The organism is Chromobacterium sp. Ag138 (genome assembly GCF_055181315.1).
In genome coordinates this window covers 3,133,219-3,245,269 of the sequence record NZ_JBUPWA010000001.1, presented here as the reverse complement: position 1 = coordinate 3,245,269, position 112,051 = coordinate 3,133,219, and the positions used below count along the sequence as shown (strand labels likewise).

At 66.3% G+C, this 112,051-nt stretch carries 102 protein-coding genes (1 of these 102 cut by a window edge); 42 read left to right on the top strand and 60 right to left on the bottom strand.

Annotated elements, in window-relative coordinates; all coding sequences use genetic code 11:
* Positions 1–367, bottom strand: the 5' portion of a protein-coding gene (locus ACY3GB_RS15115; protein ID WP_463089470.1) for a tetratricopeptide repeat protein. It extends 299 nt beyond the left edge of the window; the window shows 367 of its 666 coding nt (coding positions 1–367); its start codon is at positions 365–367; its stop codon lies off the left edge, out of view.
* Positions 368–497: 130 nt separating this feature from the next.
* Here ACY3GB_RS15115 and cysE point away from each other — a divergent pair, with 130 nt between their 5' ends.
* The 3 genes from cysE (at position 498) to ACY3GB_RS15100 (ending at position 4,094) form a co-directional block, all read left to right on the top strand.
* Positions 498–1,280: a serine O-acetyltransferase gene (gene cysE, locus ACY3GB_RS15110; RefSeq protein WP_463089469.1), complete on the top strand. Its 783-nt coding sequence runs from the start codon at positions 498–500 to the stop codon at positions 1,278–1,280.
* Positions 1,281–1,547: 267 nt separating this feature from the next.
* On the top strand, positions 1,548–2,390 hold the full coding sequence (locus ACY3GB_RS15105) for an isopenicillin N synthase family dioxygenase (RefSeq protein ID WP_463089468.1): 843 nt from the start codon (positions 1,548–1,550) through the stop codon (positions 2,388–2,390).
* Positions 2,391–2,552: 162 nt separating this feature from the next.
* Positions 2,553–4,094, top strand: a complete 1,542-nt coding sequence (locus tag ACY3GB_RS15100) for a sensor domain-containing diguanylate cyclase (protein ID WP_463089467.1) — start codon at positions 2,553–2,555, stop codon at positions 4,092–4,094.
* Here ACY3GB_RS15100 and ACY3GB_RS15095 read toward each other — a convergent pair.
* The 7 genes from ACY3GB_RS15095 to hemC all read right to left on the bottom strand — a co-directional run bounded on the left by ACY3GB_RS15095 (position 4,091) and on the right by hemC (position 11,429).
* Positions 4,091–4,525, bottom strand: coding sequence for a MarR family winged helix-turn-helix transcriptional regulator (locus ACY3GB_RS15095; protein ID WP_463089466.1), 435 nt, complete (start codon positions 4,523–4,525; stop codon positions 4,091–4,093). The two genes, ACY3GB_RS15100 and ACY3GB_RS15095, sit on opposite strands and share 4 nt — an antisense overlap.
* Positions 4,518–6,098, bottom strand: a complete 1,581-nt coding sequence (locus ACY3GB_RS15090) for an MDR family MFS transporter (protein WP_463089465.1) — start codon at positions 6,096–6,098, stop codon at positions 4,518–4,520. Before ACY3GB_RS15090 ends, ACY3GB_RS15095 begins: the two co-directional genes overlap by 8 nt.
* A gap of 139 nt (positions 6,099–6,237) precedes the next feature.
* Positions 6,238–7,158: a transcriptional regulator GcvA gene (gcvA, locus tag ACY3GB_RS15085; protein WP_021478883.1), complete on the bottom strand. Its 921-nt coding sequence runs from the start codon at positions 7,156–7,158 to the stop codon at positions 6,238–6,240.
* A 356-nt stretch (positions 7,159–7,514) separates the two neighbouring features.
* Entirely contained in the window at positions 7,515–8,723 is a 1,209-nt protein-coding gene (locus tag ACY3GB_RS15080; RefSeq protein ID WP_463089464.1) for a heme biosynthesis HemY N-terminal domain-containing protein, read from the bottom strand.
* 3 nt (positions 8,724–8,726) lie between these two features.
* Complete coding sequence (locus ACY3GB_RS15075) at positions 8,727–9,764, bottom strand: uroporphyrinogen-III C-methyltransferase (protein ID WP_463089463.1); 1,038 nt, start codon at positions 9,762–9,764, stop codon at positions 8,727–8,729.
* Positions 9,761–10,492, bottom strand: a complete 732-nt coding sequence (locus ACY3GB_RS15070; protein ID WP_463089462.1) for a uroporphyrinogen-III synthase — start codon at positions 10,490–10,492, stop codon at positions 9,761–9,763. The genes ACY3GB_RS15075 and ACY3GB_RS15070 overlap by 4 nt, the downstream gene beginning before the upstream one ends.
* A gap of 7 nt (positions 10,493–10,499) precedes the next feature.
* Positions 10,500–11,429 carry a hydroxymethylbilane synthase gene (gene hemC / locus ACY3GB_RS15065; protein ID WP_463089461.1) on the bottom strand — a complete coding sequence of 310 codons (930 nt, stop codon included), beginning with the start codon at positions 11,427–11,429 and terminating at the stop codon, positions 10,500–10,502.
* A 236-nt stretch (positions 11,430–11,665) separates the two neighbouring features.
* On the opposite strand from hemC, the gene ppc reads away from it, so the two are divergent.
* On the top strand, positions 11,666–14,362 hold the full coding sequence (gene ppc, locus ACY3GB_RS15060; protein ID WP_463089460.1) for a phosphoenolpyruvate carboxylase: 2,697 nt from the start codon (positions 11,666–11,668) through the stop codon (positions 14,360–14,362).
* A gap of 150 nt (positions 14,363–14,512) precedes the next feature.
* Here ppc and ACY3GB_RS15055 read toward each other — a convergent pair whose 3' ends face one another.
* The 5 genes from ACY3GB_RS15055 to ACY3GB_RS15035 form a co-directional block, all read right to left on the bottom strand.
* Positions 14,513–15,763: a M28 family metallopeptidase gene (locus ACY3GB_RS15055; protein ID WP_463089459.1), complete on the bottom strand. Its 1,251-nt coding sequence runs from the start codon at positions 15,761–15,763 to the stop codon at positions 14,513–14,515.
* Between the two features lie 91 nt (positions 15,764–15,854).
* On the bottom strand, positions 15,855–17,324 hold the full coding sequence (locus tag ACY3GB_RS15050) for a M4 family metallopeptidase (protein WP_463089458.1): 1,470 nt from the start codon (positions 17,322–17,324) through the stop codon (positions 15,855–15,857).
* Between the two features lie 583 nt (positions 17,325–17,907).
* Positions 17,908–18,549, bottom strand: a complete 642-nt coding sequence (pdxH, locus tag ACY3GB_RS15045) for a pyridoxamine 5'-phosphate oxidase (protein WP_463089457.1) — start codon at positions 18,547–18,549, stop codon at positions 17,908–17,910.
* Between the two features lie 93 nt (positions 18,550–18,642).
* Positions 18,643–19,467 (bottom strand): S1/P1 nuclease, encoded by an 825-nt coding sequence (locus ACY3GB_RS15040; RefSeq protein WP_463089456.1) that lies wholly within the window; start codon positions 19,465–19,467, stop codon positions 18,643–18,645.
* 166 nt (positions 19,468–19,633) lie between these two features.
* On the bottom strand, positions 19,634–20,515 hold the full coding sequence (locus ACY3GB_RS15035) for a LysR family transcriptional regulator (protein ID WP_463089455.1): 882 nt from the start codon (positions 20,513–20,515) through the stop codon (positions 19,634–19,636).
* A gap of 91 nt (positions 20,516–20,606) precedes the next feature.
* Between ACY3GB_RS15035 and ACY3GB_RS15030 the strand changes: the two genes are divergently transcribed.
* Positions 20,607–21,521 (top strand): DMT family transporter, encoded by a 915-nt coding sequence (locus ACY3GB_RS15030; protein ID WP_463089454.1) that lies wholly within the window; start codon positions 20,607–20,609, stop codon positions 21,519–21,521.
* A 65-nt stretch (positions 21,522–21,586) separates the two neighbouring features.
* Here ACY3GB_RS15030 and ACY3GB_RS15025 read toward each other — a convergent pair whose 3' ends face one another.
* From ACY3GB_RS15025 to ACY3GB_RS14985, 9 genes are all read right to left on the bottom strand, one after another.
* Positions 21,587–22,393 carry a DUF2145 domain-containing protein gene (locus ACY3GB_RS15025; protein ID WP_463089453.1) on the bottom strand — a complete coding sequence of 269 codons (807 nt, stop codon included), beginning with the start codon at positions 22,391–22,393 and terminating at the stop codon, positions 21,587–21,589.
* Complete coding sequence (locus ACY3GB_RS15020) at positions 22,390–22,854, bottom strand: hypothetical protein (protein WP_463089452.1); 465 nt, start codon at positions 22,852–22,854, stop codon at positions 22,390–22,392. Before ACY3GB_RS15020 ends, ACY3GB_RS15025 begins: the two co-directional genes overlap by 4 nt.
* A gap of 69 nt (positions 22,855–22,923) precedes the next feature.
* Positions 22,924–25,656, bottom strand: a complete 2,733-nt coding sequence (locus tag ACY3GB_RS15015) for a DEAD/DEAH box helicase (RefSeq protein ID WP_463089451.1) — start codon at positions 25,654–25,656, stop codon at positions 22,924–22,926.
* Between the two features lie 114 nt (positions 25,657–25,770).
* Entirely contained in the window at positions 25,771–27,114 is a 1,344-nt protein-coding gene (locus ACY3GB_RS15010; protein WP_463089450.1) for a hypothetical protein, read from the bottom strand.
* Positions 27,115–27,189: 75 nt separating this feature from the next.
* On the bottom strand, positions 27,190–28,518 hold the full coding sequence (locus tag ACY3GB_RS15005) for a hypothetical protein (RefSeq protein WP_463089449.1): 1,329 nt from the start codon (positions 28,516–28,518) through the stop codon (positions 27,190–27,192).
* A 225-nt stretch (positions 28,519–28,743) separates the two neighbouring features.
* Positions 28,744–30,036, bottom strand: coding sequence for a hypothetical protein (locus ACY3GB_RS15000; protein ID WP_463089448.1), 1,293 nt, complete (start codon positions 30,034–30,036; stop codon positions 28,744–28,746).
* 151 nt (positions 30,037–30,187) lie between these two features.
* A complete protein-coding gene (gene hemL / locus ACY3GB_RS14995) occupies positions 30,188–31,465 on the bottom strand; it encodes a glutamate-1-semialdehyde 2,1-aminomutase (protein ID WP_463089447.1) in 1,278 nt (425 codons plus the stop codon).
* A gap of 85 nt (positions 31,466–31,550) precedes the next feature.
* Complete coding sequence (locus ACY3GB_RS14990) at positions 31,551–33,734, bottom strand: peptidase domain-containing ABC transporter (RefSeq protein ID WP_463089446.1); 2,184 nt, start codon at positions 33,732–33,734, stop codon at positions 31,551–31,553.
* Position 33,735: 1 nt separating this feature from the next.
* Positions 33,736–34,986: an HlyD family secretion protein gene (locus tag ACY3GB_RS14985; protein ID WP_463089445.1), complete on the bottom strand. Its 1,251-nt coding sequence runs from the start codon at positions 34,984–34,986 to the stop codon at positions 33,736–33,738.
* A 504-nt stretch (positions 34,987–35,490) separates the two neighbouring features.
* On the opposite strand from ACY3GB_RS14985, the gene ACY3GB_RS14980 reads away from it, so the two are divergent.
* The 5 genes from ACY3GB_RS14980 to ACY3GB_RS14960 all read left to right on the top strand — a co-directional run bounded on the left by ACY3GB_RS14980 (position 35,491) and on the right by ACY3GB_RS14960 (position 40,169).
* Positions 35,491–35,646: a hypothetical protein gene (locus ACY3GB_RS14980; protein WP_463089444.1), complete on the top strand. Its 156-nt coding sequence runs from the start codon at positions 35,491–35,493 to the stop codon at positions 35,644–35,646.
* Positions 35,647–35,716: 70 nt separating this feature from the next.
* Complete coding sequence (locus tag ACY3GB_RS14975) at positions 35,717–36,994, top strand: hypothetical protein (protein WP_463089443.1); 1,278 nt, start codon at positions 35,717–35,719, stop codon at positions 36,992–36,994.
* A gap of 33 nt (positions 36,995–37,027) precedes the next feature.
* Complete coding sequence (locus ACY3GB_RS14970) at positions 37,028–38,329, top strand: hypothetical protein (RefSeq protein ID WP_463089442.1); 1,302 nt, start codon at positions 37,028–37,030, stop codon at positions 38,327–38,329.
* A gap of 91 nt (positions 38,330–38,420) precedes the next feature.
* Positions 38,421–38,594, top strand: coding sequence for a hypothetical protein (locus ACY3GB_RS14965; protein ID WP_463089441.1), 174 nt, complete (start codon positions 38,421–38,423; stop codon positions 38,592–38,594).
* Between the two features lie 189 nt (positions 38,595–38,783).
* Entirely contained in the window at positions 38,784–40,169 is a 1,386-nt protein-coding gene (locus tag ACY3GB_RS14960; RefSeq protein ID WP_463089440.1) for a radical SAM protein, read from the top strand.
* 52 nt (positions 40,170–40,221) lie between these two features.
* Here ACY3GB_RS14960 and ACY3GB_RS14955 read toward each other — a convergent pair whose 3' ends face one another.
* From ACY3GB_RS14955 to parC, 3 genes are read right to left on the bottom strand one after another with little or no spacing between them, the layout of a single operon-like run.
* The gene (locus tag ACY3GB_RS14955) at positions 40,222–41,538 is read right to left on the bottom strand and encodes a sigma-54-dependent transcriptional regulator (protein WP_463089439.1); all 1,317 of its coding nucleotides are present in this window, start codon (positions 41,536–41,538) and stop codon (positions 40,222–40,224) included.
* Entirely contained in the window at positions 41,531–43,087 is a 1,557-nt protein-coding gene (locus ACY3GB_RS14950; RefSeq protein ID WP_463090947.1) for a sensor histidine kinase, read from the bottom strand. The genes ACY3GB_RS14955 and ACY3GB_RS14950 overlap by 8 nt, the downstream gene beginning before the upstream one ends.
* Positions 43,087–45,438, bottom strand: coding sequence for a DNA topoisomerase IV subunit A (parC, locus tag ACY3GB_RS14945; RefSeq protein ID WP_463090946.1), 2,352 nt, complete (start codon positions 45,436–45,438; stop codon positions 43,087–43,089). Before parC ends, ACY3GB_RS14950 begins: the two co-directional genes overlap by 1 nt.
* A 97-nt stretch (positions 45,439–45,535) precedes the next feature.
* Here parC and ACY3GB_RS14940 point away from each other — a divergent pair, with 97 nt between their 5' ends.
* Positions 45,536–45,997 (top strand): GNAT family N-acetyltransferase, encoded by a 462-nt coding sequence (locus ACY3GB_RS14940; RefSeq protein WP_463089438.1) that lies wholly within the window; start codon positions 45,536–45,538, stop codon positions 45,995–45,997.
* Positions 45,998–46,049: 52 nt separating this feature from the next.
* On the opposite strand, the gene ACY3GB_RS14935 is transcribed toward ACY3GB_RS14940, so the two are convergent.
* Positions 46,050–48,677: a TonB-dependent receptor gene (locus tag ACY3GB_RS14935; RefSeq protein WP_463089437.1), complete on the bottom strand. Its 2,628-nt coding sequence runs from the start codon at positions 48,675–48,677 to the stop codon at positions 46,050–46,052.
* Between the two features lie 404 nt (positions 48,678–49,081).
* Here ACY3GB_RS14935 and hemA point away from each other — a divergent pair, with 404 nt between their 5' ends.
* Together hemA and prfA are read left to right on the top strand one after the other, a co-directional pair.
* The gene (gene hemA, locus ACY3GB_RS14930; protein WP_463089436.1) at positions 49,082–50,335 is read left to right on the top strand and encodes a glutamyl-tRNA reductase; all 1,254 of its coding nucleotides are present in this window, start codon (positions 49,082–49,084) and stop codon (positions 50,333–50,335) included.
* Positions 50,335–51,411 (top strand): peptide chain release factor 1, encoded by a 1,077-nt coding sequence (prfA, locus tag ACY3GB_RS14925; RefSeq protein ID WP_021478850.1) that lies wholly within the window; start codon positions 50,335–50,337, stop codon positions 51,409–51,411. The genes hemA and prfA overlap by 1 nt, the downstream gene beginning before the upstream one ends.
* Before the next feature lie 149 nt (positions 51,412–51,560).
* Here prfA and ACY3GB_RS14920 read toward each other — a convergent pair whose 3' ends face one another.
* The 4 genes from ACY3GB_RS14920 to ACY3GB_RS14905 all read right to left on the bottom strand — a co-directional run bounded on the left by ACY3GB_RS14920 (position 51,561) and on the right by ACY3GB_RS14905 (position 53,393).
* Positions 51,561–52,154, bottom strand: coding sequence for a cytochrome c4 (locus ACY3GB_RS14920; RefSeq protein WP_463089435.1), 594 nt, complete (start codon positions 52,152–52,154; stop codon positions 51,561–51,563).
* 76 nt (positions 52,155–52,230) lie between these two features.
* Complete coding sequence (locus ACY3GB_RS14915; protein WP_463089434.1) at positions 52,231–52,638, bottom strand: DUF6691 family protein; 408 nt, start codon at positions 52,636–52,638, stop codon at positions 52,231–52,233.
* A gap of 9 nt (positions 52,639–52,647) precedes the next feature.
* Complete coding sequence (locus ACY3GB_RS14910) at positions 52,648–53,073, bottom strand: YeeE/YedE family protein (RefSeq protein WP_463089433.1); 426 nt, start codon at positions 53,071–53,073, stop codon at positions 52,648–52,650.
* A gap of 2 nt (positions 53,074–53,075) precedes the next feature.
* Positions 53,076–53,393 carry an ArsR/SmtB family transcription factor gene (locus tag ACY3GB_RS14905; RefSeq protein WP_463089432.1) on the bottom strand — a complete coding sequence of 106 codons (318 nt, stop codon included), beginning with the start codon at positions 53,391–53,393 and terminating at the stop codon, positions 53,076–53,078.
* 108 nt (positions 53,394–53,501) lie between these two features.
* Between ACY3GB_RS14905 and ACY3GB_RS14900 the strand changes: the two genes are divergently transcribed.
* The 5 genes from ACY3GB_RS14900 (at position 53,502) to ACY3GB_RS14880 (ending at position 57,958) form a co-directional block, all read left to right on the top strand.
* The gene (locus ACY3GB_RS14900) at positions 53,502–53,858 is read left to right on the top strand and encodes a carboxymuconolactone decarboxylase family protein (RefSeq protein ID WP_463089431.1); all 357 of its coding nucleotides are present in this window, start codon (positions 53,502–53,504) and stop codon (positions 53,856–53,858) included.
* A gap of 88 nt (positions 53,859–53,946) precedes the next feature.
* Positions 53,947–55,857 carry a B12-binding domain-containing radical SAM protein gene (locus ACY3GB_RS14895; RefSeq protein WP_463089430.1) on the top strand — a complete coding sequence of 637 codons (1,911 nt, stop codon included), beginning with the start codon at positions 53,947–53,949 and terminating at the stop codon, positions 55,855–55,857.
* 104 nt (positions 55,858–55,961) lie between these two features.
* Complete coding sequence (locus ACY3GB_RS14890) at positions 55,962–56,612, top strand: MBL fold metallo-hydrolase (RefSeq protein WP_463089429.1); 651 nt, start codon at positions 55,962–55,964, stop codon at positions 56,610–56,612.
* Positions 56,612–56,929: an MGMT family protein gene (locus ACY3GB_RS14885; RefSeq protein WP_463089428.1), complete on the top strand. Its 318-nt coding sequence runs from the start codon at positions 56,612–56,614 to the stop codon at positions 56,927–56,929. The genes ACY3GB_RS14890 and ACY3GB_RS14885 overlap by 1 nt, the downstream gene beginning before the upstream one ends.
* A 246-nt stretch (positions 56,930–57,175) precedes the next feature.
* Positions 57,176–57,958 (top strand): outer membrane protein OmpK, encoded by a 783-nt coding sequence (locus ACY3GB_RS14880; protein ID WP_463089427.1) that lies wholly within the window; start codon positions 57,176–57,178, stop codon positions 57,956–57,958.
* Positions 57,959–58,042: 84 nt separating this feature from the next.
* On the opposite strand, the gene ACY3GB_RS14875 is transcribed toward ACY3GB_RS14880, so the two are convergent.
* Positions 58,043–59,638 carry a GGDEF domain-containing protein gene (locus tag ACY3GB_RS14875; RefSeq protein WP_463089426.1) on the bottom strand — a complete coding sequence of 532 codons (1,596 nt, stop codon included), beginning with the start codon at positions 59,636–59,638 and terminating at the stop codon, positions 58,043–58,045.
* A 117-nt stretch (positions 59,639–59,755) separates the two neighbouring features.
* On the opposite strand from ACY3GB_RS14875, the gene ACY3GB_RS14870 reads away from it, so the two are divergent.
* Positions 59,756–61,630, top strand: coding sequence for a ribonuclease catalytic domain-containing protein (locus tag ACY3GB_RS14870; protein ID WP_463089425.1), 1,875 nt, complete (start codon positions 59,756–59,758; stop codon positions 61,628–61,630).
* 59 nt (positions 61,631–61,689) lie between these two features.
* On the opposite strand, the gene ACY3GB_RS14865 is transcribed toward ACY3GB_RS14870, so the two are convergent.
* The 3 genes from ACY3GB_RS14865 to ACY3GB_RS14855 all read right to left on the bottom strand — a co-directional run bounded on the left by ACY3GB_RS14865 (position 61,690) and on the right by ACY3GB_RS14855 (position 63,540).
* Entirely contained in the window at positions 61,690–62,553 is an 864-nt protein-coding gene (locus tag ACY3GB_RS14865; RefSeq protein ID WP_463089424.1) for an NAD(P)-dependent oxidoreductase, read from the bottom strand.
* 99 nt (positions 62,554–62,652) lie between these two features.
* The gene (locus tag ACY3GB_RS14860; RefSeq protein WP_463089423.1) at positions 62,653–63,234 is read right to left on the bottom strand and encodes a TetR/AcrR family transcriptional regulator; all 582 of its coding nucleotides are present in this window, start codon (positions 63,232–63,234) and stop codon (positions 62,653–62,655) included.
* 42 nt (positions 63,235–63,276) lie between these two features.
* A complete protein-coding gene (locus tag ACY3GB_RS14855; RefSeq protein WP_463089422.1) occupies positions 63,277–63,540 on the bottom strand; it encodes a hypothetical protein in 264 nt (87 codons plus the stop codon).
* Here ACY3GB_RS14855 and ACY3GB_RS14850 point away from each other — a divergent pair.
* On the top strand, positions 63,539–65,194 hold the full coding sequence (locus ACY3GB_RS14850; RefSeq protein WP_463089421.1) for an AMP-binding protein: 1,656 nt from the start codon (positions 63,539–63,541) through the stop codon (positions 65,192–65,194). The genes ACY3GB_RS14855 and ACY3GB_RS14850 overlap by 2 nt on opposite strands.
* A gap of 12 nt (positions 65,195–65,206) precedes the next feature.
* On the opposite strand, the gene ACY3GB_RS14845 is transcribed toward ACY3GB_RS14850, so the two are convergent.
* Positions 65,207–66,028, bottom strand: a complete 822-nt coding sequence (locus ACY3GB_RS14845; RefSeq protein WP_463089420.1) for an HDOD domain-containing protein — start codon at positions 66,026–66,028, stop codon at positions 65,207–65,209.
* A gap of 223 nt (positions 66,029–66,251) precedes the next feature.
* Here ACY3GB_RS14845 and ACY3GB_RS14840 point away from each other — a divergent pair, with 223 nt between their 5' ends.
* Complete coding sequence (locus ACY3GB_RS14840) at positions 66,252–67,877, top strand: methyl-accepting chemotaxis protein (RefSeq protein WP_463089419.1); 1,626 nt, start codon at positions 66,252–66,254, stop codon at positions 67,875–67,877.
* Between the two features lie 99 nt (positions 67,878–67,976).
* Positions 67,977–68,717, top strand: coding sequence for a glycoside hydrolase family 16 protein (locus tag ACY3GB_RS14835; protein ID WP_463089418.1), 741 nt, complete (start codon positions 67,977–67,979; stop codon positions 68,715–68,717).
* Between the two features lie 43 nt (positions 68,718–68,760).
* Here ACY3GB_RS14835 and ACY3GB_RS14830 read toward each other — a convergent pair whose 3' ends face one another.
* The 6 genes from ACY3GB_RS14830 to ACY3GB_RS14805 form a co-directional block, all read right to left on the bottom strand.
* Positions 68,761–69,582 carry a class I SAM-dependent methyltransferase gene (locus ACY3GB_RS14830; protein WP_463089417.1) on the bottom strand — a complete coding sequence of 274 codons (822 nt, stop codon included), beginning with the start codon at positions 69,580–69,582 and terminating at the stop codon, positions 68,761–68,763.
* Positions 69,583–69,992: 410 nt separating this feature from the next.
* Positions 69,993–70,661, bottom strand: coding sequence for an META and DUF4377 domain-containing protein (locus ACY3GB_RS14825; RefSeq protein ID WP_463089416.1), 669 nt, complete (start codon positions 70,659–70,661; stop codon positions 69,993–69,995).
* A gap of 55 nt (positions 70,662–70,716) precedes the next feature.
* A complete protein-coding gene (locus ACY3GB_RS14820) occupies positions 70,717–71,373 on the bottom strand; it encodes an META domain-containing protein (protein ID WP_463089415.1) in 657 nt (218 codons plus the stop codon).
* Positions 71,374–71,448: 75 nt separating this feature from the next.
* The gene (locus tag ACY3GB_RS14815) at positions 71,449–72,822 is read right to left on the bottom strand and encodes an NAD(P)(+) transhydrogenase (Re/Si-specific) subunit beta (protein ID WP_463089414.1); all 1,374 of its coding nucleotides are present in this window, start codon (positions 72,820–72,822) and stop codon (positions 71,449–71,451) included.
* Positions 72,823–72,824: 2 nt separating this feature from the next.
* Positions 72,825–73,124, bottom strand: a complete 300-nt coding sequence (locus ACY3GB_RS14810) for a proton-translocating transhydrogenase family protein (RefSeq protein WP_463089413.1) — start codon at positions 73,122–73,124, stop codon at positions 72,825–72,827.
* Positions 73,117–74,283 (bottom strand): Re/Si-specific NAD(P)(+) transhydrogenase subunit alpha, encoded by a 1,167-nt coding sequence (locus ACY3GB_RS14805; protein ID WP_463089412.1) that lies wholly within the window; start codon positions 74,281–74,283, stop codon positions 73,117–73,119. Before ACY3GB_RS14805 ends, ACY3GB_RS14810 begins: the two co-directional genes overlap by 8 nt.
* A 501-nt stretch (positions 74,284–74,784) precedes the next feature.
* Between ACY3GB_RS14805 and ACY3GB_RS14800 the strand changes: the two genes are divergently transcribed.
* From ACY3GB_RS14800 to ybgF, 9 genes are all read left to right on the top strand, one after another.
* The gene (locus ACY3GB_RS14800; protein ID WP_463089411.1) at positions 74,785–75,765 is read left to right on the top strand and encodes a sensor histidine kinase; all 981 of its coding nucleotides are present in this window, start codon (positions 74,785–74,787) and stop codon (positions 75,763–75,765) included.
* 70 nt (positions 75,766–75,835) lie between these two features.
* Complete coding sequence (locus ACY3GB_RS14795) at positions 75,836–76,426, top strand: TMEM175 family protein (protein ID WP_463089410.1); 591 nt, start codon at positions 75,836–75,838, stop codon at positions 76,424–76,426.
* A gap of 64 nt (positions 76,427–76,490) precedes the next feature.
* On the top strand, positions 76,491–76,670 hold the full coding sequence (locus ACY3GB_RS14790) for a DUF3460 family protein (protein ID WP_046155298.1): 180 nt from the start codon (positions 76,491–76,493) through the stop codon (positions 76,668–76,670).
* A 60-nt stretch (positions 76,671–76,730) separates the two neighbouring features.
* Positions 76,731–77,396, top strand: coding sequence for a class I SAM-dependent methyltransferase (locus ACY3GB_RS14785; RefSeq protein WP_463089409.1), 666 nt, complete (start codon positions 76,731–76,733; stop codon positions 77,394–77,396).
* Between the two features lie 118 nt (positions 77,397–77,514).
* Positions 77,515–77,928: a biopolymer transporter ExbD gene (locus tag ACY3GB_RS14780; RefSeq protein WP_463090945.1), complete on the top strand. Its 414-nt coding sequence runs from the start codon at positions 77,515–77,517 to the stop codon at positions 77,926–77,928.
* Positions 77,925–78,770, top strand: a complete 846-nt coding sequence (gene tolA, locus ACY3GB_RS14775) for a cell envelope integrity protein TolA (protein WP_463089408.1) — start codon at positions 77,925–77,927, stop codon at positions 78,768–78,770. Before ACY3GB_RS14780 ends, tolA begins: the two co-directional genes overlap by 4 nt.
* 28 nt (positions 78,771–78,798) lie before the next feature.
* Positions 78,799–80,085: a Tol-Pal system beta propeller repeat protein TolB gene (gene tolB, locus ACY3GB_RS14770; RefSeq protein WP_463089407.1), complete on the top strand. Its 1,287-nt coding sequence runs from the start codon at positions 78,799–78,801 to the stop codon at positions 80,083–80,085.
* A 12-nt stretch (positions 80,086–80,097) separates the two neighbouring features.
* Positions 80,098–80,616: an OmpA family protein gene (locus ACY3GB_RS14765; protein ID WP_463089406.1), complete on the top strand. Its 519-nt coding sequence runs from the start codon at positions 80,098–80,100 to the stop codon at positions 80,614–80,616.
* A 123-nt stretch (positions 80,617–80,739) separates the two neighbouring features.
* Positions 80,740–81,480, top strand: a complete 741-nt coding sequence (gene ybgF / locus ACY3GB_RS14760; RefSeq protein WP_046158654.1) for a tol-pal system protein YbgF — start codon at positions 80,740–80,742, stop codon at positions 81,478–81,480.
* Positions 81,481–81,549: 69 nt separating this feature from the next.
* Here the strand turns inward: ybgF and ACY3GB_RS14755 are convergent, their stop codons facing one another.
* Together ACY3GB_RS14755 and ACY3GB_RS14750 are read right to left on the bottom strand one after the other, a co-directional pair.
* Entirely contained in the window at positions 81,550–82,317 is a 768-nt protein-coding gene (locus tag ACY3GB_RS14755; RefSeq protein ID WP_463089405.1) for a DeoR/GlpR family DNA-binding transcription regulator, read from the bottom strand.
* A 141-nt stretch (positions 82,318–82,458) separates the two neighbouring features.
* Complete coding sequence (locus ACY3GB_RS14750) at positions 82,459–83,469, bottom strand: zinc-dependent alcohol dehydrogenase family protein (protein ID WP_463089404.1); 1,011 nt, start codon at positions 83,467–83,469, stop codon at positions 82,459–82,461.
* 105 nt (positions 83,470–83,574) lie between these two features.
* Here ACY3GB_RS14750 and ACY3GB_RS14745 point away from each other — a divergent pair, with 105 nt between their 5' ends.
* Positions 83,575–84,486 (top strand): cupin domain-containing protein, encoded by a 912-nt coding sequence (locus ACY3GB_RS14745; RefSeq protein ID WP_463089403.1) that lies wholly within the window; start codon positions 83,575–83,577, stop codon positions 84,484–84,486.
* A gap of 6 nt (positions 84,487–84,492) precedes the next feature.
* On the opposite strand, the gene ACY3GB_RS14740 is transcribed toward ACY3GB_RS14745, so the two are convergent.
* The 10 genes from ACY3GB_RS14740 to ACY3GB_RS14695 form a co-directional block, all read right to left on the bottom strand.
* Positions 84,493–85,188: an aspartate/glutamate racemase family protein gene (locus tag ACY3GB_RS14740; RefSeq protein WP_463089402.1), complete on the bottom strand. Its 696-nt coding sequence runs from the start codon at positions 85,186–85,188 to the stop codon at positions 84,493–84,495.
* 81 nt (positions 85,189–85,269) lie between these two features.
* Entirely contained in the window at positions 85,270–86,811 is a 1,542-nt protein-coding gene (locus ACY3GB_RS14735) for an EAL domain-containing protein (protein ID WP_463089401.1), read from the bottom strand.
* Positions 86,812–86,931: 120 nt separating this feature from the next.
* Positions 86,932–88,311 carry an argininosuccinate lyase gene (gene argH / locus ACY3GB_RS14730; RefSeq protein WP_463089400.1) on the bottom strand — a complete coding sequence of 460 codons (1,380 nt, stop codon included), beginning with the start codon at positions 88,309–88,311 and terminating at the stop codon, positions 86,932–86,934.
* Positions 88,312–88,388: 77 nt separating this feature from the next.
* Entirely contained in the window at positions 88,389–89,129 is a 741-nt protein-coding gene (locus tag ACY3GB_RS14725; protein WP_463089399.1) for a substrate-binding periplasmic protein, read from the bottom strand.
* Positions 89,130–89,397: 268 nt separating this feature from the next.
* Positions 89,398–90,132, bottom strand: a complete 735-nt coding sequence (locus ACY3GB_RS14720; RefSeq protein ID WP_343481923.1) for an amino acid ABC transporter ATP-binding protein — start codon at positions 90,130–90,132, stop codon at positions 89,398–89,400.
* 5 nt (positions 90,133–90,137) lie between these two features.
* A complete protein-coding gene (locus ACY3GB_RS14715) occupies positions 90,138–90,803 on the bottom strand; it encodes an amino acid ABC transporter permease (RefSeq protein ID WP_463089398.1) in 666 nt (221 codons plus the stop codon).
* On the bottom strand, positions 90,803–91,543 hold the full coding sequence (locus ACY3GB_RS14710; protein ID WP_463089397.1) for an amino acid ABC transporter permease: 741 nt from the start codon (positions 91,541–91,543) through the stop codon (positions 90,803–90,805). The genes ACY3GB_RS14715 and ACY3GB_RS14710 overlap by 1 nt, the downstream gene beginning before the upstream one ends.
* A gap of 155 nt (positions 91,544–91,698) precedes the next feature.
* Positions 91,699–92,607 carry a glutamate/aspartate ABC transporter substrate-binding protein gene (locus tag ACY3GB_RS14705; RefSeq protein ID WP_463089396.1) on the bottom strand — a complete coding sequence of 303 codons (909 nt, stop codon included), beginning with the start codon at positions 92,605–92,607 and terminating at the stop codon, positions 91,699–91,701.
* Between the two features lie 157 nt (positions 92,608–92,764).
* A complete protein-coding gene (gene rsmA / locus ACY3GB_RS14700; protein ID WP_463089395.1) occupies positions 92,765–93,553 on the bottom strand; it encodes a 16S rRNA (adenine(1518)-N(6)/adenine(1519)-N(6))-dimethyltransferase RsmA in 789 nt (262 codons plus the stop codon).
* A gap of 98 nt (positions 93,554–93,651) precedes the next feature.
* Positions 93,652–94,818 (bottom strand): multidrug effflux MFS transporter, encoded by a 1,167-nt coding sequence (locus ACY3GB_RS14695; protein WP_463089394.1) that lies wholly within the window; start codon positions 94,816–94,818, stop codon positions 93,652–93,654.
* A gap of 275 nt (positions 94,819–95,093) precedes the next feature.
* Between ACY3GB_RS14695 and ACY3GB_RS14690 the strand changes: the two genes are divergently transcribed.
* Positions 95,094–95,690, top strand: a complete 597-nt coding sequence (locus tag ACY3GB_RS14690) for a Maf family protein (RefSeq protein WP_463089393.1) — start codon at positions 95,094–95,096, stop codon at positions 95,688–95,690.
* Between the two features lie 14 nt (positions 95,691–95,704).
* Positions 95,705–97,201 carry a ribonuclease G gene (gene rng, locus ACY3GB_RS14685; RefSeq protein ID WP_463089392.1) on the top strand — a complete coding sequence of 499 codons (1,497 nt, stop codon included), beginning with the start codon at positions 95,705–95,707 and terminating at the stop codon, positions 97,199–97,201.
* 328 nt (positions 97,202–97,529) lie between these two features.
* On the opposite strand, the gene ACY3GB_RS14680 is transcribed toward rng, so the two are convergent.
* From ACY3GB_RS14680 to ACY3GB_RS14655, 6 genes are all read right to left on the bottom strand, one after another.
* The gene (locus tag ACY3GB_RS14680) at positions 97,530–99,074 is read right to left on the bottom strand and encodes an acyltransferase family protein (RefSeq protein WP_463089391.1); all 1,545 of its coding nucleotides are present in this window, start codon (positions 99,072–99,074) and stop codon (positions 97,530–97,532) included.
* Positions 98,996–99,568, bottom strand: a complete 573-nt coding sequence (locus ACY3GB_RS14675; RefSeq protein WP_463089390.1) for an acyltransferase family protein — start codon at positions 99,566–99,568, stop codon at positions 98,996–98,998. The genes ACY3GB_RS14680 and ACY3GB_RS14675 overlap by 79 nt, the downstream gene beginning before the upstream one ends.
* A gap of 462 nt (positions 99,569–100,030) precedes the next feature.
* The gene (locus tag ACY3GB_RS14670; protein ID WP_463089389.1) at positions 100,031–100,528 is read right to left on the bottom strand and encodes a DUF2867 domain-containing protein; all 498 of its coding nucleotides are present in this window, start codon (positions 100,526–100,528) and stop codon (positions 100,031–100,033) included.
* 74 nt (positions 100,529–100,602) lie between these two features.
* A complete protein-coding gene (locus ACY3GB_RS14665; RefSeq protein WP_463089388.1) occupies positions 100,603–101,427 on the bottom strand; it encodes a helix-turn-helix domain-containing protein in 825 nt (274 codons plus the stop codon).
* Between the two features lie 124 nt (positions 101,428–101,551).
* Positions 101,552–102,940 carry an aminopeptidase P family protein gene (locus ACY3GB_RS14660; RefSeq protein WP_463089387.1) on the bottom strand — a complete coding sequence of 463 codons (1,389 nt, stop codon included), beginning with the start codon at positions 102,938–102,940 and terminating at the stop codon, positions 101,552–101,554.
* A 97-nt stretch (positions 102,941–103,037) separates the two neighbouring features.
* Positions 103,038–104,243 (bottom strand): benzoate/H(+) symporter BenE family transporter, encoded by a 1,206-nt coding sequence (locus ACY3GB_RS14655; protein WP_463089386.1) that lies wholly within the window; start codon positions 104,241–104,243, stop codon positions 103,038–103,040.
* Positions 104,244–104,375: 132 nt separating this feature from the next.
* Between ACY3GB_RS14655 and ACY3GB_RS14650 the strand changes: the two genes are divergently transcribed.
* From ACY3GB_RS14650 to ACY3GB_RS14615, 8 genes are all read left to right on the top strand, one after another.
* Complete coding sequence (locus tag ACY3GB_RS14650; RefSeq protein WP_463089385.1) at positions 104,376–104,705, top strand: DHCW motif cupin fold protein; 330 nt, start codon at positions 104,376–104,378, stop codon at positions 104,703–104,705.
* Between the two features lie 4 nt (positions 104,706–104,709).
* Complete coding sequence (locus ACY3GB_RS14645) at positions 104,710–106,131, top strand: aminotransferase-like domain-containing protein (protein WP_463089384.1); 1,422 nt, start codon at positions 104,710–104,712, stop codon at positions 106,129–106,131.
* On the top strand, positions 106,128–106,640 hold the full coding sequence (locus ACY3GB_RS14640) for a GNAT family N-acetyltransferase (RefSeq protein ID WP_463089383.1): 513 nt from the start codon (positions 106,128–106,130) through the stop codon (positions 106,638–106,640). The genes ACY3GB_RS14645 and ACY3GB_RS14640 overlap by 4 nt, the downstream gene beginning before the upstream one ends.
* A gap of 10 nt (positions 106,641–106,650) precedes the next feature.
* The gene (locus ACY3GB_RS14635; protein WP_463089382.1) at positions 106,651–107,745 is read left to right on the top strand and encodes an NAD(P)/FAD-dependent oxidoreductase; all 1,095 of its coding nucleotides are present in this window, start codon (positions 106,651–106,653) and stop codon (positions 107,743–107,745) included.
* A 72-nt stretch (positions 107,746–107,817) separates the two neighbouring features.
* Positions 107,818–108,582 carry a DeoR/GlpR family DNA-binding transcription regulator gene (locus tag ACY3GB_RS14630; protein WP_463089381.1) on the top strand — a complete coding sequence of 255 codons (765 nt, stop codon included), beginning with the start codon at positions 107,818–107,820 and terminating at the stop codon, positions 108,580–108,582.
* Between the two features lie 152 nt (positions 108,583–108,734).
* Entirely contained in the window at positions 108,735–109,514 is a 780-nt protein-coding gene (locus ACY3GB_RS14625; RefSeq protein WP_463089380.1) for an EAL domain-containing protein, read from the top strand.
* 307 nt (positions 109,515–109,821) lie between these two features.
* The gene (locus ACY3GB_RS14620) at positions 109,822–110,226 is read left to right on the top strand and encodes a hypothetical protein (RefSeq protein ID WP_463089379.1); all 405 of its coding nucleotides are present in this window, start codon (positions 109,822–109,824) and stop codon (positions 110,224–110,226) included.
* A gap of 88 nt (positions 110,227–110,314) precedes the next feature.
* Complete coding sequence (locus ACY3GB_RS14615) at positions 110,315–110,800, top strand: hypothetical protein (protein WP_463089378.1); 486 nt, start codon at positions 110,315–110,317, stop codon at positions 110,798–110,800.
* 262 nt (positions 110,801–111,062) lie between these two features.
* On the opposite strand, the gene ACY3GB_RS14610 is transcribed toward ACY3GB_RS14615, so the two are convergent.
* A complete protein-coding gene (locus tag ACY3GB_RS14610) occupies positions 111,063–112,046 on the bottom strand; it encodes an IS110 family RNA-guided transposase (RefSeq protein WP_463090944.1) in 984 nt (327 codons plus the stop codon).
* Positions 112,047–112,051 lie beyond the last annotated feature (5 nt).

Here is a 112,051-nt window from a genome sequence, read left to right as displayed (position 1 = left end):
GCAGATAGCCCTGCCGGGCGGAGAGCTGGAACCAGCGCGTCGCCTCGGCCAGCGATTTGGGCACCCCGTCGCCGCGTTCGGCCAGCAGACCCAGCGCGTGCTGCGCCCGGTCTAGCCCCAGCTCCGCCGAGCGCTTCAGCCAGTACACCGCCCGTGCCTTGTCCACCGCGCCGGCCTCGCCCTTCCAGTCCATCATCGCCAGGTCGAAAGCCGCCACCCGGTCGCCGTTCCGCGCCGCCTGCCAGAAGGCGATGCGGGCCGCGGCCAGCTGCCCGGCCTGGTATTCGCGCCAGCCCGGCACCTCCGGCTCCGCCGCACCCGCGCTCAACGCCGCCAGCAGCAGCGCCAGCAAGATTCCCGATCTCATGACCGCTCCCTCCGTCCATGCCGGTTGGTCGCCGCGCGGCGCGAATCCTGACGGCGCTTCGCCTCGGGCTGACGGCGCGGACTGCGGCAGGCTACAATGTTTCGACTAGATGTCATTTCCGGAGTCCTCGATGAGTTCCACCCTGGTTGATCCGCTGTGGTCGGCCATCCGCGACGAAACGCTGGCGGCGGTCAACGACGAGCCGCTGCTGGCCAGTTTCCTGCACATGACCGTTCTGCGCCACGCCACGCTGGAAGACGTATTGGCCTTCCACCTGTCCACCAAGCTCGCCAGCCCGGTGATGGATCCGCGCGCGCTGCAGGAACTGTTCCGCGAGGCCTTCCAGGCCGATCCGGCGATCAGCGCCGCGCTGCGCGCCGACATCCGCGCCTGTTTCGAGCGCGACCCCGCCTGCGACCGCTACTCCACGCCGCTGCTGTACTTCAAGGGCTTCCACGCGATCCAGAGCCAGCGCATCACCCACTGGCTGTGGCAGCAGAGCCGGACCACGCTGGCGCTGTTCCTGCAGAACCGCATCTCCGAAGTCACCGGCGCCGACATCCATCCCGCCGCACGCGTCGGCCAGGGCGTGATGCTGGACCACGGCACCGGCCTGGTGGTCGGCGAAACCGCCGTGATCGGCAATAACGTGTCCATCCTGCACGGCGTGACGCTGGGCGGCTCGGGCAAGGAGCGCGGCGACCGCCATCCCAAGATAGGCGATGGCGTGATGCTGGGCGCGGGCGCCGCGGTGCTGGGCAATATCCGCGTCGGCGAATGCGCGAAAGTGGGCGCCGGCAGCGTGGTGCTGGAAGACGTGCCGCCGCACGCCACCGTGGCCGGCGTGCCGGCCCGCATCGTGGCCCAGGCCTGTCCGGGCACCCCGGCGCTGGACATGGACCAGCGGGTGTAGGCGCCGCTTTTCTGTAATTAAAGTACACCGGGGCAATGCCCCTGGCCGCGCCGGACAGCCAGTCCCGCCCGTCCGGCTCCTCCTGAAGCCCGCCCCTCGGCATCGCGGCTGCGGCCTTGCGCGGCAAGGCCGCTTCTGTTTTGGTAGTTTTCCAACAGTACAGATGCCAACGGCTTGGCGCTGTGTAGCTTAGCCGCTACAATGCGCGCGGCCGGCGACCGCCCCGATATTGCATGGCGGCGCCGGGTTCATCAGGAAAACCACCCCATGAACGTCAGAGTTGTCGATTACCGCGCCCCGGACGCCGCGGAGCAGTTCACCCGTTCCCTGCACGAAACCGGCTTCGGCGTGCTGACCAACCACCCCATCCCGCAAGACCTGGTTGAAAAGATCTACGCCGAATGGCTGGACTTTTTCAATAGCGAAGAGAAGTTCGACTACGCCTTCTCGGTGGAAAAGCAGGACGGCTGGTTCTCGCCGGAAGTGTCGGAAACCGCCAAGGGCGCCACGCTCAAGGACATCAAGGAATACTTCCACATCTACCCCTGGGGCCGCGCGCCGTCGCAGCTCAAGGCCGACGCCGACCGCTACTACGGCATCGCCAACCAGCTGGCACAGGAACTCTTGTCCTGGGTGCAGCAATACACCCCGGCCGACATCGCCGCCAATTACCGCGAGCCGCTGTCCCACATGATCCAGGACAGCCAGCAGACGCTGCTGCGCGTGCTGCGCTACCCGCCGCTGACCGGCGACGAGCCGGCCGGCTCGCTGCGCGCCGCCGCCCACGGCGACATCAACCTGCTGACCATCCTGCCCGCCGCCAACGAGCCGGGCCTGCAGGTGCAGGGCAAGAACGGCGAATGGCTGGACGTGCCCTGCGACTTCGGCACCCTGGTGGTCAATATCGGCGACATGCTGCAGGAAGCGTCGGCCGGCTACTACCCGTCCACCCAGCACCGCGTGGTCAACCCCAGCGGCGAGGGCGCGAAGAAAAGCCGCATCTCGCTGCCGCTGTTCCTGCACCCGCGTCCGGACGTGATCCTGTCCGACCGCTACACCGCCGGCGCCTACCTGGACGAGCGCCTGCGCGAACTGGGCGTGAAGATGTAATCCGCCAGCCTCCGCATCAAACGGCCGCAGCCCCGCTGCGGCCTTTTTTTATGCGCTTGCCGCGCCTCTCGGCAGCGCCGCCGCCATTCGCAAACTACGATAAAACTTAAGAAAAGCACGCTGCGGCGGCCACGTCGCTCCGCAGCCAAGGGAAGGGAATCTATGCGCGGCACTCTCACGCGCCCTCCGGCTGTCCCGGATTGGCTGCCCAATGTCCTGGTGGCGCTGCTGTATTGCGCGGCGGCCTGGCTGGGCGACCGCTTTCTGATGCTGGAGCTGGGGATGGACACCGTGCTGTGGCCGCAACCCGCGCTGGCGCTGGCCGCCCTGCTGCTGCGAGGCCGGCGCGCCTGGCCTGGCGTGCTGCTGGGCGCGCTGCTGGTGGAAGGATGGCGCTGGTCGGGCCAGGCCGCCGGCCTGGACTGGCTGCCGCCGGCGCTGGGCATCGCCGCCGGCGCGCTGGCGCAAACGTTGGCCGGCGCCTGGCTGGTGCGCCGCCATCTCGGCGCCGGCAATCCGCTGGGCAGCTTCGGCCACTGCCTGCTGTTCTGCCTGATCGTGGCGGCCTGCACCCTGCTGGGCACGCTGATCGCCGTCGCCTCCGCCTATCTGGCCCACCTGGTGCCGCAAAAAATGCTGCTGGCGCAAGGCTGCCTGTGGTGGCTGTGCAATGCCAGCGGCACGCTGCTGTTCAGCAGCCTGCTGCTCAATCTCTACTACCACGGCTGGCCCAGGCTGGGGCGGGAAGCCTGGTACGAGATGCTGGCCTACTTCGGCACAGTGGCGCTGCTGACCGCCAGCATCTTCATCTGGTGGCACCCCACCATGGACACCACCTATCCGCTGGACATGCTGGTGCTGCCGCTGGTGGCCTGGGCGGCGTTCCGCTTCAGCCCGCGGGAGGTGGCGCTGGCGCTGCTGCTGATCACCCTGCTGGCGCTGTGGGGCACTCGCCACGGCGGCGGCCCCTATCTGGGCTTTTCCGCTTACAGCACGCTGATCATCCTGCAGACCTATATCGGCATCCTGACCGTGGTGGCGCTGTGCCTCGCCGCGCTGATGAGCGAGCAGCGCCTCATCAAGCAAGAGCTGGGAAGGCAGCAGGAGCAGCTGGAGCAGCAGGTGCGCATTCGCACGCTGGCGCTGGAACAATCGCACGCCGAGGTGCTGGCGCTGTCGCGGGTGGATTCGGTGACCGGCATCGCCAACCGCCGCTGCTTCGAGGAAAGCCTGGACGGCGAATGGCGGCGGGCGCGGCGGCTGGGCACGCCGCTGGGCATGCTGATGATAGACATCGACTACTTCAAGCTCTACAACGACCACTACGGCCACGTCAGCGGCGACTACTGCCTGCGCGAAGTGGCGCAGGCGATACGCGGCAGCGTGCGGCGGCCGCAAGACCTGGTGGCGCGCTACGGCGGCGAGGAGATCATCTGCCTGTTGCCGGACACCGGCGCCGATGGCGTGGCCGTCGTCGGCGAGGCGGTGCTGGAGGCGGTGCGCGAATTGCAGCTGCCGCACGCCGGCTCGTCGGTGGCGAGCATCGTCACCATCAGCATAGGCGGCGCCACCGTGCATCCGCGCGAGGTGGCGGACAGCCGCCAGCTGATCGAGGCCGCCGACCGCGAGCTCTACCGCGCCAAGCAGCAAGGCCGCAACCGGCTGGTGATCGCCGGACGCGACGAGGCGACGGCCGGACGCTAGCGCGCGTCGGCGGCCATGCAGCGGAACCGCTCCTCCAGCAGGCGCAGCACCCGCAGCGTCGCCGCCAGCTCCGCGGCGTCGATGCCGTTCAAGGCCTGGTCGAAAAACGCCTGCCGCTGCGGGGCCGCCGCGCGCAGCAGCGCCGCGCCGGCCTCGTCCAGCGTCACCAGCGTCTGGCGGTTGTCGGCCGGATCGGTGTCGCGCCGCACCAGCTTCTCGGCCTCCATCGGCTTCAACTGCCGCGTCAGCGCGCCGGGGTCCATCTGCAGATGGCAGGCCAGCCGCTTCTGGCTGGCCGTACCCAGATCGTCCAGCGCCTTCAGGATGCGCCAGCGCGGCAGCGCCTCGCCGACCCTGCCCTCGAAGGCGCTGTACATCGCGCGGCTGCTGCGGCCCAGTTGCTGCAGCAGATTGGGTTGATGCTCATTCATGCCGCCGCTCCTGTTCCGGGACCGCGCTGTCCAGCCTCACCGCCGGCACCTTGCGCACCAGCCACAGGCCCAGCAGCAACCCTAGCGCCACCAGCCACTGGCTGCAATGGATGGCGTCCACCAGCAGTTCCCGGCTGGCGGCCAGCAAGCCTTCGGCGCCGGCCGCCGCATGGCGGAACTGCGCCAGGCTGTCGGCGTTCAGCAGCGTCTGCGGATCGGCCAGCCAGGAGCGCCAGCTCTCGCCGTGGCGCGCGGTCAACATCGCCTCCACGCTCTCCCGGAACCGGTGGCTGACCACCGCGCCCATCACCGCCGTGCCCAGCATGCCGCCCACCATCCGCGTCGACTGCAGCATCGCGGTGGAGACGCCCAGTTGCTGGCGCGGCGCCAGCTGCTGGACGAAGATGGTCAGGTTGGGCATCAACAAACCCAGGCCCAGGCCGCCCATCATCATATTGGCGAAAATCAGCGCGTGCGGCGTGGACGGCGTAGTGCGCGCCAGCAGCGCCGCGGTGGCGGCGAACATCAATAGCCCCAGGCCCAATAGCCGCGTCGGATGCTTCAGCCGCTGCACGATGCGGCCGTTGAGCATGCTGCCAATGGTGATGAACACCACCAGCGGCGTCACCAGCAGGCCGGCCTGGTTGGGCGACAAGCCGAAGCCGGCCTGGAACATCAAGGGCGCGTAATACATCACCGCGAACATGCCGAAGCCCATCAGCAAGGACAGCCCGAACAGCGGCGCCAGGCCCCGGTGCGACAGCATGCTGGGCGGCAGCAGCGGATTGGGGCTGCGCTTTTCCCACCATATCAGCACCGCCAGCGCGGCCAGGCCCAATCCGGCCAGCGCGGCCAACAGCAGCGGCGACTTGTGCTGCGGCAGCCATTCCACCGTCAGTTGCAGCGAGCCGAGGAATAGCGCGATCAGCACCGCCCCCTGCCAGTCCAGCCGCGACGGCGGCCTCTCGTCGTGGCGGATCACCGGCAGGAAGCGCCAGACCAGCCACAGGCTGGCCGCGCCGACCGGCAGATTGACGAAGAACACCCAGCGCCAGCCCAGGTACTCGGTGAGAAAACCGCCCAGCGACGGCCCGATGGCGTTGGCCAGGCCGAAGGACGCGGACAGCATCACCTGCCAGCGCAGCCGCTCGCGGGTGTGGGGGAACAGATCCGGCACGCAGGCGAAAGTGGTGGCCACCAGCATGCCGCCGCCGACGCCCTGCAAGGCGCGCGCCAGCACCAGCTGCAGCATGTCCTGGGCCAGGCCGCACAGCATGGAGGCGGCGGTGAACAATACGATGGCGGTCAGCACGAAGGGCTTGCGGCCGTGGTCGTCGCCCAGCTTGCCGAAGACGGGAACGGTGATCACCGAGGTCAGCAGGTAGGAAGTGCCCACCCAGGCGTACAGCGCGAAGCCATGCAGGTCGGCCACCACGGTGGGCATCGCGGTGCCGACCACGGTCTGGTCCAGCGCCACCATGATCAGCACGCAGCACAGGCCCAGCATCGCCAGCAGCCGCTGGCGGAAATCCAGACCGGCGGCCAGACCGGCTGGGGAAGAAGGAGCGTTCATGATTGATAAGGCAATAGTTGCTATGTCAATCATTATGCGGAACGCCGGACCGCCGCGCCACGCCCCTGCGGTTAACAAATGTTGGCGGGAAAAGGGAAGGCCGCCGCCGCCGGGACGCGGCGGCGGACGCCGGCGGCGCTCAGTAGCCCTGGCGCGCCAGCCAGCTGGCTTCCTCGCTGTTGGCGACGGTGTGCACCAGCCAATCGCGGAAGGCGCGCACCTTGGGCAGCTCGGCCAGCTCGTGCGGATAGACCAGGTAGTAGGCCCATTCGGTTTCCAGCACGGTGTCGAACGGAATCACCAGCCGGCCGCTGTCCAGGTCCTGGGTGACCATCGACGCCTGGGCCAGCGTCACGCCCATGCCGGCCACCGCCGCGTGCAGCGCGTATTCGAGCGCGTCGAAGGTGACGCCGCTCTCCGGATTGACGCCGGACACGCCGGCCAGCGTCAGCCAGCGCTTCCAGGTGTTCTGGTCGCGCCACGGATGCAGCAGCGTGTGGTGCCTCAGATCGTCCGGCACATGCAGCGGGTGCTTGCCGGCCAGCAGGCTGGGCGAGCACACCGGAATCAGCTTCTCGCGGCAGATGCATTCCAGCCGGAGATCGGCCGCCGCCTCCGGGCTGGACAGGCCCACCACGGCCAGGTCGTATTCGGCGCGGTTGAACGGCTTGTTGTGTATCAGCTGGGTCAGCAAATGCAGCGTGTACTCCGGATGCCGCGCCTGGAAGTCGGCCAGATTGGGCAGCACCCAGCGCATCGCCGGCGTCGGCGGCATCCGCACCCGCAGATCGCTCTGGCGCAGGCGCAGCGCCTCGCTGGCCTCGTTCAGCAGCTGGAACGCCTCGCGCGCCGGCTTCACCAGCGCCTCGCCCTCGGCGGTCAGCGCCAGACCGCGGGCCTGGCGGGTGAAAAGGGTGGCGCCGTAATACTCTTCCAAGGTCTGGACATGGCGGCTGATCGCGCCCTGGGTCAGGCTGAGCGCCGCGGCGGCGCGGGTGAACGACAGGTGCTCGGCGGCGACTACGAACACGCGCAGGGCATTCAGCGGAGGCAGCTTCATGCTGTTACATGCCTTTTCTTCATAGTTTTCATGAGATTAACTGCTTTGTGCAAACCGCCGCCTCCACGTATGCTGGTGAACATTGTCGCGGCCGGCATCGTCGCGGCGAAAGCAAGCGCCATGCATAGATCTGAGGTCAGCCATGCATAATGGTTGATTCTGGCACAGCTTTCGTCGTTCGGCATCCTTATTGTCAGACAGGATGCCGCCCGCGCTCTCGTATCGATTGATTGTCTGCCAGTCCACGTTGGCATGCACGGGCCCCTCGGGGTCCGATTTTTTTTGCCCGCCGCCGTCGCGCGGGCAAGAAAAATGCCGCCGGCCGGAACGGCGGGCGGCATCTCGGACGGCTGCGCTCAGCAGCCCTGGCTCAGCGCCAGCTCCAGGCTCTTCTGGTAATGCAGCTGCGAAGCCTCTTCCTTGCCGGTGGCCTCGAACAGCCGCGCCAGCTCGGCGTGCGCGCACAGCGTGGGCTGGATCGACACGCTGGCCTCCAGATAGCTCTGCGCCTTGCCCCACAGCTGCTGCGCCTGCGCCAGACGGCCCAGCGCCAGCAACAGCCAGTGGTCGCGCGGGCGCAGCTTCAGCCAGTTCTCGGCGTCCTTCAGCAGCGCCAGCCGCTTTTCCACGCTGAGGTGGGCGGCCAGCTGGCCCAGTTCGCGCGCCAGCTCCGGCAGCTCCATTTCGTCGCTGGACAGCGCGCCGGCCAGCAGCGTGGCGGCGTAGTCGTATTCCTGCAAGCGGATCAGGTGGGACACCACCTGCTGCAGCAACTGCGGATTGCCGCGCTCGGCGTCGGGGATGCGGCGCAGCCAGTCGCGCACTTCGCGCTCGGACAACAGCCCGGACAGCTGCTGCTGGTAGGCGGCCAGCCGGTAGCGGCGCGCCTGCTCCGGCTCCAGCGCGTCGGCCTTCAGCAGTTTTTCGGTCAGCAGCAGGATGGCTTCCGGCTGCTTCTGCAGCAGGCGCACCTTCAGCTCCAGCCGCAGCGCGTTGGTCAGGTTGGGCGACAGCGCGCGCGCGCGCTCGATGGCGGCCAGCGCGCCCAGCGCGTCCTTGTCCTCCAGCCGCAGCTCGGCGTCCAGCATGTGGCGCGCCAGCTGCAGCCGGGCCGGCAGCTGGTCCAGCTGGTTCAGGTACTCGTCGCGCTTGCCGCCGTCGCCGGCGGAGCCGGCCGCGCGGGCGGCGATCAGCAGCGCCAGCGCGCGGTTCTCGGCCGAGTATTCATCGGACAGCGATTTGGACGCCTCGCGCTCGGCCTTCTGGAAACGGCCCTCGAAGAAGGCGATGCCGGCCTCGCGCAGCGCGTGGCGGGCGGCTTTCAGCTTCTTCTGGCGCTGAAAGCGCTGCACCTGGCGCGGCAGATCGGCGGCCAGCGCGATCAGCCGCAACGCGATGTGGGTGACGACGATCAGCGCCACCACCAGCACGATCATCAGGTTGAACGACACTTCCATCCGGTAAGGCGGCAGGAACAGGATGGCGTAGCCGGTATTCAAGGTGGAGGCCAGCCCCACCAGCACGGCCAATGCGAACAGGCCGGTTATCCACAATGCGAATCTCACCGTTTACTCCCCGCTATTGCCTTGGGCGTCGCGCACGGCCTTCAGGCTGGCGCTCATGTCAGGCAGGCTGATGTCCAGGGGCGCGCCTTCCAGCTCGCCCAGCGTCGCCAGCCACTGCGAGGAGGCGGCCGCGTCGCGGTCGAAATAACGCTGCACGTAGCTGCGCGCGGCGGCGATGTCGGCGGCGTAAGTCTTGCCGTCGCGCTGCATCAGCGCCAGGCGCGCGTCCAGCAGGCGCATCTTCAGGTTCTCGCGCAGGAAGAAAGCCTGTTCCGGCGACAGCAGCAACGCCTCCGGCTTGTCCATGCGGCGGATGTGGATCAGCTCGCCCAGGCTGCCGCTGATCTCGGCGGACAGCCGCTCCCACCACGGGGCGTCCGCCGCCGGCTGCGCCGGCTTGCCCGGCTGCGCGCCGCTCAGGCGGTGCGAATCCACCACCAGCGGCAGCGAATCCACGCTCAGCATCAGCCGGTCGATCTTGACGGTCAGGCCGACGGTGTCGAGGTAGGGCAGCGCCTTCAGTTTTTCCAGATCGGTGGCCACGGCCTTCTTCACCCCGATCAGCTGCGGACGGTCGAACTTGGCCAGCCGCGCGTCCACCATCTCCAGCGCGGAGACGGCGGCGCTGACGTTGCCGGCCAGCTGCAGCTGCTGGCTGGCGATGGCCAGCGTGTGCTCGATCTCGGACAGCAGCCAGTCGGTGCGGTTCTTGGTCAGCTCCTGGTACATGCCGTTCAGCGTCGCGTACTGGCCGGCGGCCTCGTTGACGCGCGCCTCCACCAGCGCCAGCTTGCCGTCGGTGGCGCGGGCGGCCAGCATCGCCTGCTCGGCGATCGCGCGCTGCTCCTTGCCGGCGCCGCTGCCTTCGGCCAGACGGCGCGCCAGCTCCTGGCGCATCGAATCCAGCTGCTGCTGGGTGGTGTAGAACTGCCAGCCGGCGACGCCCAGGGCGGCGACGGCCAGCCACACGGCGAGGCCGGGGCGTTTGCGGGACGGGGCGGCCTGGGCCGGGATGGCTTCGTTGATCTGGGATTCGCTCATGGGTGACGACGGAACCATTCTTTGAGGCCGGCGACCAGTGCGGCATCGTCGGCTCGGGTTGTCACGATGCGTGTCGCGCCGAAAGCGTCCAGGCGCTCGGCGATACGCGGATGCGGCACGCAGTACAGCAGGCATTGTAGCGTTCCCGTCCGGCGCGGGCCAGCCAGTCGGAACAATTGCTCTACCATTTCGCCTGAAGTGATGATCACGGCATCGGGCGGAGCGGCATCGAACGCCGCCCAGTCCGGCGCGCCGTCGACGCGGCGGTAGACCTCGGCGACGGCCACTTCCGCGCCCCGCGCCGCCAGCGTGTCCGCCAGCAGCGCGCGGCCGCCCTCGCCGCGGACGATCAGCCAGCGCTGGCCGGACACGTCGGCCAGTTCCGGCAACGCCAGCAGCGCTTCGCTGTCGCTGCCGGCGGCCGGATGCAGCACCGGCAGGCCGGACAGATCAGCCAGCCGCTTGGCGCTGGCCGCGCCGACGCAGGCCAGGCGCTTGCCGGACAGATCCAGGCCCGCCAATGCAGGCCAGGCCGCGTCTATCGCGCTGGGGCTGACCCAGAACAGCGCGTCGGCTTGCGCCGCCTGCCGCGGCAGCGCGGCCAGCGCGGCGGGCAGCGGCTCGATCTCCATCAGCGGCAGATGCTCGGCCTGCCAGCCCTCGGCGCGCAGTTTCCCGAGCAGGCCGGCGCACTGCGCAAGAGGCCGGGCGGCGAGTACGCGCGTCATCGCCGGCTCAGCGCGGCTCGGCCAGCACAGCGTCTATCAGCGGACGGGCGCCGGCATCGATCAGCTTTTTCGCCACCGCGCGGCCCAGCGCTTCGGCATAGTCGGCCGGCGCGCTGGCGCTGGCGGTCAACACCACCGAGCCATCCGGATGGGCGACCAGGCCGCCCAGGGTCAGCGCGCCGTCGGCCAGCGTGGCGAAGGCGCCCAGCGGCACCTGGCAGCTGCCGCCCAGCTCCTTGGCCAGCGCGCGCTCGGCGGCGGTACAGGCGCGGGTGTCCGGGTGGTTCAGCGGCGCCAGCAGCGTCAGCAGGTCGGCGCGGCCTTCGCGGATCTCGATGCCCAGCGCACCCTGTCCCGCGGCCGGCAGGCTTTCCGACGGCGCGAGCTCGCTGCGGATGCGCTCGGCCAGGCCCAGGCGCTTCAGGCCGGCGGCGGCCAGGATGATGGCGTCGAACTCGCCGTCGTCCAGCTTCCTCAGCCGGGTCTGCACATTGCCGCGCAGCGGCTTGACCGCCAGTTGCGGGAAGCGGGCGCGCAGCTGGGCTTCCCGGCGCAGGCTGGAGGTGCCCACCACGCTGCCGGCCGGCAGCTCGGAAAGACTGTGGTAGCGATTGGAGACGAAGGCGTCGCGCGGGTCTTCGCGTTCGCACACCGCGGCCAGCGCGAAGCCGTCCGGCAGCGTCATCGGCACATCCTTCAGCGAATGCACGGCCAAGTCGGCGCGGCCGTCCATCAGCGCCTGCTCCAGTTCTTTGACGAACAGCCCCTTGCCGCCGATCTTGGACAGCGTCTTGTCCAGAATCTGGTCGCCCTGGGTGGTCATGCCCAGGATTTCCACTGCCAGGTGCGGGTACAGCGCTTGCAGCCGGGCCTGGATGTGCTCGGCCTGCCACATGGCCAGCCGGCTTTCGCGGCTGGCGATGACGATCTTGTCCATGAAACCGGATCCCAATAGAGAGGGTGTAATCAACTCCGGATTCTACCACGCTGCCGTCATGGGCTTGGCCCGGTTGTTGCTGCGACGCAGCAAGATCAAGGCAAGCCGCGGAAAAATGCCGTAGCGTGTCCACTACGGCGCGGAAGCTGCTTATGATGAATGTTTGCCCGCGACCGGTGAGGCATGGCCATGGAGGCCGTGGCCATGCCTGACGAGTCGAACACGGGAACAAGAATATGAGCGAGCACGACAAGGACCTGCCTCTGCGGTCCGACCTGGCCTGTCTGGACCGGCTGCTGTCGGAAGTAGTGGGCGAACAAGAGGGCGCGGTGGTGTCCGGCGCGGTGCAGGCGATCGCGCTGCGCCGCGGCGACGAGCGCAGCCATCCGCTGCCGCAGCTGGCGCCGGAGGCGGCGGCGTCCTTGCTGCGCGCCTGCGGCCTGTACGCGCAACTGTTCAACATCGCCGAAGACCTGCACCACAACCGCCGCCGCCGCGCCCACCAGTTGGCCGGCTCCGCGCCGCAGCAGGGCAGCCTGCCGCGCGCGCTGCAGCGGCTGCGCCAGGACGGCGTCAGCTTCCACGCGCTGCACCAGCTGCTCAGCCACGCCAGGGTGGGCGCCATTCTCACCGCCCACCCGACCGAGGTGCAGCGCCAGAGCGTGCTGGACGGCCATCGCGCGGTGCGCCGCTTCCTGTCGCAGCTGAACGCGCCGGACCTGACGCCGGAAGAGCGCGAGGAGCTGGAGGCCAAGCTGAAGCGGGCGATCCTGGCCCTGTGGCAAACCTCCGAGATCCGCCACTTCAAGATGACGGTGCGCGACGAGATCACCAACGGCGTCGCCTACCACCCGCTGGCCTTCTTCGAGGCGCTGCCGGCGCTGTACCGCCGGCTGGAGCGCGAGATCGGCCAATTATGGGGCGAGGAGGCGCGGCTGCCGTCCTTCATCCGCGTCGGCAGCTGGATAGGCGGCGACCGCGACGGCAACCCCAATGTCGACGCCGGCTTGCTGCGCCACGCGGTGACGCGCCAGGCGCAGCAGGCGTTCGAGCATTACCTGCAGGAGCTGAAGAGCCTGTACCGCGAGCTGTCGCTGTCGTCGCGGCTGGTGGACGCCGGCGCCGAGGTGCTGGCGCTGGCCGAGCAGTCGCCGGACCAGGCGGTCAGCCGCGGCGAGGAGCCGTACCGCCGCGCGCTGGCGACGATGCAGGGCAAGCTGCGCGCCACGGCCCGGCTGCGCGGCGTCGAGCTGGCCTGCCGCTGGGACGAGCGCGCGCCCTACCGCGACCACCGCGAGCTGATCCAGGATTTGGCCAGCCTGTCCGCCTCGCTGCGCGCGCATGGCAGCGCGCTGCTGGCCGACGGCCGGCTGTCGCGGCTGATCCGCAGCGTCGACGTGTTCGGCTTCTTCCTGATGCCGCTGGACCTGCGCCAGCACGCGGCGGTGCACGAAGGCGTGGTGGCCGAGCTGTTCAGCGCCGCCGGCCTGGAGGAATACCGCGCGCTGGACGAAGCGGCGCGGGTGCGGGTGCTGACCCGCGAGCTGGCGACGCCGCGGCTGCTGTTCTCGCCCTACCTGCGCTACGGCGAGCAGACCGAAAAAGAGCTGGCCATCTTCCGCGAGGCGGCGGCGATCCAGCGCGAGTTCGGCGTCGAAGCCATCGGCCAGTGCATCATCTCCAACTGCGCCAGCGTCAGCGACATCCTGGCGCTGGCCCTGCTGTGCAAGGAAGCCGGCTTGATCCGGCTGGAACACGGCCAGCCGCGCGCCAGCGTCAACCTGGTGCCGCTGTTCGAAACCATCGCCGACCTGGAGAGCAGCGAAACGGTGATGCGCGCGCTGTTCGCGCTGCCGTGGTACAAGCAGTTGCTGGACAGCCGCGAGCGGGTGCAGGAGGTGATGCTGGGCTATTCCGACAGCAACAAGGACGGCGGCTACCTGACCAGCCAGTGGCAGCTATGGCAGGCGGAAACCCGGCTGGTGAAGGTATTCGCCGACGCCGGCGCGCGGCTGCAGCTGTTCCACGGCCGCGGCGGCTCGGTCGGCCGCGGCGGCGGCCCGTCGTACGAGGCCATCGTCGCCCAGCCGGCCGGCAGCGTCGCCGGCCGCATCCGCATCACCGAGCAGGGCGAGGTGATCACCGCCAAGTATTCCGACCCCGCCATCGCCGGCCGCAATCTGGAGGCGCTGGTGGCGGCGACGCTGGAAGCCAGCCTCGGCAATATCCCGGGCGGCGAGGTGGACACCGCGCTGTTCGACGAGCTGTCGGCCAGCGCCTTCGCCGCCTACCGCGCGCTGGTGGAGACGCCGGGCTTCATGCAGTACTTCCTGGAGGCGACGCCGGTGACCGCCATCGCCCGGCTCAATATCGGCAGCCGGCCGGCCTCGCGCAAGAGCCTGTCCTCCATCGGCGACCTGCGCGCCATCCCGTGGGTGTTCTCGTGGTCGCAGTCGCGGCTGATGCTGCCGGGCTGGTTCGGCGTCGGCTCGGCGGTGGCCGCCTATGTGCAGAAGCACGGCGACGCCGGCCTGGCCAAGCTGCAGCATCTGTACCGCCATTCGCCGTTCTTCCAGGTGGTGCTGTCCAATATGGAGCAGGTGCTGGCCAAGGCCGACCTGGGCATCGCCCGCCGCTTCTCCGAGCTGGTGGCCGACCGCGAGCTGGCGGCGCGGCTGTTTGGCGCGATCGAGGCCGAATGGCGCAAGACCCACGACGCCTTCTTCGCCATCACCGGCCAGGCCGAGCTGCTGGAAAGCAACCCCACGCTGCACCGCAGCCTGGAAACGCGGCTGCCCTTCCTCGACGCGCTGGGCCTGCTGCAAGCGGATTTGCTGGCCAGGCTGCGCGCCGAACCGGAAGACGAGGACACGCTGTACGCGATCCACCTGACCATCAACGGCACTTCGGCCGGCCTGCGCAACACCGGCTGAATGCCCGCCGCGCAGCGGGCCTGCTTGCGATGCGCCGGAAGAGCCGCTTGTCCTCGGCGCGCGCCGCAAAAAAAGAACGCGGGGCCGGCAAAGCCGGCTCCGCGTCGCGGCAACCGCCGCGGCAGGAGCGCCGCCGCGGCGAAAACAGGCTCAGCGCAGCTTGGCCGCCGGACCGTCGCTGCCCAGCTCCACCGCGTAGGCCAGCGCCAGCTGCGAGAACTTCAGCGCATGCTTGGCCTGGTTGCCGGAGCTCGCCAGCGTATCGTTTCGGCTATGGATGTAGGGATTGGAGTTGTCAAAGCTGGACTCGAACGGGAACGACGCCGCGTAGCCCTGCGCGTTCCACGAAGCGTGGTCGGAGCAGGCATAGCCGCACTGACTGTAGCCGACCTTCAGGCTGGGCAGATAGGTCTTGGCCAGATTGGCCAGGAAGGTGTTCTGCGCGGCGTTGGTGTAGTCGGTGAACAGGAAGATGTCCTGCGCGTCGCCCTGGTAGTTGGTCATGTCCAGCTGCAGCGCGCCCACCACCTTGGCCTGCTGTTGCTTGAAACGCTTGGCGATGTCGGCCGAGCCGCGCAGGCCCACTTCTTCCGCCGCGTAGGCCATGAACTTGATGGTGCGGCGCGGCTGGTAGTTGCCGGCCAGCAGCACGCGGATCACCTCGGTCAGGCTGGCCACGCCGGAAGCGTCGTCGTCGGCGCCCGGCGCGCGGCTGCTCTCGCCGGTGCCGCTGCCGACTGTGGAGTCCAGGTGGCCGCCCAGCACGATGGTTTCCGCCGCATTGTCGGTGCCCTTGATCGTCAGGATCACCGACTTCTGCGGCCAGCTGGCGTGGGCGAACTGCTCGACGGTGACGTCGGCGCGGCCGCCGGCCAGCTGCTTCCACTGGGCGGCGATCCAGTTGGACGCGTTGACGCCGTGGCTGGTGGTGTAGAACCGGTTCTGGTAGCTGGACAGCGACTGGATGGTGCCGAGGATGTTGCTGTCCTGCAGCTGCGGCAGCAACTGGTTGACGGCGGCCTGGTTGTCTATCGCGTAGCTGGGCGCGGCCAGGCCGGCCAGCGGCGCGGCCGAGCCCTTCAGCGCGGCCTGGGCTTCCTGCAGGTCGCGATGGACGATGAAGCCGCCGCAATGGCGCAGGTTTTCATGGATGGAGTCGGACAGCTTGGGCAGCAAGGCCTCGTCCACCTGGACCAGATGCACGGTTTCTCCGGCGGCGGCGCCCTTGGCGAGACGGCCATCCGTAGCCAGCTGGCGGCTTTCCCGGCTCTTGGCGCCGGCATCCAGCTTGCGCAGCAGCTGGTAGCCCTGATCGCCTACCGAAATCCAGACCGGCTGGGCCTGGGCGGCGCCGGCCAGGCCCAACAGGACCAGCAAGGCGCTTTGACGCAGTTTCAACATATGAGGGACTCCCGAGCGAAGGCCGGCGTCTTTCGGCGCCGGCCGGGCAGTCGGATGCGGCCCCGGACGGGGCCGCGTTGGCGACGATGGCTTATTGGCAAGTCACGCCGACGGCGGCGAAGGCCTTGGTGACGTCCGCGCTGCTGTAGCCGCGCGCATCGGCCGCCTTGACCACGCCGCAAGCGGCGCTGTTGTAGGTGGCGTTGGCGGTCCAGTACAAGCGGTTGGCGTCGACGAACACTTCAAACGCCTTGCGGGTGTTCCAGTTCGGGCTGGTGGCGATCAGGTAGAACGCCTTGTTGTACACGCCGCTGGAGTAGTGCACGTCCAGACCGTTGTAGTAGTCCTTGGCATGGCCGATCGACTGGCCGTCCTTGGTCGGGTCGGCAAAGTAGCGCAGCGCGCCGGTCTTCTTGAAGATTTCGGCGCCGACCAGGAAGTCGTTCTTGCCCTTCATGTAGTATTCGGCGGCTTCGCCGGCCATGTCGGAGAACGCCTCGTTGATGCCGCCGGACTGGCCGTCGTAGACCAGGCCGGAGTTTTGCTCGGTGAAGCCGTGGCTGACTTCATGCGCGGACACGTCCAGCGACACCAGCGGGTAGAAGGTGCTGGCGCCGTCGCCGAAGGTCATCGCGGTGCCGTCCCAGAACGCGTTCTCGTAGTTGCGGCTGTAGTGCACCTTCATCAGCAGCTTCTGCGTGATCGGCTTCAGGTTGAACCAGTCCTTGTACAGGTTGAACACCACGTTGCCGAAATAGTGCGCGTCGTTCAGCGGCGAGTAGGCGCCGTTGATGGCCTTGTAGGTGTTGGTCGGGCAGGCGAACTTGTACGGGGTGGTGCCGCTGGTGCCGCCGTTGAGGTTGACGGTGGCGACGTTGCCGCTGTCCATCTTGCAGTCGCTGGTGACGATCAACGGACCGTAGTCGGTACCGTAAAGGTATTTGCCGGTCTTGGCGTTGCCGCCGGGACCGTTGGCCTCGGCGTGGTTCAGGCCTTCCCACTGCTTCAGCACCTGGCCGCTGTTGGCGTCGATGATCAGGTGCGGGCGGCTAGGCTCCTTGCCGTCGACTACGAAAGACACCAGGTAAACCAGCTGGGCGACGTTGCGCTCGTTCAGACGCACCACCAGCTCGGCCTTGTCGTTGTAGGTGGGATTGCCGTTGGCCTTCAGCGACTTGGCCTGGCTCAGCACCTGCGCGCCGCTCAGCGTCGGTTTGGCGGAAGCCAGATCCGACTGGATGCCGGCGATGTAGCTGCCCGATAGCTTGCCCTGAACCGCCTTCAGCGCGGCGGCCGGCTTCTCTTCCACCACGGCCTCGCCCCAGACCGGAACGCCCTGGTAGTACTGCTGGTAGCGGGTCACCACCTTGCCGGAGGCGAATTGGGTGCTGCGCAGCGGCTTCAGATCCGACTGGTTGACGCCGGCGAACGCCGTAGCGCTGCTGGCCTGGGCCTTGCCCAGCTTTTCCAGGTTGATACGCTCGGCCGCCATCGCCGAGGCGCTGAAGACAGCCAGGGCGGACAGGACCAGACCACGCAGCATCAGTTGCTGTTTTCTCATCACGGACTCCAAATGTAGACAGGGCGGGACGGGATGTGTCCCGCGCAACACCGCCGGCTGATGGCCGTCGGTACCGAAGCCGCCGCCGGTTCGGCCCGGGCTGTCGCCCCGCGGCGGATCGCCGTCGGGGAAGGCTGGCGGAGACCGCAGTCGATGGTGTTCGCCGGCGCCATTCTCGCGGGACCGTGCGCATCGCCTGCCGCCGCCGCCGGCCGCCCATTGCTGCCGGACTGGCCTGCGACTTAGCCTTGGGAACGGGTCGGCGCGTCTGCCACGCAGCCGGGCTTAGCCCGGAATGTCCCGACCAAACAATCCCAAATGCATAAATTAGGTATTGGATTTTTCTCTTGCATATGCATCTGTACTTTTTGGCAGTTGCTGCAAGGCTTCTCTGGAAAGACTGCGCGGGATCAATTGCCAGACAAGGCGATCCGTGATGAGCTTGGGTTTGGAGTCAAACTGAAAAACTACAAATATTCGCTATTTTGTTTTTTCATACCGGCCATATTTGCAAAAATATGACAGTTGCAGAAAGACGCCGCCAAGGGAAAGAGAACGGGCCGCGATCGCGGCCCGGGAGGGATCACGGCGCGAGGCGCGAGCGGCGCCAGCCGCCGTCGGGCTGCAATGTGTACAACACCCGATCGTGCAGCCGGCTGGGGCGGCCCTGCCAGAACTCGATCCGGTCCGGAACCACCGCGTAACCGCCCCAATGCGGCGGGCGCGGCACATTGATAGGGTGGCGGGCGCCGAACATCGCGGCGCGCGTCACCAGCACCGCCTTGGACGCGATCTCGCTGCTCTGCTCGCTGGCCCACGCGCCCAGGCGGCTGGTATACGGCCGGCTGGCGAAGTAGGCGTCGGACACCTCCGGCGCCACGCGCGCGGCCTTGCCCTCCACCCTCACCTGGCGCTCCAGCTCGGGCCAGAAGAAGTTCAAGGCGACGTAGGGATTGGCTTCCAGCGCCTGCCCCTTGCGGCTCTGGTAGTTGGTGTAGAACAGCAGCTGGCCATCCTCCACGCCCTTCAGCAAAACGATGCGGGACGACGGCCGGCCATCGGCGCCGACCGCGGCGAGGTTCATCGCCGTCGGTTCCGGCACCTGCGCGGCGATCGCCTCGTTCAGCCAGACTTCGAACTGCGCCGCCGCGTCGGGCAGGCAGTCTTCCGGCGACAATTCTTTCTTCGAGTATTCCAGACGGATATCGGCGAGGTTCAGCGACATGTTTCCTCCTTGGCCGTCCATCTTAGTCGAACGCGGCCGCGCCGGAAATGCGCGCGATCAATCCCCGCCCGCCCGGGCGGGGAGCTCCGGCGCTTAGTTCAGCGCCTGGTTGATCACCGCGGCGATGCGGGCGCCGGCCTTGGCCAGCTGTTGGTCCACCAGCAAGCCACCGGCGCGCAGATAAGTGTTGTCCAGATAGACCGGCGTGGACGGCGACGCGCCGCAGCTGAAACCGGCCAGCGGGCCGTAGACGTCGGCGCGCGCGTACTGGTTGGATTCATGCACCCAGTCCATGACGCTGCCGCTCTGCCAGCCGGCGACGTTGCGCTGGTACTGCTGCAGATCGCTGGCGGCCCAGGCCTTCTCGTTGGCGCCGTTCAGCTCCTGCTGCACCAGCGCGGTATCCCACACCGAGTGCAGATTGCTGACCTTCTTGCTGCCCGGCAGCTGCACCTTGAAATCGTTGCCGCCGCGGTCCAGATTGTCGGCCGCGTGCAGCGGCTGATGGATGTCGCCGATCATGTGGATCAGGAAAGTCAGCGCCTGCGCGCGGTCGGCCTTGCTGGCGGCGCGGTCGGCCAGCACCTTGCGGTAATGGTCGATCTGGTTGGACGCGCAGTTGCCGTCCGGGCACTCGTCTTCCGTCACGCCGCTGCAGACCGGCTCGTCGTTGTAATGCCACTGGTCGGAGCCCGGCAGCGTCTGCTTCAGATCCTGCTTGTGCTGGTCCATGTACAGCGCCAGCTGCGCGAAATCGGCGTTGGGAACCAGCTGGGCCACCTCGGCCTTGGCCTTGGCGCTCAGCAGTTGCTGGGCGATGTAGCCGGTGATGCGGTGGCCTTCCTGGCCCCAGGCCAGCGCCTGGGCGCTGCTGGCGGCGAAAGCGGCGGACAGCAGCAGCGCGAGTGCTTTCTTCATGTTCTCTCCCGGATGATTGCTTTTGTTTTGATGGCCGGCGAAATGCCAGCGCGGCGCATCATACGGGACAAATATGAAAAACAGATAAATATTTTCACATAGAACTAGTTTTGCGATTTATTTTTCATTTTGGAAATATTTCAAATCAAGCATTTGCGCAATCGCCCTATCGATCCCCTCCCAGCCACGCGCGTTCCAACAGCATCGCTTCCAGCGCCTGCAAGGCCGGCAGGCAAGTCTGCCGGCGGCGGATCAGCAAGGTCGGCGCACGGGACAAGTCGTCCGGCAACGCGTGCGTCGACACCTGGGCCGCCATCTGCGGCATGCTGTCCAGCAAGGCCTGGGGCAGCAAGGCCAGGCCCATGCCGCAAGCCACGCAGCTGAGCATCGCATGGTAGGAGCCCAATTCGACGATGCGCCGCGGCTGCACGCCTTGGCGCTGCAGCCACGCCTCCAGCCGCTGGCGGTACGAGCAGCCGCTGCCGAAGGTCAGCAGCGTGGAATCAGCCAGTTCGTCCAGCGACGGCGCGCCCCGCGCGGCGGCGGCCACCAGCACGATGTCCTCCACCGCCACCACGGTCTGTTCCAGCCTGTCGTCGTCCAGCGGCCCGCTGACCAGCGCCGCGTCCAGCCGCCCGTCCAGCACCGCGACGGTCAGGGTCCGCGACTCCCCAGTCTGCAATTCCAGCTGCACCGCCGGATAGCGCGCATGGTAGTCGGCCAGCACCGGCGCCAGCCTCGCCGCGGCTGTGCTCTCCATCGCGCCCAGCCGCAGCCGTCCGCTGGGCGCGGCGTCCGCCATCGCCAGCCTGGCCTCCTCGGCCAGGTCCAGCAGCCGCTGGGCGTAATCATTGAGCCGCCAGGCGGCGGCGGTGGGCACCAGCCGCTTGCCCTCGCGCAGAAACAGCGCCACGCCCAGCTTGTCCTCCAGCTGGCGCAGCCGGGTGGTGACGTTGGACTGTACCCGGTGCAGCCGCTGCGCGGCGCGGGTGATGCCGTCCTCCTGCAGCACCGCCTGGAAGATTCTCAGCTCATCCAGCTCCATCATTCTTTTCCTGAGATTATTTCAATCACAATAATTCATTTTTTAAGAACAATGAAGCGGTCTAGGATGCGGGAAACCCATCTGGAGAATCATCATGACCTCACCAAGCATCAGGCAGGGCTATCTGGCGGCCGCGGGCGCCGTCGCCATCTGGACCGGTTTCAACATCGTGTCGCGGCTGGCCGGCAAGAGCGCGCTGGCCGGCGCCGACATACTGGCGCTGCGCGTCGGCACCGCCGCGCTGATCCTGCTGGCCTGCGGCGGCCTGCCGCGCGGCGCGCTGCGCGACGCCCGGCTGTGGCTGCTGACCGTGCTCGGCGGCCTAGGCGTCAGCATCTTCGCCTATTGCGCGTTCAAATTCGCGCCGGCGGCGCACGGCGGCCTGCTGCTGCCGGGACTGCAGCCCTTCTTGGTGGCGCTGGCCGCCTGGCCGCTGCTGGGGGAGAAGCCGCAAAAACACAAGCTGCCCGGTTACGCGCTGATCGCGCTGGGCCTGCTGCTGAGCGCGCTGCCGCAGCTGGGGGGGCACGATGCCGGCCAGGCCTGGATCGGCGATCTGATGCTGCTGGCGGCTTCGGTGAGCTGGGCGGTGTTCGGCGTGCTGGCCCGGCGCTGGGACTTCGCCGCCTGGCCGCTGACGCGCGCGATCACCATCATGGCCGCGCTGCTCTATCTGCCCGTTTACCTGTTGTGGCTGCCCAAGCATCTGGCGGAAGCGTCATGGGGCATGCTGGCCTTCCAGGCGCTGTACCAGGGCGTGGGCGCGGCGATCCTGGCGATGCTGTTCTACCTGCGCGCCATCGCCGTGCTGGGCGCGGTGAAAATGGGCGTGCTGTTCGCGCTGATCCCGATATTGGCCGGCCTGCTGGCCGCGCCCTTGCTCGGCGAGCCGCTGACCGCCAGCCTGGCGGCCGGCCTGGCCAGCGTCAGCCTGGGCGCCTGGCTGGCGGCGCGGGAACAAAAAGCAGCGCCTCAGCCAATTCCTGCTCCCTCCGCGAGCAAGGCCTAAACCACGCTCATGATGCGGCCAAACGCGAAAACGGCCCCGCAGGGCCGTTTGGCGAAATCGCCGCGCTAGTAGCGGCGCGGCTGCGCGCCGGCGATCTCTTCCACCTTCCAGCCTTCCTCGCGCGCGTCGACAAACTGGATGATGGAATCCACCGACACCGTCTGGATGCGGTCGGCGAAGCGCAATTCGTTGGGGTGGTCGTCGAAGGCGACGTTGGCCTTGAACATGCGCCCGCCCAGCCGGGTCATCGGCCCCAGCTTCAGCTCGGTGGGCTGGTAGCCGTTCAGCTTCAGCCACATCTGCGCCTGCTCGCGGCTGCGTATCACCGTCTCGTGGCTCTCCGCCGCCGCCAGTTGCTCCAGCACCCAGACGTTGGAGTTCTCGTAACGGGTGGAGAACGGGTAGGCCAACAGGTTGTAATGCGCGGTGTGCAGCTCGCGCAGCCTGGCCGGCTGGTTCAGCCGCGCCAGCAAGCGCGACGCCACCTGGGGCGGCGGCACCAGCGCCACCGAGTCGAAACGGAACATGTCGTCGAGGAAGAAATTGCCCAGCCCCTCGTACCACAGCTCGGAGCGGTCGGTGCCGCAATCGTTCAGCAGATGCGCCACCCGCCAGCGGCGGTCCGGCTCGGTTCGGTAGACGATGCCGGCGTGGGTGTAGCGCAGATTGTACTGGCTGAGGTCCTGGCCCATGCGCCCCAGCACCACCACGTCGCTGCCCAGCTGGTCCAGCCGCTGCTGCACTTTCTGCGCGGTCTGCATCGCCATGCGGAACGTCTCCGGCGTCAGCGGCTTCTCCTCGCAGCTCTGGCCGGCGATGGCCAGCGCCGGCAGCGTCAGCGCGAGCGCGGCAAGCAAGCGCGTCGGCTTCATCCCGGAATCCTCGAATGTTCCAGCAGCGCCTCGCCCACCTTGTTGGGGATGAAGGCCAGCACCTTGCCCGAAGTCACCAGCAGCGTGCCGCTGGCGGTGGCGGTCACCTGCACCGAAGCGCCGACCGCTGCGCCGGACGCCTTCACCGCGGAGCCGGAGGCCTTGACCAGCAGCTTGGCGCCGCCCTGCACCGAGTCCAGCGTCAGCTCGGCCACGTCGCCTGCGCCCTGGACGATGCCGGCGATCACATAGGCGCTGCCGGTCACCGCCAGCACCGGGCCCAATGCCGATTCGCCATGGCCCTGCGAGGTGCCGCCCACGCTCACCACCGGCGCGGCCAGGATGGACAAGGCCCCCATGCCAATGGTTTGCGAGCCGTTATTGCCGATGGAGGGATTCGCCAGCGCGGGCCAGGAAGCGGCCAGCAGCACAGCGCCGGCCAACAGGGTGTAACGCGACATGATGCAACCTTGGTGTCATGAAGATGGCTGCCATCATGCCAAGTCAATTGTAAACAGGCAATTGTCCCATTACCGGACATCGCCGCGCAGCAAGGCCAGCAAGGCCTCGCCGTCCAGCCTGGCGCTGGCGTCGCCGCCGGCCAGCAGGCTGTCGGCCAGCGCGCGCTTGTCGCGGTGCAATTCGACGATCTTCTCCTCGATGGTGCCGGCCGCCACCAGCCGGTACACCGTCACCGGCCGCTGCTGGCCCATGCGGTAGGCGCGGTCGGACGCCTGATCCTCCACCGCCGGGTTCCACCACGGGTCCAGGTGGATCACGTAGTCGGCGGCGGTGAGGTTGAGGCCGGTGCCGCCGGCCTTCAGGCTGATCAGGAACATGTCGCCGTCGCCGGCTTGGAACGCGTCCATGCTGGCCTTGCGCTGTTTGGCGGGCGTGCCGCCGTCCAGATAGTGGAAGCGGACGCCTTGTTGTTGCAGATGCTCGGCCGCCAGCGCCAGGTGGTCGACGAACTGGCTGAACACCAGCGCCTTGTGGCCATTGTCCAGCAGCTCCTCGCAGATCTCGGCGAAAGCCGCCAGCTTGCTGGCCGGCAGCGCGCTGTCGGGCTGCGTGAGCTTGGGATGGCAGCAGAAACGCCGCAGCCGGGTCAGTTCCGCCAGCGCCTGCATGCTCTGGCCGCCGGCGGCCGGATCGGCCTCCGCCACGCGGGCCAGGGCCTCCTGCCGCATAGCCTCGTAGACGTGGCGCTCCTGCTCGGACAGCTCGATCAAGCGCGTGGTCTCGGTCTTGGGCGGCAGCTCGGTCAGCACTTCGCGCTTGGTGCGGCGGAGCAGATAGGGCTGGATCAAGGCTTTCAGCTGCGCGCGGGCGGTGTCGTCGCCGTCGGCGATCGGCTGGGCGTAGCGCTGCTCGAACTGCGCCAGATTGCCGAGCAGCCCGGGCGCGATGAAGCGGAACAGGCTCCACAGCTCGCCCAAATGGTTTTCCACCGGTGTGCCGCTGGCCGCCAGGCGAAAATCGGCGCGCAAGCTTTGCGCCACCTGGGCGCGCTGGCTTTGCGGGTTCTTGATCGCCTGCGCCTCGTCCAGCACCGCCGACGCCCAGTGCACATCGCGAAACGCCTCGGCCTCGCGCTGCAGCAGGCCGTAGCTGACGATCACCAGATCGCCCGGCCCGACGTCGTCCAGCCGGCGCTGCTGGTGATAGGCGCGCAAGCGCAGGCTGGGCGCGAAGCGGGCGGCCTCGGCCAGCCAGTTCAGCGCCACCGAAGTCGGCGCCACCGCCAGCTGCGGGCCCAGATGGGCGCGGGTCAGCAGCAGCGACAGCGTCTGCACCGTCTTGCCCAGGCCCATGTCGTCGGCGAGGCAGGCCCCCATGCCCCAGTGCGCCAGCCGCGCCATCCAGGCAAAGCCTTGCAGTTGATAAGGCCGCAACGTGGCGTTCAGCGTTGTCGGAACCTGGGGGTCGAAAACAGCCGCCTCGCGCCAACGCGCCGCCTGCCGCTGCCAGCCGTCGTCGCCGTCGAATTGCCCGGCGTCCTCGCCCAGCGCCTGCAGGCGCGGGCCGGCCAGCGGACTGATCGCCAATCCGTCCGGGCCGGCGTGGTCGACCATCCGCGCCAGCTCGCCGAGCCGCTCGCCCAGGCTGCCGGACAGCATCAGCCAGTCGCCGTCGGACAGTTGCAGATACTTGCCCTTCTGGCTGGCCAACGCCGCCAGCAGATGGCGCAAGGTCAGGATGCGGCCATCGTCCAGCTCCAGCTCGCCGTCGGCCTGCAGCCAGCCGCCGCGCTTCTTTACCTTGAGTTTGAGCTGCGGCATGCCGTCGGCGGCGGCCAGCCGGATCTTGTCGCCGTGCGGCCACAGGCAGGCGACGCGCGCCTCGCCGGCCGCCTGCAACTGCGCCAGCAAGGACAAGGCCGAGTGCTGGTCTGAAAACAGCCAGCCGTCGCCGTCGCGCTGGCCGCGTCCTATCGCCGGACAAGCCTCGCGCAGCGCGCGCAGGCGGGAGGCTTCGCCGGCCAGGTCGCGGACGAATTGCCGGTACTCGCCGTCGATGTCCAGCACCAGCCCTGCCGCGCCGCGGCCCGGCGCGCTCCAGGCGGCGGCCGGATGCGGCTTGACCTTCAACTGCAGCCGCAGGCCTTCCGGCTGGCGGGTCAGCAGGGCGTACAGCGTGGCATCGGCCGCCGCGCTGGGGAGCGCCGGGTCGAATTGCGGACTGGCATCCACCAGCGGCAGGCCGGGCGCGACATCGCGTATCGCCTCCAGCACCCGCTGCCGCGCCTGCCAGGGCACGGTCAGGCCGTGGCCGACCAGGTCAGCCAGCGCCTTCAGCTCGTCGGTCAGCTGGTAGACCAGCAGCCGCTCCGGCTGCGGCCGCTGCCACAGCGCGCCGCCGCAGCCGGCCAGGCCCTCCGGCAACAACTTCAAGCGCAGCTCCGCGCCCACCCGCTCCATCTGCAGCGCCGCCTGGCCGGCCTCGACGCGGATGCGACGCGCCGGCGCGTCGGCGTCGAACAGCAGCGGATGGTCGATCAGCGCCGGCAGCAGCGGCGCGGCGTCGATCAGACCCGCGTCGCCGTCGTGCCTCTCCAGCAGGGCCAGCAGCTGGCGCAACAACGGCAGGTCGTGCGGGCGCACCGCCTCGGCCTGGTCTTGCAGCAAGCCAGACAGCGAACAGGCGCGACCGCGGCTCCAGCCATCGGGGCCGGCGTTTTGCAGCAAGGGCTGCAGCTGGGCGCCAGAGTCGGCCAGGCGCAAGCGCCAGATCAGGCGGGAAGAGGGTTGCGGTTCGGTCATTAGGCATCGAGAAACGGGAGGTGGGGCCGATGTTGCCGGATTCGGCCCGCGCTGCAAAGCCGCAAAAGACAACGGCGGCCTCAGCCGCCGTTTCCTATCGCATCCGGGATGCGCTTACTGCTGCGCCGCCGGCTCGTGATCGCAGCCGCCGGGCTGCATCGCCTCGTTGCGCAGGCGCTGGTACTGCTTGCCATCCCAACGCCAGACCGACTCGCAGAAACCGTTGCCGGACAGGCGGATGTCATGATACGGATTATCAGAGTCGCTGTCCGGGCCATCGGTCACCACGACGAGCTTGGTCGCCGGCACGCCAAAGCTAACGCGCAAGTGCCCGTCATCATCACGGTCGAAAGCCCAGATGCTCTGGCCTACGTTGCCGGAGGTGCAGCTGTCTCCGCCCTGTATCCGGATCTGATTGTGGTCTTCCTCGTGGCTGTTGGTGTACCAGCCGCTCAGGCGGAACGGCGTGCGGCACTTGTCGGTGACGAAGCCCCAGGTGTCCTGGTCCTTGATCACATAGCGCACGCCCAAGGCAGCCAGCACTTCCTTCAAGTCCGCGTCGGACAATGTATTGCCATCGTCGAACAAGGCGGCGTTGGCATCGGCGGGGGGCTGGCTGGACGAGGCGCTTTGATCGTCTCCTTCGTCATCCGGCTCATCGCTGCTGTCTTCCGACCATTCGGTGTAGCGGTCGGAACACGCCTGTCCCTCGCATTGATACGACCATTCCTTTTCGTCAAACCGGAAACGGAAGGAACCCGCTCTCTTACCGCCAGTGATCTTCAGCGTCAGCGGGTAGAAGCCACGCGGATCGGTCTGCGAATCCGCCCGGTAATCGAAGCGCGCGTCGCCATCGTCTGGCAGCACGCCGAATATTTGCCCAGCAATGCTGACTACATCCTTGCCATGAGCGGCGAGCAACTGCGGAAATCCCTTCCCTTTATCACTCCCCTCCACCAGCCAAGCCATGTCGCCCTTGGCATTCAGGCGGATCAGGCGAGAATCGGCGGGTGCCAGAAAGTTGTGGTTGCGAAAGGGAAGGATCAGGCCGGAAGCCTGTGTCTCATGATTTTTGCCATCGAAAATGAAGGCTCCCAGGCGCGGGTCCGCGCCGCCTGCGACGCCGTCCTCGGATTCGCTGGAGCCATCGCCGCCCGCCAGCAGATACAGCTTGCTGCCTTCCACGGTTTCCACCCGGTCCAGGCTCACCGGCTTCATGCAGAAATACATGTAATCGCTGGTCACCTTCCAGCAACGCTGCTTGGGATCGTAGCTGCCATGCCCGTACATCTTATCGAGCAAGGCATCCGCCAGTTGGCTGTTCTGCTCATTGGCCAGATCCAGCCGCTCGACGCGGCCCTCGCCTCGCGTCATCACCCAGTAAGCCGCGCCGATCAGGCTCAGCAGCGCGATAGCCACCGCCACCAGCGCGATCCAATGCTTCTTGTTCAATTTCACGGAATATCCTTGAGTAGTCAGGGCAAGAGGCCCGGACAAGAAAGGCCGGGAGCTGCCAGTCCCGGCCTCCCAGTCTTATTCGCCGCCACAGCCGCCCGGTTGGGTGGCGATGTTCTTCAGGTGCGCGTACTGGCTGCCGTTCCAACGCCACACCGCCTCGCAGAAGCCGTTGCCGGACAGGCGGATGTCGTGGTAGCCATCTGTCGCGTCGTCGGTGACGGCGGCCTGTTTGGCCGGCAGGCCCAGATTGGCGCGAAGGTGGCCGTCCTCGCCGCGGATGAACAGCCAGATGCTGTGCTCGGTATTGCCGGAGGTGCAGCTGTTTCCGCCCTGCAGCCACAACATGTTGCGATTGTCCTCATACCCCTTGACCACCTCGGCCGACAGCGGGAAGGGCTTCGCGCACTCGGGCGTCACGAAGCCCCAAGTTTGCTGGTCCTTCACTACAAAAGTGGCGTTAACCGCGGCCAAGACATCCTTCAGGTCGGCGGCGGACAGCTCGGTGCCGTCGCTGAACAAAGCCGCGTTGGCGTTGGCCGGCGGCTGATCCGCGCGGCCATCCTCCTCTTCCTGCTGGCTCATAGGCTGGGCCTCGGGAATGCCCTCTTTCTTACGGCAGGCCGCATCGGCGCAGACGTATTTCCATTTCTGGCTGTCGAAACGAAACCTGAAGCTGGCCACCTGTTTGTGCTTGTCATCGCTGACCTTCAGCAGCAGCGGAAACACCTTGGCGTCAGCCTGGGCGGCGTCCGACAGGTATTCGAATTTCAGCTGCTCCGCCATGCCTTCTTCCTTGCCAAAAACATCGCCGGCGATATCGACGATCTTCTTAGCCTTGGGCGCGAACATCTGCGGAAAGCTGGAGCTGATACCCATCTGTTCGTCGTATCCCTCGGCCACCCATGCCATGTAGCCGGTTTTGGACAGTACCAGAAGCTTGACCGCCTCGGCATCGGGAGCCGACCCCGAGCCGCTGACAAACGGCAATTCGCGGTCCCCAGCAATCAGTTGCCCGGTTTTCGCCTGGGTAATGAAGGCGCCAGCCAACCCTTCGGTATCCGCATGCGTGCCATCTGGATGGCTGCCTCCGGCAAACAGATAGAGCCGTTCCTCGCCATCTGCCTGCACCCTGTCCAGCGTCACCGGACGCATGCAGTAGGTGTATGCATCCCCATCGATCTTGTGGTCGATATTCCAGCAGTTCTCCTTGCCGTCGTAAGCCTCCTTGCCATACATCTTGTCCATGATGTCACTGGCCAGTTGCTTGCCGGGCTCACCATCCAGCGCCAGCCGCTCCACCTGTACCGCCTGATGCGATTTCCAATACTTCCAGCCTCCGAAACCGGCTGCGATCAACAATGCCGCGACGCCTGCCAGCAGCGCGAGCTTTTTCTTGTTTGCCATATCGTTCCGTCTCAATCCAAATGATTTGATGTCAATTGATAAAAACAAGCATCAATAAATTTGACTTGTCATTCTATCAGGATCAACGAAACCGGTGCCCGCCTCCGAATGCGGCGGGCATACTCGACACAATGCCCGCCGGATTTGTGCAAGGGAGTCGAGCGGGCCAGGCCCGAGATGGAGGAGAATATGAAAAACGGCGGCCTCAGCCGCCGTTTCCGTTTGCTACGCGCTGCCCCCATCGCAGCCGCCGGTCTGGGTGGGGATGTTCAGCAGATGAACAAAGGCTTTGCCGTTCCAGCGCCACAAGCGGTCGCAAAACCCAGCCGAGCCGGCGCGCAAATCATGCACGCCTGCCGACACGTCGCGGGTGCGGCGCACCTGGGCGGCCGGCATGCCCAGATTGGCGCGCAAGCGGCCTCCGCCGTCGCGGACGAAGACCCAGACCGAGCCGCCGGCCGCGCCCGAGGTGCAACCATTTCCTCCGCGCACCCACAGCTGCTCTTGCCCGCCATCGCGCTCGAAATGGGCCTTCAGCGGGTAAGGCTCGTCGCAACCGTTCTGGCCGACGAACCCCGCCGCGCCATCCTCTGACACGTAGCGCATGCCCAGTTGCGCCAACACGTCTTGCAGATCGCCCTGGGACAGCTTGCGTCCCTTGCCGAACAAGGCCTCGTTGGCGTCGGCAGCCGGCCCCTGGGCCTTTTCCTCGCGCTCCGGGCGCGTCGGCAAGCCGGCGCGCACCCGGCAATCGACATCGGCGCAGACGTATTCCCAGCGGCGGCGGTCGAAACGGAAATCGAAACTGGCCAGCTGCTTGCCCTTGGCGTCCCGGGCGATCAGCGACAAGGGGTAGACCTTGGCCTCGTCCTGGGCGCTGTCAAGCTGGTACGCGAACCGCACCCCGTCGAGGGTATCGGCGTCGCGGCCGAACACCTCGCCGCCGATTTCCACCACCTTGCCGTCCTTGGGCGCGTAGAACTGCGGAAAGTCCTCTGCCGCGTCGCCGGGAGCCGCGCTGCCGGCCGCGAACCAGCCCATATAGCCGTCGCGGGACAAGCGCAGCAGCTGCGCCTGTTCGGGGCCGGCGGCGCGGCGGTTGAGGAAATCCAGCTCCCGGCTGCCGGCGATCGGCTCCAGCGTGTCGGCGTCGACGATGAAGGCGCCGACCAGGCCGCTGAGATCGGCGTCGCGCGCGGCGTCTTTGCTGCCGCTAGCGAACAGATACAACCGGCGTTCGCGGCCGATCGTCACGCGGTCCAAAGTCAGGGGGCGCAGGCAGTAATCGCCGCCGTCCTCGCGCAGGTAATGCCAGCAGTTGCGCTTGGGATCGCGCTGCTCGCCGCCGTAAGCGCGGTTCATGATGCCCGCAGCCAGTCCCCGGGCGGACGCGTCTGCCAATGCCAATCTCTCCACTTTGACCCGATCGCCGCCTCGCAGCAGCGCGCCCCCGGCCAGGATCGCGGCCGCCAGCGCGACGCCGCCGGCGGCCAGGCGCAGCCTGGTCTTCCTTTCCATCCACATCCCCTTCACTGCCGCAATGTCCCGCAGACCCGTCGGGTCCGAATATTTTTTAATTCGGGGGCAATATTACCAACTCATCCCGTTTTTTCCAGCCCAATGAAAAAGGGAGCCGAAGCTCCCTTGTGCTTTACCTGCCATTGAGTGTTCAGATGCGCGCAAAGGCCCTGCCGGCGGCGGCGAGAGTTTGCTCGATCATTTCATCGCTATGCGCGGCGGAGACGAAGCCAGCCTCGTAGGCGGACGGCGCGAAGTAGATGCCCTCGTCCAGCATGGCGTGGAAGAAGCGCTTGAAGCGCTCAATGTCGCAGCCGGTGGCTTCGGCGTAGGACTTGGGCGCCTTGTCGCTGAAGTAGAAGCCGAACATGCCGCCGACGCTGTCGGTGGACAGCGTGACGCCGACCTTCTGCGCCTCTTCGGCGAGTCCCTGGGCCAGGCGGGCGGTGCGGCTGCCCAGCGTTTCGTAGAAGCCGGGTTGCTGGATCAGCTTCAGCGTGGCGAGGCCGGCGGCGACCGACAGCGGGTTGCCGGACAGGGTGCCGGCCTGGTAGACGGTGCCCAGGGGGGCGATCTTGCCCATGATGTCGGCGCGGCCGCCGAAAGCCGCCAGCGGCATGCCGCCGCCCACCACCTTGCCCAGCGTGGTCAGATCGGGCGTGACGCCATGCAGGCCCTGGGCGCAGCCCTTGGCCACGCGGAAGCCGGTCATCACTTCGTCGTAGATCAGCACCGCGCCGTGTTTCTCGGTCAGGCTGCGCAGCGCCTGCACGAATTCGGCCGACGGCTGGATCAGGTTCATATTGCCGGCGATCGGCTCCAGGATCACGCAGGCGATCTGGTCGCCGATCTCCGCGAAGGTGCGCGCCAGTTGCTCGACGTCGTTGTATTGCAGCACCAGCGTGTGCTTGGTGAAGTCGGCCGGCACGCCGCCGGAGGACGGGTTGCCGAAGGTCAGCAGGCCGGAGCCGGCCTTGACCAGCAGGCTGTCGGAGTGGCCGTGGTAGCAGCCTTCGAACTTGACGATCAGGTCGCGGCCGGTGAAACCGCGCGCCAGGCGGATGGCGGTCATGGTCGCCTCGGTGCCGGATGACACCAGGCGCACCTGCTCGACCGACGGCAGCAGCTTGCAGATCTCCTCGGCGATCACCACTTCGCCCTCGGTCGGAGCGCCGAACGACAGGCCGCCGACGGCGGCGTCCTGCACCGCCTTCACCACCTCCGGATGGGCGTGGCCGACGATGGCCGGGCCCCAGGAACCGACGTAATCCAGATACTGTTTGCCGTCGGCGTCCCAAAAGTAGGCGCCTTCGGCGCGGGCGACGAAACGCGGCGTGCCGCCGACTTGGCCAAAGGCGCGCACCGGCGAATTGACGCCGCCGGGGATCACTTGCTTGCCACGTTCGAACAGTTCCAGATTGCGGGACATGAGGTTTTCCTTGTCTGGCGGCGCGGGCCGCGCCGCGGAATATGGGGATGCGCGGCGGAGCGTCTGCGGGTGCCGCCGGGCGCGATCATTCTACATGATCGCCGGCCCGCCCGGGACCGCCGCCGGCCCTCGCCCTCCGCTGTTCCGCGGCGGCCGCCGCCGGAGAATCCTGCATGATGCGCCCCTGCTCCAGCACCACCACCCGCTCGGCCATGGCGATGGTTTCCGGCCGGTGGGCGACCAGGATGCGCGTCATATCGATGTCCCGCACCGCGGCGTTGACCAGCTGCTCGTTCCACACGTCCAGGTGGCTGGTGGCCTCGTCCAGCACCAGGAGCCGAGGCTGCTTGTACAGCGCGCGCGCCAGCAGCACGCGCTGCTTCTGGCCGCCGGACAGGCCGGAGCCGATGTCGCCGACCAGGGTGTTGTAGTTCATCGGCATGGCCATGATTTCGTCGTGGATGGCGGCGAAACCGGCGCAACGGCGAATGCGCTCCTGATCCGGTTGCGGGTCGAAAAAGCAAATGTTGTCGGCGATGGAGCCGGAGAACAACAGATCGTCCTGCATCACCGTGCCCAGCATCTGGCGGTAGTTGGACAGGCCCAGCTGCTTGAGCGGCACGCCGCCCACCAGCACCTCGCCCTCGGTCGGCTCCATCAGGCCGAGCACCAGCTTCAGCAGCGTGGTCTTGCCGCAGCCGGAGGCGCCGGTGACGGCCAGGCACTGGCCAGCCGGAATCGCCAGGCTCAGCTCGCGCAACACATAGGGCTCGCTGTCGGAGTAGCGGAAGGACACGTTGCGCAATTCGATCGCCGGCTGGACATGGGCAGGATCGATCTCGACGTCGTTCAGCTCCGGCTCCGGCTCGGTCAGCAGGATGTCGGCGACGCGCTCGCCGTGCAGCCGCAGCATGCGCAGCTCGAACAGCTTGTCTATCAGCGCGGCGATGCGCTGGCTGAACTGGTCCTTGTAGCTGAGAAAGGCGAACAGCATGCCCACCGAGAAGCGGCCATCCATCACCGCCAGCGCCGCCAGCCACACCACCACCACCCGCTCGGCGTTGAACAGCAGCGCGTTGGCGGTCTGGAACGACAGGCTGAGCCGGGCGATGCGCAGGTCGGCGTTGAACTGCTCGGCCAGCGCGTTCATCCAGCCTATGCGCCTCTCCTCCTGGCGGCCGAACAGCCGCACGCTCTGCGCGCCGCGCGCCGACTCGATGAAATGGGTGTTCTGCCGCGACGCGTGGATGATCTGTTCGGCCGTCGCTTCGCGCAGCGCGCGGAAGATGCCCCAGCGCAACAACGCGTACAGCGCCACCGCGATCAGGCTCACCATGGCCAGCGGCGCGCTGTACAGCAGCATCACGATCAGCGTGGCGATCACCAGCAAACCGTCTATCACCCCCTCGACGAACTGGGTGGTCAGGCTTTTCTGTATGGTCTGGATCGAGCCGAAGCGCGAGGTGATGTCGCCCAGATGGCGCTTCTCGAACCACGGCAGCGGCAAGCGCATCAGGTGGGCGAAGGCGTTGCCCAGCCACTGGAAATTGAGGCTGGTGGCCAATGCCGTGGTCGCCCAGGAGCGCACCGCGCCGATCGCGGTCTGCAACAGCACCAGCAGCAGGAAACCGATGCCCAGCACGGTGATCAGGTCGCGGTCGGCCGCCACCAGCGCCTCGTCCACCACCCACTGCAAATAGAACGGCGCCGCCAGCGCGCACACCTGCAGCGCCAGGCCCAGCAGCAGCAGCTGGAGCAAGCCGCCGCCCAGGCCGTCCACCCGGCCCATCAGCGACAGCAGGCTGAACTGCAGCTTCTCCTCGGTCTTGCGGAACGAGGTGTCCGGCGTCAGCTCCAGCGCCACGCCGGTGAAATGCTTGGACGCCTCGTCCAGGCTCAGCTTGCGCTCGCCCACCCCCGGATCGTGGATGACGATGTGTCGCGCCGACACCTGTTTCAGCACCACGAAATGGTTCATGTCCCAATGCAGCACGCAAGGCAGCTTCAGCTGCGGCAAATGCTGCAGGTCCAGCTTCAGCGGCCGCGACGCCAGGCCCAGGCCCTGGGCCATCGCGATCAGGCTCTTCAGCGTGCTGCCCTTCAGCGACACCGAGAAACGGCGGCGCATATTGGCCAGATCGATGCGATGCCCCCAATAGCCGGCCACCATCGCCAGGCTGGCCAGGCCGCATTCGGCGGCCTCGGTCTGCAGCAGCAGCGGCAGCCGGCGGCGGCCCCAGAATCGCAAGGTCGGTTGCTGATGGCTCATCTCACACCTTTCCGCTGATGCTGTAGAGCGGCTCCAGCACCCATTCGTACAACTTGCGCCGCTCCAGCAGCACGCTGGCGTCCAGCGCCATGCCGGCCTTCAACGACTGGTTCTGGCCGTAGGTGATGACGCTCTGGCGCTCCAGCTTCACCCGCACCCGGTACAGCGGCTCGCCGGAGCCGCCCTGGCCGCCGGGCAGATACAGCTCCTCCGGCCGCAGCGCGCTGCGCGACACCTCGCGCACCGTGCCCTTGAACTGGCCGAACTTCTGGTAGGGATAAGCCTGGTAGCGGATCAGCACCGCCATGCCCGGCTTGACGAAGCCGGCGGCGCGCGACGGCGCGTACAGCTCCGCCTCCAAGGGCGAGCCGGCCGGCGACAGATTCGCCAGCGTCTGTCCGGACGCCACGGTCTGCCCGGTCTGGGCGGCGATGCCGCTGACCATGCCGGCCTGCGGCGCGCGCACCAGCAGCTTGCGCTTGGCTTCGTTCTCGGTCAGGTCCTGCTCCAGCTCCGCCATGCCGCGCTGCGCCGCCGCCTCGTCGCGTTTGGCTTGCAGCTGCAGGTCGCCCAGGTCGGACAGGGCCGTGCCGTGCTCGCTCTGCAGGGCGGCGCGGCTGCGCTGCAGGTCGGCCAGCTTGGTCTGCTGGTCTATCACCTCGGCCTGCTTGTCCTGCAGCGCGGCGGCGGAGATGAATTGCGACGCCAGCAGCTTGCGGTTGCGCTGCAGCGTGTCCTCGGCCAGCGCCACCCGGCGCCGCTGCAGGCCGATCTGCTCGTCCATCCGCTGCAGCTCGCGCGCCAGGTCGTCCGCCTTGCGCCGCAGCGTCTCCTGTTTTTGCCTGGCCTGCATGCGCAGCATCGCCTGGTCGCCGGCCAGGCTGTCGCGCCGCGATTGCAGCAGCGCGGTGATCTCGCGCCCGGCGTCGCCGCGGGTGGCGCTCTCGCGCTCGTTGCCGAGCACGAACAGCACGTCGCCGGCCCGCACCTGCTGGCCCTCGCGCACCCTCACCTCGGCCACCACGCCGGATTGCGCCGGCTGCACCCGGATCAGCCCCAGGCTGGGCAGCAGCACGCCCGGCACCTGGGCCTTGCGGGTGTAACTAGCCAAGACGAAGAACAGGACGATGGCGATGGCGATCAGCGCGAACACGCCGGTCAGCCAGGCGAAGCTGGCGGGACGCAGCAGCACGATGCGGCCATAGCGCCGGTCGGAGGCATGGCTGAGAGCGGCGGAGCGAAAAAGTGGCACGGATGGGACGCCTTCGGTAGGCATGCCGCGTCGCGGCACGCGGAGATTCGACACTCTACCACCAATTCCATTGGCATATTAAGCAACAAGAGACGCCACCCGGCACGCCCGCTCCATCACGTTTGGACGGCCGCCGCGGCAACTTGGACTCTTTCTTTAAATTCTCATCACGGACCACATGCGCGCCACACTGTCCATTAGGACTGGCCGATAGCCATCATTTCGAACAAGCCCCGCGTCCTCCATCGGCAATAACCATGCTGGGCAAGGATTGCCGAACTGTTGCGCGATGCAGACACGCCGGCGCGGCTTCGCCGTTGCCGGACATCCGTAATCGCCCGGGTTGCTCCCCCACCGGCACCGTCCAATAGTTCACTGTCATCAATGAAACGATCCACGCCGCGCCCTTCACGCAGCCACAGCCAGCCGGCTGGATCCATTCGATGACGCGTTCAGGCCGACCGCTACCGCTGTCGCCCACCACACACGCAAAGGAGAAACACCATGCAAACCGACAAGCAAGTGGAGCAGACCGAGCTGGATCAGGACCAGGAAATCGCCGACATCCTCGGCATCGCCGTCCTGTCTCCGCTGGAGGAAACCGCCGTTTCCGGAGGCCAAGCGGAAGAACCTGGACACCACCACGATCACGACGCGTAAGCGACGCCTCTTCGCGCCCGGCGCCGTCAGGCCGTCGGGCGCGCCCGCACCGCCCCGGAGAACAGACGCAATGAAAGAACAGGCCTCTCGTTTCGACGAAGCATGGTGGGACGGCTTTCTGAGCGAATCCAGACAACTGAGCCGCCCGGTCGTGTTCAAGAACGCGCTCGACGCCGACCGGATCGCCGCATTCCAGCGCGCAGTGCTGGACATCCTCGCCACGCTGGCGCGATTGCGCAGCCGTCGCTACGGCTTTCGCGTCTACGCGGCGGGCCGCCTGCTTGACGACGACGAGATGAACCGCGTCTACGACAGCCCCCCCCAGGCCGAAGAAAGCGTCGAGGCCTGGAGCCGGCGGGTCTTCGCCGACGTTCCGTTCGGCATCATCCTCAATTCCGGCGAGAAATTTCATCACGAGCTGTCGCGCGACATCGCGCGGATGCTGGCGCCGCTGTTCGACAAGATAGGCCTGCCCCGCGAAGGCATCCAGTTCAGCATCTTCATCGGCGACTACGACAAGACCCCGCTCGGCATCCACCAGGACAAGCGCGGGGAAAACGTCATCCACTTCCATGTCGGCCCCGGCGCCAAGACCATGCATCTGTGGGAGCCGGAGCAATACGCCAGGCTGACCGAGGAGGAGGGCATCGCCAAACGCGACTTCGCCGCGCTGAAACCGCATGCCAGGACCTTTCATTTCGAAGCCGGCGACCTGTTCTTCATGCCGGAAGGCACCTACCACATCGGCGCGCAGGACCAGCTGTCGATCGGCGTCACCGTCTGGCAATACACCCATACCAACCAAATGCTCGCCGACAATCTGCACGCCTTTCTGCTGAAGCAGCGGAACGGCGAGCCGGACGAGGCCATCGTCCACGATCCGTCGCCGCCGGACGACGCCGGCGCGCTGGACGCCATCCTCGCCCGGCGCCGGCTGCCCGACGAGTACCGAGGGCTGGATTACGAGCAGACGCTGCGTCTGGCCTACCGGGACTGGCGCCATTGCCTGGCCAGCAACGCCGGCTTCCGCAACTCGCCGTTTCCGCTGGAGTCGCCGGCCGGACTGACCTCCGCCGACTGGGTGCGGGCCGACGCGCCCTACCGCATCCTGAGCCGCGAAACGACGCCGGGGCGGATGGCCGTCTATGTGCGCGGCCACAAGCTGGAAATGAACCGCCACCCCGGCCTGATCGCGCTGCTGGACCGGTTGAACCAGGGCCGGACCTGCGCCGCGGCCGAGTTGCTGGGTCTATTGGACCCGCGCTGGCCGGCCAAGGTGGGCCTGCATCTGCTGAACGAGCTGTTCCGCTGGCGCGGCATCCTCAAAGCCGACCCGCCGTCGGCCTGAACGCCTTCGCCAACCCCAGCCTGGGAGCCCGGCATGCACCATCCCCTCGAGAACGACGCGATAGAAAACCCCCTCGCTCCGTCGCGCCTGCGTCGGCAGTTCGACGCCGACTGGTGGACAGGCTTCCTGGCCCGCAGCGAACAGATGAGCCAGCCCTGCGTCTTCGCCGACGCGCTGAACGCCGACCAGGCGCGTCTGATGCGCCGCCAGGTGCTGGACATCCTGGCCGAGCTCGGCCAGACCCACAAAGCGAAATACGGCTACCGCCTGTGGCTGGACGGCCAGAAGATCGACGCGCTCGACGCGCACTTCGCCCTGCATCCGCTGCCGCACGAGGACATCGAGGCCTGGGTGGGCCGCGCCTTCGGCAAACGCAAGTTCGGCATCATCCTGAACCGCGGCGAGAAGTTCAGCCCCGGCCTGTCCCAGGCGATCGCGCACATCCTGGAGCCGGCGCTGAAGATGATAGGCATGCCGACCGAGGGCATCCTGTGCACGGTGTTCATCGGCAATTACGACATGACGCCGCTGGGCATACACAAGGACTTGCCCGGCAAGAGCGTGATCCATTTCCACCTCGGCCCCGGCCCCAAGACCATGTACACCTGGCGCGACGACGACTATGTCACCGCGCCCGGCCAGAAGCGCTACAACAATATGGACATCGCGCCCCATCTGCCCAGCGCCGTCCGCCACACCTTCGGCGAGGGCCAGCTCTACTTCATGCCGGAAAACATGTTCCACCTGGGCACGCAGGACCAGCTGTCCATCGGCATCGCCTGCTGGTTCTACAACCGTTCCGACCACGACTTCGCCCGCGAGCTGCTGTACCGCGTCCGGGAAGCCCATCTGCGGCCATCCGAGATCATGCTGAAGGCCGACCGGCGGCCAATAGACGACATCGGCGCCGTCGAACCCGCGCTGTCGCTGCTGGCCCTGCCCGGCGACGGCGATCTGCGCGCGCTGATGCGCGACGTCTACCGCGACCTGCGTTATTCGCTGTTCAGCAACGCCGGCTACCGCAACAGCCCGATTCCGCGCGAGGACACGCCGGCGATACGGCCGGACAGCCACGTCGCCATCGAGCCGCCCTACCGGATGCTGTGCCGTCCCGCGCCCGAAGCCGGCCGGCTGGAGCTCTACGTGCGCGGCACCAAGATCGCGCTCGGCAACTTCCCGGGGCTGGAGGCCATGGTCGACAGGCTGAACGGCGGCGGCCAGGTCGCCGTCGAGGAACTCGTCGCCATGGTCGACGACCCGCTGGCGGAAAAGAAAGTCCATTACCTGCTCGGCCTGCTGCATCGTTATCGCGGCATCGCCGTCACGCCGCGCTGATTACGGGCCGATGCCGGAACATCCTGCGCCATGCGACCGACCCGGGCTTGATGTCGCAAAACTAGCAGCCTGAGCCACTTAGGAGACGCATATGAAGAATCAGAGCTTGCAAACCATGCTGGACGAGCTGGGCGAGGAATCGCCCTCGACCATGCGCGAAATCGCCGACCAGGACCTGGAGTTCGTTTCCGGCGGCGAAATGGAAGAGGATCCGACGCAGTGCGACTCGGGTTATGTCAGGTGTGACAAGGGTTTCTCCGGCTAAAACAGTCCCTGCCGGCTGACCGCGGCGGGCAGGATCCGGCGCGCCGCGCGCAGCGGAAAAACACGCGATGCGCCCTTGCAACCCGCCGCTTCGAAACGACGAAGGCGGCCCGCCCCAGGCCATGGCAGTGGCCGGGCCGCCTGCGTCGTCCGCATGGCCTTGCCGTTCCGATGACCTGGGAGAGCCAGCATGCATGGCGAATACGTTCTGTCCCGATACCTGATCGCCTCGGACATCGTCAGTCCGGCCCACCATCCCGATCCTTCCCGCCTGCTGTTCGCCAGCCGGACCGGCAAGTCGCTGCTGGTCAAGGAGAGGATCTACCGCAGCCTGCTCGTCGGCGAGTTCGACCGCATCGATCAGGCGACGCTGCAGCAATTGCGGGCCGACGAAGTGCTGGTCCCGCCCAGCGACGATGAATTCCTGGATCTGCTGGAAAAGAACCAGCGCGGCATACGCGAAACCCACACCCTCAGCCTGACGTTGCAGCCTACCGCCAATTGCCAGCTGGGCTGCGGCTACTGCGGCCAGCGGCACGTCAAAAAGAATCTGGATGACGACACCTCCGCCCGCATCGTCGCCCGCATCATGGACACGCTGCGGCGCAAGTCCTACGACAAGCTGGCGATCAACTGGTATGGCGGCGAGCCCATCCTGGCGCTGAAGCAGATCGAGGACATCAGCGGCCAGTTGATTGAACAATGCGGGGCGGCCGGCGTCCATTTCTTCGCCTCCATGGTCACCAACGGGCTCAGCCTCAAACCCGACGTGTATCTGCGCCTGCAGCGGCATCGCGTCAACAGTTTCCAGATCACGCTGGACGGCATCGGCCGCACCCACGACCTGATGCGGCCGGTCAAGGCCGGCGGCGGCAGTTTCGACATCATCCTGCAAAACCTGGTCGACGTGACCGGCATGCCGGAATTCAGCGCCAACCGCAGCGGCGTCACGATCCGCGTCAACATCAACCGCCACAACCAGGACAAGGTTGCCGATCTGATAGACCTGCTGGCCGATCGGGGGCTGGCGGCGCGCAATGTGGGCCTGGATTTTCGCCCGGTGGTGGATTGGGGCGGCAACCAGGCCGACCGGGACAGCCTGCCGGCGGCGGACTTCGCCGCGCGGGAGATAGACTGGACTGCGCATGCGATCCGGCGGGGTTTTGAATTCGACCGCATCCTGCCGGCCCGCTCCATCGCGCCCTGCATGGTGGTGATGCCCGACGCCGAGGTCTACGACGCCTACGGCAATATCTACCCCTGCTACGAGTTTCCGTATACGCCCAAATACGATGCGCCCCAATACAAGATCGGCCACATCCGCAATATCGACCAAGTCCGCAACGACAAGGCGGTCACCAGGGAGTGGTACGCCGATATCCGGACCGGCATCTCTCCCTGTCCGCGTTGCCCGTTGTTTCCCGTCTGCGGCGGCGGCTGCGCCAAGCTGTGGTACAACGGCGAAACCGGCTGTCCATCGTTCAAGCTGAACCTGCCCGAGCGGCTGGTGCTGGATTACTGGATGCGCAAGCGGAAGCGCCGGCAAGCTGCCGAGCCGGCGCCGGCAGCCGTCTAGGCTCGACGGGAAAGAAGAGCGGCCATCCTACGCATCCCCATGCGGCCGCGCCTCACTTCACCCCCAGCCTCTCCATCCGGTAGCGCAATGAGCGGAAAGTGACGCCCAGCCGCTTGGCCGCCTGGGTGCGGTTGTAGCGGGTGCCTTCCAGCGCCTTGACGATGGCTTCGCGCTCGACGCGGTCCAGATAATCCTGCAGCGGCTCGTCGCTGCCGAGCTCCGGCGCGTAGTCGGCGCAAGGGGTCAGCTGCAGATCGGCGCGGGACAGCGTGGGGCCGGCGGCCAGGGCCACCGCCCGCTCCAGGATGTTTTCCAGTTCGCGGAAGTTGCCGGGGTAGGCGTAGTCCAGCAGCGCGCGGCGGGCGTCGGCCGACAGCTGCGGCGCCGCCGCGCCGCCGAAGCGCTGCAGCAGCCGCTCGGCGAACAGCGGGATGTCGTCGCGCAGCTCGCGCAATGGCGGCATCTTCAGCGGCAGCACATTGAGGCGGTAATAAAGATCCTGGCGGAATTGCCCCGACTCCACCCGCGCCGCCAGATCGCGGTGGGTGGCGCAGATGATGCGGACATCCAAGGCCTCTTCCTGGCTGGCGCCCAGCTTGCGCACCTGCTTTTCCTGGATCGCGCGCAGCAGCTTCACCTGCATCGCCAAAGGCAGCTCGGCCACCTCGTCCAGGAACAGCGTGCCGCCCTGCGCCTGCTGGAAGAAGCCGTCGCGGTCGGCGTCGGCGCCGGTGAACGCCCCCTTGCGGCAGCCGAAGAATTCGCTCTCCATCAGGGTTTCCGGAATCGCGCCGCAGTTGACGGCGACGAAGGGCTTGTCCGCGCGCGGCCCCAGCTCGTGGATCAGCCGCGCCGCTTGCTCCTTGCCGGTGCCGGACTCGCCGCCGATGTACACCGCCGCCTGGCTGCGCGACAGCTTGTCCGCCAGCCGCAACGCCTCCTGAATCGCCGGCGACTCCCCCAACAGCCTTTGCTGCGCCACGGTCTTGGCGACCAGCGTTTCCACCTTCAGCGCGCTCTTCACCAGGCTGCGCAGCTGAGCGAGGCTGACCGGCTTCTGCAGGTAGTCGAAAGCGCCGGCCTTCATCGCCCGCACCGCGTTGTCGGCGCTGCCGTAGGCGGTGATCACGGCGATGGGCACGTCCAGCCCGGTCTCGCCGATGTGGTTGACCACCTCCAGCCCCTCGCCGTCCGGCAGCCGCATATCGGTCAGCGCCAGGTCGAAGCCGCCCGCGTCCAGCGCGGCGCGCGCCTCGGCCACGCTGCCGGCGCATGTCGGCGCGAGGCCCATTTTCAGCAAGGTCAGCTCCAGCAGCTCCCGGATGTCCGGTTCGTCGTCGACGATCAATACGCGCAGTGTCTTAGTCATGGGCCAGTTGACAGATCAGCCGGAACACGCCGCCGGGCGGGCTGTAATCCAGCCGCGCGCCGTTGGCCTCGGCCAGCTCGCGGGCGATGTACAGCCCCAGGCCGCTGCCGGCGCTTTCCGTGGTGAAAAAGGGTTCGAACAGCCGCGCCTGGTCGGCTTCGGCCACACCGGGGCCGTCATCGATCACGCGCAGGATCAGGTGGTTTTCCGCGATGCCGGCCTGCAGCCGCACCGAGCCGGGCCGGCGGCTGCCGTGGCGCCAGGCGTTGGCCAGCAGGTTGCCCAGTATCTGGGCCAGATGGCCGCGGTCGAAACCCAGCCGGCAATCGTCGGCCAGCTCGCAGCGCACGGCGCCGGCGGCGTCCGGCTGCGACATCGAAAAATGCTCGAGCTGCTGGGCGACGAAGGAGGCGAGTTCTATCGTTTCGCGGCGGACGCGGTCGCGCCGGCCCAGCGTCAGCACATCCTCCACCATGCCGTTGATGCGGCGGGCGTTGTCCTGGACGATGCGCAACAGGCGCTGCCGCGCCGGGTCGGTTTCATCTTCGGCCAGCAGGTCGCCGGCATGGCTGATGGCGGACAGCGGATTGCGGACCTCATGCGCGATGTTGGCGGTGAGGCGGCCCAGCGCCGCCAGCTTCACCCGCTTGGCTTCCTCTGCCATGTCGGCCATGTCGCGCATGAACAGCACCACGCCGCGCAGCTGGCCCTCGGGCACCGGCACCGGCACCAGCCGCCCCACCAGCTGGCGGCCGCGCACACTGTGTTCGACGAAGGTGGACAGCGCCGGGTAGCCATCGTCGCGCCACCGCTGCACCAGCGGCAGCAGCTCGGGCAGCAACTGGCCGCGCTGCAGCTGGTTGAAATAGCGCGCGGCCTGCAGGTTGAACTGGCGCAGGTGCCCGTCTTCATCCAGCACCACCACCGCGTCGCGCTGGCTTTGCAGGATCAGTTCGTTCAGGTGGTTGAGATTGGCGATTTCGCCGCCGCGCTGCGCCGCCAGCGCTTCCGACGCCCGCGCCATGCGGCCCAGCTGCCAGGTGGCGATGGCGGTGACGAAGCCCGCCGAGGCGAGCAGCGCGCTGTAGGGCAGGTCGGAAGGCTTGGCGAAGCCCAGCCAATGCTCGACGCCGGAATAGCAGAACAGCGCCAGCGTGGCGATGGCGGCATAGAACAAGGCGTAGCGGCCGGAGGACAGCAGGCCGGCGGCGGCGAGATAAGGCAGCAGCAAGAGGCCGAAGCCGCCGTGGATGCCATCATTCATCGCCATCAGCCACACCATCATCGCGATGTCGGCGGCGATGGCCAGCGTCAACTGCAGCGTGTGGCCCAGCTTGCCTTCGCGCAACAGATACCAGACGCCGATCAGCAACAAATAGGCGCCGGACCAAGCGTAGAACTGCCGGCCGCCCTCGATCAGCGGCTGGCCGTCGCCGCCTGGCAGCAGCGACAGCGAGAACAGCACCAGCAGCAGCAGCGCGCGGAAGCCGTTGACGAACAACAGCGCGGCGCGGGGACTGAGCGTTTGCGGCTGGGCTGTCCTTAGCATCACATCGGCAACTCCCGGATGGCGCTGATCAGCCACTTTTTAGGCATCAGCTTGCCCTTTTTCGCCCGCTTGCCGATGAACTCTTCCAGCGCCAGCTTCTCGTCCGCCACCTTGCCGCGGACCGAAGTGGTGGACAGCAGCGCCTTGCCGCCGGCCACCAGGCCGACCGCGGTCAGCGCCGCGCCGTCGTCCAGCGCCATCAGCATCAGGCCGCGGCCCTTGGCCAGTTCCTTCAGCTCGGCCGCGGGGAAGGCCAGCAGGCGGCCGCTGTCGCTGGCGGCCACCAGTTGCAGGGCTTCCAGCGGCGCGGCGGGCAGCCTCACCGGCGCCAGCACCGTTTCCTTGTCGTCCAGCGTGATGAAGGCCTTGCCGGCCTTCACCCGGCCGGCCATGTCGCCGATCTTGGCGATGAAGCCGTAGCCGCCGCTGCCGGCCACCACAAACTTATCCTCGTCGCGGCCGGAAATCAGCTGCGCCGGCTTGGCGCCGTCCTGCAGGTCTACCAAGGACGCCACCGGCACGCCGTCGCCGCGGCCGGTCGGCACCGTGGCCGGATCGATGGTGTAGGCGCGGCCGTTGTGGTCGAGCACGATGGCGTTCCACACCGTGCGCGTCTCCACCACCGCCGCCAGCGCGTCGCCGTCCTTGAAGCTCAGCGTTTCCAGCTCCACGTTGTGGCCGACGCGGGCGCGGATCCAGCCCTTCTGCGACAAGAGCAGCGTCACCGGTTCGTCGGCGGTGGTCTGGGTCAGCACCGCGCGCTCGGCGGCCTTGATCTCGCTGCGGCGCTTGTCGCCGTACTTGGCGGCGTCGGCCTGGATCTCGTCGCGGATCAGGCGGGTGAGCGCGTCCGGGGTGTCCAGGATGTGGCGCAAGCCCTCGCGCTCTTCGCGCAGATCGGACAATTCCTTTTCCAGCTTGAAGCCTTCCAGCCGCGCCAGTTGGCGCAGGCGGATTTCCAGGATGTCCTCTGCCTGGATTTCGGTCAGGCCGAAGGCCTTGATCAGATCCGGCTTGGGCTCGTCCGACTCGCGGATCACGCGGATCACTTCATCGATGTGGATGAAGGCGATCATCCGCCCTTCCAGGATGTGGATGCGCTTGTCCACCTGGGCCAGGCGGTGCGCCAGCCGGCGGGTGACGGTGGCGCGGCGGAAGTCTATCCATTCGGTGAGGATGGGCTTGAGGCCCTTCTGTCCCGGGCGGCCGTCCAGGCCTATCATCACCAGGTTCAGCGAGGCGTTGCCTTCCAGGCTGGTCTGCGCCAGCAGGATGTTCATGAATTCGTCCGGGTCCTGGCGGCTGGACTTGGGCTCGAACACCAGCCGCACCGGGCTTTCGCTGTCGGACTCGTCGCGCACGCGGTCCAGCAGGTCAAGCATCAGCTTCTTCAGGTTCTGCTGATCCTGCGACAGCTGCTTCTTGCCGGCCTTGAGCTTGGGATTGGTGGCTTCCTCAATCTCCGCCAGCACCTTCTGCGCCGACGAGCCGGGCGGCAGTTCGGTGACGATGGCGCGCCACTGGCCGCGCGCCAGCTTGTCGATTTCCCACTTGGCGCGCACCCGCACGCTGCCCCTGCCGGTTTCGTAGGCCGACAGGATGTCGGCGGCCGGGGTGATGATCTGGCCGCCGCCGGGGAAGTCCGGACCGGGCACGTATCGCATCAGCGCGGCGGTATCCAGCGTCGGGTCGTCCAGCAGCGCCACGCAGGCGGCGGCGACCTCGGTCAGATTGTGCGGCGGGATTTCGGTCGCCATGCCGACGGCGATGCCGGAAGCGCCGTTGAGCAGCACCATCGGCAGCCGGGCCGGCAGCAGCGACGGCTCTTCGAAGGCACCGTCGTAATTGGGAACGAAGTCCACCGTGCCCATGTCGATCTCGGACAGCAGCAGCTCGGCGATCGGCGTCAGCCGCGCCTCGGTATAACGCATCGCCGCCGCGCCGTCGCCGTCGCGGGAGCCGAAGTTGCCCTGGCCGTCGATCAGCGGGTAGCGCAGCGTGAAGTCCTGCGCCATCCGCACCAGCGCCTCGTAGGCAGAGCTGTCGCCGTGCGGGTGGTATTTACCCAGGATTTCGCCCACCACGCGGGCCGATTTCACCGGCTTGGCGCCATGGACCAGTCCCATGTCGCGCATCGCGTACAGGATGCGGCGCTGCACCGGCTTCTGGCCGTCGGCCACCTCCGGCAGCGCGCGGCCCTTGACCACGCTCATCGCGTACTCCAGATAGGCGCGCTCGGCGTAGAGGTCGAGCGGAATCCAGTCGCCGCCGGCGGCATCCGGCGCGGCGGGCGGCGGCGGCAGGTTATCGCCGGCAGCGTCCGGCTGGGCGAAGAGATCGTGGTCGTTCATATTCTTGATGTTGGTGTCTTGATCTGGATAAGGGCACATGGCCGCGCCGGATGGCATAACATCGGGGCGACCGTTACCGGAATGAGGGGATTCTACTATGGCAAACAAGATAGCGTGGCACTGCCACGGTTTCGACGGCTTCACGCCGCTCGCGCTGTACCAGGCGCTGCAACTGCGCGACCAGGTGTTCGTGGTGGAGCAGCAGTCGATCTACGGCGACGTGGACGGCGTGGACACCCGCTGCCTGCACCTGTCCGGCCGCGACGACGCCGGCCGGCTGCTCGCCTACGCGCGCTTGATCGCGCCGGGCGAAAAATACCCGGACGCGGCGGCCATCGGCCGGGTGGTGGTAGCGCCGGAAGCGCGCGGCCGGGGCCTGGGCAAGGCGCTGATGGAGCAGGCGGTGGCGCAGTGCCAGCGCCATTTCCCCGGCACGCCCTTCATGCTGTCGGCCCAGGTGGACGCCAGCGCGCTGTACGCGTCATTCGGCTTCCAGCCGGTGTCGGAACCGTACGACGACGGCGGGATTCTGCATGTGGACATGAGGCGAGTAGGCTAAGGCGAAAACGCAAACAGCCACCTGTGGGTGGCTGTTTGGCAGAACGGAATGATCAGAACTTGTAGTTGACGTTCACATAGTAGGTTCGGCCCCACAAGTCGGTCGAGCTGCCGGAGAAAGTGCCCGGCGTCTGGCCGTTGATGAAGTACGGCGGAATGCGGTTGCCGATGTTCTTGATGCCGCCGCCTACCGTCAGCTTTTTCAGCGGCGAAACGCTGAAGTCCACGTCGAAAGCGGTATACGACGGTATCCGCGCCGGCTTGCCCTTCAGCAAGCGAGGGCTGCTGCTGGCTTGTGTCAGATCCTTATAACCGGCATAGCTGCGAGCGGTCACGCCAGCCGAAAACTTATTGATGCTGTATTCGGCGGTGAACACATTCTTCCAACGCGGTTGGATCGCATAATCCACTTCTTCCAGCCACGGATCGGATGCGAGCTTGTGATCCTTGTAGCTCAGCAAGCGGCTGTGCTGGTTTTCCAGCTTCACCTTGCCGAAACTACCCAGAGACCAGATGTAGCTCAGATCGAAGTCCAGGCCGGAAGTGGTCAGGCCTCCCGCATTCTGATACGGAGTATTGATGTAGTCGATTTCGCCCAACTGGCCGGCCGGAACCGGTTTGCGCACGATAGCGCCGGGGTACTTGCTCGGGTTGTTGACCACATCGTCCGTATCGAGCGCATTGATGACGTTCTTCTGGTTGATCCGGTAGAAGTCGACAGAGGCGTACAGATCCTTGATGGGTTGCAGCACCATGCCCAGGCTGAAGCTGTCATTGGTTTCCGGCTGCAGGTTGGGGTTGCCGCCGCTGCGGATCTGAGTGCTGGTGGGCGTGCAATTGGAAACATGCTGTTGATCGCACAGCGCCTGATCAGTCACCGAGTCGTAAGCGGTGCGGTTCAGACGCAGCTGCGAGAACGACGGTGCCTTGAAGCCCGAGGTGGCGGAGCCGCGGAACATTACTTCCTTCAGGGGGCGATAAGTGAAGGCGATCTTCGGATTGATGGTATTGCCGAAGTCGTTGTAATGGTCGGCGCGCAACGCCAATTGCACTTCCAAGTTCTTGACCACCGGCAGGTTCAGCTCGCTATAAGCCGCGAAAATGCTATGGCTGGCATTCAGGTAGGACTGCGGTCCGGCGTTCAGGACCAGCCCTTGCTGCGAGTAGTCGCTGGGTATGCTCTCCAGCGTCTCGCGCCACCATTGGATGCCTGCGGCGAAACCCGCCGCGCCGCCCGGCAGCTGGAACAGCTCGCTCTTGGACGCTTTCAGCTCCAAGGCTTGCAGGCTGGTCGAGGCGGTATCGGTAGTCAGCACCTGGTAAGGCGTCAGGCTGGAGGCCGGATTGCCATGGATGAACGGATTGTAGGTCGGGCCGCTGGGGTTACCCGTCTGCAGAGAATCCGTCAGCGAGGTCAGATAGGACTGGTTCTTATTGGTGATGTTGTTACCGCTGAAGTTGACGGAGGCGTCGTAATCCCAGTCCTTGTAGTAGGTGGAATAACCAAATACGGCGTGATAGGTATTGCTGGTCGAATCGACGTCACGACCCCAGCCCTCATTCAGGCCGCGGTAGACAGTGATGCTGTCCTTGCCGGGCGTGAACGGCTGCTGGGCCTGCAACGCGGCGATCAGCTTGGGATCCGTCGGATAGGCCGCATCGCCCGGATTCAGCGTGACGCCATTCAGGAAGTTGTTGCCGCCGCGCAGAGCGGTGTTGGACTGGTTGAAGCCCAACTCCATGTAGAACTGGCTATCGGCATCCAGCTTTCTGGTCAGCGTGGTCAACAAACCGTAACGGCTGGTGCGGGGCGAAACCTGAGCGTCTTCCTGATCGTAGTCGATCGGACAGATCGTGGAACCATTGCCCTTGGTCACCAAGGATTTTTGGCAATACGGCATCGCATAGTACGGTTTGGACGACGGATCGGTCGACCAACCGCCCCAGGTGCTCAGATAGCGATTATCGGCGCCGCCGAAGCGACGGAAATCGCGGGTCTTGATTGCTTCATGCTTGCTGTAGAACACTGGCTCGCGATGGTAGGCGTCGAAAGACACCATGAGGTTGTAGCCATCCTTGTCCAAATCGCCTACGCCGGCCGAAACGCCTGCCGCCTGTTCTTTGCCATCCCCTGCTTGCGTCTGGCCATAGCGGGCATAGGTATCAACGCCCTGGTAATTGCGCTTGGTCTTGAAATTGATCACCCCGGCCACGGCATCGGAGCCATAAATCGCCGACGCGCCATCGCGCAGGATTTCCACCGACTCGATGACGGACAGCGGCAGCGTATTCAGATCCGTGAAAGCGTCAGTACCGCTTTCCAGCTGCGCGTAAGTCGCCAACCGGCGGCCGTTCAACAGCACCAGCGTGTACTTGTCGTTCATGCCACGCAGGCCAGCGTGGGCCGCGCCAGGCACGAAGCTATTGCTGTCAGTGCCTGAAGTGACGCCATTCACCGCAGTCAAGGTTTCCAGGAGCTGGACAACCGTGGATGCGCCGGTCTTGGCAATGTCTTCTTTCTTCAGCACTTCAACCGGCAGCGCGCCTTGGGAGGCGATCCGCTTGATGTTGGAGCCGGTGATCGTCACCCGTTCCAGTTGGTTGTCGTCCGCGGCGTGCGCGAAGCTGCTGCCCAGCAGGCCGATCGCGGCGATCGCCTGGGCAAGAGTCTTGACTCTCATCTCGTTTCCCTTTGTTCATCACGGTGTCTGCGCTGCGTGGGCGCAAATCTGTGCCGTCGCTGTCACATGGCTGCAACACTGCGGCAGGGAATGAAAATGGCATCAAAACATGTCAACGGCAAATTGTTTGGCTGCCCGGCCCATATGCAGAAAATTCGCAAGCCGCGGCCGACTTTGTTAATCCATTGATGACAATTGTGTTTTTCTATGAACGACATCCCGCTTCCCTCACGGAAGCTGTGTCAACAAAACAACAAGTTGTCATGATCCATGCTCATGGCCCAATCATTCCGATCAGGCGGCCTCGTCGCATCATTCAAACTCATGACCGCGTCACGCCTCGCGGGACGGCATCGGCGACTTAGGCTAAAATGTCCTGTTTTCGTCCCGCGGCGCTTCCGCCCATGCATCTGCTTGCCCTCGGACTCAACCATCACACCGCACCGCTGTCGATACGGGAGAAGCTGGCCTTCCCGGCCGAAACCCTGCCGCGCGCGCTGGAAAGTCTGCTGGCTTCGCAAGCGGCGCGGGAAGCGGCCATCGTCTCCACCTGCAACCGCACCGAGATCTACTGCAGCAGCCCGGACCCGCACGCCGCGCTGGACTGGCTGTGCCGGTTCCACGGCCTGAACCGGGCCGAGCTGGAGCCCTATCTGTACCGGCTGGAGGCGTCGCAGGCGGCGCGCCATGCTTTTCGCGTGGCGTCGGGGCTGGACTCGATGGTGCTGGGCGAGACCCAGATCCTCGGCCAGTTGAAGGACGCGGTGCGCAGCGCCGAACACGCCGGCGCGCTGGGCACGCTGCTGAACGGCCTGTTCCAGCGCACCTTCGCGGTGGCCAAGGAAGTGCGCTCCAACACCGCGGTCGGTTCCAGCTCGGTGTCGATGTCGGCGGCGGCGGTGAAGCTGGCGGAGCAGATCTTTCCGTCCATCGCCGAACTGAACGTGCTGTTCGTCGGCGCCGGCGAGATGATCGAGCTGGTGGCCACCCACTTCGCCGCGCGCAATCCGTCCTGTATCACCGTGGCCAACCGCACGCTGGAGCGCGGGCAACGGCTGGCCGAGCAGTTCGGCGGCAACGCCGTCACGCTGGCCGAGCTGCCGGAAACGCTGGCGCGCTACGACGTGGTGGTCACCTCCACCGCCAGCCAGCTGCCCATCATCGGCAAGGGCATGGTGGAGCGGGCGATCAAGACGCGCCGCCACCGGCCGATGTTCATGCTCGACCTCGCCGTGCCGCGCGACGTCGAGCTGGAGGTAGGCAAGCTGGACGACGTGTTCCTGTACAGCGTCGACGATATCGCCGGCATCGTCGAAGTGGGCAAGGAGGCGCGGCAGAGCGCCGCCGAAGAGGCCGAAACCATCATCCAGACGCGGGTGGCGGAGTTCACCGACTGGCTGAAGAAACGCGAAACCGTGCCGCTGATCCGCGCCTTGCGCGACGAAGCCGACCGCGCGCGGCGCCACGCGTTGGAAGGCGCGCTGAAACAGCTGGCGCGCGGCGACGCGCCGGAAAAAGTGCTGGAGGCCCTGTCCGTCCAGCTGACCAACAAATTGATGCACCCGCCGACCCAGGCCCTGTCCTCGGGCAGCGGCGCGGAGCATGACGCGCAGGTGCAAGCCATCGCGCGGCTTTACCGTTTACATCCGGAGTCGTAATGAAAGCGTCTATCGCGGCCAGGCTCGCCCAGCTGGCCGACCGTCTGGAAGAGGTGACCCACCTGCTTGCCAGCGAAACGGCCACCCAGGACATGGAGGCCTTCCGCAAACTCACCCGCGAACACGCCGAGCTGACGCCGGTGGTGGAAACCTTCGCCGCCTACCGGCAGTGCGAGGGCGACATCGCCGCCGCCGAGGACATGCTGGCCGATCCGGAGATGAAGGAATTCGCCCAGGCGGAAATCGCCGAGGGCAAGGACAGGCTGGAAGCGCTGGACCTCGAGCTGCAGAAACTGCTGTTGCCCAAGGATCCCAACGACGACAAGAACATCTTCCTGGAAATCCGGGCCGGCACCGGCGGCGACGAGGCGGCGCTGTTCGCGGCCGACCTGCTGCGCATGTACACCCGCTACGCCGAGCGCAACCGCTGGCAGGTGGAGATCGTCTCCGCCAGCGAATCCGATCTGGGCGGCTACAAGGAAGCCATCGTCCGCCTAGTGGGCCAGGGCGCGTACTCGCGACTGAAGTTCGAATCCGGCGGCCACCGCGTGCAGCGCGTGCCGGCCACCGAGACCCAGGGCCGCATCCACACCAGCGCCTGCACGGTGGCGGTGATGGCCGAGGCCGACGAGATCGCCGAGGTGGTGCTGAACCCGGCCGACCTGCGCATCGATACGTTCCGAGCCAGCGGCGCCGGCGGCCAGCACATCAACAAGACCGACTCGGCGGTGCGCATCACCCACTTGCCGACGGGGATTGTGGCGGAGTGTCAGGACGGCCGCTCGCAGCACGCCAACAAGGCCAGCGCGATGCAGGTGCTGGCGGCGCGCATCTACGACATCCAGCTGCGCGAGAAGAACCAGAAGGAAGCCGCCGAGCGCAAGAGCCTGATCGGCTCCGGCGATCGTTCCGAGCGCATCCGCACCTATAACTACCCGCAAGGCCGCATCACCGACCATCGCATCAACCTGACGCTGTACAAGCTGGACCAGGTGATGGACGGCGACCTGGTCGAGCTGACCAGCGCGCTGATCGCCGAACAGCAGGCGGAGCTGCTGGCGGCGCTTGGCGACTGAAACGATTGCCTCGCGCCATCGTCGACGTTAGAATCACCGGCTGAAAAAGACGGGCCGCGCGCGGCCCGTGTCCATCCGGACCGCCGTGCCGGAAGGATTTTTTTCTCCGAAACTTGAGGCCACCTTGCGTGGCCTTTTCTTTTGTCCGGCTACAGCGTGGCCAGATAAGCGAGCAGCGCCTTGATGTCGTCGGCGCTCATCGTCTTCAGGATTTCCTGCATCTCCATCGCCGAATCCGGCTGCGGCGCGTCCGACACCCGCATGCGCCGGGCCAGATAATCCGGCAGCTGCCCGGCCAGCCTGGGCGCGGCGGAACCGCCTTCGCCCTTCTCGCCGTGGCAGCTGAAACAGGGCGGCGTGCCCACCGCCAGTTTGCCCTCGGCGTACAGCTTGCGCCCCGCCGCCGCCAAGGCGGCGTCGATGCCTGGCGCCGCGCCGGACGCCGGCTTCCCAGCCGCGAAAAAGTCCGCCAGCTGCCGCAACGCAGCCTCGTCCTTCAACGCGGCCAGCGCCGCCTGATGCGCGCCGCCGTCGGCGCGCTGCCGCTGGCGGAACGCCTGCAACTGCTGGACGATGTAAACAGCTTGCTGGCCAGCCAGCCGCGGCGCCGGTCCCGGGCCGTTGCCGTCAGCGCCGTGGCAACTGGCGCACAATTGCCGGGCCAGCTGCGCCGGCTCGGCCCGCGCCGACGCGCCCGCCAGCCATCCCCATCCCAGCAGCGCGGCGAGTATCCATCGCTTCATGGCCATCTCCATTCCAATGACATTAAGAAGATATAGATCGCTCCGGCCGCCCCTGCACGCGCGTCTACGTCGGCACTCACCCCGCGCGGACGCGCTGGAGCCGCATCCCGGCCAGCATCGCCGCCAGAAACAGCAGGCCGGAAGGCAAGCCGCTGCCCGCCAACACCAGCGCCGGCCCCGGACAAACGCCGGCCAGCCCCCAGCCGGCGCCGAAAACCAGGCTGCCCAGCAGCAGGCGGCGGTCCACGCTCCGCGCGGCCGGCAATTGCATTTCATCGCCCAGCAGCGCGCGGCCGCGCCGCTTCGCCACGGCGAACGCCGGCAGCGCCACCGCGACGGCGCCCGCCATCACCAGCGCCAGCGATGGGTCCCAGCGGCCCCCCAGATCCAGAAACCCCAGCACCTTGGCCGGGTTGGCCATGCCGGCGACAAGCAAGCCGATGCCGAACATCAGCCCGGCCAGAAATGCGCTGACAAGCTTCATCTTTTCCCCCTATCCGATCCAGTGCCGCATCAGCCACACGGCAGCGAAGCCGGCGGCCATGAAGGCCAGCGTCGCCGCCAGCGAGCGCGGCGACAGCCGCGCCAAGCCGCACACGCCGTGGCCGCTGGTGCAGCCCAAACCCAGCCGGCTGCCGTAGCCGACCAGCAGGCCGGCCGCGATCAGCAGCCACCAGCGGTCGTCCAGCTGGATGTCCGGCGGCGCGGCGAACAGCCGATACAGCCATGGCGACAACACCAGGCCGGCGACGAAGGCCAGCCGCCAGCCCTTGTCGCCGCCCGGCGAGAGCAGATGGCCGACGATGCCGCTGATGCCGGCCACGCGGCCGTTCAGCAAAATCAGCCAGGCGGCGGCGAGGCCGATCAGCGCGCCGCCGGCCAGCGCGCTCGCCGGCGTGAAGTGGCTCCAATCCATCATCGTCATGCCTCCTTGGGACAGAAGCGTTGATACAGCGTGGCCAGCACCGCCAAGGCGTCGGCGTCGGCCACCGAGTAATAGATGCGCTTGCCGTCGCGGCGGGTGGCCACCAGCCCCTCCTTGCGCAGCACGCCCAGTTGCTGCGACAAGGTCGGCTGGCGAACGCCCACCGTCTCCTCCAGCTCGCTCACCGACCGCTCCCCCTGGCTGAGCTGGCACAGCAGCAGCAGGCGGTCTTCATTGGCCAGCGCGCGCAGCAGGCCGCAGGCCTGCCCGGCGGCGGCGCGCATGTCGGCGAAGTTGGGAAAAGCTGGATTCATGGCGGCTCTCTTGCGTAACGGCTTGACATCAATATATCAATTGATATTATATAAATCAATATATCAATAGCGGCACGCCGCCCATCTTCACGACAGGGAGCCCTGAGCATGAGCAATGAAGTCAATTACCCGGAACTGACCCACGCCATTTCCAAGCACCTGGCCACGCTGCGCGCCGACGTGCCCGAAGTGATGCAAGGCTTCAACGACATGGCCCGCGCCGCCACCCGCGACGGCGCGCTGGACAAGAAAACCAAGGAGCTGATCGCGCTGGCGCTGGGCGTGGCCGCGCGCTGCGACGGCTGCCTGGGTTTCCACGCCCAGGCATTGGTCAAGCTGGGCGCCGGCAAGACGGAAGTGGAAGAAGCGCTGGCGATGGCCGTCTACATGGGCGGCGGCCCGTCGCTGATGTATTCCGCCCACGCTTTGGCCGCCTTCGAGCAGTTCAGCGCCAAGACCGCCTAGTCTCGCATCGTCCGCTGTGGGACAATTCTCCATGGCCGGGCGCAAGCCCGGCTATGCTTTTTGAACCACCGCCCGGATTTCACGCACCATGTCTGCCAGTTCCCTGCGCGTGCTGTCGCTCATCCCGCCGATGACGCAGCTGAACACGCCTTACCCCTCCACCGCCTACCTCACCGGCTTCCTGCGCTCGCGCGGCGTGGCCGCGTTCCAGGAGGACCTGGCGCTGGCGCTGGTGCTGAGGCTGTTCTCCAGAACCGGCCTGGCCACGCTGCGCGAGCACGTGCACCGCATCCCGATGCGCCAGCGCAGCGACTGCATGATGCAGTTCGACATCTCCTACGACCGCTACGCCGCGACGGTGGATGCGACGATAGGCTTCCTGCAAGGCCGGGACGCCACGCTGTCCTACCGCATCGCCGGCCGCAACTACCTGCCGGAAGGCCCACGCTTCGCCTCGCTGGACGTGTACGTGGACCCGGACGATCCGGACGGCGGCGACCCGCTGGCCTGGGCCTTCGGCGCGCTGGGCACCCAGGACCGCGCCCGCCACCTGGCCACGCTGTACCTGAACGATATCGCCGACGTGCTGCGCGAAGCGGTGGACCCTCGCTTCGAATTCGTCCGCTACGCCGAATCGCTGGCCTTGTCGCAACCCAGCTTCGAGCCGCTGGCGCGGGCGCTGGCGGCCGCGCCGAACTGGGTGGACGACACGCTGGACGCGCTGACGCGCGAGGCGATCGACCGGCACCAACCGCAACTGGTGCTGATCTCGGTGCCTTTCCCCGGCGCGGTGTACGCGGCCTTCCGCATCGCCCAGACCATCAAGCGCCACTGGCCGGACATCAAGATCTGCCTCGGCGGCGGCTACGCCAACACCGAGCTGCGCGAACTGGCCGAGCCGCGGGTATTCGACTACTTCGACTACGTGACGCTGGACGACGGCGAGCGGCCGCTGCTGGCGCTGATGGAGCACATCGAAGGCAAGCGCGGCGCGAGCCGCCTGGTGCGAACCTTCCTGCGCCAGGACGGCGCGGTGCGCTATGTGAACATGCAGGAAGCCGACGTGCCGTTCTCCGAAGTGGGCACGCCCACCTGGGACGGCCTGCCGATAGACCGCTACCTGTCGCTGCTGGACATGCTGAACCCGATGCATCGGCTGTGGAGCGATGGCCGCTGGAACAAGCTGACCATCGCCCACGGCTGTTACTGGAAGAAATGCAGCTTCTGCGACGTGACGCTGGACTACATCTCGCGCTACGAGACGGCGTCGGCCGAGCTGCTGGTGGACCGCATCGAGGCCATCATCGCCGAAACCGGCCAGACCGGCTTCCACTTCGTCGACGAGGCCGCGCCGCCCAAGATGCTGAAGGCGCTGGCCGAGGAACTGCTGCGGCGCAAGGTGTCCATCTCCTGGTGGGGCAATATCCGCTTCGAGAAATCGTTCACCCCGGAACTGGCCCAGCTGTTGGCCGAATCCGGCTGCATCGCCATCTCCGGCGGTTTGGAAGTCGCGTCCGACCGCCTGCTGAAACTGATGAAGAAGGGCGTGTCGGTGGAGCAGGTGGCCCGCGTCACCCACGGCTTCGCCGAGGCCGGCGTGCTGGTGCACGCCTACCTGATGTACGGTTTCCCGACGCAGACGGTACAGGACACGGTGGACGCGCTGGAATACGTGCGCCAGCTGTTCGACAACGGCTGCATCCAGTCCGGCTTCTTCCACCGCTTCGCCTGTACCGTGCATTCGCCGGTGGGGCAGAACCCGGAGGAATACGGCGTCAAGCTGGTGCCGCTGCCGCAAGGCGACTTCGCCAAGAACGACGTCGGCTTCATCGACCCCACCGGCACCGACCACGAGCTGATGGGCAAGGCGCTGAACAAGGCGCTGTACAACTTCATGCACGGCATCGGCCTGGACGGCGACGTGCGCGGCTGGTTCGACACGCGGGTGCCCAAACCGAAAGTGCCGCGCCAGTTCATCGAGCGGGCACTCTACCAGTAGCGCGGATCCCCGGCGTCGCCGGGCATCCCCCCTGCCGTAGCACCTCCCCAAAGCGCTCCCGCCATGCCAGAATGACGGATTGAGATTCCGCCGCGAGCAATGCCATGGCCCTGAAATACCACGTGATCCCGGTCACCCCGTTCGCCCAGAACTGCAGCGTGCTGTGGTGCGACGCCAGCCGCAAGGCCGCCGTCGTCGACGCCGGCGGCGACATCGACCGCATCCAGGCCTGGGTGGACAGCCAGGGCCTGACGGTGGAAAAGCTGCTGCTGACCCACGGCCACATCGACCACGCCGGCGGCGCCGCCGTGCTGGCCGATCGGCTGGGCGTGGAGATAGAAGGGCCGCAGCGCGCGGAAAGCTTCTGGCTGGACCAGCTGCCCACCCAGGGCCAGATGTTCGGCTTTCCGCGCAGCGAGCCGCTGACGCCGCAACGCTGGCTGGAAGAGGGCGACGCCGTCACCGTCGGCGAGGAAACCTTGCACGTGATCCACTGCCCGGGCCACACCCCCGGCCATGTGGTGTTCCACAGCCCAACGGCCAAGGTGCTGGTGGCCGGCGACGTGCTGTTTCAGGGCTCGATCGGCCGCACCGACTTCCCGATGGGCAACCACCAGCAGTTGATAGACGCGATCCAGCAAAAGCTGTTCGTCCTGCCCGACGACACCGTGGTCATCCCCGGCCACGGCCCGTTCACCACCCTAGGCGCGGAGAAGCGCGGCAATCCCTACGTCGCCGATCCGCGCTACCGCTGATGCCGCCCGAATTCGCCCGCCGCGTGCTGGCGCTGCTTGCCGAAGTGCCGCCAGGCCGCGTCACCACCTACGGCACGCTGGCCGAGCTGGCCGGCTACCCGCGCCACTCGCGGCATGTCGGCAAGCTGCTGGGCAGCCTGCCCGAGGGCGTCGCCGCGCCGTGGTACCGGGTGCTGGGCGCCGGCGGCAGGCTGTCGCGCCCCGGCAGCCACCATGCCGACTGGCAGCGGCTGCAGCTGGAGGAGGAAGGGGTGGAATTCAATGCCAACGGCAAGGTGGACCTGAGGATTTTCGGTTGGCCCGACCCGATGGTTTGACCTGAAACAAGCCAGAAACCGGCGCGCGCTCAGATACTTATCTCCACGTGGAGATATTTCCATGTGGCATTATGGCAACAGGATGTAACTCTGATGTCATTTTGCTACAACATCTCAACGTTTCTTTGCAGAAAAGCGACAGACAGGTGACAAATTGTTTGCATACGTCCGGTTCTACGTCTAATCTGCGCGCGCTCGCCGACAGCCTGTCGGATGCTTACTACACGAAAATAGTCTGGTGAAACAATGAATACTCGCAAGTCGCTGCTGGCCCTGTCCTTGTTGGCCGCCTCCGCACTGGCTCATGCCGGTGACTACTCCTTTGGCAACGTCAGCTTCAACCAGCTGAACTGGTCCGACAGCACCCTGGAAAAGACCCAGGCTGCTCCGTTCGGCGCCAAGCGTAACTTCCAATACCTGGAAGCAGAAGGCGGCATGGGCCGTTCCTGGGGCGACCTGTACGGCTTCTTTGATCTGGAAAACTGGAACCGCAACGAAACCGAGATTCCGGCAGCCGATCGTCGTTACACCACCAAAGTAGTAGCCCGCTTCAACATCACCGACGTCGGCGGCGTGCCGGTCAAGCTGTACACCCACGTGTACGACACCCGCGGCCACAATTTCTTCGACCAGAACCGCGTACTGGGTCTGGGCACCGATCTCTCCTTCGGCCGCGTGTGGTTCAAGCCGTTCCTGGGTGCCCACCAAGAGCTGAAGTACGGTGTCGGCGCGCATCGCAACGGTTGGATGACCGGCTATGTGGCAGGCTTCGACTTCAACGCCTTCGGTCAACCGTTCTCCATGACCCAATGGCATGAAACCGAATTCGGTCGTTCGGACTACTTCGTCGGCGTAGCCCAACCGGGCGGCGTAGTGAACAAGCGCACCGGTCAGAACGGCGCCGTGGCGCTGTGGTGGAACCCGACCAAGTCCTTCACCGCCGGCATTCAATACCGCTATGCGATCAACAAGCTGGGCGTGGCTGGCAACGAAAACGCGATGATCTACTCCGCCAAGTACAACTTCTAATAACGAAGTTCCCGTCCTTCCCTGAACGGGCCGGCGGCTTAGTCCGCCGCTTGCACGCCCCCGCCTCGCGGGGGTTTTGTTTTTCTAGCCGCCGTGGCATTCCACCCGGTTGCGGCCCGCGGCTTTGGCGCGGTACAGCGTTTCGTCGGCCTGCTGCACCAGGCTGGTGGCGTCTTCGGCGCTGGCCAGCGAGCTCACGCCGACGCTGAAGGTCTGGCGGAAGGTCCGCTCGCCCACCTGCTGCTCCAGCCGGCAGAAATCCTGCCGCAGCGCATCCAGCATGCTGCATGCCTTGTCCGCCGGCGTGCCCGCCAGCACGATGGCGAACTCCTCGCCGCCGTAGCGGCCCACCAGATCGGTGCGCCGCAGCCTCTCCTTCAGGAAGCGCGCCAGATTGAGCAGCACTTCGTCGCCGGCCTGGTGGCCGTAGTTGTCGTTCACCTGCTTGAAATAGTCGAGGTCCAGCATCGCCAGCGACAACGGCTGCCCGGCGCGGCGCGCGCGCTCGACGGCGCTGTCCAGCTGGCCGTGCAGATGGGAATGGTTGAGCAGGCCGGTCAGGCTGTCGTTGACGATATAGGAGCGCAGCTTGCGGTAGCGGCGCGCGCGGTTCACCACCGTCACCACCAGCTCCTCCGGCGCCACCGGCTTGGTCAGGAAGCCGTCGATGCCCAGCGTCAGCGCGTCCAGCTGCACCGTCTGGCGCTTTTCCACCGACAGGAAGACGATGGGGATGCCGTCCAGCAGCCGCTGCTGGCGTATCACCTTGGCCAGCTCGATGCCGTTGCACTGCGGCATGTACATGTCCATCAGGATCAGGTCCGGGCTGAATTGCTGGATCCGCTCCGGCACCCGCTCCGGATTGGTCTCGCTGGCGGCCTCCACCCCGTGCGCGGCCAGCACCCGCGAGTACAGCCCGGCCAGCGAGGCCATGTCCTCCACGATCAGCACCCGCAGCGGATCGCGCCGCTCGCCGATGTCGCCGAAGCTGAGCAGGTCCACCAGCTGGTTGACCTGCAGCGGCCAGTCGAGAAAGCCGCAGGCGCCCATCCGCACCGCCTCCAGCCGGGCCGGGAAGTCCCGCCGCGGCGAGGTGATCACCAGCGGGCAGCTGCTGCTGATCGCCGACGCCAGTTGCCGGATGGGATCGTTGTCGGTGAAGTCGGCGAACGCCACCACCGCCGCCGGCGCCTGCCGCTGCAGGGCCTTGGCCAGCTTGGCCGCCTGCGACAGCACCGTCACCTCGAAGCCGAAGCAGGCCAGCTGGCGCTGCAGCCTGCCATCGTCGAGGCCGGCCGGCAGCCACATGTACAGCGTGGCGTCCTCCGCGCCCGGCTGCAGCAGTCCGTCCAGGGTGCCCAGGCTCTGCTGGCGCTCCATCAGCCCAAGTTGGCAGACCACGCCCAGATGATGGCGCAGCTGGCCGTAGCGCGCCCGCTCCGACGGCGCCGCCTCAGGCTGCTGCAGCCACTGTTCCAGCAGCGCGGCCAGCGCGCGCGCCTCCTTGGCCAGCTCGAACAGGCTGATGGCGCGCACCAGGTTTTCCATCCGCGCCACCAGCGACAGCAGATGCGCGGCCAGCGGCCGCTCCCAGCGCGACACCAGCATATAGCCGATGCGGTCGATTTCCCGCGCCAGATGGATGCGCTGGCCCGGATGGATGGATGCGGCCTGTTTCATCGGGCGATGGTTCCGTTTTCTGTTGGATCCGGCCGGAGCGGCGGCGAAGTTTGTGGCTCTGCCGCCGAAGCGAGCTGCTATAATCCGCCCTTAAATTCAACGGCCTGGCAAGTTTTGATGAACGTTTTTTACGAAGAGAGCGGCAGTTTCAAAGTCGGCAGCATCGTGTCGCGCAGCGACGCCAGCCTGCAGGTGGACACCCAGCACGGCAAACGCGCCAAGATCAAGAGCGCCAACGTCTTTCTGGAGTTTAGTTCCTCGTTGGCGGATTTTCTGCCGTCGGCCGACAATCTGGCCACCGATATCGACCTGGATTTCCTGTGGGAATGCAGTCCCGACGACGAGTTCGGCTACCAGGACCTGGCCACCGACTATTTCGGCCGCGAGCCGTCCGCGATCGAGGCAGCCGCGCTGATCAGCCGGCTGCACAGCGCGCCGATGTACTTCTACAAGAAGGGCAAGGGCCGCTACAAGAAAGCGCCGCAGGATGCGTTGCAGGCGGCGCTGGCCGGCGTGGAGCGCAAGAAGCGCGAGCAGGAGCAGATCGACGGCTGGGTGGGCGAGCTGAAAAACGGCGCGCTGCCTGAAGCCATCCGCTCGCAGCTGATGCAGCTGCTGTGGAAGCCCGACAAGAACACGCTGGAATTCAAGGCCTTCGATCAGGCCAGCCGCGAACAGAACCTGCCGCCGCTGCGCCTGGCGCACAAGGTGGGCGGCATTCCGTCGGTGCCCGACTACCTGATGGCCGGTTTCCTGATGGAGTACTTCCCCAAGGGCGCCGGCTTCGGCAAATACGCGCCGCCGACCGAGCTGCCGGAGCTGCCGGTGGCCGCGGTGCGCGCCTTCTCCATCGACGACGCCAACACCACCGAGATCGACGACGCGCTGTCGGTGGAAGACCTGCCCAACGGCAACAAGCGCGTCGGCATCCACATCGCCGCGCCTACGCTGGGCGTGCCGCTGGACTCCGACATCGAGAAGATGGTGCTGTCGCGGCTGTCCACCGCCTATTTCCCCGGCGACAAGATCACCATGCTGCCGGACGACGTGGTGCAGGCATTCACGCTGCAGGAAGGCCGCGACTGCCCGGCGTTCTCGCTGTACGCCGAGGTGACGCCTGAGTTCGAGCTGGTAACCTTCGAAAACCGCATCGAGCGGGTGCCGGTGGCCGCCAACCTGCGCCACGCCGAGCTGGAGCAGGTGTTCAACGAGGAGACGCTGGCCAACGACCCCGGCGTCGACTACCCGTTCAAGCGCGAACTGGTGTGGCTGTGGCAGTTCGCCGAGGCGCTGGAGAAGCGCCGCGGCAAGCACGACCCCAGCCGCCCGGCGCAGCACGACTACAATATCGACGTCGTCGACGGCCAGGTGTCCATCACCATCCGCAAGCGCGGCGCGCCGATGGACAAACTGGTGTCCGAGCTGATGATCCTGGCCAACAGCGAGTGGGGCCGAATGCTGGCCGAGGCCGACATCCCGGCGATGTACCGCGCGCAGAGCATGGGCAAGGTGCGGATGACCACCCGCCCCGAGCCGCACATGGGCCTGGGCGTGGCCCAGTACGCATGGAGCACCTCGCCGCTGCGCCGCGCCAGCGACTTCATCAACCAGCGCCAGCTGGCGGCGATGATACGCGGCGAGAAGCCGCAGTTCGCCCAGGGCGACGCGATGCTGTTCGCCATCCTGCGCGACTTCGACGCCACCTACGGCGCCTATCTGTCGTTCCAGGACAAGATGGAGCACTACTGGTGCCTGAAGTATCTGCTGCAGGAAAACATCACCGAGCCGACCGCGTCCGTGATCAAGGAAGACCTGGTGCGCATCGACGGCCTGCCGCTGAGGCTGCGCATCCCCGGACTGCCGGAGCTGGCGCGCGGCGACCGCGTGCAGCTGTCCGTGGTGAAGGTGGACCTGCTGACTCAGGAAGTGGAGCTGCGCTATACCGGCCGCCTCGACCATGTCGAAGAAGCCGGCGAGGACGAGGAGAGCTGAGCGCTCTCCCCGTCTGATCGAAAGCCGCCGCGCCGCGAGGCCCGGCGGCTTTTTCGCGCTCAGACCAGGAAGGTCGCCGCCATGTCCTTGTCGCCGTGGCCGGCGTCCTGCGCGCGCTGAAAGCGCCGCAAGCCCGCCGCCGCGCAGTCCATCGCCACCCCGGCCTCGGCCGCCGCCGCCAGGATCAGCTCGGCGTCCTTGGCCGCGTTGTCGACGGTGAAGCTGGCCGCGTAATCGCCGGCCAGCATCGCCTTGCCCTTGGCCTGCAGATAAGGGCTGTCCAGCGGGCCGCCGGCCACCGCGTCCAGCATCAGCGCCGGATCCAGGCCCAGGCCGCGCGCCAGCGCCAGGCTCTCCGCCGCGCCGTGGGTCAAGGCCAGCGCCCAGCTGTTCAAGGCCAGCTTCAGCCGGCTGGCGTCGCCCGGCCGCTCCGACACCCAGAGGGTGCGGCGGCCGATGGCGTCGAACACCGCCTGCGCTGGCTCGCGGCGCGGCAGCGGCCCGGACGCCAGCATCACCAGTTGGCCGGCCTCCGCCGGCTGGCGCGTGCCCAGCAGCGGCGAATCGTAGAAAACCAGGCCGCGCTCCGCCGCCCAGGCCGCCAGCTCCGCGGTCGCCGGCGCGCCCACCGTGCTCAGCTGCAGCCACACCGCGCCGTCTTTCAGCCCCGCGGCCGCCGCCCGCATCGCGGCCAGCACCGCCGCGCCGTCCTTGGCAACGGTCACGATCAGGTCGGCGCCGCGCGCGGCGTCGGCCGCGTCGAGGAAAACCGCCGCGCCGTCGGCGGCCAGCGGCTGCGCCTTTTCCGGCGTGCGATTCCATGCCCGCACGGCGAAACCCTTGCGGGCGAGATTGCGCGCGACGGCGGCGCCGATGATGCCGGTGCCGAGCACGGCGACAGCGAGGGGGTGGGCTTGGGTCATATCGCTACTCCTGTTGCATTGCAGAAAGCCTTGCGGCCCTTATTGGAACAATCGGTACAAAATAGATGAAAATAATCGCCGCGCCGCGCCGCGCGAGGTTTACAGACAGCCCAGGGCCATCTCCGCCGCATCGGTCAATCTGGCCTGCCTGCCTTCGCGGCCGACGCCCTTGCCCAACACCCGCAAGCCCTGGATCGTGCACATCAGCAAGCTGGCCAACGCTTGGGGATCGCGGCCGGCGGCCAGCTCGCCTCGCTCGCGCGCCTGTCGCAGCGCGCGCAGCAAAGCGGCTTCCAGCTGGCGGAAATGCTCGGCCAGCGCGGCATCCACCGCCTCGTCGCGGCCGGCCGCCTCCAGCGCGGCGTTGGCCGCCAGGCAGCCTGGGCCCGGCTGTTCGCGCAACTCGTCCTCGACCACCCGCATCAGCAGCGCGCGCACCCTGTCCCGCAACGGTCCGGCTCCCGCCAGGCACGCGGCGTTGGCGGCGCCGATTCGGCTGTAATGGCGCAGCGCGCGCAGATACAGGCCATGCTTGCTATCGAAAGCGTTGTACAGGCTGCTGCGCGACAGGCCGGTCCCGTCCACCAGGTCCTGGATCGAGGTGGCGGCATAGCCGCGCTGCCAGAACACCCGCATCGCCGCGTCGGCGACGGCGTCTTCGTCGAATTCCTTGGGGCGCATCCGAAATGCCGGCTCCGATAATTTTGGAATGAATGTTCCATATCATATAGACGGCGCCGGCCAAGGACAAGCGTCTTTCATCCGCGCAAACCGCCAGCCGGCAAATCCGCCACCATTTTTCCGATCGCTCGCTGCCCCCTTGTTCGCGGGATGCGCCGTCGCCAGGGCGACCTTCGATTGAAATTGAAATGCCATTGGATTAACGTCGCGGATGCAATCCGTCTTGCCGCATGTCGCATCACCCGCACCCACGATAACAAGATTCATCCGCGGCGCGTTTTCCGCCGCGCGCACAGGAGGAAACATGCAGGATTTCGCCCGCCACCCGGCCACTCCCGACCGGATCGACGCCTTGCCGGCCGCCTCGCTGGGAGAGATGTTGGCGCAGACCGTCGCCCGCTACCCCGACCACACCGCTTTCCACAATATGGGCCGCGACCTCAGCTACCGCGAGCTGGACCGGCAAAGCGCCCGGCTGGCCGACTACCTGACCCGCGGCCTGGGACTGCGCGCCGGCGAGCGGGTGGCGCTGATGATGCCCAATCTGCTGCAATACCCGGTGGCCCTGTACGCGGTGCTCCGCGCCGGCCTGGTGGCGGTCAACGTCAATCCGCTGTACACCGCGCGCGAGCTGCATCACCAGCTGGCCGACTCCCAGGCGCGCGCCATCGTGGTGCTGGAGAACTTCGCCCAGGTGGTGCAGGAAGCCCGCGCCGACACCTCGCTGCAGCATGTGGTCGTCACCGCCGTCGGCGACCTGCTGCCGGCGCCCAGGCGCTGGCTGGTCAACGCGGCGGTGCGCCACGTGAAAAAGCTGGTGCCGCCCTACCATCTCCCCGGCGCCGTCGCTTTCCGCAAAGCGCTGGCCGGCGGCGACGCCGCCCGCTGGCGCGACGCCAGGCTGGCGCCGGACGCGCTGGCCATCCTGCAATACACTGGCGGCACCACCGGCCTGGCCAAGGGCGCGATGCTCAGCCACCGCAACCTGCTGGCCAACGTCGAGCAGGCGCGGCTGGTGCTGGGCGGCGCGCTGCTGGAAGGCCAGACCGTGGTGGCGACGCCGCTGCCGCTGTACCACGTGTTCGCGCTCACCATCAACTGCCTGCTGATCGCCCGCCTGGGCGGCAACAGCCTGCTGATCACCAATCCGCGCGATCTGGACGGTCTGGTGGCCGAACTGGCCCGCCATCCGGTCAACGCCTTCACCGGCGTCAACACCCTGTTCAACGCGCTGGCGCACCACGCCGGCTTCGCCAAGCTGGATTTCAGCCGCTGGCGAGTAGCGATAGGCGGCGGCGCGGCGGTGCAGCAGGCGGTGGCCGAAGCCTGGCAGCGGACAACCGGCCTGGTGCTGCTGGAAGGCTACGGCCTGACCGAGGCCTCGCCGCTGGTATCGGTCAACGCGCTGGCGGTGGAGCGCTATACCGGCACCGTCGGCATGCCGGTGCCCGGCACCGAGGTTGAGCTGCGCGACGACGCCGGCCGGCCCGCCGCCGACGGCGAGCCGGGCGAAGTCTGCGTGCGCGGGCCGCAGGTGATGGCCGGCTACTGGCAGCGACCGGAGGAGACGGCCAAGGTGTTCCACGCCGACGGTTTCTTCGCCACCGGCGATATCGGCGTCCGCACCGCCGACGGCCTGCTCAAGCTGGTGGACCGCAAGAAGGACATGGTGCTGGTATCGGGCTTCAACGTGTATCCGAACGAAGTGGAGGACGTGGTGGCCCAGCATCCCGGCGTGCGCGAGGTGGCCTGCATCGGCGTGCCGGACGAGCGCAGCGGCGAGGCGGTGAAGATCGTGGTGGTGCGCAAGGATCCAGCGCTGACGGCCGACGAGCTGCTGCGCCACTGCCGCGACAATATGACCGCCTACAAGGTGCCGCGCCACGTCGAGTTCCGCGACGAGCTGCCCAAGTCCAACGTCGGCAAGATCCTGCGCCGCGAGCTGCGCCAGCCGGCCTGAGGCCGGCCGGCGCTAGAACAGGTCGTCGACCAGGGTGCTGGACTGCTGCAGCGGCTCGATCGAGCCGGCGACGCGGTCGCGGTCCAGCCCCAGCCGCTCCAGCACGCCCTCCGGCAGGCTGGACAGCATGTCCTCCTCGCTCATGCCGTGGCGGAAGCCGGACACCACAAAGGTGGTCAGGCCGATCAGCTGCGCGTACGGCGAGGCCTCGTCGTTCAGCAGGTCGTGCTGGCGGTAGATCGCCCCCTGGATCTCGTCGGGGAAATTCCAGCGCCGCGCCAGTTCGGCGCCCAGCTCGGTCAGGTCCAGGCCCAGCAGCATGCGCTCGGTGGCGATGCGGTCGGCTCCGCCTGCGACGATGCGGTCTATCTGCTGCGCCTGCTCCGGCACCGCGACGTACAGCACCAGCTCGCCGATATTGGCCAGCAGGCCGCAGGTGTAGCCCAGCTGCGGCTCCAGCCCCGCCAGCCTGGCCAGCAGCTTGGCGGTGTTGGCCATCGCGAAGCTGCGCTGCCAGAACGCCTGCATGTCGAAGCCGCTGATGCCGAGCGTGGCGCCGGTGACGCCGGAGGCGATCACCAGCACCCGCAGGTTGTCGAAGCCCAGCAAGATCACCGCGTCGTCCAGCGAGCCGACGCGGCGGCTGCTGCCGAAGCGCGCGCTGTTGGCCAGCCGCAGCACCCGCGCGCTCAGCACCTGGTCGTGCATCACCTTGTCGGTGACATCGTTGATGTTGACGTCGGAACGGTGGAAGCTGGCCACCAGCTCCTGCACCACCTTGGGAACCATGGGCAGCCTGCCCGAGGCCTTTTCGAAAATTTCCCCCACCTGCATCGACGCGCCCCTTTGCCGGTTTAGCAGGTTTGAGCTTAGGCAATGGCAACGGGAAGAGAAAGCCGCCGCCCGCTGCGGCCAGCCTGTTGGCCGGCCAAACAAGAATGAGTTTTGCCTAGCCGCGCCGCAGCGGCTATTTTTCATTCATGCAGCGCGTAGGCAAGCGGTTGAACCATCGGGACATCGAATCCGCCCGGCGCAGCGCCTTTACCGGGAGAATCCGATGCTGTCCCAGCTCTCCGTCAAACAGAAGCTCCTGGCCGGCTACGGCCTGCTGATCGTCATCCTAGTCGCCATCGTGCTGGCCTCGATATCCAAGCTCAACACCATAGAAGACCAGATCCAGGAAATCACCGAGAACCGCTATCCCAAGGCCGAGCTGGCGAACAAGATCGTGCTGGTCAGCTATGACGTGGCGCGCAAGGTGCGCGACGCCATCATGGCCAGCAACCCTCAGGAAATCGAAGCCATTATTTCCAAGATCGAGGCGCTGCGCGCGCAGAACACCGATTACCTGAAGTCGCTGGATCAGGCCACGACCTCCTCCAAAGGCCGCGAAATCATGACCCGCGCGCTGCAGGCGCGGGAAACGCTATTCGCCCAGTACGCGCCCTTGTACGCGCTGGTGCGCGCGAACAAGGACGCCGAGGCGCAGGCCTTCCTCAAGCAGCATTTCGTGCCCGCCAACGAAGGCTTCATGAAAACGCTGACCGAGCTGACCGCCTATCAGAACGACAAGGTGCAGCAGGCGGTGGCGGACAGCAAGAGCGCGTACAAGCAAACCATCAGCATTCTGCTGGGGTCGGCCGCCGCGGCGCTGCTGCTGTCGGTGGCGGTGGCGCTGTTCATCTCCAATCTGGTGACCACGCCGCTGAGAAAGTCGGTGGCGCTGGTACGCAATATCCAGCAAGGCGACCTGTCCGGCCCCGACGAGGCGTTACCGGTCTCGCGCGACGAGGCGATGGAGATCGCCCGCAACGTCCAGAACATGCGCCAGGGGCTGCGCGAAGTGGTGTCCAGCATCCAGGACAACGCCAACCAGGTGTCCGATTCCGCGCACCAGCTGTCCAGCATGGCGCAGCAGGTGGCCACCAGCGCGCAGCGGCAGTCCGAGGCCACCTCCGAAGCCGCGGCCACCATCGAACAGCTGACCGTCAGCATCAACCATGTCGCCGACAACTCCGACCAGGCCTCGCGCCAGGCGCGCGACGCCGGCGAGCTGGCCGGCCGCGGCGGCCACGCGGTGCAGGCCTCGGTCGGCAAGATCCAGTCGGTCAGCACCGCGGTGGCCGCCACCTCGGAAGAGATGCGCTCCTGGCCGGCGAGGGAGCGCATCGGCAACATCGTCACCGTGATCCGCGACGTGGCCGACCAGACCAACCTGTTGGCGCTGAACGCGGCGATCGAGGCGGCGCGCGCCGGCGAGATGGGCCGCGGCTTCGCCGTGGTCGCCGACGAGGTGAGGAAGCTGGCCGAGCGCACCGCCAGCTCGGCGCAGGAAATCACCCAGATGATCAGCGCGATCCAGCAGGGCGTGGAAAAAGTGGTGGGCAGCATGGACCAGAGCCTGTCCAGCGTGGACGCCGTCTCCGGCAGCGCCCGCGAGGCCAGCGAATCGATGGGGGAGATCGAGGGCAGCACCCGCGACATCGTCGGCACCATAGGCAACATCACCAGCGCCTTGAGCGAGCAGCGCACCGCCAGCCTCAGCCTGGCGCAGAGCATGGAGCAGGTGTCGCAGATGGCCGAATCCAACAGCGCCACCGTGGAGGAGCTGGCCACCACCTCCAGCGAGCTGAACGCGCTGTCCCACAATCTGCAGAACGTCACCGCGCGCTTCCGCTTGTAGAGAAAAGTCCACAACCGGACTGTCCAGACGAACGGGAGGGCCGCGCGCCAGGCGCGGCCCGTGGCAACATGGCGGTTTTCACCCACAGGAACCGCTGCCATGAAAACCGCGTTCGCGCTCGGCTGTGCGCTATCGGCCGCGCTGGCCTTCGCCCAGCCCGCCGCCGCCAAGACTCTCCGCTTCTCCGGCTACGACTGGGAAGTCCGCAGCCAGGGCAGCAGCGGCCCAGGCCCCAATGTCTGGGACGAGAACAACGTCTGGCTGGACGCCCAGGGCCGGCTGCATCTGAAAATCGCCAAGCGCGGCGGCCAATGGACCGCCGCCGAGCTCTACCTGCCGCAACGGCTGGGCTTCGGCCGCTACCAGTTCAAGCTGATCGGCCGCCCGGACCGGTTCGACCCCAACATCGTGCTGGGCCTGTTCAACTACCCGACACCGGATGTCGGGCCCGACGGCAGCAACGAGATCGACATCGAATTCTCGCGCTGGGGCAGCCCAAGCAACCCGATGGGCAATTACACCGTCTATCCCGCTCAGGCCGGCCTGCAGTCGACCTCGTACAGCTTCGATTTCGCCCTCAACGGCGATTACAGCACCCACCGCTTCGACTGGAGCGCGGCCGCGGTCGACTACCAGTCGCTGCACGGCTTCCAGGACGGCGACCGCTATCCGATCGCCCACTGGCGCTTCGCCCCGGCCGACGCCGCGCAGCGCGTGCCGCAGCAGCCGCTGCCGGTGCATCTGAACCTGTGGCTGTTCCAGGGCAAGCCGCCGGCGGACGACAAGGAGGTGGAGGTGGTGATCCAGGAGTTCAAGTTCGTTCCGGCGGCTGCGCGCTAGGAGGCAAGACGGGCGGCGGAACGAAGGTCCCGCCGCCGCGCCCTCAGTAGGCGAAGCGTTCGCGCAGGTCCATCAAGTTCAGCTCGTCCAGGATGGCCAGCTGGCGCTCGCGGGCGCTGTTCTTGCCCTTGCCGGTCTTCTTGGCGATGATCAGCTCGTTCTTCATCGAGTGCTCCCAACCGACCAGCTCGGTCACGGTCAGCTGGTAGCCGCGCGCCTCCAGCTGCAGGCAGCGCAGCACATTGGTCAGCTGGCTGCCGAACTCGCGGGTGTGGATGGGATGGCGCCACAGCTCGGACAGCGGCGTCTTGCCGAAAGTCTCGTTCTTCTTCTGCCGCAGCACCGACGCCACCTCGGCCTGGCAGCACGGCACCAGCACGATGTACTGGGCGTTCTTGGCCAGCGCGAAGCGGATGGCGTCGTCGGTGGCGGTGTTGCAGGCGTGCAGCGCGGTGATGACGTCCACCTGTTCCGGCAGCTCGGTCGAGGTGATCGACTGCTCCACCGTCAGGTTGAGAAAGCCCATGCGATCGAAGCCCAGGCGGTCGGCCAGCTCGCGCGACTTGTCCACCAGCTCCTGCCGCGTCTCCACGCCGTAGACATGGCCGGCGGCCTTATCCTTCAGGAACAGGTCGTACAGGATGAAACCGAGGTAGGACTTGCCGGCGCCGTGGTCGGCCAGCGTCATCGCGCCTTTCTTGTCCAGCACGTCGGCCATCAGCGGCTCGATGAACTGGTAAAGATGGTAAACCTGCTTCAGCTTGCGACGGGTGTCCTGGTTGATCTTGCCGTCGCGGGTGAGGATGTGCAGCTCTTTGAGCAATTCCAGCGATTGCTGGGGTTTGATTTCGGGAATCAGGCTCATGGCGGCCTCCTGCAATTTCAATGCCGCGATTGTAGCAGAGCGGCTGTCATAGCCCGTTTTACAGACAGACGCTTTAACCACGGCCATGTCGTGGCTGTGTATTCTCAGACGATGAAAACACGTATGCGACGTGCCCCATCTCCCCCTTCTGCGCGCGCCGGGGAAAATGCGGCGGGCAAGGTTTTAAGCCGCCGATCTGTTCGACGCCGCGCGACGGTAGCGCGCGGCTAGTTTCGGCGGCTCCTTGCCTGGCGCATTTTTCTCGGGGTTTCGCGGGCGGCAGGGGCGGCCTGGGGTTGCAAGGGGGCTGGCCGCGCAGCCCCCTTGTCCGTCCGCCGGACGGAACCGGCACTCAAACCATCATCCGCGCAGCGGATCCATCACGTGCCATGCGACACGGAAGCCGTCCCTCAAGGCTTCTTCACCACTTCCTGCTCGACCACCAGATCCAGAATCCAGCGGATGGAAGACGCGTCGGCCGGCGGATTGTCCACCTTCACTTCCTTGATCCGCAGCCGGTAGGCGACGCCAGGCTCGGGCTGGAAGCCCTCGATCTCGCCGTAGTGCAGCTCCCAGGGCTTGGACTTATCCATGCGCACCTGCAGGCATTGCATCGGCGCCACGCCGGTGCAGGGTTTGCGCTCGGCGGCGACGTAGATGAACTTGATCTCGCCCTGCGGCTGGCGCTCGAAGGTCAGCGCGTCCTTGCCGTCGGACAGCTTCAGACGCTCGCCGTCCAGGCTGACGTCCATGCCGGCCTCCAGCTGGCGCGACAGCTTGGCGTCGCGCTGCATCGCGTCCGGCGGACACATCATCAGCGTCGAGGCCAGGCGCTCGGCGCGCAGCTTGCCGCCTTCGATCGCGGCCGGGCCGAACATGCCGTTGCAGCCGGCCTTGGCGAACAGCCGCTGCTGGTCGACGCGCAGCAGGATGCCCTTGTCGCCGGCGCCGGTCTGCTTCCACTCGCCTTGCAGTTGCTCCATCGTCGGCGCGGGGCCCTGGCGAACCGGAGCGGTGGGGCTGGCGCAGCCCGCCAGCAAGGCGGCGCCGAGCGCCAGCAGGGTCAGTCGGTAAGACATCGCGATATCCTGAACAAGAAACAGACTATGACGCTTGCGGAACGAACAGGTTCCTTCAATCGACTACCGGCGTCACCGTCTCCTGGTAGATCACCTTCACCAATTGCAGCGCGGTGCCGCCGCCGCGCTCCGGCTCGCCTTGCAGCTTCAGGTAATAGCTGCGGCCGGCTTCTGGCGTGAAGCCGGCGATCTCGCCGTGGTAGTCGCGCCACGGTTCGCCCTCGCTGCCGCGCAAGCGCAGGCAAGCGCCGGCCGGACAGTCGCCGCGCGTCGCGTACCAGTATTGCTCGCCCGCCCGCGGCCGCCACGCCGCCTGCGGCGCAACCGGAGCCGCCGCCTGGACGGCGTCCGCTTTCTCGAAACGGTAGACCGTCTTGCCGGCCGCCAGCGTCAGGTAGCGGCCGTCGGCGGACGGCAGCAGGCGGAACGGCGCGCCCAGCAACGTCAGCAAGGACTGCTCGCGCGCCATCGCCTCCGGCGCGCACGCCATGCGGGTGGTGGAAACCTGGTGGCGGCCGTCTTCGTCTATGCCCAGCATGAAGCGGTTGCAGCCGGCGAAGCCGCTGATGCGGCTGTCGGAGATGCTCAGGGTAGGCAGCGGCGCCGGTTGCGCCGGCGACTGGAGCCGCCATTCGGTGTGTTGCAGATCGGGCAGGGCTTGAGTCGGCAGCATCATGCTGCCGCTGATCAACAGGGCGCCGAGGGAAGGCATGCGGGTTTCCTTTTCCATGACTGCGGACGGCAAAACGCCCGCCAAAGGCGGGCGTTCGGGACGGCGGACAAGCGCTCAGTGCACAGCGTTCTTGAGCAGGTCTTCCACCACTTTCTTGGCATCGCCGAACACCATCATGGTTTTATCCATGTAAAACAGCTCGTTGTCCAGTCCGGCGTATCCCGCGTTCATGGAACGCTTGACCACGATGACGTTGCGCGCCTTGTGCGCCTCCAGGATGGGCATGCCGTAGATCGGGCTCTGCTTGTCCTTCTGCGCGGCCGGGTTGACCACGTCGTTGGCGCCGATCACCAGCACCACGTCGGTGGTGGAGAAATCGGCGTTGATCTCCTCCATCTCCAACACCTGCTCGTACGGCACCTCGGCCTCGGCCAGCAGCACGTTCATGTGGCCCGGCATCCGGCCGGCCACCGGGTGGATCGCGTAGCGCACGCCGACGCCCTGCTCGTGCAGCAATTCGGCGAATTCCTGCAAGGCGTGCTGCGCGCGCGACACCGCCAGGCCGTAGCCGGGCACGATCACCACCTGGTCGGCGTTGGCCATCAGGAAGGCGGCATCCTCGGCGCTGCCGGCCTTGTAGGCCTTGGCCGGCCCCGCATCGCCGGCCGGACCGGCGACGGCCTCGGCGCCGAAGCCGCCCAGCAGCACGCTGACGATGGAACGGTTCATCGCCTTGCACATGATGTAGGACAGGATGGCGCCGGACGAGCCGACGCAGGCGCCGGCGATGATCAGCACCGGGTTGTTCAGCGTGAAGCCGATGCCGGCCGCCGCCCAGCCCGAGTAGCTGTTCAGCATCGACACCACCACCGGCATATCGGCGCCGCCGATCGGGATGATCAGCGTCACCCCCAGGGCCAGCGCCACCGCCACCATGGCGAGGAAAGCGGCCTGGCTGTCGGTGAAGAAATAGGCCGCGCCGAAGCCGACCATGGCCAGCGCCAGCAGCAGATTGAGCGGATGCTGGCCTGCGAAGCTGATCGCCTTGGCGCCGAAGCGGCCGGACAGCTTGCCGTAGGCGATCACCGAGGCGGTGAAGGTGATGGCGCCGATGAAGGCGCCGATGAACAGCTCCACCTTCTGCACCGGCGTGTGCTCGACGCCGCCGTGGAAGATGGCCGCCACCGCGATCAGCACCGCGGACAGGCCCACCAGCGAGTGCATCGCCGCCACCAGCTCCGGCATGCCGGTCATTTCCACCGTGCGCGCCTTCCAGGCGCCGACGACCGCGCCGGCGGCGATGGCGCCGGCGATCAGCGCCAGCACCGGCTTGTCGATGATGAGCAGCGTGGTCAGCACTGCGATCGCCATGCCGACAATGCCGTACAGATTGCCGCGCCGCGCCGAAGCCGGGCTGGACAGCCCCTTCAGCGCCAGGATGAACAGCACCGCGGCGAGCAGGTAAAGAACAGCCGAAACATTCTGCATCGTCATCCCCTGTTTTTCTTCTTGAACATGTCCAGCATGCGCTGGGTGACCAGGAAACCGCCGAAAATATTGATGCTGGCGAGGAAGATGGCGACGGCGCCCAGCACCGAGGTGACGGTGATCTGCTGGCCGTTGATATCCACCGCCTGCAGCATGGCGCCGACGACGATGATGCCGGAGATGGCGTTGGTGACCGCCATCAGCGGCGTGTGCAGCGCCGGGGTGACGTTCCACACCACGTGGTAGCCGACGAACACCGCCAGCACGAAGATGGTGAAGCTGGTGATGAAGGGATCAGCCATGGTGCGGCTCCTTGTCGTGGTTGGCGGCCTCGGCCGGACGGGCGACGGCGCCGAAGCGCTGCTCGCCCTGATGCGTGACCAGCGTGGCGGCGACCAGCTCGTCGTCGAGATCCAGCGTCAGGCCGCCGTCTCCCAGCAGCAGGCCGAGGAAGGTATGCAGGTTGCGCGCGTACAGGCTGGAGGCGTCGGCCGCCAGCATCGCGGGCAGATTGGTCAGGCCCACCACCCGCACGCCGTTGTCGGTCAGCCAGGCCTCGCCGGGACGGGTCAGCTCGCAGTTGCCGCCGGCCTCGGCGGCCAGGTCGACGATCACCGAGCCCGGCTTCATCGCCGCCACCGCGTCGGCGGACAGCAGGCGCGGCGCCGGCTTGCCGGGGATCAGCGCGGTGGAGATGACGATATCGGCGGCGGCGGCGCGCTTGGCCAGCAACTCGTTCTGCCGCGCCAGGAATTCGGCCGACATCTCGCGGGCGTAGACGCCACCGCTGGCCGCTTTCTCCTCGTCGGTCATCGGCACCTCGACGAACTTGGCGCCCAGCGACTCCACCTGCTCGCGGGTGGCGGGGCGCACGTCGTAGGCCTCCACCACCGCGCCCAGCCGCTTGGCGGTGGCGATGGCCTGCAGGCCGGCGACGCCGACGCCCAGCACCAGCGTCTTGGCCGCCTTCACCGTGCCGGCGGCGGTCATCAGCATCGGCATGAAGCGGGGGTAGAACTGGCCGGCCAGCAGCACCGCCTTGTAGCCGGCGATGTTGTTCTGGCTGGACAGCACGTCCATGCTCTGGGCGCGGGTGGTGCGCGGCAACAGCTCCAGCGCGAAGGCCGACACCCGCTGCGCCGCCAGTTGCGGCAGCAGCGGATTCTGGTACGGCGCCAGCATGCCGACCAGCACCGCGCCGGGCTTCAGCGCGGCCACGTCGGCGGCCTCGAGCATGCGCACCGCCAGCACGATGTCGGCCGCGGCCAGCATCTCCTGCCGCCGCTCGGCGATGGTCGCCCCGGCGGCCACAAAGGCGGCGTCGGGCAGCGCGGCCGCCAGGCCGGCCCCCTGTTCCACGACGACAGCGTGGCCGGCGCCGACCAGCTTCTTCACCGTGTCCGGCGTCGCCGCCACACGATGCTCGCCGGCCAGCCGTTCGGCTGGAATGACGATATTCATACCGGATATCTCCTGCAAGTAGATGGTGAACTCAGAAACGGGAACGGTCGTGCGCGGCGGTCGGGAACGATCGTTTGGAAATCATTAAATGCATGCTGCGCTGCGTTATGCAAGGCATATATTGGCTACCGTATATCGTCTGACAGGCTTGATTCAACCGGGAAATCGGACATGTCAAAATCATTGCGCAGCGCAACAAATCCTGGCTTCGGAACCATGCGCCGCCCATTCGACAAGCGGGTCCATCGCCTGCGGTCAGGCAGCGATGCAAATTAGATTTATCTGATATTCTTGAGAGCTGACACTAGCGCCGGCGCGCCCGGTTTGTAAAGCCGGGAAAACCGCCGTTCGCGGGCAAGTTTGCGCCAGATCAGACCCGGCTCGCCGAGCCGCCCCGCGGCGCCGGAGCGCAGCGCCGGCTGGCGGCCTTCGCTTTTCATATACGGCGGCGGTTTCCATCGCCGGGCGCTATCATCGCAGCATCGCCCCCGGAGACCCGCCATGTCCCGCCCGACTCCGACGCCGCTGCCGGATTTCCGCCAACCCGGCGTGATGCTGCGCATCCTACAACTGCCGGCGCTGCTGCTGTGCGCCGACGGCCTGCTGGCGCTGACCGCCGAGCAGCCGCTGTGGCGCTGGCTGCAAGCGGCGCTGGCGCTGATCCCGGGCAGCCTGCTGTCGCTGGCGCTGCTGGCGCTGGCCGCCCCCTGGCTGTCGCGGCGGCGGCGCGGCGCCGCCTGGACGGCGCTGATCGTCGGCGCCAGTTTCGCCTTGTGCCAATGGCGGCTGCAGGGCGACTGGCCGCGAACCTGGACCGCCGCGGCGCTGGCGATGGCGGCGGCGCCGCTGCTGCTGCACTATCTGGCGCTGCGCCAGCGCGCGCTGTCGCCGGCGCTGGCCGAGGCGCGGCTGACGGCGCTGCAGGCGCGCATCCGCCCCCATTTCCTGTTCAACAGCCTGAACGCCGCCATCGCGCTGATCCGCTCGCGGCCGCAGCGGGCGGAAGCGGTGCTGGAAAACCTGGCCGAGCTGTTCCGCGCCCAGATGGCCGCGCCGGATGCGCTGTCCACGCTGGCGCGCGAGATCGAGCTGGCCAAGATGTACCTGGCGATAGAGTCCGAACGGCTGGGGCCGCGGCTGACGGTCAGCTGGCGCGTCGACGCGCCGCCGGACGTCGAGCTGCCGCCGCTGCTGCTGCAGCCGCTGGTCGAGAACGCCGTCTGCCACGGCGCCGAGCGCGTGGCCGGCGAGGTGGCGATCGTCATCTCCGCCCGCGTCGCCGGCGGCCTGCTGGAGCTGGCGCTGGACAATCCGCTGCCGGCCGACGCCGCGCCGACCGCCGGCAACGGTATCGCGCTGGAAAACCTGCGCGAGCGGCTGGCGCTGCTGTACGACGCCGAGGCTTCGCTCGCCGCCGAGCGGCGCGGCGACCGCTACCATGCCCGCGTCCGCCTGCCCTGCCGCGCCGCCAGGCCCGGCTGACGCCGCCGCGCTTTGCCGAAGCCGCCGCGCCGCTCTACATTCCAGTCAGGACCATCCACACGAGACCCGCATGGAAAAAAACCGCCTGGAGGCGTTCAGCGACGGCGTGATCGCCATCATCATCACCATCATGGTGCTGGAGTTGAAGGTGCCGCACGGCACCGACTGGCAAGCGCTGGCGCCGCTGCTGCCGGTGTTCCTCAGCTACCTGCTCAGCTTCGTCTACGTCGGCATCTACTGGAACAACCACCACCACTTCTACCACGCCGCCCGCCGCGTCGACGGCCGGGTGCTGTGGGCCAATCTGCACCTGCTATTCTGGATGTCGCTGATCCCCTTCGTCACCGGCTGGATGGGCGAGAACCACTACGCGCCGCTGCCGGTGGCGCTGTACGGCGCGGTGCTGCTGATGTGCGCGATCGCCTGGTGGATCATGCAGCAGGCGCTGCTGTGCCTGCCCGGCAACCGCACCCGGCTGTCCGAGGCGCTGGGCGGCGACATCAAGGGCAAGATCTCGCCCTTGTGCTACCTGCTGGCGATCGGCCTCGCCTGGTACCAGACCTGGCTGGCCGGCGCGCTGTACCTGGCGGTGGCGCTGATGTGGCTGGTCCCCGACCGGCGCATCGAGTGCATGCTGTACGGCGAAGGCGGTACCGACTGAGCCGGCGTGGCGGCGGGGCCGCGAATCGATTAAAATTGTCGGATCAGCCACCATGGAGGGTACGATGTACCAGTCCGAATTCACCCAGTTCATCAACGGCTTCCTGGACAAGAACCCGGAAGTGGACAGCGAGCGCCGCGAACTGCGCCTGACGCTGTGGGACCGCGAGCTCAATCTGGACGACCAGCGCCGCTGGAAGGAGTCCAGCGTGCCGCAAAAAGCCTACGTCTACCAGCCGGAATAAGCCCGGCCGGTCCGCATCCGACGCCCCTCGCGGGCGTTTCGTCATTTTGGAAGCCCGAACATGACCCGCCACACGGTGGCGCTCAGCAGCGCCCTCTCCGATTACCTGTTCGACATCGCCGTCGCCGAGCACCCGGTGCAGCGCGAACTGCGCGAATTCACCGCCGGCCACCGGCTGGCCAAGATGCAGATCTCGCCGGACCAGGGCCAGTTCATGGGCTGGCTGGCGCGGCTGATCGGCGCGCGCCGCTACCTGGAAATCGGCGTGTTCACCGGCTACAGCGCGCTGACCGTGGCGCTGGCGATGCCGGAAGACGGCCAGGTGATCGCCTGCGACGTCAGCGAAACCTTCACCGCCATCGCCCGCGAGTACTGGGCCAAGGCCGGCGTCGCCGACCGCATCGACCTGCGGCTGCAGCCGGCGCTGAGCACCTTGCGCGAACTGCTGGACGACGGCCAGGCCGGCCGCTTCGATCTCGCCTTCATCGACGCCGACAAGCCGTCCTACCGCGACTACTACGAAGCCTGCCTCGAGCTGGTGCGCCCCGGCGGCGTGATCGCCATCGACAACATCTTCCTGTCCGGCCGCGTGGTGGAGCCCAAGCCGGAAGACCCGCCCGGCGTGCACCTGGTGCATGCGTTCAACGCCAGCCTGAAGGCCGACCCGCGCGTCCACATGTGCGTGCTGCCGATAGGCGACGGCCTGACGCTGTGCACCCGCCGCTAGCCGGCGCGCATGAACTTTCGCCATCGCCGGATGGTCTGTAACGTTTTGGCCACAGCGCCGGCCCCCTCGCCGGTGCTATGATGGCCGTTTGTTGACCGAGCTTAATCCCGTCACCGTCATGCTGAACCGCCGCCCCCGCCGCCAGATGAACCAGATGAACGTCGTGCCCTATATCGACGTGATGCTGGTGCTGCTGGTGATTTTCATGGTCACCGCCCCGATGTTCACGCCGGGCGTGATCGACGTGCCCAGCGTCTCCGAAGCTCCCGCCATCGACGTCCGGCCGCTGGAAGTCACCGTGGACGCCGCCGGCAAGATCGAACTGGTGGACGGCGAGCAGAAAACCCGCGTCGACTCGCTGGACGACCTGGCCAGCCAGCTGCAGGCGCTGGCGGGCGTCGGACAGCGCCCGGTGGCCATCTCCGCCGACGCCAACCTCAAGTACGCCGAAGTGGTGAAGATCGCCGACCGCCTGCACCAGGCCGGCATCAAACGCGTGGCGCTGACCGTCAAGCAAATCAGCAAGCAATGAAGCCGCAATCGTCCGCCTCGCCGCGTCCCTGGACCTTCATCGCCTCGGCGCTGTTCCACGCCGGCGTGATCGGCCTGTTGCTGTGGGGCGGCCTGCAGACCACGCCGCCGCCCAGCCCGGCGCCGCTGGCGCTGGAGCTGTGGACCACCGCGCCGCCGCCTCCGCCGGCGGTGACCGCCCCGGTCGCGCCCGCCCCCGCGCCGCAACCGGCGCCGGAACCCAAACCGGTGGTCGAAGCGCCGCCGGCCGAGGTCAATCTGGGCAAGAAGGACGCGCCCAAGCCCAAGCACGAAACGCCGAAACCGGAACCCAAGCCGGCGGCCGAGCCGGAGCCGAAAAAACCCAAGCACGAGCCCAAACCGGCCGAGCCGGAGAAGAAACCGCCCGAGAAGGCCAAGCCGGCGGCCAAACCCGGCCACAAGACCGCCAAGGCATACAACAACGAGGCCGACGACCTGCTCTCCAGCCTGGACAGCGCGCGCACCAGCGGCAAGCCCAACGCCCGCAGCGACCAGGCCGGCAGCAAGCACGGCGTGGCCGGCGGGGCGGTGAACGGCTCCGGCGTCAACGCCGGCTGGATAGACCTGGTCAAGGCCAAGGTGACGCCGCTGGTGCAGGTTCCGCCGGGCATCGCCGGCAATCCGGCGGCGGTGGTCCGCGTCACGCTGCTGCCGACGCTGGAGGTGCGCGCGGTGCAGTTGGTGAAAAGCAGCGGCGTTCCGGCCTATGATGATGCCGTGCAACGCGCGGTGTGGGAGGCCAGGACCTTCCCCAAACTGCCGGCGGGAGCCAACTTCAACGACGGCTACCGCACGTTTACCCTGACCTTCCGTCCGCGCTGAGCGGGCGGGACCAAGCCCTGAGGAAGCCATGCCGAGTTTGAAAGCCCTGCTGCGGGGCATGCTGGTGGCGGCGATGCTGGCCGCCGGCAGCGCCCACGCCGAACTGAACATCGAAATCGTAGGCGGCGGCGCCAGCCGCCACGCCATCTCCGTGCTGCCGTTCAAGGACGAGGGCCCGACCCAGGGCAACCTGACGCCGGTGATCCGCAACGACCTGGCGCTGTCCGGCGCCTTCCGCCTGATCGACCCGTCGGCCGTCGCCAACGTGCCGTTCGAGCCGGCCGACATCCGCTATCCGCTGTGGCAGGCCGCCGGCGCGCAGTCGCTGGCCATCGGCAAGGTGGAGAGCGCCGGCGGCGGCCAGATCAAGATCAGCTTCCGGCTAATGGACGCGTCGCAGCGCAAGCAGCTGACCGGCGGCGAATTCACCGTGACGCCGGACCGCAGCCGCCAGGTGGCGCACGCGATCGCCGACATGATCTACGAGGCGATCACCGGCCAGAAGGGCTTCTTCAACACCCGCCTGGCCTACGTGCTCAAATCCGGCCGCAACTTCGCGCTGCAGATTTCCGACGTCGACGGCCAGCGCAGCCAGACCATCCTGCGCTCCACCGAGCCCATCATCTCGCCCAGCTGGAGCCCGGACGGCCGCTACATCGCCTATGTCTCCTTCGCCAGCCAGAAACCGGTGGTATGGGTGCAGGACCTGGCCACCGGCCAGCGCCGCGCGGTGGCCAACTTCAAGGGGAGCAACTCCGCCCCGGCCTGGAGCCCGGACGGCAGCAAACTGGCGGTGGTGCTGACCACCAGCGGCAACTCGCAGATCTACATCGTCAACGCCGCCGGCGGCTCCGCGCGCCGTCTGATGTACAACGGCGGCATCGACACCGAGCCGGCCTTCAGCCCGGACGGCTCCATGGTGTACTTCGTCTCCGACCGCAGCGGCAACCCGCAGATCTACCGGGTGCCGGTGAACGGCGGCGACGCGCAGCGCATCACCTGGGAGGGCAGTTACAATGTTTCGCCCAAATTGTCGCCGGACGGCAAGACCCTGGTCTATATTCGCCGTTCCGCCGGCAATTTCCGTGTGATGTCGCAAGATCTGGCAACTAATGACAGCCGGCAGTTGTCAGACGGTAGTTACAGTGAGCGCCCCAGCTTCGCGCCCAATGGCCGCATGGTGCTGTATTCCAGCGACGCCGGCGGGCAGAGCGTGCTGTACGCGGCCACCGCCGACGGCAGCAGCAAGGTGAAACTGGCCGTGCTCAACGGTGATGTTCAGGACCCGGCATGGGGTCCGTTCAATAATCCTTGATGGGAGCCAACAATGAACCTGAAGCAACTCGCACTCGCCACCGCCGTCGCCACCCTGCTCGCCGCCTGCGCCAGCACCAAGCCGGCCGAAACCCCGGCCGCGCCCGCCGCCCAGACGCCGACCACCCAGGCCCCGGTGAGCTCGGGCAGCGAACAAAGCCAGGTCGCAGTCGATCCGCTGAATGATCCGAACAGCCCGCTGGCCAAGCGCAGCGTGTACTTCGGCTTCGACTCGTCCTCCGTCGACGGCGAAGGCAAGAACACCGTCGCCAACCACTCCGATTACCTGAAGGGCCACGACAAGAAGGTGATCATCCAGGGCAACACCGACGCCCGCGGCAGCCGCGAATACAACCTGGCCCTTGGCCAGCGCCGCGCCGAGAGCGTCAAGCACGCGATGGAAGTGCTGGGCGTCAAGGAAAGCCAGCTGGAAGCCGTCAGCTTCGGCAAGGAAAAGCCCAAGGCCACCGGCCACAGCGACGCCGACTACGCGGAAAACCGCCGCGCCGACATCGTCTACCAGGGCCAGTAAGCGCCTGGCGCGGGCGGCTTCCCGACCGCCCGCCGTCCTCGCCCTGCCGGATATCCGCGGGCGGCTGCCAAACGGCGGCCGAACCGCTATGATGTCCGGCAATCTTCATCCATCGGAACGCCCATGAAACGCATCGCCATCAGTAGCGCCCTGCTGTTGATCCTGAACGGCTGCGCCAGCACCAGCGACCTGGAGGAGACCCGCCGCCAGCTGGCGCAGGTGAACCAGCAGGCGTCCACCCGCATCAGCGCGGTGGAAAGCAAGCTGTCCAACGAGAAGCTGCTGGAGATGGTCAGCCAGGTCGACGCCCTGAAGGCCGAGGTCGCCAAGCTGCGCGGCGACGTCGAAGTGCTGAACTACAATCTGCAAACCACCCAGAAGCGCCAGAACGATCTGTACAACGACCTGGACGGCCGCCTGTCGCACCTGGAAGGCGCGCCCGGCAAGCGCGACGCCTCGCAGCCCGCCGCCCAGCAAGCCGCCGCCGGCGACAGCCAGGCCAGCCCCGACTACGACAAGGCGCTGAATCTGCTGCGCGCGCGCGACTTTCCCAACGCCATCAATGCGCTGTCGCTGTTCATCCAGCAGAACCCGCAGGCGCCGCAGGCCGCCGAGGCCAACTACTGGCTGGGCGTCGCCCATACCGCGCTGCGGCAGTACGACGCGGCCATCGACATCCACCGCCGCTTCGTCGAGCAATACCCGAACAACCATTTCGCGCCGGACGCCTTGCGCAATATCGGCAATTGCCAGCGCGATCTGGGCCAGGTGGATCAGGCGAAGAACACCTACCGCCGCCTGATCAAGCTGTACCCGAAGACCGATGCCGCGCAGAAGGCCAAGCAGGCGCTGGCCAGGATGTAAGGCAAACATCCGGCGCGGCCGCGCCGGCAAAGGAAAAGGGCGCCGCGCGGCGCCCTTTTTGCATGGCGGTCAGGCCTCGGACAACACCAGCCTGACGTTGTGCTCTTCCAACAGCTTGGCCACCGGCTCCGGCGGCGCGGCGTCGGTGAACACGGTGTGGAACTCGCTGATGTGGCCCATGCGCACCAGCGCGTTGCGGCCGAACTTGCTGTGGTCGGCGGCCAGATAGCGATGGCGGGCGTTGTTCATCATCGCCTGGGCGACGCGCACCTCGCGGTAGTCGAAATCCAGCAGCGAGCCGTCGGTCTCGATGCCCGACACGCCGATGATCGCGTAGTCCACCTTGAACTGGTTGATGAAATCCAGCGTCGCCACGCCGGTGATGCCGCCGTCCGACGCGCGCACTGTGCCGGAGGTAATCATCGCGGTGAAGTCCGGGTTGGTGGACATGATCGAGGCGACGTGGATGTTGTTGGTGATAACGCGCAGCCCCTTGTGGGTGGCCGTCAGCGCCTGCGCCACCGCTTCGATGGTGGTGCCTATGCTCATGAACAGCGAGGCGTGGTCCGGGATGCTGCGCGCGATCATGTCGGCGATATGGGCCTTTTCGCTCTGGAACTTTCCTTTGCGAGCAAAATAGTCCTCGTTCTCCACGCTGTTCCCGAGCGCGGCGCCGCCATGGTAGCGGCGAAGCAGATTGGCCTCGCACAGCTGGTTGATGTCGCGCCGTATCGTCTGCGGTGTGACATCAAGCAGGCGGGCCAGCTCTTCGATGGGCATGAAGCCATTTTCGCGAACCAGCTGCAGGATTTTGTCGTGTCGTGGAGAGCGGCTCATAACTATTCGGAATCGAAAATCACGTTACTTTAGTAACATATTTTTCCCCCCGATAGCAAATGCGAACCGCAAATATCCCGGGCTTTCTGCCTGTTCGCGAAGCCGGCGGCGTCTGGCCGCCACAACGGCGGCCAACCAGGCTCAATGCGTGATCACCACCTTGCCGAAATGGCGGCGGGCGAGGAAATGCTCCCAGGCCGCGCGCGCGTCGCCGAACGGGAATACCCGGTCCACCACCGGTCGCAAGGCCTGCCGCTCCATCGCGCGCAGCATCGCCTCCATGCCCTCGCGGTGGCCGACCGCGATGCGCCGCAGCGTGGCGCCGCTGAGGAAGTAGCGCATGAAGTCCAGCTCCGCCGCGCCGTCGGCCAGGAAGCCGATCACCGCGATCTCGCCGCCCGGCGCCACCGCCGCCAACGACTGCGCCAGCGTGCCCTTGCCGCCCACCTCGACGATGCGATCAACGCCCAGGCCGCCGTTCAGCTCGCGCGCCCGCGCGCCCCACTCAGGCTCGGCGAGGTAATCGATCGCGTCGTCCGCGCCCAGTGCCTTCAGCCTGGCCGCCTTGTCCGCGCCGGAAGTGGTGGCGATCACTCGCGCGCCCATCGCCTTGGCCAGCTGCAAGGCGAACAGCGACACGCCGCCCGATCCCTGCACCAACACCGTGTCGCCGGCCTTGACCGGCTGCGGGCCGGTCAGCGCAGTCCAAGCGGTCACCGCCGCGCACGGCAGCGTCGCTGCTTCGGCCCAGTTCAGATAGTCAGGCACGCGAACCAGCGCCTCTTCGTTTAACACCTTGTACTCGCACAGCCAGCCATCCAGATTGCTGCCGTATTGGCGCGCGCCCTGCTCGATGGGAAACGGTCCGCCGAACCATTGCGGAAAGAAGATATTGCACACCCGGTCGCCCAGTTGGAAGCGATTGCAGCCCTCGCCCAGCGCGACGATCTCGCCGGCGCCGTCGGACAAGGGGACCAGGCCGTCGCGCCAGCTCATCGGATACTGCCCGCTCAGCAGCGCCAGGTCGCGGTAGTTCAACGAACTGGCGCGCACCCGCACCAGTACTTCGCCGCGGCCGGGCGTTGGCATCGGCTCGTCATGGCGCGCCAGGTGGTCCAGCGAGCCGAAACGGGAAAAACGGTAGCTTTGCATCGGGATGTCCTTGGATAAAAATCACCAGGACATCTTGCAGCGTCGCGTCGGGATGATGAATGATTGGCCGTGCCCGTTTTTTCACCTTTCGTACCGGATTCAATCATGGACCTGCTGGAAGACATCTTCGCCGCGATGCGGGTGGAGAGCGCGCTGTACGCGCGGCTGGAAGCGCGCGCGCCATGGGGCATCGACTTTGCCCACCAAGTATCGGCGCGCTTCGGCATCGTCGCCCACGGCCGCTGCCTGCTGAACGGCGCGGGCCTGCCGCAGCCGCTGCCGCTGGCGGCCGGCGACCTGTTCATCGTCAGCGGCGGCCAACGCTTCCGCCTGATGGACGAGGCGGGCCGGGAGACGCCGCCATGCGAGACGGTGTTCGCCGGCCGCCGCGACGGCGTGATCCGCTTCGGTGGCGACGGCGAGGAGACCGGCATCGTTTCCGGCCGCTTCGTGTTCGACGCCGCCGCCGGCGCACCCTTGATGGACCTGCTGCCGCCGGTCCTGCACCTGAAGCTGGACGAGGAACGCGCGCGGCTGCTGCGGGCGGCGCTGGAGATGATCGCGCGCGAGAACGCCGCGCCGGCGCTGGGTTCGCGGCTAGTGGTGCAGAAACTGGTGGACGTGTTGCTGATCGAGGCGCTGCGCATCCACTGCCTGTCCGGCCAAGGCGACGGCTGGCTGGGGGCGCTGGCCGACCGCCGGCTGTCGCCGCTATTGCAGGCCGTCCACGCCGACCTGGCCGCGCCGTGGACGCTGGAGAGCATGGCCGCGCGCGCCGGCATGTCGCGCTCGGCCTTCGCCCGCCATTTCCACGCCCGAGTGGGAGATACGCCGCTGAATCATCTGACCGGCTGGCGCATTCAGCGCGCCCGGACGCTGCTGCGGGAAAGCCGGCTTCCGCTGGCGGAAGTGGCGGCGCGCGTCGGCTACGACAGCGACGCCGCCTTCCAGCGCGCGTTCAAGCGGCTGACCGGCCTGCCGCCGGGCGAATACCGTCGCGCGGCAAGCGCGAGCTAAGCGGCGCTAGGCGCAGGCCTTGGCCGCCGCCGCCTCGGCCAGGGCCAGCGTGGTGTCGATCGCCGGCACGCCGCAATTGGCGTCGTTCAGCACCAGCGGCAGCTCGGTGCAGGCAAGCGCCACGCCGTCGCAGCCCCGCGCCCGCATCGCCGCCACGACCTCCAGCAGCGCCGCCAGCGTGGCTGCGCTCGCGCGGCCGGCGGGCACCAGCTCTTCGAAGATGGCGCGCTGGATCACCGCCTGCTGCGCTTCGTCGGGAATCACCTCCTCGATGCCGCGCGCGGCCAGCGGCGCCTGGTACAGCCGGCGCGCCATGGTCCAGCGGGTGCCGAGTATCGCCACCCGTTTCAGGCCGCGCGCCGCGCAGGCGTCGGCCACCACGTCGAGGATGCTGATCAGCGGGATGGGCGAACGCGCGCGGATGTCGTCCACCACCAGGTGCACGGTATTGGCCGGTATCACCGCCAGTTCGGCGCCGGCGCTCGCCAGCCGTTCGAGCGAGCCGACGATGGAATCGGCGACCAAGTCCCAGCGGTCGTCGTCCTGGGCTTGGTGCACCACGCCGAAATCCGGCTGGTCCAGCGCGAAGCGCGGATGGTGGTGATGGGAAAAGCGGTCCGCGCACAGGCGGTGGATCTTGGACAGACAGTCTACGGCGCCGGGCACGGTGACGCCGGCGATGCCTATGGTTTTAGCATTCATGGCTTTTGCGAGGGAAAGCGCGCCGACAGCCGGCTCGGACCCGGCCAGGCTATCCATTTGGCAGTGTCGCCGCAACGCCGCTCAGCGCTGCCAAGTGCCGCCCTGGCGGACGCGGCGGACAAACTCGTCCAGCGGCATCGGCCGGGCGATGTAAAAGCCTTGCAGCCAGTTGACGCCCAGCCGGCTGAGGTAGTCGAACTGCTCGGCGGTCTCCACGCCTTCGGCCACCGTCGCCAGGCCCAGCTTGGCCGCCAGTTCGGCCACGCTGTCGACGATGTGGCCGGACAGGCCGTCGCTGCCGATGCCAGCGACGAAGCTCTGATCGATCTTCAAGCCTCCCACCGTCAGCTGCTGCAAATAGACCAGGCTGGAGTGTCCGGTGCCGAAATCATCCAACGCCACCCGGACGCCCAGCGCGTCCAGGCGGCGGAACAGCGCCTCCACCTCGGGCGTGATCTCCACCATCTCGCGCTCGGTCAGCTCCAGCGTCAGCACCGCGCCGTTTTCGGCCAGCAGGCCCGCCCAGCGCCGGCAATCGCCGTACAGGCCGCCTTCCTGCAGATGGGCGCGGCTGATGTTGACGCCCAGGTGGAAGTCCGGCGCCAGCGGCAGCTTGGCCAGCTTGGCCAGCACAGCTTCCATCATCCGCCGCGTCATCTCGACGATCAGCCCGCTCTCTTCGGCGCGCGGGATGAACAGGTCGGGCCGGATCAGCCCCTCGCGCGGATGCCGCCAGCGCATCAGCACCTCGGCGCCGCGCCAGTCCGGCAGGCCGGGCTTCACGATGGGCTGCAGATAGCCTTCGAACTCGTCGTTGGCCAGCGCCCGCCGCAGCTCGCCGGTGAAGGAAGCCGGCCGCCCCAGCAGCCAGTACAGCGTGAAGCCGGCCAACAGGCCCAGCAGCAACAGCACCACCGTCAGCGGCGCATGATGCGACCACAGCTGCCAGTGCCAGGCCGGCACGTCATAGCTTGAGCGCACCATGAACGGATAGCGGCTGGAGTGGCGGACTTCCTCCACCTGCCCGCGCCCAGGCATCATCCCCTCGCCGTAGCGGCGCGGCCCCAGCCAGTGATTGCCCACCTGCAGAAACACCAGGATGCGGTCGCTGACGTCCTGCAAGGCCAGTTGCAGATAGCGTCCGTCCACCGTCGCCACCGCCGCGTCGCCGCCGCGATTGAGCCGGTAGTACAGCAAGGGCACGTCGGGCGTCACCGCGTTGCCGGACAACAGCTGCATCCTGCCGTGCACGAAGCCGCTGACCGGCATCGCCCAGCGGGTGTTGCCGCTCAGCGACGAGCAATAGACGTTATCGCCGTCCAGCAGCACGGTGCTGCGCACGAAAGGCGCGACCGCCACCTGGCGGCGCATGGAATAAACGGCCTGGTCGCATGATCCGCCAGCCAGTGGCAGCAGGTTGCGCGCGGCCTCGTCGGCCTGGTCGAGGATGCCTTCCACCAGCTGCAGCCCCTGCTCCACCTGCTGCCGCACGGAAGCCTGCAGGTCCTGCCGCTCCTGCCACAGCAGCGCGGGCACGGTGGCCGCAAACGGCAGCGCCGCCACCAGCAGGGCGAACATCAAATGGGACAGGCGATGGCGACGGCGTGGCTGCAGGGGATTCATCGACTCTCCGCGCGTGCAGTTCCGGCTATGCGGAACTGATAATTGATTTTAAATAATAGTATTATTTTAAACCAAAAAATAAACCCTCCCGCAGGAGGGTTCACGCGCGAGCCGGGAAGCTCAGCTCAGACGGCCGCGGTGGCGGGCGATCTGCGCCTTCACCTGGGCCGGCGCGGTGCCGCCGACATGGTCGCGCTGCGCCAGGCTGCCCTCCGGCGTCAGCACGCCGAACACGTCGTCCTCGATCAGCGCCGAGAACTCGCGCAGCTTGGCAAGCGGCAGGTCGGCGAGGTCCACGCCCAATCCTTCGGCATGGCGCACCGCCAGCGCCACCACCTCGTGGCTGTCGCGGAAAGGCAGGCCTTTTTTAACCAGATAATCGGCCAGGTCGGTGGCGGTGGCGTAGCCCTGCAGCACCGCCGCGCGCATCGCCTCCGGCTTCACCGTCACGCCGCGCATCATGTCGGCGTAGATGCGCAGCGTGGTCTGCAGCGTGTCCACCGTGTCGAACAGCGGTTCCTTATCCTCCTGATTATCCTTGTTGTAGGCCAAGGGCTGGGCCTTCATCAACGTGATCAGCGCGATCAGGTGGCCGACGACGCGGCCGGATTTGCCGCGCACCAGCTCCGGCACGTCCGGGTTCTTCTTCTGCGGCATGATGGACGAACCGGTGCAGAAGCGGTCGGCGATGTCGATGAAGCCGACGCGCGGGCTCATCCACAGGATCAGCTCTTCCGACAGCCGCGACAGGTGGATCATCGCCAGCGAGGCCGCCGCGGTGAATTCGATGGCGAAGTCGCGGTCGGACACCGCGTCCAGCGAGTTGTGGCAGACGTCGTCGAAGCCCAGCAGCTGGGCGGTGTAATGGCGGTCTATCGGGTAAGTGGTGCCGGCCAGCGCCGCCGCGCCCAAGGGCAGCCGGTTCACGCGCTTGCGACAGTCCTGCATCCGCTCGGCGTCGCGCGCCAGCATCTCCACATAGGCCAGCAGGTGGTGGCCGAAGGTGACCGGCTGCGCCACCTGCAGGTGGGTGAAGCCGGGCATCACGGTGTCGGCGTGCTGCTCGGCCAGGTCCAGCAGGCTGCGTTGCAGTTCGCCGAACAGGTGGACGGTGGCGTCGATCTCGCCGCGCAGCCACAGCCGGATGTCGGTGGCCACCTGGTCGTTGCGGCTGCGGCCGGTGTGCAGCCGCTTGCCGGCGTCGCCGATGCGGTCGGTCAGCCGGCGCTCGATGTTCATGTGCACGTCTTCGAGGTCCACGCTCCACTCAAGCTTGCCGGCGCGGATCTCGTCGCGGATGTCCGCCATGCCTCGTCGGATCGACTCCAGGTCGGCGTCGGACAGCACGCCCGATCGGTTCAGCATCGCGGCGTGGGCCAGCGAGCCTTCGATGTCCACCTCGGCCAGCCGGTAATCGAAACCGATGGAGGCGGTGTAGTGCTTGACGAGTTCGGAAACCGGCTCGGAAAAACGGCCGGACCAGGCGTGTTGGTCTTGCATGGCGTAGCGTCCTGCGGTGAGGGTGCGAAAACCCTACTATGCCAGCCGCAACCGTCCACGGCCAGTGCGGATTTGTCCTACCGTCCGGCAGCCGCCAGGATGCGGGCGACCGTGCCGTCGGCCACCATGCCGCGCAAGGCCTGTTCGAGGTCCGTCTTGCGCGGATGGAGCGGCGAGCGCCGCGCCAGCGCCAGCCGGTTGGGATGGCGGTCATCCAGCGTCAGCGCCGCCCGCTTCACCCGTCCGGCGAACTCGGGCCGCGCGGCTAGCGCCGCGCCCTGGCTCGCATTGACGATCAAGGCGTCGACGCGGCCGGCGGCCAGCTTGCGGAAGCCGGACTCCATGCCGGGGCTGGCGTCGCGGCGGATGCGGGCGTCGCGGTCGAAACCCGCCTCGTAGCTGACGCCCTCCGCCACGCCCACCGTCAGCGGCAGCAGATCGTCGTAGCGGGCCAGCGCGCGCGCGTCGCCGCTGCGCTGGTAAAACACCAGATGATTGCTGCTGGCGAAAGGCGGCATCAGGAAATCCAGATAACGCACGCGCTCCGGCGTGGGCCGCACGCCTATCATCAGGTCGGCACGTCCCTGCTGCATCGCCGCCAGGCAACGAGACAGCGGGCAATGCAGGAAGCGCAGCGGCAGGCGCAGCCGCCGCGCCAGCTCGCGCACGATCTCGGTGTACGGTCCGGCCGGCTCCCCGCGCGCATCCAGTTTTTTCCACGGCTCGAACACGTTGTAGGCCAGCACCAGCTCGCGCGCATCCGCCAGCGCCGGCTCGAACGCCAGACAAAACAACAGCAGGACGATCAGTTTCTTCACGGCATTTGCTTGGAGATGTTTTCAGCAATGCTATCCCCTTAGCGACATGCGCTGCGCATTTGTCGACCGAGCTCCCCGCCGCTGTTGCGAAAACGCCATCCAGCCGGCAAGGCCGGCGGCGACAAGCCCTTGATCGGAAAGCGGGAACCGCCGCCGCCGCGCCAGCCGGCGGCGGCTTGCGAAAAATACCACTCGGGCAACATAGGTATGATCCGGACGCGAAAAAGGCCCGGCATGCCGGGCCTCGCCAATCGAAGCTCGCCGCGGCTCAGTGCTGCAGGATCTTGGACAGGAACTGGCGCGCGCGCTCGCTGCGGGCGTCCAGGTCGCCGAAGAACTCGTCCTTGGCGCAGTCCTCGACGATGCTGCCCTGGTCCATGAAGATCACCCGGTCGGCCACGCGGCGGGCGAAGCCCATCTCGTGGGTCACGCACATCATGGTCATGCCCTCGTGCGCCAGCTCGGTCATCACGTCCAGCACCTCGTTGATCATTTCCGGGTCCAGCGCGCTGGTCGGCTCGTCGAACAGCATCGCGATTGGGTCCATCGCCAGCGCGCGGGCGATGGCCACCCGCTGCTGCTGGCCGCCGGACAGCTGGCCGGGATGCTTGTCGGCGTGCGCCCTGAGACCGACGCGGTCCAGCAGCTTCAGGCCCTTGGCCATCGCCTCGTCCCGGCTGCGGCCCAGCACCTTGACCTGGGCGATGGCCAGGTTCTCGGTGATGGTCAGGTGCGGGAACAGCTCGAAGTGCTGGAACACCATGCCGACGCGGCTACGCAGCTTGGGCAGATCGGTTTTCGGATCGCCGACCGAGATGCCGTCGACGACGATCTCGCCCTGCTGGAACGGCTCCAGCGCGTTCACGCACTTGATCAGGGTGGACTTGCCGGAGCCGGACGGCCCGCACACCACCACCACCTCGCCCTTGGCGACCTGGGTGGTGCAGTCGGTCAGCACCTGGAAGGCGCCATACCATTTGCTGACCTTGTTCAGCGAAATCATTGCAGTCATACAGCCAACCTTTGTTGCAGGCGCTTCACCAGGCGGGAGGCGCCGAAACTGATCAGGAAGTAGACCATGCCGGCGAATATCAGGAATTCGTGCGGCAGGCCGACGATGTCGCCCTTGGAGCGGGCGGTGTTGAGGAAATCCATCAAGCCGACAGCGTATACCAGAGAGGTGTCCTGGAACAGGATGATGGACTGCTGCAAGAGCAGCGGCAGCATCTTGCGCAGCGCCTGCGGCAGCACGATCAGCCCCATCACCTGGTGGTAGCGCATGCCCAGCGCGTAGGCGGCGCCGGCCTGGCCCTTGGGTATCGCCTGGATGCCGGCGCGGACGATCTCGGCGAAGTAGGCCGCCTCGAACATCACGAAAGCCACCAGGCAGGAGGTGAACGCCCCCACCGGCTCCAGATTGCCGGTGATCCAGTTCAGCAGCATCGGCACCGCCAGGTAGAACCAGGAGATCACCAGCAGCAGCGGAATGGAACGGAAGTAATAGATATAGGCGGTGGCGAAGCCCGACAAGACCTTGTTGCTGGACAAGCGCGCCAGCGCCAGCAATATGCCGAGCAGCACGCCGCCGGCCACCCCGCCGCCCAGCATCTTCAAGGTCAGCAGCATGCCCTGGCTGAGGCCCGGCAGCGCCGGAACGATTTGGCTGAAATCCATCACTTGCCTCCCATCATGCCGGGCACCCTGAGCTTCTTCTCCAGCGCGTTCATCATCAGCATCAGGCTCATGTTGAGCGTGAAGTAGATGATCGTGGCCAGGGTGAAGGCCTCGAACAGGTTGGCGGAAAACTCGGCGGTCTGCTTGGTCTGCGCCAGCAGCTCGGCCAGGCCGATCAGCGACGCCACCGACGAGTTCTTGATGATGTTCAGAAACTCGCTGGTCAACGGCGGGATGATGATGCGCATCGCCTGCGGCAACAGCACGTGGCGGTAAGTCTGGCCAAGCGAGAAACCCACCGCCATCGCCGCGTTGCGCTGGCCGCGCGGCAACGCCTCGATGCCGGTGCGCACCTGCTCCGCCACCCGGGCCGCGGTGAACAGGCCCAGGCACACCACCACCGACAGGAACTGCGAGGTGGTCGGCGACAGGTCCTGCTTGAACCAGTCCTGCGCGCCCTCGGGCAGCAGGTCCGGCACCAGGAAGTACCAGACGAACAGCTGCACCAAGAGCGGCACATTGCGGAACAGCTCGACGTAGACGGTCGCCAGGCCGGCGATCCAGCGATTGGGCAGCGTGCGCGCCACGCCGACCGCGATGCCCAGCAGCAGGGCGATGATCCAGCCGCTGAGCGACACCGCCAGCGTCCAGCCCAGCCCGCTGGCGAACCAGCTCAGATAGATCTCGCTGCCGACACCGGTGGGTTTGAAGAAGACTCCCCAGTCCCAGTGATAATTCATTGCAAGCACTCCCAGCCGCGCGTCGGGAAGACGGCGCGGCGATCGATGCCCCTGCGGCCGGATTCCGGCCGCGCAGGATCAAGCCGCCGCCCGCGAAAACGGGCGGCTCGCGTCACAAACTTCAGGGCGAGGGCCGCGGGCGCGGCCCGTCCGCGTCACTCGGCCGGCTTGTCGGTCGGCTTGGCCAACAGCGCCTTCAGTTCGTCGGACATCGGGAAGTTGAGGTTCAGCCCCTTGGGCGGCACCGGGCTGGTGAACCACTTGGCGTAGATCTTGTTCACTTCGCCGGACTTGAAGGTCTTCTCCAGCGCGGTGTCCACCACCTTCTTGAACGCCGGATCATCCTTGCGCAGCATGCAGCCGTAGATCTCGTAGGACTGCGACTTGCCGGTGACGACCCAGTTGGCCGGGTTCTTGGCCTTGGCCATTTCGCCGTACAACAGCGCGTCGTCCATCATGAAGGCGGCGGCGCGGCCGGATTCCAGCATCAGGAACGATTCGCCGTGGTCCTTGGCCGAGATCACGTTCATGCCCATGTTCTTGCTGGCGTTCATCGCCTTGATCAGGCGCTCGGACGTGGTGCCGGCGGTGGTGACCACGTTCTTGCCCTTCAGATCCGGGAAGTCCTTGACGCCGGAGGTCTTGGCGGTGAGCAGACGGGTGCCAATCTCGAAGATGCCGACCGAGAACGCCACCTGCTTGCCGCGCTCGGCGTTATTGGTGGTGGAGCCGCACTCCAGGTCGACGGTGCCGTTCTGCACCAGCGGGATGCGGGTCTGCGAGGTGACCAGGTTGTAGCGCACCTGCAGGTTCGGCATCTTCAGTTCCTTCTTCACCTCGTCCACCACCTTGTTGGCGAGGTCAACCGAGTAGCCGATCGGCTTCTGGTTGTTGTCGTAGTACGAGAACGGGATGGAAGAGTCGCGGTTGCCGAGCACGATCACGCCGGAATCCTTGATCTTCTTCAGCGTGCCGGTCAGCTCGGCGGCGCCGGCGGGCAGCGCGGCGAGGGTGGCCATGGCGGCCAGCGTACATCCAGCGACGACGGAGGTGCGAATGCGCATGAGGTTTCTCCTTATAGACTCTCTTTGCGGGGTAAAGCGGCGCCGCTGTCGCGGCGCCATGATCTTCTTTTTAGTGATTGTCTGACAGTATGCTGTTATTTTTTGTTTGTGTCAGAACTTAGCGCAACGGGAAACCGCGGCAGGCCGCGGCACGCGCTCAGCCGCGCGCGCCCTTGTCGTACAAATGGTTCGCCAGGCGGACATAGTCCTGCACCCGCAGGTTCTCCGGGCGCAGGCCCGGATCGATGTCCAGCGCCTCCAGATCGGCCGCGTCGGCCAGACCCTTCAGGTTGTTGCGCAGCGTCTTGCGGCGCTGGGCGAAGGCCTGGATCACCAGCTTCTCCAGCAGCGCCTCGTCGCGGGCGACGCCGCAGCGGCCCGGCGCCGGCATCATCCGCACCACGGCGGAATCCACCTTCGGCGGCGGCCAGAACGCCTCCGGCGGCACGAACAGGATGTTCTCCATGTAGAAGCGGTACTGCAGCATCACCGACAGCCGGCCGTAGTCGGCGGTGGAGGGCTCGGCCACCATCCGCTCGATAACTTCCTTCTGCAGCATGAAGTGCATGTCCAGCACGCGGTTGCCGTAAGTGGCGAGGTGGAACAGCAGCGGCGTGGAGATGTTGTACGGCAGGTTGCCGACGATCTTCAGCGGCGCCTCGCTGACCGAGGCGAAGTCGAAGGCCAGCGCGTCGCCGGCGTGGATGGTCAGCTTGTCGGCCGGATGCTCGGCGCGCAGGCGCTCGATGATGTCGCGGTCGATCTCCACCACGTGCAGGTGCTTGAGGCGCGCCAGCAGCGGCTTGGTGATGGCGCCCAGGCCGGGGCCGATTTCGATCACGACATCGTCCGGCTGCGGATTGACCGCGTGGACGATGCCGGCGATGACGCTGGCGTCCTGCAGGAAGTTCTGCCCGAAACGCTTGCGCGGGATGTGCTTGCTCATGAATCTGCCAATCTTGGGAACAGCCGCGATTGTACTCGCGCCGCGGCGAATGTCCCAAGCGATTCAGACAGTTGGCCGCGACGGCGGCCGGCGCGCGCTCAGGCCTTGGCCGGCGCGCGCCATTGCAGCGCCAGGCAGGACAGCGACAGAACCAGCACCGCGCCGCCCAGCGCCAGCTCGCCCGCCACCGGCAGCGCGGCCAGCAGGGCCGACAAGGCCGACGCGAACAGCATCTGCGCGCAGCCCAGCAGCGCCGCCGCGCGGCCGGCCGACTCCGCGAACGGCGCCATCGCCATGCCCGCCGCCGGGCCCAGCGTGAAGGCGAAGCCCACGCTCAGCACCGCGATCGGCAGCATGTAATGCCAGGCGCCCGGCTGATGCGCCAGCGCCGGCAGCAGCGCGCCGGCCGCCAGCATGATCGCCAGGCCCGTCTTCAATACCCGGCGCGGCCCCAGCCGGCCGATCAGTCCCAGGCCGACGAAGCTGGCCGCCATGATCAGCAGCGCGTTGGCGCCGAACAGCAGGCCGAAGGTGGCCGTGGACAGGCCGCCGCGCTCGATCAGCACCGTCGGCGCCAGCGTCACGTAGCTGACGATCAGGCCCAGCGCGGTGCTGCTGCAGGCGCCGTTGCGCAGCAGCGCCGGATGGCGCAGCACCTGCAGGAAGCCGGGGCCCGCCGCGTTCTCCACGCGCTCCGGCCGCGTCTCCGGCATCAGCTTAGACAGCAGCGCCAGCGCCGCCAGCGCCGACACCGCCAGGAACAGGAAACAGGACTGCCAGCCGTACAGCTCGGTCAGCACCCCGCCCAGCGCCGGCGCCAGCGCCGGCACGATGTTGAGCGCGCCGTTGAGCAGGCTGTAGCGCTGCGCCGCCGCGTTGCCGGAGAAGCAGTCGCGGATGATGGTGAACGCGCACACCGAGCTGGCGCTGGCCCCCAGGCCCTGCAGCATCCGCGCCAGCATGAAGCTGCCCATCGAATCGCTGAGGCTGGCCAGCGCCGAGCCCAGCGCGTAGGCCAGCAGGCCGCCCAGCGCCACCGGGCGGCGGCCGGCGCGGTCCGCCAGCGGGCCGAACAAGAGCTGGCCCAGGCCCAGACAGAACACGAACACGCTGATGCTGGCCGACACATCCGCCTGGAAATGGCGCTGCAGCGCCGGCAGCGCGGCCAGGTACAAATCCACGCCCAAGGGGTTGAACAGAATCAGCAGGATGGCGGCGGCGGTGGCCGGATTCGACTGGCGGACGGCAAGGCTGGAATGCGGCATGACGCGTGCTTCGAAGGGCGAAAGTCGACAGTTTATCAAACCCTGCCCATATCTCCAATTGGCATAAAATTATCATCTTTAAAAATCAATGGCATATCAGCGGATCGGCATGCCGCCGGGGGCTTACAATCGTTCACCAAATCCCCGCCGCCGCAAGGCCTTGAATCAAAAGGCCGAATCCGCGCCGGCCGCGGCCCGCCGCGCCGCGGAGATGGTTGCCTCGGGGCCGCTCTGGTAACCTAGGCGGCAGCCCAAGAACAAACGAGCAGCCTGCCATGAGCACCAATGACACCCGAATATACCTGGCCTCCGGCAGCCCCCGCCGCCGCGAGATACTGGAACAGCTGGGCCTGCATCTGGAACGCATCCATGCCGACATCGACGAGACGGTGCGGCCGGGCGAAGACGCCGTCGCCTACACCGAGCGGCTGGCGCGCGAGAAGGCCGAAGCCGGCTGGCGCGTGGTCTCCTCCTGCGGCCTGCCCGAGCGCCCGCTGCTGGCCGCCGACACCACGGTGACCCAGGATGGCGAGATCTTCGGCAAGCCGGAAGACGCCGACGACGCCCGCCGCATGCTGCGCGCCTTCTCCGGCCGCAGCCATCAGGCCATCACCAGCGTCGCCGTGCGCGACGGCGGCAAGCTGCTCGTCAAAACCTCCATCACCGACGTGTTCTTCAAGCCCCTGTCCGACGCCGAGATCGAGCGCTACATCGCCAGCGGCGAGCCGTTCGACAAGGCCGGCGCCTACGGCATCCAGGGCAAGGCCGGCGTGTTCATCGAACATATAGAAGGCAGCTACACCGGCGTGATGGGCCTGCCGGTGCACGAAACCGCGTTGCTCCTGGCCGAATTCGGCTTCGAACTGCCATGAGCCGGGAGGGTCCCATGCTGCATCAATCGATACCGCTGCCGCGCGACCTGCCGCGGCCGCAAGAACAGATCCTGGTCAACATCACCCCGCAGGAAACGCGCGTCGCGGTGCTGGAAGAGGGCATCGTCCAGGAACTGCACGTCGAACGCGCCGCCAGCCGCGGCATCGTCGGCAACATCTATCTGGGCCAGGTGAAGCGCGTGCTGCCGGGCATGCAGAGCGCCTTCATCGAGATCGGCCTGGAGCGCGCCGCCTTCCTGCACATCGCCGACGTGCTGGAACAGCGCCAGCACCCCACCGAGCCGCAACGCATCGAGAAGATGCTGTTCGAAGGCCAGACCGTGCTGGTGCAGGTGATCAAGGACCCGATCGGCACCAAGGGCGCGCGGCTGTCGACGCAGATCTCGCTGGCCGGCCGCTTCCTCGTGCACCTGCCGCAGGAAGAGCACATCGGCGTGTCGCAGAAGATTGAAAGCGACGCCGAGCGCCACAGCCTGAAGGCGCGGCTGGAAAAGCTGCTGCCGGCCGGCAGCCCCAGGGGCTACATCATCCGCACCAGCGCCGAGACCGCCCGCGACGACGAGCTGGCCGCCGACATCGAATACCTGTCCAAGCTGTGGTCCGACATCCAGCAGAAATCGCAGACGCTGCCGGCGCAGAGCCTGCTGTACGACGACCTGCCGCTGGCGGTGCGGGTGCTGCGCGACATGGTCAGCGGCTACACCGACAAGGTGCTGGTGGACTCCAACGAGAACTACAGCCGGATGGTGGAGTTCGCCGAACAGTACGTGCAAATCGCCGTCGACAAGATCGAACGCTATGCCGGCGAGCGGCCGCTGTTCGAGATGCATGGCATCGAGGCCGAAATCGAGAAGGCGCTGGCCCGCCGCGTCAACCTGAAGTTCGGTGGCTACCTGATCGTCGACCAGACCGAGGCGATGACGACGATAGACGTCAACACCGGCGGCTTCGTCGGCAACCGCAACTTCGACGAAACCATCTTCAAGACCAATCTGGAAGCCACCCAGGTGATCGCCCGCCAGCTGCGGCTGCGCAATCTGGGCGGCATCGTCATCGTCGATTTCATCGACATGGACAACGACGAGCACCAGGCCGCGGTGCTGGCCGAGCTGGCCAAGGCCATGGCGCGCGACCGCACCCGGGTGACGCTGAACGGCTTCACCAGCCTGGGACTGGTGGAAATCACCCGCAAGCGCACCCGCGAGAGCCTGGCCCACATCCTGTGCGAGCCTTGCCCCACCTGCCAGAGCCGCGGCGAGATCAAGACCGCGCAGACGGTGTGCTACGAGATCCAGCGCGAGATCGTGCGCGAGGCGCGGCAGTATGACGCCAAGGGCTACCGCATCCTGGCGGCGCAGTCGGTGATCGACATGTTTCTGGACGAGGAGTCGCAGAGCCTGGCCATGCTGGTGGATTTCATCGGCAAGCCGGTGTCGCTGTCGGTGGAGTCCAGCTACACCCAGGAGCAGTTCGACGTGGTGTTGTTGTGATGTAGGGCGGAGGCCCGGCATGGCCGGGCGTTCCGCCGGCTCCATCCTTGTGGAGCAGAGAGGCAAGAACGGGCGATGGCGATGAGCTGTTGCCCGTTTTGTTTTGCGCTGGCTTTGGCCAAACTCAGGTGAGCTGTGGATAAAAAATGATTTAGCGCACAGCTGTGGATAAGCAGCCTTGCCAGGCTCCAAGCTTGAATTGCCCGCTAGTGCCCTCAGGAAAAGAGCACTCGCAGACAATTAATTCAAACAACGAAGCTGGGAGCAGCCTTGCATGAATAAAGATTCAGCTGCAGACAGTGCGCTTGCCTTTATTTAGAGACCTATTTCACTTAAATGGGTTTTGAAAGTTCTGCAAATATTCTTTGCCGAATTTATATGATGCATAATCATTTAAATGGCCAACATCTCTATAAATTGGCACCCCATCAATCTCGGTCTTACAAACCCCACCTTTGCATTGGATGTCTTTCGGGTCGATGAAAATCAGATCAGGGTGCTCTTTTTTAAGTCTAGAAAATAATTCAGAGAACCACTCCGTCTCATCTCCTTTCCAAGCAATAGAACCACACATATTAGCATCATAGTCCTGCCTAAGCTTTATATGCTTATAATAACAAGCAAAATAATTCAACGGCATGCCATAAATTGTTTTAACAATAACAGGCTTCGCTCCTGATGCTTCAATCATACCCAATGCATTTCGGATCGAGGCTTCAATTCGCTTTCGAGACAATTCAATAGATTGTGAATCGCCTAATTTGTTAATTACATTATTCCCTGCATAATTCATCCAAACCTGGCCAATGATGACATAGTCAAACTTACTGTCCTTGATTCTCTTATAATACTGCTGTGTATTATTATAACAATCTTTATAAACAGTATTCCTGAAGGTCCACCAATCATATAAATAAATATTTGGCAAAGTCAAACAAGAAGAGGTTCCTTGGACAGAAATAGACAAATTAGCATCTTTTGCCAGCACATCGAAAAAGCCCCAAAAATGGTTCGAATGAGAATCGCCTATTAAAAGCGCTCTTTTTTTCGAAAGCTTGGCACCAATAATACAGCTAGGGCTTATGATTGATGGATCTCCATCGATACAAGATTTTCTGTCTTGCGAAGCGTATTCTCTGATTGTCGAATCAATTCGCGAGTACTCGGCACCAAACCGCTCAGGAAGCCCATTGAGGTAGTTACTTGACGAGTATAATACAGCAGAAAAGAAAATCGGTAAGAAAACCATAAAAAATGCAGTTTTCCTTAGCTTCCAATCCATTCTTCTACATGGCTTTTCAATTAAAAAATAAGAAATAAAAGCAATGAAGAATGTTGCAAGATAGCAAAAAATCTTGAATTTTAAATCCTGATCAAAACCAATATATTTTCCTGCCGCAAAAATGGGCCAGTGCCACAAGTATAATGAATAAGATAATTTTCCCATGCAAACCAAAATGGGGTTAGATAGCATTTTATTAACAAGGCCATTACCCCCATCACCAATAAATATCAACACCGCAACAGCAAGGCATACTATTAATGCATGATAGTCTGGAAAACCGATATCTATATTTTCCAGTACAGCAACCGCGATTACCGCACAAAAAGAGATTGCTCCCAATACTGTTGCCAGGCTGTTATTGAGTGCTTTCTTATTCTGACCAAGAAAAACAATACAGCTCCCGATTAAGAACTCAAACATCCTAGAGGTGAGAAGGAAATAACTCTTATCCGGGTACGTCTTGGAAAGGTAAAGAGATAGTAGCGCCGCTCCTATAGTAGAAGCCAATATTACATGCTTAACACTTTGATGGGATAATCTTTTAAACAGAACCACCAAGCCAATTGGCAAATTAAATACCACTGCCATTCAATTGATAGTGACCATGTATGCAATAAAAGTAAAAATGATGAGTCTGTCGCCGCATAGCTTGTCACAACTCGTGAAAAGTGCTGATTAGATATGAATAATGTCGCATATCTCGTGCTGTTTGTATAATTTATTAAATCTTCTGGCAAATAATATAGCGCAGCCAAAATAGTAGTAAATAAAATTACGGCTATTAAGCTAGGCTGCAATCGCCACAGCCTTCTTACATAGAAATCAGCCAATGAGAAGTCATTGTTTTTTATCCTCCAGTAGCAAATAGAGGTTATTAAAAATCCTGAAATCACAAAGAATATATCAACCCCGATAAATCCGGAAGGAAATACACTTAGCCCGCCATGAAAAGACAGCACAAGCAGAACTGCAATTGCACGCAAGCCATCAATATCTGCACGATATTGAACCGTTTTCTTCACTTCGTCTAATAGTGCAGGGCGGCTAAACAGTGGCAAAGTCAGCGATGATAAAAACTTCATATAATAGTAATGGGTATTTAAATTAGAATCGATGAAATACTGACTTCATGTCTTTTATATCTCACCCACAATGACATTTGAGCATGCCGCCATTCTTATATAGTCAAAGACTAAAACCAAGCATTCATCAACAAATGCATGCCTACTCTGAACAGGCTGGTTTATTACTAAAGAAAAGAACCGCTTTAATTTTGATATGAATAACTTCACTTACGCATCAAAAGCCCAGTAAGCGATTTTCCAACATCAAATTCAGACAACATCCGGCCCTTCCCCCAACGTAAACAGTTAAGAAAACACCCGCCCAGCGCCACGTCAGGCACCCAAGATGTCGCCCATCTCAACAAAGCGCTACTGAAAAACCTTATAGAATACCTGAACTTAGGCAATTAGACATAGAGAGACAAGCAGTAAGGTAAAGCAGCACAATGCTGGGTCAGGGATATATGCGCCGCATAGGCGCTATTTCCCCAACACTTCCGCCATCCGCCTCATGCTCGCCGCCACGATCAAATGATGAAACGGCGTCACCGCCGCCAGATACATCCTCCCCAACGCATTGTGCGGCCGCACCAGCGTGCTCACCTGCAAGCAGCCCATCCGCCACTGCAACACCACCCGGAAATCCAGATGGCGGTCGTCCTCGCCCAGCACCGCGTCGCGCTCGCCCAAATGCAGCACGCGGAACACGCCCAGTTGCTGGCCGACATGAAAGGGTTCTGCCGAAGAGGCGGCGGGCCGGGCGGTTTTCAGACCGAATGGCGACACCAGCCGGTCGCGCAGGCGCATCAGCGCGCGGGCCCAGGGCGGCATGGCGCTGGAGAAGGCGCGCAGCAGGCTGGCGGCGTCGGCCGCCGTCGCGCCGGGCGGCAGCGGGATGCTGCAGCGGTCCTGCCAGGGATAGCGGCTGGCGGCGTCGTTTAGCAGCGGGATGGCGGAAAAATCGTATTGGGCGGACATGCGTCTCTCCCGATGTGGCGATGCGCCAGCTTGCCGGACGGAAACCAAACGGTCTTGAAGCGAAACGACGCGCGTCAGGCGCGCAGGCCCGGTTCGGCGCACATCCGCAGAATCGCCGCCTTGGGCAAGCGGTACAGCCGCAGCGCCGGGTCGTCGTCCAGGCCCTGGACATAGGCTGAAGGCGTGCGGCCGGCGAAACGGACGAAATCGCGATGCAGATGCGCCTGGTCGGCGTAGCCGGCGGCGGCGGCCACGTCGGCCCAGTCGGGCGGCGAATCCCAACGGGTGTTCAGCAACAGGCGGTTCAGCCGCGCCTGCGGCCGGAAGGCGCGCAGGCTCTGGCCGGCGCTGGCGCGGAAACGGCGCTCGAATTGCCTGAGGCTGAGGCCGAAATGCGCGGCCAGCTCGCCGGCGCTGCGGGCGGGCCAGCCGGACGGCAGTGCCAGCGTGGGCGCGCGGTGGCCATGCCGGGTAGCCAGACGGCGCAGCAGCGTTTCCGCCTGCGGGCGCAAGGCGTCGCCGGCGGCGTCCGTCAACGGCGACAGCCAGGCCGGCGGCAGCAGCAAGTCCAATGGCAGGTAGGCATCGAAGGCGTCGGCGGCGGCGATGCCGAACAGGCGCGGCAGCTGGCCGGGCTTGAGCCAGGCCATCAGGATGCGGGTGCTGGGCGAGGCTGTGGCCAGCCTCACGCCGGCGCAGCCGCCCAACAGGCCGGCCGGGGCCAGCGCGCCGCCGTGGTCCAGGCGGATCTCGCCGCCGGCGACGAACAGCAGCATCGGGTGCAGGGTGGCCGGCAACAGCAGCGGGCCGCCCGGCAGCGCGATGTCCAGCATGTCTCCCAGCAGCGCGCCTAGGCCGGGCGGCGGCGGATAGAAGGCGGGGAGAGGCGGGAGGGTCATGGCGGGCTGGCGCGAGATAGACTGCAGTCATTGTGTCGCCGCCGCGGCTGGCCGGTCAATCCGGGCGGCGGATGCGAAAACGCCCCGCGCGGGCGGGGCGTTTCTCGCTGCTTAACCGGACGGCTTACACCGCCATCACCGCTTCCACCTCGTCCACCGTCTTCGGGATCGGCTCGCCCAGCACGCGGCTGCCGGTTTCGGTCACCAGCACGTTGTCCTCGATGCGGATGCCGCCGAAGTCGGCGTATTCGCGGAACTTGGCGTAGTTGATGTACTGGCTGTGGCGGCCTTCCTTCTCCCAGGCCTCGATCAGCGCCGGGATGAAGTAGACGCCGGGCTCCACGGTCAGCACCATGCCCGCCTTCAGCGCCTTGCCCAGGCGCAGGTAGCCCAGGCCGAACAGCTTGCTGCGCTCGGTGCCGTCGCCGTAGCCCACCAAGTCTTCGCCCAGCGCTTCCATGTCGTGCACGTCCATGCCGATCTGGTGGCCCAGGCCGTGCGGGAAGGCGATGGCGTAGGCGCCGGATTCGACGATGGCGTCCACGTCGCCATGGAAGAACCCCAGCTCGGCCATCCGCTCCACCATCACGGCGGCGGACAGCTTGTGGATGTCCTGGTATTTGACGCCGGGCTTGACCGCGGCGATGGCGGCCTCCTGCATCTCCAGCACGATGTCGTACAGCTCGCGCTGGCGGGTGGAGAACTTGCCGCCCACCGGGAAGGTGCGGGTGATGTCGCTGGCGTAGCCGCCGCCGCTGGCGCAGCCGGTATCGTTCAGCACCAGGTCGCCCTGCTGCAGCACGTGGTCGTGGTGGTGGTTGTGCAGCACTTCGCCGCGCTTGGAGAAGATGGACGGGTAGGCCAGCTGCCAGTCGTGGCGGCGCATGATGCCTTCCATGATGCCCACCACCTGGTATTCCACCACGCCGGGCTTGGCGTTCTGCATCGCGGCGATGTGCATGGCGTGGGTGACGCCCAGCGCGGCCTCCATCTCGGCGATCTCTTCCTCGCCCTTGATCTCGCGCAGCGCCACCACCGCGCGGGTCAGCTCGGGACAGAAGCCCGCCTTCACCTGGGCCGGATGCGTGTCCAGCAGGCGGCCCATCTCGATCAGCGTCTCGCCGCGGTACGGCGCCAGGTAGCGCACCGGGCGGCCGGCGGCGCGGGCCTCGGCTACTGCTTGCGCCAGCTCGACGTACGGGCGGCTGCGCGAGAGCGATGCCTTGGCGGCGCGCTCGGCCAAGGACGGCAGCGGGCCGGTCCAGACGATGTCGGCCACGTCCGGATCATTGCCGAACAGCGTCGCCTCGCCGCTGTCGGCGTCGACGACGCCGGCCAGGCCGGGCTCGTTCAAGCCGAAGAAGTAGCGGAAGCTGGAGTCCTGCACGAAGGGCAGGGTGTTGTCGTGGTAATTCATCGGCGAGTCGACGTTGCCGACGAACAGCAGCAGGCCGGACAGGCCGGAAGCTTGCAGGCCGGCGCGGCGCTGGGCGTAGACGAAAGGGGCGAACATGTTTTCTCCTTTTGCCGCATGCCGGCGGGAGGCGCCGCTGCGGGTATATTCAACCGCCTAAGTTATCACGCGCGGCCCCCGCCGGCCAGCCGCCGCCTCAGCGTGCTGGCGCCTCCACGGCCTTTTCCGGCGCGGGTTTGACCGGGCTCAGCAGCCGACACAGCAGGCCGCCGGCCAGCATCGCCCACAGCGGCGCGCCCAGGCCGGCGAAGCTGACGCCGGAGGCCGCCACCACGAAGGTGAGCAGCGCCGACTCGCGGTGCTCGGCATCGGCCAGCGCCGCGCCCAGCGACGACGCCAGCGTGCCGAACAGCGCCAGGCCGGCCGCCGTCACCAGCAAGGGCTTGGGCAAGGCCAGCGCCAGCGCCGCCAGCGCGCCGCCCATCACGCCCATGACGATGTAGATCAGCCCGCAGAACACGCCGGCCACGTAACGGCGGCTGCGGTCCGGATGCGCTTCCGGCCCGGTGCAGATGGCGGCGATGATGGCGGCCAGCGTCACGCCATGGCCGCCGAACGGCGCGGTGAGCATCGACGCCAGGCCCAGCGCGGTCACCGGCGAGCGCGCCGGCACTTCATAGCCGAAGGCGCGCAGCACCGCCATGCCGGGCAGGAACTGGCTGGTCAGCGCCAGCAGCGCCAGCGGCAGGGCCAGGTTGACGAAAGCGGACCACGACCAGGCCGGCCAGGTGAACAACGGCGCGGCGACGGCATGCAACGACGCGGCCGCCGGCGCATGCAGCTCGCCGGCGGACAAGGCCGCGCCGGCCGCGATGGCGGCCAGCAGCGCCCAGCGGGGAAACCAGCGGCGGCCGATGAAAAACAGCGCCGCCATCGCCAGCACCAGGCCCAGATGGCCCGTCGCCTCGGCCACCACTTCGCCGACGAAATGAAACAGGATGCCGGCCAGCAAGGCCGCCGCCAGCGCCGGCGGGAACAGCGCCATCAGGCGATCGAACAAGCCGCTGACGCCCACCAGCGTGACGATGGCGGCGGCGGCGAGGAAGGCGCCCACCGCCTCCGGATACGGCACGCCGGGCAGGGCGGCCAGCAGCAGCGCCGCGCCCGGCGTGCTCCAGGCGGCGATCACCGGCGTTTTCCAGCGCAGGCTCAGCCACAGGCCGGCCACGCCGGAGCCGATGGATACCGCCCACACCCAGGACGCCAGCTGCCCCTGCGACAGCCCGGCCGACTGGGCGGCGTGGACGATGATCAGAAACGGCCCGGAAAAGCCGACCAGCAGGGCCAGAACGGCGGCCAGCAGGGTGGAAGGGGCGGCGTCGCGCCGCAAGGTTTGCCACATGGCGACTCTCCTGATGAAAACCAATGTCGCCAGCGTGCCACGGCCTGCGCGCCGCAGACTCCCACAAGCGCGCCAAACAGTTTATGCTGGGCCGCATCTGTTCTATATAACAGCCATCCTCAGGAGCCCCGCATGCAGTTGACCGGCATTCCCTTCGGCGTCACCGACTGGGCGGACATCCCCGCCGCCGAGCACCCCGGCGAACAGGGCCGCGCCTACTGGCGCACCCGCCAGTTCGGCGACATCCGGGTGCGGATGGTGGAATACACGGCCGGCTACCTGGCCGACTACTGGTGCGAGAAGGGCCACATCCTGCTGTGCCTGGAGGGCGAGCTGCACACCGAGCTGGACGACGGCCGCGTCTTCGTCCTCACGCCCGGCATGAGCTACCAGGTGGCGGACCGGGCCGAGGCCCATCGCTCCCGCGCGCCGCAAGGCGCCAAGCTGTTCATCGTCGACTAAGCCCATGCCGCAATACCAGGACATCGCCCGGCTGCTGCAGGCCCGCCTGGACGCCGGCGAATTCCCGCCCGGCGGCAAACTGCCCTCGGTGCGACAGCTGGCCGCCCACCATGGCGTCAACAGCCTGACCGCGCTGGCCGCCTACCGCTGGCTGGAGCAGAAGCAGCGGGTGGTGGCGCGGCCGCGCGCCGGCTTCTACGCCGCGCTGCCGGCCCGCGCCGCCGGCCAGCCGCCCGCCCGCGCGCTGCCTTCTCCGGCCACGCTGGTGGATGTGGACAGCCGCATGTCGCAGCTGGTGGCGCTGTCGGCGTCGGACGTGGCGGTGCAACTGCACATGGCCGAAGCCCACCACAGCCTGTATCCGGCCGCCGATCTGGCGCGGCGGCTGCAGCAGACGCTGCTGCGCCAGCCGGAGCTGATCGGCGCCTACCTGCCGGCCGGCCAGCACGAGCGGCTGTGCCTGAAGCTGCAGCAGATGGCCGCGTCCTGGCAGCTGGCGGTGACGCCGGACGAGATCCTGTTCTGCAACGGCATCACCGAGGGCATCAGCCTGGCGCTGCGCCACCTGACCCGCCCGGGCGACACGGTGGCGGTGGAGACGCCGGTGTACTTCGGCCTGCTGCAGACGCTGGCGGCGCTGGGGCTGAAGGCGCTGGAGATTCCGTGCACGCCGGACGCCGGCCTGTCGCTGGAGGCGCTGGAATTCGCGCTGCGCTACGGCCCGCCGGTGCGCTGCCTGGTGACGGTGACCAACTATCAGAACCCCACCGGCGCGCTGATGCCGGACGACAACAAGAAGCGGCTGCTGGCGCTGGCGCGCCGCCACGGCGTCTCCATCATCGAGGACGACGTGTTCGGCGAGCTGTACTTCGGCAAGCGCCGGCCGACGCCGCTGAAAGCCTGGGACCGCGACGGCGACGTGATCTACTGCGCGTCCTTCACCAAGAGCCTGGCGCCGTCGTTCCGGCTGGGCTGGCTGTCCGGCGGCCGCCACCACGCGGCGCTGGAGCGGCTGCGCGCCAGCAGCAGCCTGGTCAGCCCGGCGCTGCTGCTGGGCACGCTAGCCGACCTGTTGGCCAGCGGCGACTACGCGCGCATCTCGCAGCGGCTGCGCGCGCGGCTGGCGGAGCAGATGGAGCGGGTGGCCGACGCGGTGCTGGCCGCCTTTCCGCGCGGCACCCGGCTGCGGCGGCCGCAGGGCGGCCTGCTGCTGTGGGTGGAGGGGCCGGAGCGCCTGGACAGCGGCCGGCTGCTGGAGGCGGCGCTGAAGGAATCGATCAGCTTCGCGCCGGGCATGCTGTTCTCGGCCGAGCCCCGCTTCCGCCATTGCCTGCGGCTGAATTTCGGCCAGCCCTGGGACGCCGCGCAGCAAGCGGCCATCGTCCGGCTGGGCCGGCTGGCCGCCGAACAACTGAGGACCGCATGATAGAAAACGGCTTGCTGATCCGCCCTCCCGAGGCGGCCGAACTGCCGCTGCTGGCGCGGATAGAGCGCCGCGCCGCGCGGCTGTTCTCCCCCGCGGACCTGCCTGCCGCGCTGGCCGAGCACACGCTGCCGGCCGAGACCCTGAGCGCCGCCCGCGACGCCGGCCTGCTGTGGGTGGCGGACGACACCAGCCTGCCGGTCGGCTTCGCGCTGGCGGAGATCGTGGACGGCCAGCTGCACCTGGCCGAGATGGACGTGGACCCGGACCACGCCCGCCGCGGCATCGGCTCCGCGCTGCTGCGGCACACGCTGGCCCAGGCCGGGCCGCGCGGCTGCGCCGCCGTCACGCTCACCACCTTCGCCCACCTGCCGTGGAACGCGCCATTCTACCGCCGCCACGGCTTCATGGAATTCGAGCCTCCCGCCGGCAGCGCGCTGGCCGACCAGCTGCGCGCCGAGGCGGCGGCCGGGCTGCGCAACCGCGTCGCGATGCGCCGCCCCCGGACATGAGGACAGGCCGATGGACAGGATAGACATGGTAGTCATCGGCGCCGGCGTGGTCGGCCTGGCCGTCGCCAAGGCGCTGGCCGAGGCCGGACGCGAGGTGATGATCGTCGAAGCAGAGCGGGCGATCGGCCTGCACGCGTCCAGCCGCAACAGCGAGGTGATCCACGCCGGCCTGTACTACCCGGCCGGCAGCCTGAAGGCGAAGCTGTGCGTGGCCGGGCGCGACGCGCTGTACCGCTATTGCGCCGAGCGGGCGGTGCCGCACCGGCGACTGGGCAAGCTGATCGTCGCCAGCCGCCGCGGCCAGCTGGCCAGGCTCGCCGCGCTGGAACGACAGGCGCGCGCCAACGGCGTGGACGACATCCGGCGGCTCTCCGCCGCCGAAGCCCGCGCGCTGGAGCCGGCGCTAGGCTGCGCGGCCGCGCTGCTGTCGCCGTCCACCGGCATCGTCGACAGCCACGCGCTGATGCTGTCCTTGCTCGCCGACGCCGAAGCCGCCGGCGCGCAGCTGGCGCTGGCATCGCCGGTGGAGAGCGGCGCGGTCACCGCCGACGGCATCGTGCTGCGCGTCGCCGGCATGGAGCTGCTGGCGGACAAGGTGGTCAACGCCGCCGGCCTGTTCGCGCCCGACCTCGCCCGCGCCATCGCCGGCCAGCCCGTCGAGGCGATTCCGAAGGCCCGCTACGCGCGCGGCGTCTATTTCTCGCTGCAGGGCCTGGCGCCGTTCTCGCGGCTGATCTACCCGCTGCCGGAAGCCGGCGGCCTGGGCAGCCACCTGACGCTGGACCTCTCCGGCCAGGCGCGCTTCGGCCCGGACGTGGAATGGGTGGACGGCGTCAACTACCACGTCGATCCGGCGCGCGCGGCCGCCTTCTACCACGCGGTGCGCGCCTGGTGGCCGCAACTGCCCGACGGCTCGCTGACGCCCGGCTACGCCGGCATCCGCGCCAAGATCGCCGGCCCCGGCGAGCCGGACGCGGATTTCGTCATCCAGGGGCGCGCGGTCCACGGCGCCCAGGGCCTGGTCAACCTGTTCGGCATCGAGTCGCCGGGACTGACCAGCTGCCTCGCCATCGCCGAAGAGACCCGCGCCCGGCTGCTCGGCTAGCCGGGCCGGGCGTTGACGGGCGCGGATGCAAATCGCTTACAATCAGCCGCAATACGCGGAGAAACAACAAGCATGCTGATTCTGAATCAACGTCAACAAGAGCTGCTGGACCTGGTCAAGCGCGAGAGCTACGTCAGCGTGGAAAAGCTGGCCGACCACTTCTCCGTCACCCGCCAGACCATACGCCGCGACATCGCGCTGCTGTCCGAACACCAGCTGCTGCAGCGCTACCACGGCGGCGCCAGCGTGCTGTCCAGCGTCGAGAACGTCGCCTACCAGGCGCGGCAGGTGCTGTGCATCGAGGAAAAGCGCCGCATCGCCGCCTGCCTGGCCCGTCACATCCCGGACAACGCCTCGCTGTTCATCAACCTGGGCACCACCACCGAGGAAGTGGCCAAGGCGCTGCACCGCCACCGCGGCCTGAGAGTGATCACCAACAACCTGCACGTGGCCGAGCAGATGTGCGACTACCCGGACTGCGAGGTGATCGTGCTGGGCGGCTCGCTGCGCAAGCGCGATCGCGGCCTGACCGGCGAGGCGACGGTGCAGATGATCCGCCAGTTCCGCGTCGACTACGGCATCATCGGCGTGTCCAGCATCGAATCCGACGGCACGCTGCGCGACTACGACTACCGCGAGGTGCGCACCACCGAGGCCATCATCCAGCAGTCGCGCCAGGTGTTCCTGGCCGCCGACCACAGCAAATTCGACCGCCCGGCGCTGGTGGAGCTGGGCCGGCTTTCCCAGATCGCCGCGCTGTTCACCGACAAGCCGGTGCCGCCGGCCATCGCCCGCGTCATCGAGGAATCCGGCACCCAGCTGCATCTGGCGGAATGAACGCCAGCCGACGGTTTCCGCCGCCGGCCTCCAGGCCGGAAAACAACCGCTCCGCGGGCCGGAATACTCTGCAAGATTTTGTTAGCGCGTCTTATTCCGCTACGTGATTTTGCTATGCTGAAGCATCGATTCCTCACCAAGGCAGGTGCGCCATGCAGCCCACTCTTGGCGCGCAGGCGGGCAGCATGCTGTTCCGCGACGCTTCCGGCCGCTACTGCGCCAGCCTGGCCGGCTACCGCCTGCTGAGCGCGTTCCAGCCCATCTTCTACAAGGGCGGCAGCCTGTTCGGCCACGAGGCGCTGCTGCGGGTGGTGGACGAGGGCGGCGAATGGCTGCCGCCGGACCGCTTTCTCGCCTCGCTGGCGCCGGACCTGGCGCTGGAGGCCGACCGCCTGGCGCGGCTGATCCACGTGCGCAACTTCGCCCAGAGCGGCCAGGGCGGCTGCCTGTGCCTGAACCTGATGCCCGCCACCGTGCAGCAAGACCAGAGCGGCCGCACCCACCTGCCGCTGCTGAGCAGCATGCTGCAAAGCGTGGAGCTGGACAGCGGCGGCGTGATCTTCGAGCTGCCGGAATTCGAAGTGGAACACCACGGCCAGCCGCTGCTGAACGGCATGCGCCACGCGGCGGAAATGGGCTTCGGCCTGGCGGTGGACGATTTCGGCGCGCTGCCTTCGCGCCGCGACAGGATGGGCGAGCTGAGCCCGGACATCATCAAGATCGACCGCAGTCTGCTGTTGGACCACATGGCTGGCGAGACGCAAAGGCTGCCGGCGCTGCTGGAGTTCGGCTGGCAGATCGGCAGCCGGATGCTGGTGGAAGGGATAGAAACCGCCGAGCAGCAGGAAGCGATGCGCGCGCTCGGCGTGGAACTCTACCAGGGCTATCACCTGGGCAGGCCGGGCGAGCTGGCGGTAGCCCGCCAGCTGTAGCGCGCGGGGGCTTATTGGGAATCGCGGGTATGGCCTGCAGCTAAGCCGCGCTACGGGGCTTCATGGGCGCGCCTGCGCAATGCGGCCAACGCCATATGCAAAATACCCATCAATTACTCGGGGGGACACGGCATCGCCCCAAGCAAGTGGTGTGTTTTGTCCAATTTTAGGCCCCTGCAAGAATCAGGTGGGCCGGCATTGTCATGATTTTAATATTAAAATTTTGACGGCATAATTCTTATGCACCACAATCTGGTGGTTTTCACCCGACATTTCGGGTGGCTAATTACAAGTTAGGCGCTGTTACATGCACCGCTCTGTGAATCAATTGCTAGATGAGCTGCCCTCAACACGAGGCAATCCAATTGAAGTCGAGGGCATTCTTAACGTGCAGCCTGAGGGCTATGAGCTTCTTCACTATCCAAAGTCTGAGCGCCGTACGAATGACGAAGTTAGTGGCCCAATCTATCGATCTAGTGTTTGGCTAGCTTTTGGCAATGGGAGCATTCAGCCCAATCACTCTGCTCTTGCTCATTGGCTTGGAAAAAGAGTTCGAGTGCATGGCATTGTTCAAACCACATCCAATCCTTCACCCGAGCGCGAGTTTCATCATCACGGTGGCTTTGGTCCTTCTGGGTCTTGGTTGGCGCAATTAGAAGTTTTCTCAATTCAGCGGGTTACTTCGGAAAATCGGCATGAAAAAAGCGCCTAACCTTTCGGTCAACGTGACCGCCCAAAGCTGCGCAGCTCCGGCGGCAGCTTACGTCCAGCATTAGCGTTCAATGGAAGGAAACAGCGCCGTGGACTTTCACACAAAATCTGACATCGAAAGCTCAATCCTGCGGATAGATGAGCTGCTTACCTGCGGTATATTCCAGCCGACCAATTCTCGTCATGTGCTCTTTCGGGCGGCATTCATCGAGCTTCTCATCGCTCTTCGTGACCTGATGTACAAGTCCGAAAAGCTCGGTCGACGCATTGCTTTCGCCGACGACGTCAAGCAGACCGAGAAAATCAAAGATGTCACCCACCTCATAAAGTACGTGAGGGACGCTTTTTGCCACCCAGACTCCGAGAATCACTACATCGAGGCGGGCGTGAAAGCAACCTTCAACGTGGTCTTCGGTCAAGCGAGTTTGTTAAAAATCGGGGATTTTGAGCAATTATCAAAATACCATGACGACATATGCTTTTTCTTTGGCTCGCAGGGAATCTATCTCCAGCGCCACGTCGTCCGCGCATTCAACGAAGCCAAGGCTCATTTGCTTCCGCTAGTTGAAAACTAACAACCGCGCATCCCGGGTATTGCCAAGATGGGCGTGCTTTGGCGGAACTCCCGGCTGTGCCGGGATTCCGCCCTACGATTGATGATTTCGCGTAGGGCGGATACCCCGTTCACGGGGTGATCCGACGCTCACTGCGTACCCACTAACCTAGGCCGCCATCAAACTGACACATCCGCGGGGCGGGCCTTGGCTCGCCAGCTATCACCGCTCCGGTCCAGCCCCAGGCTGAGCCAGGCCAGGGCCGTAGATACCGTCTTTCACGTCAAGCGGCTCTTGCGTAGTCGGCCCGGTAAGGTTGGCGTGTTTTCAGCACGCCAAAGCACAGATGGACAAGCTTGCGCATAGCTGCTCCCAGGGCGGACATTTTCGTCTTGCCCCGCGCTAATAATCGGTGATACAGCGCCTTAACATGTGGGTTGTATCGTATGGCGACCACTGCTGCCATATACAGCACGGCTCGAAGGCGCGCTGGCCCAGCTTTGGATAGGTGAGCTCGGCCCAAGAGCGAACTACCTGATTGACGTTCCACTGGCACCAAACCGAGATATGCGGCCAATTGCTCGGCGCTGACGAAATGATGGGTATGCATGGTGGCCAGAAGATTGCTGCCCGACTGCGGGCCAATGGCCGGAATGCTGCTCAACAGGGCCAGGTCCGCTTTCAATTCCGGGTGACGGTCAATATGGTCGTCGATATCCTGCTGCAACTTGGCCAGTTGTGTTCCGATAAACGCAATCGACTCGATCAGCGACTGCTGAATCAGCTCTGGTGTATCGGTGGCTTCGGCTTTTTCTTGCCGATTCAGCTCACGGCGAAGATCCTGCTGCAGCGCCTCGCGCCGAGCCAGCAACGCCTGTAGCGCACGGGCTTGCCGGCTGGGAGGAATCCAGGCCATAGGTTGGAGCAAGGCTCCATAACGCGCCAGGACCAAGCTATCTACGCCATCGGTCTTGGTTCGAATCGCCAAGCCTTTAGCGAAGTCGCGGATTTGCGCCGGGTTGATGATGGAAACGATCACACCGGCATCGCACAAGGCGATGGCTGCTTGTTCGTGATACACGCCGGTGCCTTCCATCACGGCATGAACCTGCCGGGGCTCCAGGCCTTGCTTGGTCAGCCATGACAACAGAGCATGAATGCCGGTTTTATCGTTGCTCACGCATTTGGCTTTGCGTTTGTTGGCGGCATCCAGCAAAAGAGTGCAGTCCAGTTTGGCTTTGGCTACGTCTATTCCGAGATAATGCATAAAGC

Bases quoted from the DNA above. Each gene is read 5' to 3' on its own strand.
- ACY3GB_RS14650 (WP_463089385.1), top strand. From the start codon at position 104,376: ATGCAGTTGACCGGCATTCCCTTCGGCGTCACCGACTGGGCGGACATC.
- ACY3GB_RS14855 (WP_463089422.1), bottom strand. From the start codon at position 63,540: ATGTTTCCTCCTGTGCGCGCGGCGGAAAACGCGCCGCGGATGAATCTT.
- ACY3GB_RS14755 (WP_463089405.1), bottom strand. From the start codon at position 82,317: ATGAGCCGCTCTCCACGACACGACAAAATCCTGCAGCTGGTTCGCGAA.
- ACY3GB_RS14860 (WP_463089423.1), bottom strand. From the start codon at position 63,234: ATGCGCCCCAAGGAATTCGACGAAGACGCCGTCGCCGACGCGGCGATG.
- ACY3GB_RS15030 (WP_463089454.1), top strand. From the start codon at position 20,607: ATGACCTCACCAAGCATCAGGCAGGGCTATCTGGCGGCCGCGGGCGCC.
- ACY3GB_RS14795 (WP_463089410.1), top strand. From the start codon at position 75,836: ATGGAAAAAAACCGCCTGGAGGCGTTCAGCGACGGCGTGATCGCCATC.
- ppc (WP_463089460.1), top strand. From the start codon at position 11,666: ATGAGCGAGCACGACAAGGACCTGCCTCTGCGGTCCGACCTGGCCTGT.
- ACY3GB_RS15070 (WP_463089462.1), bottom strand. From the start codon at position 10,492: ATGACGCGCGTACTCGCCGCCCGGCCTCTTGCGCAGTGCGCCGGCCTG.
- ACY3GB_RS14780 (WP_463090945.1), top strand. From the start codon at position 77,515: ATGCTGAACCGCCGCCCCCGCCGCCAGATGAACCAGATGAACGTCGTG.
- ACY3GB_RS14935 (WP_463089437.1), bottom strand. From the start codon at position 48,677: ATGAGAGTCAAGACTCTTGCCCAGGCGATCGCCGCGATCGGCCTGCTG.
- ACY3GB_RS14870 (WP_463089425.1), top strand. From the start codon at position 59,756: ATGAACGTTTTTTACGAAGAGAGCGGCAGTTTCAAAGTCGGCAGCATC.
- ACY3GB_RS14610 (WP_463090944.1), bottom strand. From the start codon at position 112,046: ATGCATTATCTCGGAATAGACGTAGCCAAAGCCAAACTGGACTGCACT.
- ACY3GB_RS14695 (WP_463089394.1), bottom strand. From the start codon at position 94,818: ATGCCGCATTCCAGCCTTGCCGTCCGCCAGTCGAATCCGGCCACCGCC.
- ACY3GB_RS14840 (WP_463089419.1), top strand. From the start codon at position 66,252: ATGCTGTCCCAGCTCTCCGTCAAACAGAAGCTCCTGGCCGGCTACGGC.
- ACY3GB_RS15000 (WP_463089448.1), bottom strand. From the start codon at position 30,036: ATGGAAAGGAAGACCAGGCTGCGCCTGGCCGCCGGCGGCGTCGCGCTG.
- ACY3GB_RS14905 (WP_463089432.1), bottom strand. From the start codon at position 53,393: ATGAATCCAGCTTTTCCCAACTTCGCCGACATGCGCGCCGCCGCCGGG.
- ACY3GB_RS14640 (WP_463089383.1), top strand. From the start codon at position 106,128: ATGATAGAAAACGGCTTGCTGATCCGCCCTCCCGAGGCGGCCGAACTG.
- hemL (WP_463089447.1), bottom strand. From the start codon at position 31,465: ATGTCCCGCAATCTGGAACTGTTCGAACGTGGCAAGCAAGTGATCCCC.
- ACY3GB_RS15005 (WP_463089449.1), bottom strand. From the start codon at position 28,518: ATGGCAAACAAGAAAAAGCTCGCGCTGCTGGCAGGCGTCGCGGCATTG.
- ACY3GB_RS14960 (WP_463089440.1), top strand. From the start codon at position 38,784: ATGCATGGCGAATACGTTCTGTCCCGATACCTGATCGCCTCGGACATC.
- ACY3GB_RS14645 (WP_463089384.1), top strand. From the start codon at position 104,710: ATGCCGCAATACCAGGACATCGCCCGGCTGCTGCAGGCCCGCCTGGAC.
- ACY3GB_RS14820 (WP_463089415.1), bottom strand. From the start codon at position 71,373: ATGCCTTCCCTCGGCGCCCTGTTGATCAGCGGCAGCATGATGCTGCCG.
- ACY3GB_RS14745 (WP_463089403.1), top strand. From the start codon at position 83,575: ATGGACCTGCTGGAAGACATCTTCGCCGCGATGCGGGTGGAGAGCGCG.
- ybgF (WP_046158654.1), top strand. From the start codon at position 80,740: ATGAAACGCATCGCCATCAGTAGCGCCCTGCTGTTGATCCTGAACGGC.
- ACY3GB_RS14940 (WP_463089438.1), top strand. From the start codon at position 45,536: ATGGCAAACAAGATAGCGTGGCACTGCCACGGTTTCGACGGCTTCACG.
- ACY3GB_RS14880 (WP_463089427.1), top strand. From the start codon at position 57,176: ATGAATACTCGCAAGTCGCTGCTGGCCCTGTCCTTGTTGGCCGCCTCC.
- prfA (WP_021478850.1), top strand. From the start codon at position 50,335: ATGAAAGCGTCTATCGCGGCCAGGCTCGCCCAGCTGGCCGACCGTCTG.
- ACY3GB_RS14990 (WP_463089446.1), bottom strand. From the start codon at position 33,734: ATGAGCCATCAGCAACCGACCTTGCGATTCTGGGGCCGCCGCCGGCTG.
- hemA (WP_463089436.1), top strand. From the start codon at position 49,082: ATGCATCTGCTTGCCCTCGGACTCAACCATCACACCGCACCGCTGTCG.
- argH (WP_463089400.1), bottom strand. From the start codon at position 88,311: ATGCAAGACCAACACGCCTGGTCCGGCCGTTTTTCCGAGCCGGTTTCC.
- ACY3GB_RS14920 (WP_463089435.1), bottom strand. From the start codon at position 52,154: ATGAAGCGATGGATACTCGCCGCGCTGCTGGGATGGGGATGGCTGGCG.
- ACY3GB_RS14865 (WP_463089424.1), bottom strand. From the start codon at position 62,553: ATGACCCAAGCCCACCCCCTCGCTGTCGCCGTGCTCGGCACCGGCATC.
- ACY3GB_RS14955 (WP_463089439.1), bottom strand. From the start codon at position 41,538: ATGACTAAGACACTGCGCGTATTGATCGTCGACGACGAACCGGACATC.
- ACY3GB_RS14705 (WP_463089396.1), bottom strand. From the start codon at position 92,607: ATGCGCATTCGCACCTCCGTCGTCGCTGGATGTACGCTGGCCGCCATG.
- ACY3GB_RS14690 (WP_463089393.1), top strand. From the start codon at position 95,094: ATGAGCACCAATGACACCCGAATATACCTGGCCTCCGGCAGCCCCCGC.
- ACY3GB_RS14975 (WP_463089443.1), top strand. From the start codon at position 35,717: ATGAAAGAACAGGCCTCTCGTTTCGACGAAGCATGGTGGGACGGCTTT.
- ACY3GB_RS14710 (WP_463089397.1), bottom strand. From the start codon at position 91,543: ATGAATTATCACTGGGACTGGGGAGTCTTCTTCAAACCCACCGGTGTC.
- ACY3GB_RS14900 (WP_463089431.1), top strand. From the start codon at position 53,502: ATGAGCAATGAAGTCAATTACCCGGAACTGACCCACGCCATTTCCAAG.
- tolB (WP_463089407.1), top strand. From the start codon at position 78,799: ATGCCGAGTTTGAAAGCCCTGCTGCGGGGCATGCTGGTGGCGGCGATG.
- tolA (WP_463089408.1), top strand. From the start codon at position 77,925: ATGAAGCCGCAATCGTCCGCCTCGCCGCGTCCCTGGACCTTCATCGCC.
- ACY3GB_RS14655 (WP_463089386.1), bottom strand. From the start codon at position 104,243: ATGTGGCAAACCTTGCGGCGCGACGCCGCCCCTTCCACCCTGCTGGCC.
- ACY3GB_RS15055 (WP_463089459.1), bottom strand. From the start codon at position 15,763: ATGTTGAAACTGCGTCAAAGCGCCTTGCTGGTCCTGTTGGGCCTGGCC.
- ACY3GB_RS14950 (WP_463090947.1), bottom strand. From the start codon at position 43,087: ATGCTAAGGACAGCCCAGCCGCAAACGCTCAGTCCCCGCGCCGCGCTG.
- ACY3GB_RS15095 (WP_463089466.1), bottom strand. From the start codon at position 4,525: ATGAATGAGCATCAACCCAATCTGCTGCAGCAACTGGGCCGCAGCAGC.
- rng (WP_463089392.1), top strand. From the start codon at position 95,705: ATGCTGCATCAATCGATACCGCTGCCGCGCGACCTGCCGCGGCCGCAA.
- ACY3GB_RS14815 (WP_463089414.1), bottom strand. From the start codon at position 72,822: ATGCAGAATGTTTCGGCTGTTCTTTACCTGCTCGCCGCGGTGCTGTTC.
- ACY3GB_RS15025 (WP_463089453.1), bottom strand. From the start codon at position 22,393: ATGAAGCCGACGCGCTTGCTTGCCGCGCTCGCGCTGACGCTGCCGGCG.
- ACY3GB_RS14680 (WP_463089391.1), bottom strand. From the start codon at position 99,074: ATGGCAGTGGTATTTAATTTGCCAATTGGCTTGGTGGTTCTGTTTAAA.
- ACY3GB_RS14970 (WP_463089442.1), top strand. From the start codon at position 37,028: ATGCACCATCCCCTCGAGAACGACGCGATAGAAAACCCCCTCGCTCCG.
- pdxH (WP_463089457.1), bottom strand. From the start codon at position 18,549: ATGTCGCTGAACCTCGCCGATATCCGTCTGGAATACTCGAAGAAAGAA.
- ACY3GB_RS14765 (WP_463089406.1), top strand. From the start codon at position 80,098: ATGAACCTGAAGCAACTCGCACTCGCCACCGCCGTCGCCACCCTGCTC.
- ACY3GB_RS15090 (WP_463089465.1), bottom strand. From the start codon at position 6,098: ATGAACGCTCCTTCTTCCCCAGCCGGTCTGGCCGCCGGTCTGGATTTC.
- ACY3GB_RS14800 (WP_463089411.1), top strand. From the start codon at position 74,785: ATGTCCCGCCCGACTCCGACGCCGCTGCCGGATTTCCGCCAACCCGGC.
- ACY3GB_RS14740 (WP_463089402.1), bottom strand. From the start codon at position 85,188: ATGAATGCTAAAACCATAGGCATCGCCGGCGTCACCGTGCCCGGCGCC.
- ACY3GB_RS14620 (WP_463089379.1), top strand. From the start codon at position 109,822: ATGCACCGCTCTGTGAATCAATTGCTAGATGAGCTGCCCTCAACACGA.
- ACY3GB_RS14915 (WP_463089434.1), bottom strand. From the start codon at position 52,638: ATGAAGCTTGTCAGCGCATTTCTGGCCGGGCTGATGTTCGGCATCGGC.
- ACY3GB_RS14885 (WP_463089428.1), top strand. From the start codon at position 56,612: ATGCCGCCCGAATTCGCCCGCCGCGTGCTGGCGCTGCTTGCCGAAGTG.
- ACY3GB_RS14750 (WP_463089404.1), bottom strand. From the start codon at position 83,469: ATGCAAAGCTACCGTTTTTCCCGTTTCGGCTCGCTGGACCACCTGGCG.
- ACY3GB_RS14845 (WP_463089420.1), bottom strand. From the start codon at position 66,028: ATGCAGGTGGGGGAAATTTTCGAAAAGGCCTCGGGCAGGCTGCCCATG.
- ACY3GB_RS14965 (WP_463089441.1), top strand. From the start codon at position 38,421: ATGAAGAATCAGAGCTTGCAAACCATGCTGGACGAGCTGGGCGAGGAA.
- hemC (WP_463089461.1), bottom strand. From the start codon at position 11,429: ATGGACAAGATCGTCATCGCCAGCCGCGAAAGCCGGCTGGCCATGTGG.
- ACY3GB_RS15075 (WP_463089463.1), bottom strand. From the start codon at position 9,764: ATGAGCGAATCCCAGATCAACGAAGCCATCCCGGCCCAGGCCGCCCCG.
- ACY3GB_RS14805 (WP_463089412.1), bottom strand. From the start codon at position 74,283: ATGAATATCGTCATTCCAGCCGAACGGCTGGCCGGCGAGCATCGTGTG.
- ACY3GB_RS14875 (WP_463089426.1), bottom strand. From the start codon at position 59,638: ATGAAACAGGCCGCATCCATCCATCCGGGCCAGCGCATCCATCTGGCG.
- ACY3GB_RS14715 (WP_463089398.1), bottom strand. From the start codon at position 90,803: ATGGATTTCAGCCAAATCGTTCCGGCGCTGCCGGGCCTCAGCCAGGGC.
- ACY3GB_RS14625 (WP_463089380.1), top strand. From the start codon at position 108,735: ATGCAGCCCACTCTTGGCGCGCAGGCGGGCAGCATGCTGTTCCGCGAC.
- ACY3GB_RS15040 (WP_463089456.1), bottom strand. From the start codon at position 19,467: ATGAAGAAAGCACTCGCGCTGCTGCTGTCCGCCGCTTTCGCCGCCAGC.
- ACY3GB_RS14675 (WP_463089390.1), bottom strand. From the start codon at position 99,568: ATGAAGTTTTTATCATCGCTGACTTTGCCACTGTTTAGCCGCCCTGCA.
- ACY3GB_RS14890 (WP_463089429.1), top strand. From the start codon at position 55,962: ATGGCCCTGAAATACCACGTGATCCCGGTCACCCCGTTCGCCCAGAAC.
- cysE (WP_463089469.1), top strand. From the start codon at position 498: ATGAGTTCCACCCTGGTTGATCCGCTGTGGTCGGCCATCCGCGACGAA.
- ACY3GB_RS14810 (WP_463089413.1), bottom strand. From the start codon at position 73,124: ATGGCTGATCCCTTCATCACCAGCTTCACCATCTTCGTGCTGGCGGTG.
- ACY3GB_RS14720 (WP_343481923.1), bottom strand. From the start codon at position 90,132: ATGATTTCGCTGAACAAGGTCAGCAAATGGTATGGCGCCTTCCAGGTG.
- ACY3GB_RS14910 (WP_463089433.1), bottom strand. From the start codon at position 53,073: ATGATGGATTGGAGCCACTTCACGCCGGCGAGCGCGCTGGCCGGCGGC.
- ACY3GB_RS14835 (WP_463089418.1), top strand. From the start codon at position 67,977: ATGAAAACCGCGTTCGCGCTCGGCTGTGCGCTATCGGCCGCGCTGGCC.
- ACY3GB_RS15105 (WP_463089468.1), top strand. From the start codon at position 1,548: ATGAACGTCAGAGTTGTCGATTACCGCGCCCCGGACGCCGCGGAGCAG.
- ACY3GB_RS14825 (WP_463089416.1), bottom strand. From the start codon at position 70,661: ATGTCTTACCGACTGACCCTGCTGGCGCTCGGCGCCGCCTTGCTGGCG.
- ACY3GB_RS14785 (WP_463089409.1), top strand. From the start codon at position 76,731: ATGACCCGCCACACGGTGGCGCTCAGCAGCGCCCTCTCCGATTACCTG.
- gcvA (WP_021478883.1), bottom strand. From the start codon at position 7,158: ATGAAGCTGCCTCCGCTGAATGCCCTGCGCGTGTTCGTAGTCGCCGCC.
- ACY3GB_RS14735 (WP_463089401.1), bottom strand. From the start codon at position 86,811: ATGAATCCCCTGCAGCCACGCCGTCGCCATCGCCTGTCCCATTTGATG.
- ACY3GB_RS14850 (WP_463089421.1), top strand. From the start codon at position 63,539: ATGCAGGATTTCGCCCGCCACCCGGCCACTCCCGACCGGATCGACGCC.
- ACY3GB_RS15035 (WP_463089455.1), bottom strand. From the start codon at position 20,515: ATGATGGAGCTGGATGAGCTGAGAATCTTCCAGGCGGTGCTGCAGGAG.
- ACY3GB_RS14895 (WP_463089430.1), top strand. From the start codon at position 53,947: ATGTCTGCCAGTTCCCTGCGCGTGCTGTCGCTCATCCCGCCGATGACG.
- ACY3GB_RS14790 (WP_046155298.1), top strand. From the start codon at position 76,491: ATGTACCAGTCCGAATTCACCCAGTTCATCAACGGCTTCCTGGACAAG.
- ACY3GB_RS14635 (WP_463089382.1), top strand. From the start codon at position 106,651: ATGGACAGGATAGACATGGTAGTCATCGGCGCCGGCGTGGTCGGCCTG.
- ACY3GB_RS14630 (WP_463089381.1), top strand. From the start codon at position 107,818: ATGCTGATTCTGAATCAACGTCAACAAGAGCTGCTGGACCTGGTCAAG.
- ACY3GB_RS14660 (WP_463089387.1), bottom strand. From the start codon at position 102,940: ATGTTCGCCCCTTTCGTCTACGCCCAGCGCCGCGCCGGCCTGCAAGCT.
- ACY3GB_RS15050 (WP_463089458.1), bottom strand. From the start codon at position 17,324: ATGAGAAAACAGCAACTGATGCTGCGTGGTCTGGTCCTGTCCGCCCTG.
- rsmA (WP_463089395.1), bottom strand. From the start codon at position 93,553: ATGAGCAAGCACATCCCGCGCAAGCGTTTCGGGCAGAACTTCCTGCAG.
- ACY3GB_RS15015 (WP_463089451.1), bottom strand. From the start codon at position 25,656: ATGACCGAACCGCAACCCTCTTCCCGCCTGATCTGGCGCTTGCGCCTG.
- ACY3GB_RS14665 (WP_463089388.1), bottom strand. From the start codon at position 101,427: ATGACCCTCCCGCCTCTCCCCGCCTTCTATCCGCCGCCGCCCGGCCTA.
- ACY3GB_RS14670 (WP_463089389.1), bottom strand. From the start codon at position 100,528: ATGTCCGCCCAATACGATTTTTCCGCCATCCCGCTGCTAAACGACGCC.
- ACY3GB_RS15020 (WP_463089452.1), bottom strand. From the start codon at position 22,854: ATGTCGCGTTACACCCTGTTGGCCGGCGCTGTGCTGCTGGCCGCTTCC.
- ACY3GB_RS14830 (WP_463089417.1), bottom strand. From the start codon at position 69,582: ATGAGCCTGATTCCCGAAATCAAACCCCAGCAATCGCTGGAATTGCTC.
- parC (WP_463090946.1), bottom strand. From the start codon at position 45,438: ATGAACGACCACGATCTCTTCGCCCAGCCGGACGCTGCCGGCGATAAC.
- ACY3GB_RS14980 (WP_463089444.1), top strand. From the start codon at position 35,491: ATGCAAACCGACAAGCAAGTGGAGCAGACCGAGCTGGATCAGGACCAG.
- ACY3GB_RS15100 (WP_463089467.1), top strand. From the start codon at position 2,553: ATGCGCGGCACTCTCACGCGCCCTCCGGCTGTCCCGGATTGGCTGCCC.